At 72.5% G+C, this 113,018-nt stretch carries 101 protein-coding genes (1 of these 101 running past the window's edge); 62 read left to right on the top strand and 39 right to left on the bottom strand.

What is annotated here, in order from left to right; translation table 11 throughout:
* Window positions 1-1,455 carry the 5' end (the start) of a DNRLRE domain-containing protein gene (locus ACFVQG_RS04425; protein ID WP_383377920.1) on the bottom strand. 7,131 nt of this gene lie to the left of the window's left edge, so the window shows 1,455 of its 8,586 coding nt (coding positions 1-1,455); its start codon is at window positions 1,453-1,455; its stop codon lies off the left edge, out of view.
* 329 nt (window positions 1,456-1,784) lie between these two features.
* On the opposite strand from ACFVQG_RS04425, the gene ACFVQG_RS04430 reads away from it, so the two are divergent.
* From ACFVQG_RS04430 to ACFVQG_RS04465, 8 genes are all read left to right on the top strand, one after another.
* Complete coding sequence (locus ACFVQG_RS04430; protein ID WP_383376724.1) at window positions 1,785-2,330, top strand: hypothetical protein; 546 nt, start codon at window positions 1,785-1,787, stop codon at window positions 2,328-2,330.
* A 63-nt stretch (window positions 2,331-2,393) separates the two neighbouring features.
* Entirely contained in the window at window positions 2,394-3,635 is a 1,242-nt protein-coding gene (locus tag ACFVQG_RS04435) for an NAD(P)/FAD-dependent oxidoreductase (protein WP_383376726.1), read from the top strand.
* Window positions 3,636-3,678: 43 nt separating this feature from the next.
* Window positions 3,679-3,996 carry a TusE/DsrC/DsvC family sulfur relay protein gene (locus tag ACFVQG_RS04440; protein WP_383376728.1) on the top strand — a complete coding sequence of 106 codons (318 nt, stop codon included), beginning with the start codon at window positions 3,679-3,681 and terminating at the stop codon, window positions 3,994-3,996.
* 14 nt (window positions 3,997-4,010) lie between these two features.
* A complete protein-coding gene (locus ACFVQG_RS04445; RefSeq protein WP_383376730.1) occupies window positions 4,011-4,484 on the top strand; it encodes a DsrE/DsrF/DrsH-like family protein in 474 nt (157 codons plus the stop codon).
* A gap of 102 nt (window positions 4,485-4,586) precedes the next feature.
* Window positions 4,587-7,223 carry a LuxR C-terminal-related transcriptional regulator gene (locus ACFVQG_RS04450; protein WP_383376732.1) on the top strand — a complete coding sequence of 879 codons (2,637 nt, stop codon included), beginning with the start codon at window positions 4,587-4,589 and terminating at the stop codon, window positions 7,221-7,223.
* 46 nt (window positions 7,224-7,269) lie between these two features.
* Window positions 7,270-8,880, top strand: coding sequence for an MFS transporter (locus tag ACFVQG_RS04455; protein WP_383376734.1), 1,611 nt, complete (start codon window positions 7,270-7,272; stop codon window positions 8,878-8,880).
* Window positions 8,877-9,392, top strand: coding sequence for a hypothetical protein (locus ACFVQG_RS04460; protein WP_383376736.1), 516 nt, complete (start codon window positions 8,877-8,879; stop codon window positions 9,390-9,392). Before ACFVQG_RS04455 ends, ACFVQG_RS04460 begins: the two co-directional genes overlap by 4 nt.
* 122 nt (window positions 9,393-9,514) lie before the next feature.
* Window positions 9,515-9,712 carry a hypothetical protein gene (locus ACFVQG_RS04465; protein WP_383376738.1) on the top strand — a complete coding sequence of 66 codons (198 nt, stop codon included), beginning with the start codon at window positions 9,515-9,517 and terminating at the stop codon, window positions 9,710-9,712.
* 2 nt (window positions 9,713-9,714) lie between these two features.
* Here the strand turns inward: ACFVQG_RS04465 and ACFVQG_RS04470 are convergent, their stop codons facing one another.
* Entirely contained in the window at window positions 9,715-11,127 is a 1,413-nt protein-coding gene (locus tag ACFVQG_RS04470; protein ID WP_383376740.1) for a DUF2252 domain-containing protein, read from the bottom strand.
* Window positions 11,128-11,329: 202 nt separating this feature from the next.
* Between ACFVQG_RS04470 and ACFVQG_RS04475 the strand changes: the two genes are divergently transcribed.
* From ACFVQG_RS04475 to ACFVQG_RS04485, 3 genes are all read left to right on the top strand, one after another.
* Window positions 11,330-12,661: a hypothetical protein gene (locus ACFVQG_RS04475; protein WP_383376742.1), complete on the top strand. Its 1,332-nt coding sequence runs from the start codon at window positions 11,330-11,332 to the stop codon at window positions 12,659-12,661.
* Window positions 12,662-12,743: 82 nt separating this feature from the next.
* Window positions 12,744-13,187: an SHOCT domain-containing protein gene (locus ACFVQG_RS04480; protein WP_383376744.1), complete on the top strand. Its 444-nt coding sequence runs from the start codon at window positions 12,744-12,746 to the stop codon at window positions 13,185-13,187.
* Window positions 13,184-13,594, top strand: a complete 411-nt coding sequence (locus ACFVQG_RS04485; RefSeq protein WP_383376746.1) for a hypothetical protein — start codon at window positions 13,184-13,186, stop codon at window positions 13,592-13,594. Before ACFVQG_RS04480 ends, ACFVQG_RS04485 begins: the two co-directional genes overlap by 4 nt.
* Before the next feature lie 15 nt (window positions 13,595-13,609).
* Here the strand turns inward: ACFVQG_RS04485 and ACFVQG_RS04490 are convergent, their stop codons facing one another.
* Window positions 13,610-14,770: a magnesium and cobalt transport protein CorA gene (locus ACFVQG_RS04490; protein ID WP_383376748.1), complete on the bottom strand. Its 1,161-nt coding sequence runs from the start codon at window positions 14,768-14,770 to the stop codon at window positions 13,610-13,612.
* A gap of 117 nt (window positions 14,771-14,887) precedes the next feature.
* Here ACFVQG_RS04490 and ACFVQG_RS04495 point away from each other — a divergent pair, with 117 nt between their 5' ends.
* Window positions 14,888-15,994, top strand: coding sequence for a winged helix DNA-binding domain-containing protein (locus ACFVQG_RS04495; RefSeq protein WP_383376750.1), 1,107 nt, complete (start codon window positions 14,888-14,890; stop codon window positions 15,992-15,994).
* A 126-nt stretch (window positions 15,995-16,120) separates the two neighbouring features.
* Here the strand turns inward: ACFVQG_RS04495 and ACFVQG_RS04500 are convergent, their stop codons facing one another.
* The 3 genes from ACFVQG_RS04500 to ACFVQG_RS04510 form a co-directional block, all read right to left on the bottom strand.
* Window positions 16,121-16,924, bottom strand: a complete 804-nt coding sequence (locus tag ACFVQG_RS04500) for a S1 family peptidase (protein WP_383376751.1) — start codon at window positions 16,922-16,924, stop codon at window positions 16,121-16,123.
* A 192-nt stretch (window positions 16,925-17,116) separates the two neighbouring features.
* Window positions 17,117-19,948, bottom strand: coding sequence for an ATP-binding protein (locus ACFVQG_RS04505; protein ID WP_383376753.1), 2,832 nt, complete (start codon window positions 19,946-19,948; stop codon window positions 17,117-17,119).
* 148 nt (window positions 19,949-20,096) lie between these two features.
* Entirely contained in the window at window positions 20,097-20,936 is an 840-nt protein-coding gene (locus tag ACFVQG_RS04510) for a response regulator transcription factor (RefSeq protein WP_383376755.1), read from the bottom strand.
* A 146-nt stretch (window positions 20,937-21,082) separates the two neighbouring features.
* On the opposite strand from ACFVQG_RS04510, the gene ACFVQG_RS04515 reads away from it, so the two are divergent.
* From ACFVQG_RS04515 to ACFVQG_RS04555, 9 genes are all read left to right on the top strand, one after another.
* Window positions 21,083-22,753, top strand: coding sequence for an AMP-binding protein (locus ACFVQG_RS04515; protein WP_383376757.1), 1,671 nt, complete (start codon window positions 21,083-21,085; stop codon window positions 22,751-22,753).
* 5 nt (window positions 22,754-22,758) lie between these two features.
* The gene (locus tag ACFVQG_RS04520) at window positions 22,759-24,360 is read left to right on the top strand and encodes an AMP-binding protein (protein ID WP_383377922.1); all 1,602 of its coding nucleotides are present in this window, start codon (window positions 22,759-22,761) and stop codon (window positions 24,358-24,360) included.
* A 90-nt stretch (window positions 24,361-24,450) separates the two neighbouring features.
* Window positions 24,451-25,077, top strand: a complete 627-nt coding sequence (locus ACFVQG_RS04525) for an RNA polymerase sigma factor (protein ID WP_383376759.1) — start codon at window positions 24,451-24,453, stop codon at window positions 25,075-25,077.
* Window positions 25,074-26,195 carry a CU044_5270 family protein gene (locus tag ACFVQG_RS04530; RefSeq protein WP_383376761.1) on the top strand — a complete coding sequence of 374 codons (1,122 nt, stop codon included), beginning with the start codon at window positions 25,074-25,076 and terminating at the stop codon, window positions 26,193-26,195. The genes ACFVQG_RS04525 and ACFVQG_RS04530 overlap by 4 nt, the downstream gene beginning before the upstream one ends.
* Before the next feature lie 118 nt (window positions 26,196-26,313).
* Window positions 26,314-27,339, top strand: a complete 1,026-nt coding sequence (locus tag ACFVQG_RS04535; RefSeq protein WP_383376763.1) for a LacI family DNA-binding transcriptional regulator — start codon at window positions 26,314-26,316, stop codon at window positions 27,337-27,339.
* A 338-nt stretch (window positions 27,340-27,677) separates the two neighbouring features.
* Entirely contained in the window at window positions 27,678-28,802 is a 1,125-nt protein-coding gene (locus ACFVQG_RS04540; RefSeq protein WP_383376765.1) for a cellulose binding domain-containing protein, read from the top strand.
* A gap of 140 nt (window positions 28,803-28,942) precedes the next feature.
* A complete protein-coding gene (locus tag ACFVQG_RS04545; protein WP_383376767.1) occupies window positions 28,943-31,159 on the top strand; it encodes a glycoside hydrolase family 3 N-terminal domain-containing protein in 2,217 nt (738 codons plus the stop codon).
* A 40-nt stretch (window positions 31,160-31,199) separates the two neighbouring features.
* Entirely contained in the window at window positions 31,200-33,428 is a 2,229-nt protein-coding gene (locus tag ACFVQG_RS04550) for a glycoside hydrolase family 6 protein (protein WP_383376769.1), read from the top strand.
* Window positions 33,429-33,560: 132 nt separating this feature from the next.
* Window positions 33,561-34,655: a lytic polysaccharide monooxygenase gene (locus ACFVQG_RS04555; RefSeq protein ID WP_383376771.1), complete on the top strand. Its 1,095-nt coding sequence runs from the start codon at window positions 33,561-33,563 to the stop codon at window positions 34,653-34,655.
* Between the two features lie 48 nt (window positions 34,656-34,703).
* Here the strand turns inward: ACFVQG_RS04555 and ACFVQG_RS04560 are convergent, their stop codons facing one another.
* Window positions 34,704-35,345 (bottom strand): hypothetical protein, encoded by a 642-nt coding sequence (locus ACFVQG_RS04560; RefSeq protein ID WP_383376772.1) that lies wholly within the window; start codon window positions 35,343-35,345, stop codon window positions 34,704-34,706.
* A 164-nt stretch (window positions 35,346-35,509) separates the two neighbouring features.
* On the opposite strand from ACFVQG_RS04560, the gene gcl reads away from it, so the two are divergent.
* Window positions 35,510-37,294: a glyoxylate carboligase gene (gene gcl, locus ACFVQG_RS04565; RefSeq protein ID WP_383376774.1), complete on the top strand. Its 1,785-nt coding sequence runs from the start codon at window positions 35,510-35,512 to the stop codon at window positions 37,292-37,294.
* Window positions 37,295-37,353: 59 nt separating this feature from the next.
* On the opposite strand, the gene ACFVQG_RS04570 is transcribed toward gcl, so the two are convergent.
* The 5 genes from ACFVQG_RS04570 to ACFVQG_RS04590 form a co-directional block, all read right to left on the bottom strand.
* On the bottom strand, window positions 37,354-37,911 hold the full coding sequence (locus tag ACFVQG_RS04570; protein WP_383376775.1) for a TIGR04222 domain-containing membrane protein: 558 nt from the start codon (window positions 37,909-37,911) through the stop codon (window positions 37,354-37,356).
* A 203-nt stretch (window positions 37,912-38,114) separates the two neighbouring features.
* Window positions 38,115-38,363: a hypothetical protein gene (locus ACFVQG_RS04575; protein ID WP_383376777.1), complete on the bottom strand. Its 249-nt coding sequence runs from the start codon at window positions 38,361-38,363 to the stop codon at window positions 38,115-38,117.
* A gap of 311 nt (window positions 38,364-38,674) precedes the next feature.
* Complete coding sequence (locus tag ACFVQG_RS04580) at window positions 38,675-40,162, bottom strand: catalase (RefSeq protein WP_383376779.1); 1,488 nt, start codon at window positions 40,160-40,162, stop codon at window positions 38,675-38,677.
* Window positions 40,163-40,323: 161 nt separating this feature from the next.
* Window positions 40,324-41,238 carry a 2-hydroxy-3-oxopropionate reductase gene (locus tag ACFVQG_RS04585; RefSeq protein ID WP_383376781.1) on the bottom strand — a complete coding sequence of 305 codons (915 nt, stop codon included), beginning with the start codon at window positions 41,236-41,238 and terminating at the stop codon, window positions 40,324-40,326.
* A 28-nt stretch (window positions 41,239-41,266) separates the two neighbouring features.
* Window positions 41,267-42,088: a TIM barrel protein gene (locus tag ACFVQG_RS04590; protein ID WP_383376783.1), complete on the bottom strand. Its 822-nt coding sequence runs from the start codon at window positions 42,086-42,088 to the stop codon at window positions 41,267-41,269.
* 169 nt (window positions 42,089-42,257) lie between these two features.
* Here ACFVQG_RS04590 and ACFVQG_RS04595 point away from each other — a divergent pair, with 169 nt between their 5' ends.
* The 7 genes from ACFVQG_RS04595 to ACFVQG_RS04625 all read left to right on the top strand — a co-directional run bounded on the left by ACFVQG_RS04595 (window position 42,258) and on the right by ACFVQG_RS04625 (window position 47,943).
* Complete coding sequence (locus ACFVQG_RS04595; RefSeq protein WP_383376785.1) at window positions 42,258-42,509, top strand: hypothetical protein; 252 nt, start codon at window positions 42,258-42,260, stop codon at window positions 42,507-42,509.
* A gap of 47 nt (window positions 42,510-42,556) precedes the next feature.
* Entirely contained in the window at window positions 42,557-42,868 is a 312-nt protein-coding gene (locus ACFVQG_RS04600) for a helix-turn-helix domain-containing protein (protein ID WP_383377924.1), read from the top strand.
* A 121-nt stretch (window positions 42,869-42,989) separates the two neighbouring features.
* On the top strand, window positions 42,990-43,499 hold the full coding sequence (gene uraD, locus ACFVQG_RS04605; protein WP_383376787.1) for a 2-oxo-4-hydroxy-4-carboxy-5-ureidoimidazoline decarboxylase: 510 nt from the start codon (window positions 42,990-42,992) through the stop codon (window positions 43,497-43,499).
* 7 nt (window positions 43,500-43,506) lie between these two features.
* Window positions 43,507-43,902, top strand: coding sequence for a hydroxyisourate hydrolase (gene uraH / locus ACFVQG_RS04610; RefSeq protein WP_383376789.1), 396 nt, complete (start codon window positions 43,507-43,509; stop codon window positions 43,900-43,902).
* 4 nt (window positions 43,903-43,906) lie between these two features.
* Window positions 43,907-44,830, top strand: coding sequence for a factor-independent urate hydroxylase (gene pucL / locus ACFVQG_RS04615; RefSeq protein ID WP_383376791.1), 924 nt, complete (start codon window positions 43,907-43,909; stop codon window positions 44,828-44,830).
* Window positions 44,831-44,938: 108 nt separating this feature from the next.
* Window positions 44,939-46,318, top strand: coding sequence for an 8-oxoguanine deaminase (locus ACFVQG_RS04620; protein WP_383376793.1), 1,380 nt, complete (start codon window positions 44,939-44,941; stop codon window positions 46,316-46,318).
* A 218-nt stretch (window positions 46,319-46,536) separates the two neighbouring features.
* Window positions 46,537-47,943, top strand: a complete 1,407-nt coding sequence (locus tag ACFVQG_RS04625) for a nucleobase:cation symporter-2 family protein (RefSeq protein WP_383376795.1) — start codon at window positions 46,537-46,539, stop codon at window positions 47,941-47,943.
* Here ACFVQG_RS04625 and ACFVQG_RS04630 read toward each other — a convergent pair.
* From ACFVQG_RS04630 to ACFVQG_RS04655, 6 genes are all read right to left on the bottom strand, one after another.
* Window positions 47,906-48,562 (bottom strand): exonuclease, encoded by a 657-nt coding sequence (locus tag ACFVQG_RS04630; RefSeq protein WP_383376797.1) that lies wholly within the window; start codon window positions 48,560-48,562, stop codon window positions 47,906-47,908. The genes ACFVQG_RS04625 and ACFVQG_RS04630 overlap by 38 nt on opposite strands.
* 42 nt (window positions 48,563-48,604) lie before the next feature.
* Window positions 48,605-48,826, bottom strand: a complete 222-nt coding sequence (locus ACFVQG_RS04635; protein WP_383376798.1) for a hypothetical protein — start codon at window positions 48,824-48,826, stop codon at window positions 48,605-48,607.
* 167 nt (window positions 48,827-48,993) lie between these two features.
* Window positions 48,994-50,223 (bottom strand): ABC transporter permease, encoded by a 1,230-nt coding sequence (locus ACFVQG_RS04640; RefSeq protein WP_383376800.1) that lies wholly within the window; start codon window positions 50,221-50,223, stop codon window positions 48,994-48,996.
* Window positions 50,220-50,927: an ABC transporter ATP-binding protein gene (locus tag ACFVQG_RS04645; protein ID WP_383376802.1), complete on the bottom strand. Its 708-nt coding sequence runs from the start codon at window positions 50,925-50,927 to the stop codon at window positions 50,220-50,222. The genes ACFVQG_RS04640 and ACFVQG_RS04645 overlap by 4 nt, the downstream gene beginning before the upstream one ends.
* On the bottom strand, window positions 50,924-52,108 hold the full coding sequence (locus tag ACFVQG_RS04650) for an efflux RND transporter periplasmic adaptor subunit (RefSeq protein ID WP_383376804.1): 1,185 nt from the start codon (window positions 52,106-52,108) through the stop codon (window positions 50,924-50,926). Before ACFVQG_RS04650 ends, ACFVQG_RS04645 begins: the two co-directional genes overlap by 4 nt.
* On the bottom strand, window positions 52,101-52,610 hold the full coding sequence (locus ACFVQG_RS04655; protein WP_383376806.1) for a hypothetical protein: 510 nt from the start codon (window positions 52,608-52,610) through the stop codon (window positions 52,101-52,103). The genes ACFVQG_RS04650 and ACFVQG_RS04655 overlap by 8 nt, the downstream gene beginning before the upstream one ends.
* 187 nt (window positions 52,611-52,797) lie before the next feature.
* On the opposite strand from ACFVQG_RS04655, the gene ACFVQG_RS04660 reads away from it, so the two are divergent.
* Both ACFVQG_RS04660 and ACFVQG_RS04665 read left to right on the top strand, forming a co-directional pair.
* Window positions 52,798-53,454 carry a response regulator transcription factor gene (locus ACFVQG_RS04660; RefSeq protein ID WP_383376808.1) on the top strand — a complete coding sequence of 219 codons (657 nt, stop codon included), beginning with the start codon at window positions 52,798-52,800 and terminating at the stop codon, window positions 53,452-53,454.
* On the top strand, window positions 53,451-54,746 hold the full coding sequence (locus ACFVQG_RS04665) for a sensor histidine kinase (protein ID WP_383376810.1): 1,296 nt from the start codon (window positions 53,451-53,453) through the stop codon (window positions 54,744-54,746). The genes ACFVQG_RS04660 and ACFVQG_RS04665 overlap by 4 nt, the downstream gene beginning before the upstream one ends.
* Here the strand turns inward: ACFVQG_RS04665 and ACFVQG_RS04670 are convergent.
* The 4 genes from ACFVQG_RS04670 to ACFVQG_RS04685 all read right to left on the bottom strand — a co-directional run bounded on the left by ACFVQG_RS04670 (window position 54,701) and on the right by ACFVQG_RS04685 (window position 57,701).
* A complete protein-coding gene (locus ACFVQG_RS04670) occupies window positions 54,701-55,123 on the bottom strand; it encodes an acyl-CoA thioesterase (protein ID WP_383376812.1) in 423 nt (140 codons plus the stop codon). The genes ACFVQG_RS04665 and ACFVQG_RS04670 overlap by 46 nt on opposite strands.
* 59 nt (window positions 55,124-55,182) lie before the next feature.
* Window positions 55,183-55,803, bottom strand: a complete 621-nt coding sequence (locus tag ACFVQG_RS04675; RefSeq protein WP_383376814.1) for a hypothetical protein — start codon at window positions 55,801-55,803, stop codon at window positions 55,183-55,185.
* A 68-nt stretch (window positions 55,804-55,871) separates the two neighbouring features.
* Window positions 55,872-56,471, bottom strand: coding sequence for a histidine phosphatase family protein (locus ACFVQG_RS04680; RefSeq protein ID WP_383376815.1), 600 nt, complete (start codon window positions 56,469-56,471; stop codon window positions 55,872-55,874).
* 21 nt (window positions 56,472-56,492) lie between these two features.
* Window positions 56,493-57,701, bottom strand: a complete 1,209-nt coding sequence (locus ACFVQG_RS04685; RefSeq protein WP_383376817.1) for a pyridoxal phosphate-dependent aminotransferase — start codon at window positions 57,699-57,701, stop codon at window positions 56,493-56,495.
* Window positions 57,702-57,788: 87 nt separating this feature from the next.
* On the opposite strand from ACFVQG_RS04685, the gene ACFVQG_RS04690 reads away from it, so the two are divergent.
* The gene (locus ACFVQG_RS04690) at window positions 57,789-58,415 is read left to right on the top strand and encodes a winged helix-turn-helix transcriptional regulator (RefSeq protein ID WP_383376819.1); all 627 of its coding nucleotides are present in this window, start codon (window positions 57,789-57,791) and stop codon (window positions 58,413-58,415) included.
* Window positions 58,416-58,466: 51 nt separating this feature from the next.
* Here the strand turns inward: ACFVQG_RS04690 and ACFVQG_RS04695 are convergent, their stop codons facing one another.
* From ACFVQG_RS04695 to ACFVQG_RS04705, 3 genes are read right to left on the bottom strand one after another with little or no spacing between them, the layout of a single operon-like run.
* Window positions 58,467-59,264: a hypothetical protein gene (locus ACFVQG_RS04695; RefSeq protein ID WP_383376821.1), complete on the bottom strand. Its 798-nt coding sequence runs from the start codon at window positions 59,262-59,264 to the stop codon at window positions 58,467-58,469.
* A complete protein-coding gene (locus ACFVQG_RS04700) occupies window positions 59,264-60,541 on the bottom strand; it encodes a VWA domain-containing protein (protein WP_383376823.1) in 1,278 nt (425 codons plus the stop codon). The genes ACFVQG_RS04695 and ACFVQG_RS04700 overlap by 1 nt, the downstream gene beginning before the upstream one ends.
* Window positions 60,542-60,590: 49 nt before the next feature.
* Window positions 60,591-62,087: an IucA/IucC family protein gene (locus ACFVQG_RS04705; protein ID WP_383376825.1), complete on the bottom strand. Its 1,497-nt coding sequence runs from the start codon at window positions 62,085-62,087 to the stop codon at window positions 60,591-60,593.
* A gap of 122 nt (window positions 62,088-62,209) precedes the next feature.
* On the opposite strand from ACFVQG_RS04705, the gene ACFVQG_RS04710 reads away from it, so the two are divergent.
* Window positions 62,210-63,709 (top strand): IucA/IucC family protein, encoded by a 1,500-nt coding sequence (locus ACFVQG_RS04710; RefSeq protein WP_383376827.1) that lies wholly within the window; start codon window positions 62,210-62,212, stop codon window positions 63,707-63,709.
* 24 nt (window positions 63,710-63,733) lie between these two features.
* Here the strand turns inward: ACFVQG_RS04710 and ACFVQG_RS04715 are convergent, their stop codons facing one another.
* From ACFVQG_RS04715 to ACFVQG_RS04740, 6 genes are all read right to left on the bottom strand, one after another.
* Complete coding sequence (locus ACFVQG_RS04715; RefSeq protein WP_383376829.1) at window positions 63,734-64,489, bottom strand: thioesterase II family protein; 756 nt, start codon at window positions 64,487-64,489, stop codon at window positions 63,734-63,736.
* A 154-nt stretch (window positions 64,490-64,643) separates the two neighbouring features.
* Window positions 64,644-65,825 carry an FAD-dependent monooxygenase gene (locus ACFVQG_RS04720; RefSeq protein WP_383376831.1) on the bottom strand — a complete coding sequence of 394 codons (1,182 nt, stop codon included), beginning with the start codon at window positions 65,823-65,825 and terminating at the stop codon, window positions 64,644-64,646.
* Complete coding sequence (locus tag ACFVQG_RS04725) at window positions 65,822-67,219, bottom strand: MFS transporter (RefSeq protein WP_383376833.1); 1,398 nt, start codon at window positions 67,217-67,219, stop codon at window positions 65,822-65,824. The genes ACFVQG_RS04720 and ACFVQG_RS04725 overlap by 4 nt, the downstream gene beginning before the upstream one ends.
* A 112-nt stretch (window positions 67,220-67,331) precedes the next feature.
* Window positions 67,332-69,827: an FtsX-like permease family protein gene (locus ACFVQG_RS04730; RefSeq protein WP_383376835.1), complete on the bottom strand. Its 2,496-nt coding sequence runs from the start codon at window positions 69,825-69,827 to the stop codon at window positions 67,332-67,334.
* Complete coding sequence (locus tag ACFVQG_RS04735; protein WP_383376837.1) at window positions 69,824-70,642, bottom strand: ABC transporter ATP-binding protein; 819 nt, start codon at window positions 70,640-70,642, stop codon at window positions 69,824-69,826. The genes ACFVQG_RS04730 and ACFVQG_RS04735 overlap by 4 nt, the downstream gene beginning before the upstream one ends.
* A gap of 95 nt (window positions 70,643-70,737) precedes the next feature.
* Complete coding sequence (locus ACFVQG_RS04740) at window positions 70,738-71,988, bottom strand: sensor histidine kinase (protein WP_383376839.1); 1,251 nt, start codon at window positions 71,986-71,988, stop codon at window positions 70,738-70,740.
* A gap of 86 nt (window positions 71,989-72,074) precedes the next feature.
* Between ACFVQG_RS04740 and ACFVQG_RS04745 the strand changes: the two genes are divergently transcribed.
* The 3 genes from ACFVQG_RS04745 to ACFVQG_RS04755 are packed head-to-tail and all read left to right on the top strand — an operon-like array spanning window position 72,075 to window position 74,000.
* Entirely contained in the window at window positions 72,075-72,716 is a 642-nt protein-coding gene (locus ACFVQG_RS04745; RefSeq protein WP_383376841.1) for a TetR/AcrR family transcriptional regulator, read from the top strand.
* 40 nt (window positions 72,717-72,756) lie between these two features.
* The gene (locus ACFVQG_RS04750; protein WP_383376843.1) at window positions 72,757-73,671 is read left to right on the top strand and encodes a HipA family kinase; all 915 of its coding nucleotides are present in this window, start codon (window positions 72,757-72,759) and stop codon (window positions 73,669-73,671) included.
* An 8-nt stretch (window positions 73,672-73,679) separates the two neighbouring features.
* Complete coding sequence (locus ACFVQG_RS04755; RefSeq protein ID WP_383376845.1) at window positions 73,680-74,000, top strand: SelT/SelW/SelH family protein; 321 nt, start codon at window positions 73,680-73,682, stop codon at window positions 73,998-74,000.
* Here the strand turns inward: ACFVQG_RS04755 and aceB are convergent.
* Window positions 73,990-75,612: a malate synthase A gene (aceB, locus tag ACFVQG_RS04760; protein WP_383376847.1), complete on the bottom strand. Its 1,623-nt coding sequence runs from the start codon at window positions 75,610-75,612 to the stop codon at window positions 73,990-73,992. The genes ACFVQG_RS04755 and aceB overlap by 11 nt on opposite strands.
* A gap of 188 nt (window positions 75,613-75,800) precedes the next feature.
* Window positions 75,801-76,424, bottom strand: a complete 624-nt coding sequence (locus ACFVQG_RS04765; protein ID WP_383376849.1) for an NTP transferase domain-containing protein — start codon at window positions 76,422-76,424, stop codon at window positions 75,801-75,803.
* A gap of 199 nt (window positions 76,425-76,623) precedes the next feature.
* Here ACFVQG_RS04765 and ACFVQG_RS04770 point away from each other — a divergent pair, with 199 nt between their 5' ends.
* Window positions 76,624-76,938 carry a DUF5955 family protein gene (locus ACFVQG_RS04770; RefSeq protein ID WP_383376850.1) on the top strand — a complete coding sequence of 105 codons (315 nt, stop codon included), beginning with the start codon at window positions 76,624-76,626 and terminating at the stop codon, window positions 76,936-76,938.
* 405 nt (window positions 76,939-77,343) lie between these two features.
* On the opposite strand, the gene ACFVQG_RS04775 is transcribed toward ACFVQG_RS04770, so the two are convergent.
* A complete protein-coding gene (locus ACFVQG_RS04775) occupies window positions 77,344-78,147 on the bottom strand; it encodes an IclR family transcriptional regulator (protein ID WP_383376852.1) in 804 nt (267 codons plus the stop codon).
* A gap of 271 nt (window positions 78,148-78,418) precedes the next feature.
* On the opposite strand from ACFVQG_RS04775, the gene allB reads away from it, so the two are divergent.
* Window positions 78,419-79,756, top strand: coding sequence for an allantoinase AllB (gene allB / locus ACFVQG_RS04780; RefSeq protein WP_383376854.1), 1,338 nt, complete (start codon window positions 78,419-78,421; stop codon window positions 79,754-79,756).
* A 53-nt stretch (window positions 79,757-79,809) separates the two neighbouring features.
* The gene (alc, locus tag ACFVQG_RS04785) at window positions 79,810-80,943 is read left to right on the top strand and encodes an allantoicase (protein WP_383376856.1); all 1,134 of its coding nucleotides are present in this window, start codon (window positions 79,810-79,812) and stop codon (window positions 80,941-80,943) included.
* Window positions 80,944-80,985: 42 nt separating this feature from the next.
* Here the strand turns inward: alc and ACFVQG_RS04790 are convergent, their stop codons facing one another.
* A complete protein-coding gene (locus ACFVQG_RS04790; RefSeq protein ID WP_383376858.1) occupies window positions 80,986-81,819 on the bottom strand; it encodes an SDR family NAD(P)-dependent oxidoreductase in 834 nt (277 codons plus the stop codon).
* A 154-nt stretch (window positions 81,820-81,973) separates the two neighbouring features.
* Here ACFVQG_RS04790 and ACFVQG_RS04795 point away from each other — a divergent pair, with 154 nt between their 5' ends.
* Both ACFVQG_RS04795 and ACFVQG_RS04800 read left to right on the top strand, forming a co-directional pair.
* Window positions 81,974-82,606: a dihydrofolate reductase family protein gene (locus ACFVQG_RS04795; RefSeq protein WP_383376860.1), complete on the top strand. Its 633-nt coding sequence runs from the start codon at window positions 81,974-81,976 to the stop codon at window positions 82,604-82,606.
* A 142-nt stretch (window positions 82,607-82,748) separates the two neighbouring features.
* Window positions 82,749-83,144, top strand: a complete 396-nt coding sequence (locus ACFVQG_RS04800; RefSeq protein WP_383376862.1) for a ribonuclease domain-containing protein — start codon at window positions 82,749-82,751, stop codon at window positions 83,142-83,144.
* A 25-nt stretch (window positions 83,145-83,169) separates the two neighbouring features.
* Here ACFVQG_RS04800 and ACFVQG_RS04805 read toward each other — a convergent pair whose 3' ends face one another.
* A complete protein-coding gene (locus ACFVQG_RS04805) occupies window positions 83,170-83,370 on the bottom strand; it encodes a hypothetical protein (RefSeq protein WP_383376864.1) in 201 nt (66 codons plus the stop codon).
* A 533-nt stretch (window positions 83,371-83,903) separates the two neighbouring features.
* Here ACFVQG_RS04805 and ACFVQG_RS04810 point away from each other — a divergent pair.
* The 3 genes from ACFVQG_RS04810 (at window position 83,904) to ACFVQG_RS04820 (ending at window position 87,128) form a co-directional block, all read left to right on the top strand.
* Window positions 83,904-85,088 carry a histidine kinase gene (locus ACFVQG_RS04810; protein WP_383376865.1) on the top strand — a complete coding sequence of 395 codons (1,185 nt, stop codon included), beginning with the start codon at window positions 83,904-83,906 and terminating at the stop codon, window positions 85,086-85,088.
* A gap of 89 nt (window positions 85,089-85,177) precedes the next feature.
* Entirely contained in the window at window positions 85,178-85,882 is a 705-nt protein-coding gene (locus ACFVQG_RS04815; RefSeq protein ID WP_383376867.1) for a response regulator, read from the top strand.
* A gap of 55 nt (window positions 85,883-85,937) precedes the next feature.
* Complete coding sequence (locus ACFVQG_RS04820) at window positions 85,938-87,128, top strand: cytochrome P450 (RefSeq protein ID WP_383376868.1); 1,191 nt, start codon at window positions 85,938-85,940, stop codon at window positions 87,126-87,128.
* 138 nt (window positions 87,129-87,266) lie between these two features.
* Here the strand turns inward: ACFVQG_RS04820 and ACFVQG_RS04825 are convergent, their stop codons facing one another.
* Window positions 87,267-88,289 (bottom strand): Gfo/Idh/MocA family oxidoreductase, encoded by a 1,023-nt coding sequence (locus ACFVQG_RS04825; RefSeq protein ID WP_383376870.1) that lies wholly within the window; start codon window positions 88,287-88,289, stop codon window positions 87,267-87,269.
* A 129-nt stretch (window positions 88,290-88,418) separates the two neighbouring features.
* On the opposite strand from ACFVQG_RS04825, the gene ACFVQG_RS04830 reads away from it, so the two are divergent.
* The 12 genes from ACFVQG_RS04830 to ACFVQG_RS04885 all read left to right on the top strand — a co-directional run bounded on the left by ACFVQG_RS04830 (window position 88,419) and on the right by ACFVQG_RS04885 (window position 103,479).
* The gene (locus ACFVQG_RS04830) at window positions 88,419-89,156 is read left to right on the top strand and encodes a GntR family transcriptional regulator (protein WP_383377926.1); all 738 of its coding nucleotides are present in this window, start codon (window positions 88,419-88,421) and stop codon (window positions 89,154-89,156) included.
* A 292-nt stretch (window positions 89,157-89,448) separates the two neighbouring features.
* Complete coding sequence (locus tag ACFVQG_RS04835; protein WP_383376873.1) at window positions 89,449-90,453, top strand: sugar ABC transporter substrate-binding protein; 1,005 nt, start codon at window positions 89,449-89,451, stop codon at window positions 90,451-90,453.
* Window positions 90,450-91,487, top strand: a complete 1,038-nt coding sequence (locus tag ACFVQG_RS04840; RefSeq protein ID WP_383376875.1) for an ABC transporter permease — start codon at window positions 90,450-90,452, stop codon at window positions 91,485-91,487. Before ACFVQG_RS04835 ends, ACFVQG_RS04840 begins: the two co-directional genes overlap by 4 nt.
* Window positions 91,484-92,254 carry an ATP-binding cassette domain-containing protein gene (locus ACFVQG_RS04845; protein WP_383376877.1) on the top strand — a complete coding sequence of 257 codons (771 nt, stop codon included), beginning with the start codon at window positions 91,484-91,486 and terminating at the stop codon, window positions 92,252-92,254. Before ACFVQG_RS04840 ends, ACFVQG_RS04845 begins: the two co-directional genes overlap by 4 nt.
* Before the next feature lie 127 nt (window positions 92,255-92,381).
* Window positions 92,382-93,530, top strand: a complete 1,149-nt coding sequence (locus ACFVQG_RS04850) for an ROK family glucokinase (RefSeq protein WP_383376879.1) — start codon at window positions 92,382-92,384, stop codon at window positions 93,528-93,530.
* Entirely contained in the window at window positions 93,527-94,120 is a 594-nt protein-coding gene (locus tag ACFVQG_RS04855) for a sugar kinase (protein WP_383376881.1), read from the top strand. Before ACFVQG_RS04850 ends, ACFVQG_RS04855 begins: the two co-directional genes overlap by 4 nt.
* 106 nt (window positions 94,121-94,226) lie before the next feature.
* Window positions 94,227-97,076 (top strand): DEAD/DEAH box helicase, encoded by a 2,850-nt coding sequence (locus ACFVQG_RS04860; protein WP_383376885.1) that lies wholly within the window; start codon window positions 94,227-94,229, stop codon window positions 97,074-97,076.
* Entirely contained in the window at window positions 97,073-98,782 is a 1,710-nt protein-coding gene (locus ACFVQG_RS04865; protein WP_383376888.1) for an SWIM zinc finger family protein, read from the top strand. Before ACFVQG_RS04860 ends, ACFVQG_RS04865 begins: the two co-directional genes overlap by 4 nt.
* A 410-nt stretch (window positions 98,783-99,192) precedes the next feature.
* The gene (locus tag ACFVQG_RS04870; RefSeq protein ID WP_383376890.1) at window positions 99,193-100,716 is read left to right on the top strand and encodes a SulP family inorganic anion transporter; all 1,524 of its coding nucleotides are present in this window, start codon (window positions 99,193-99,195) and stop codon (window positions 100,714-100,716) included.
* 152 nt (window positions 100,717-100,868) lie between these two features.
* Window positions 100,869-101,357, top strand: a complete 489-nt coding sequence (locus ACFVQG_RS04875; RefSeq protein WP_383376893.1) for a GNAT family N-acetyltransferase — start codon at window positions 100,869-100,871, stop codon at window positions 101,355-101,357.
* A gap of 258 nt (window positions 101,358-101,615) precedes the next feature.
* Entirely contained in the window at window positions 101,616-103,031 is a 1,416-nt protein-coding gene (locus ACFVQG_RS04880) for a DEAD/DEAH box helicase (RefSeq protein ID WP_383376895.1), read from the top strand.
* Between the two features lie 205 nt (window positions 103,032-103,236).
* Window positions 103,237-103,479 carry a DUF5302 domain-containing protein gene (locus ACFVQG_RS04885; RefSeq protein WP_383376897.1) on the top strand — a complete coding sequence of 81 codons (243 nt, stop codon included), beginning with the start codon at window positions 103,237-103,239 and terminating at the stop codon, window positions 103,477-103,479.
* Between the two features lie 263 nt (window positions 103,480-103,742).
* Here ACFVQG_RS04885 and ACFVQG_RS04890 read toward each other — a convergent pair whose 3' ends face one another.
* Entirely contained in the window at window positions 103,743-105,428 is a 1,686-nt protein-coding gene (locus ACFVQG_RS04890) for a ribonuclease J (protein ID WP_383376899.1), read from the bottom strand.
* 396 nt (window positions 105,429-105,824) lie between these two features.
* Here ACFVQG_RS04890 and ACFVQG_RS04895 point away from each other — a divergent pair, with 396 nt between their 5' ends.
* From ACFVQG_RS04895 to ACFVQG_RS04910, 4 genes are all read left to right on the top strand, one after another.
* Window positions 105,825-106,028 carry a cold-shock protein gene (locus ACFVQG_RS04895; RefSeq protein ID WP_014670069.1) on the top strand — a complete coding sequence of 68 codons (204 nt, stop codon included), beginning with the start codon at window positions 105,825-105,827 and terminating at the stop codon, window positions 106,026-106,028.
* A 729-nt stretch (window positions 106,029-106,757) separates the two neighbouring features.
* Window positions 106,758-108,101 carry an alpha/beta fold hydrolase gene (locus ACFVQG_RS04900; protein WP_383376901.1) on the top strand — a complete coding sequence of 448 codons (1,344 nt, stop codon included), beginning with the start codon at window positions 106,758-106,760 and terminating at the stop codon, window positions 108,099-108,101.
* Between the two features lie 39 nt (window positions 108,102-108,140).
* A complete protein-coding gene (locus ACFVQG_RS04905; RefSeq protein WP_383376903.1) occupies window positions 108,141-108,776 on the top strand; it encodes an MBL fold metallo-hydrolase in 636 nt (211 codons plus the stop codon).
* A 51-nt stretch (window positions 108,777-108,827) separates the two neighbouring features.
* Complete coding sequence (locus ACFVQG_RS04910) at window positions 108,828-109,607, top strand: exodeoxyribonuclease III (protein ID WP_383376905.1); 780 nt, start codon at window positions 108,828-108,830, stop codon at window positions 109,605-109,607.
* Between the two features lie 9 nt (window positions 109,608-109,616).
* Here the strand turns inward: ACFVQG_RS04910 and ACFVQG_RS04915 are convergent, their stop codons facing one another.
* Window positions 109,617-111,317, bottom strand: a complete 1,701-nt coding sequence (locus ACFVQG_RS04915; RefSeq protein ID WP_383377928.1) for an SGNH/GDSL hydrolase family protein — start codon at window positions 111,315-111,317, stop codon at window positions 109,617-109,619.
* Window positions 111,318-111,657: 340 nt separating this feature from the next.
* Between ACFVQG_RS04915 and ACFVQG_RS04920 the strand changes: the two genes are divergently transcribed.
* Window positions 111,658-112,092: a DUF6278 family protein gene (locus ACFVQG_RS04920; protein WP_383376907.1), complete on the top strand. Its 435-nt coding sequence runs from the start codon at window positions 111,658-111,660 to the stop codon at window positions 112,090-112,092.
* 172 nt (window positions 112,093-112,264) lie between these two features.
* Window positions 112,265-113,008: an amino acid ABC transporter ATP-binding protein gene (locus ACFVQG_RS04925; RefSeq protein ID WP_383377930.1), complete on the top strand. Its 744-nt coding sequence runs from the start codon at window positions 112,265-112,267 to the stop codon at window positions 113,006-113,008.
* The last annotated feature ends 10 nt before the right edge of the window (window positions 113,009-113,018 follow it).

Below are 113,018 nucleotides of genomic sequence, written 5' to 3' on the forward strand. Positions count from 1 at the left end.
GGTGTAGGGGGCGTTCGTGGCACGGTCGGCGGCGGGCACGTAGTGCGCCTCGACCTGGTACTCGCCGTCCTCCGGCAGGTTCGGCTGCCAGGTGTAGGTGTCGGCGGTGACGGAGTCCTTGTTGTACAGGTAGTCCTGGTTGGTCGCGTACTGCGTGTACGCCGTGTTCCCCGAGGCGGGCCAGGAGCCCTTCGCGGCCGTGGTGCCCAGGTCACCGTCGTCGACCAGCACCGAGGTGCCGGACAGCTCACCGGTGAGGTCCTTGGCGTTGTTCCAGGTCGCGCTCGACTCCGACCAGGCGCCGGTGGCGCGGTGCGCCTCCAGTTGCACCTCGGTGCTGCCGGTGGTGTGGGTCTGGTCGTAGTACAGCTGGAGGTCGGCCGAGTCCAGCCTGGTCCCGGCCGGGACGCTGCCGATGGGGAACCGGAGCAGGGCGCGGGAGCTGCCCGTGCTGGTGTTGCCGACCGACAGCCGCCAGTTGTCGTCGTAGTTCGACGCCGGGCCGTCCGACGAGATCATCACGTCCTGGGCCGTGGTCGGTGTCGGCGCGATCTGGATCGTCGGATCGATCGTGACCGGATACCGCCGGTCCTTCGCCGCCAGCCACTGGGCGTCCGGGACGACGGTCAGCTTCCAGCCGTCGCCGTCCCGGGTCAGCTTCTGGGTGACCTTCGTGCTGTAGGCGGTGCCGTACGGCGACTCGCGGTCCTTCTTCGCGTCCGTCATGAACGCCGCGGGCATCACCAGCACCGGGTCGGTCGACTCGCCGTGGAACGCGATCGAGCCGTCCTTGCGCGCCTTCGGTGTGAGCCCGTCGGTGTCCAGCGTGAAGGTGAAGGACACCGGCCCGTCCGGGGCCTCGGCGAGGACGATGTTCTCCTTCACGCGCCCGGGCCCGACCTGGTACGTCAGATCGGCGCCGGACACCGCGTCCTCGTAGGTGACGGTGTCACCCTGGGCGACCGGTCGCAGCTCCCCGGCCCGTGGCAGGCCGACGGTCACGGCGTGCCCGTCCGCGGACTCCACCCGAAGGAGTCGTTCCGCGTCCGCACCGAACCAACTGCGCGTCGCATTGCTGGTGTTGCCGAACTCGAATCCCTTGCGGCCGCTTTCCCGGACCGTGGGATCGATGTCCTTCCAGGACTTCCCGGACCGGTAGGCGGTGGGGGCGGCCGAGACCTCCGCCTGCACCCGCCCGTCGGAGAGCTGCCAGAACCGGGCGTTCGCGGTGCGCCGCCCGGTCAGTTCCTTGACGCGCTTCGCCTTGGGCGCGTTCTTGCCCCGGGGCAGCTTCTGCCGGTCGGCTATCCCGGCCTCGTCGTGCGACGGTGGTTCGGCGTCCGTGTCGCCGTCCTCGCCGTCGTCCGCGAACCAGCCCTTGACGGTGTCGACGACTCCCTCGCCGTCGTCGGATGCTGGTGCGGCGTAGGCGAGCTGGGGCAGCGCGGTGCTCATCACCGCGGCTGCCACCAGGCAAGCCGTCACTCTTCCCAATCTGGGTCTCACGCCAAACCTTCCTGATGGAAACTGGCTGAAAATGCCGTCCCCAAGGCGTTTCCCAAGTGCCCGGAAAATGCCGTGGGAATGGCGCCGGGATTTCTAGTCAGGCGGCTGATGCCATGTCAACCGATTAGACAGTTCAGACAGTTGGCGGCAAAACGGCATTGCGTGGCCCGGCGCTGTCTGAATTGTCCGCACAGTGGCGGACGGGTATCGGCGTCGGGTATAAAGCCCCCGGTCATCGCCCGGGGACGGGGCGAATTGCTATTCGGAGGGGGAATTCCATGGCTGTCGCGGAGGAGCGCAGGGATGACGCCGGGGAGGAGCACAGGGGCGACGCGGGGGAGGAGCGGGCCGAGTCCCGCTCCCGACGGCCCGACCGCTCCGGACTGTTCATCGCCGGAGGGATACTCGCCGCCTGCGCGGCACTGGTCGGCTACGGGATCTTGGCCGGAACCGGCGGGGACGACGACAAGCCGGAGCGCCGGGTGCCCACCGCCGCGGTGACCTACGAGGTCACCGGCACCGGCACCGCCGACATCACCTACCAGGCCCGCAGCGAGTCCGGGAAGGCGGTGGTCGTCGAGGCCGCCACCCTGCCGTGGCGCAAGACCGTCGACGTGCCCCTGGGCCGGGAGGCGGTCGTCTCCATCACCCTCGGCGAGAAGGGCGGCGAGGCCCGCTGTGCCGTCGCCGTCCGCGGCAGACACGTCCAGGGCGCCACGGCGGCGGGCGAGTTCGGCCGCGCCACCTGCTCGGGCGCCCTGCCCCGGCGCTCACCCACCCCCGACGCCCGAGCGGGAAGATCCGCACCGAATATATACCCCTAGGGGTACCTGTCCCGGGACCAATGGCCCCATGCCCCGCTTCCCCACCCGCACGACAGTGGAGGCATGGGCAAACACATCGTGATCCTCGGTGGCGGAACCGCGGGCACCATGACGGCCAACCGCCTGTGCCGCACCTACGGCAGGGAAGAGGCCCGGGTCACGGTCGTCGACCAGGACGCCGACCACCTCTACCAGCCCGGCCTGCTCTTCGTCCCCTTCGGGGCGGCCCGCCCGGACCACCTCGTCCGGTCCCGCCCACGGCAGTTGAGCCCGGCCGTCGGCTACCAGCAGGCGCCGGTCGAACGGGTCGACCCGGACGCGCGGACGGTGCACCTCGCGGGGGGCATCCGCCTGGACTACGACGTCCTGGTGATCGCCACCGGCGCCCGCCTGCTCCCGGAGGAGACCGACGGGCTGACCGGCGACGGCTGGGGCGAGAAGGTCTTCACCTTCTACGACCTCCCCGGCGCCGTGGCCCTGCACGCCGCCCTGGAGCGCTTCGAGGGCGGGCACCTCGTCGTGGACGTGGCCGACCTGCCGCTCAAGTGCCCGGTGGCACCACTGGAGTTCGCCTTCCTCGCCGACTGGTACTTCCGGCGCCGGGGCATCCGCGACCGGGTCCGGCTGACCTACGCCACCCCGCTGGACGCGGCCTTCACCAAGCCCGTCGCCGCCAAGGCGCTCGGCGGGCTGCTGGAGCGCAAGGGCATCGAGCTGGTCACCGAGTTCACGCTCGGCGAGGTCGACGGCGCCGGTGGGCGGCTGGTGTCGTACGACGACCGTGAGCTGCCCTTCGACCTGGCGGTGGTGGTGCCGCTGCACGGCGGCGCCGCGTACGTCGGCCGGTCCGAGGGCCTCGGCGACGAACTGGACTTCGTCCCCGTCGACCCGCACACCCTCCAGCACCCGGACCATCCCGAGGTGTTCGCGATCGGCGACGCCGCCGCCCTGCCCGCGTCGAAGGCGGGCTCCGTGGCCCACTTCGAGGCGGAGACGCTGGTCCACAACATCGGCCGCTTCCTCACCGGGAAGTCGCCGGACGCCTCCTTCGACGGCCACGCCAACTGTTTCGTCGAGACCGGCTTCCACAAGGCCCTGCTGATCGACTTCAACTACGACACCGAGCCGCTGCCCGGCCACTTCCCGACCGCGCTGGGCCTCCCGCTCCTGAAGGAGTCCCACGCCAACCACCTCGGCAAGCTCGCCTTCGAAGCGCTCTACTGGCACGCCCTGCTGCCCGGCCGGGAACTGCCCGGCGTCGGCCCGGCGATGCCCGAGCGCGGCAAGAAGCACCTCCACGCCTGAGGACAAGATCCACCTCCACGCCTGAGGACAGGAGACCCCCGAAATGCCCACCGCCACCTACGCCGACACCGCCGTTCCCGTCGACGACGAGGGCTTCTTCACCGACCCCGGCCGGTGGACCGAACCCATGGCCGAGCAACTCGCCTCTGAGGCGGGCATCGAGACACTGACCGACCGGCACTGGACGGTCATCCGCTTCATGCGCGCCCGGTACGCGGCCGACGGCACCGGACCCACCGTCCGGGTGCTCGGCAGGGCCTCCGGCGTGCCCGTCAAGGAGCTGTACCAGCTCTTCCCCAAGGGCCCGGCCAAGACCGCCGCGAAGATCGCCGGGATTCCCAAGCCGCGCGGCTGCATCTGAGGAGGGCGCCCGCCATGACCGACACCGCCACGATCGAGAAGGTCTCGATCATCGTCTCCAAGGGGTCCCTGGAGGGGATCTACCCGGCCCTGATCATGGCCAACGGCGCCCGCGCCGAGGGCGTCGAGGCCAACCTGTTCTTCACGTTCTTCGGTCTGGACGCCATCACCAAGCGGCGCTGGGAGCACATCAGGCTCGCCACCGTCGGCAACCCCGGCCTGCACCTGCCGACGGTGCTGGGCGGCCTGCCGGGCATGCCGGACCTGCTCACCCGGTACCTGGAACGCAAGATGGCCAAGCTGGACATCCCGCCCATCCCCGAGTTCATCGAGATGATCGCCGACACCGGCGCGGGTCTCTACGCCTGCAAGGCCTCGGTCGACCTCTTCGAACTCACCAAGGACGACCTCGTCGACCACGTCCAGGGCATCATCACCGTCGGCGAGTTCTACGAGCACGCGGCCGGAGGCCAGATCGTCTACACCTGACACGGTCGCCCCGCGGAGCGTCCCCGGCGCGCGGATCCGCCGGAAGCCTGTGATGGTGAAGGGGAGAGGATCTCCGATCCTGCGGCCTGGGCGGTGAGCGCGGTGACGGACAACGACGAGCACCCTCCACCCTCGTACGGCGCGTCCGTCGACCCGCTGGGGGACCCGTTCCTGCGGACCCGGTTCGCCGTCCCGGCCAGACCCGCCACCTTCCTGCGGCGGGAACGGCTGATCGAGCACCTGGACCGCTCGCCGACGCCGCTGACGATGATCAACGGTGCCGCCGGAGCGGGCAAGACGCTGCTGGCCGCCGACTGGGCGGCGGGTCTGCGGTCGCCGGTCGCCTGGCTCACCCTCGACGCGGCGATCCAGGGGCCGGGGATGTTCTGGGCCCATCTGCTGCAGGCCCTGCGCACCAGCGGGGCGCCGGGTGCCGAGGGGATCGGCCCGCCCGTCGACGCCAGCCGGGTCGACCGGGCGCTGCTGACCCGGCTCGCCGCGCGGCTCGGCGGCGGCGACCGGACCGTGACGGTGGTGCTCGACGAGTACGACCGCGTGACCGCCCCGGAGATCTCCGAGCAACTGGAGTTCGTGCTGCACCACGCCGGGCCGGGACTGCGCCTGGTCCTCGTCACCCGCACCGAGCCGCTGCTGCCGCTGCACCGGCACCGCGCGGCGGGCACGATGACCGAGATCCGGGGCGCCGAACTCGCCTTCACCCCCGAGGAGACGGTCGCCCTGCTGGAACGGCACGGGCTGCGCCTGACCGTGCAGGCCGCCGCCGCCCTGGTCGAGCGCACCCGGGGCTGGGCGGCCGGGCTGCGGCTGTGCGCGCTGGCCGCGCGGGAGAACCCGGACCCGGAGCGCTACCTGAAGGAGTTCGAGGCCGGGCACAGCACGGTCGCCGACTTCCTGCTCGTCGAGGTCCTCAAGCGGCAGCCGCCCGCCACCCAGGACCTCCTGCTGCGGGTCAGCGTCCTGGACCGCTTCTGCGGCGAACTGGCGAACGCGCTCACCGGGCGCGCCGACGCCGGACCCGTCCTCACCGGACTGCACAGCGAGAACGCCTTCGTCGAGGACCTGGGCCACTCCTGGTACCGCCTGCACCCCCTGTTCCGGGAGATCCTCCGGGCCCATCTGCGCGAACGCCGCCCCGGCCTGGAACCCGAACTGCACCTGCGGGCCGCGCGCTGGCTACGGTGCTGTGGCGCCCTCGGCGACACGCTGGCCCACGGCGCCGCCGCCGGGGACTGGGACTTCACCACCCGGGCCCTCGTCGACGAGCTGGCGATCGGCCAGCTCCTCACCGGCCTGCGCTCCGGCGACCTCGCCGACCTGTTCTCCGGCATGGGCCCCGAACCGACGAGCCCGGCCGCCAACCTCGTACGGGCCGCACGTGACCTGTCCCGGCGCGACCTCGACCACGGCCTCCCCCCTCTGCGGCGCGCCGAGGAACAGCTCGACGCCTCCGGCCCCGCGGCGGCCCGGCTGAGCTGCGCCCTGCTGGAGACGGTGGTGGCCCGGCTGACCGGATCCCCCGACCACGCGGAACAGGCCGTGCGGAGCGCCCGGGAGGCCGAGCGGGAGGTCCCCGCGCAGTTGCTCGACAGGCATCCGGAGCTGCCCGCCCTCCTGATGACCCACCTGGGCTCGACACGGCTGTGGGCCGGACGCTTCGACGAGGCGCGCGCCGCGCTCACCACCGTCGCGGCCGGTACCGCCGGGGCCGCGACGGCGCTGCCCCGGGGCGACTCCCTGCAGCACCTGGCGCTCCTCGACTACCTCGACGGATGGCCCACCCGGGCGGAGCGCAAGGCCACCGCGGCGGCGCACGGGACCGTGCGGAGCGGTTCGCCCGAGCCGTCCGGCGGGGAACTCGGACGGCTGGTCCTGGCCGCCGTGGCCGTCGACCGCAACGAACTGGCCGAGGCCCGGACCCTCCTGCACGACACGCCCCCCACGGTGCCGCAGGACCCGGTGACGGCCGCCGGACGGTCCCTGGCGACGTCCCGGCTGCTGCTGGCCCAGGGCAGGGCGCGCGCCGCGCTCGCCGCCGTCGAGCCGGGCGTGCGCGCCGACGTGGCCTCCCCCTGGGCGCGCTGCCACGCCGCGCTGGTCGCCGGGGCCGCCCATCTGGCCGAGGGCCGCCCCAGGGAGGCGGCCGAGGTGCTGGAGGAGGTGGCCGGGGAGGAGCCCGCCTGCGCGGTGGGCGCGGCGCGGGCCCGCCTCGCCGCGGGCGAGGTGGACGCCGCCCTCCGGCTGCTCGACGACATCGACGCCGAGGGGCGCACCGGCCCGGCGGTGCTCGTCCGGGTCGCCCTGCTGCGGGCGCAGGCCGCGGACGCGGCGGGCGACACCGGCACCGCGCGCAGGCTGCTCGCACAGGCGCTCACGGAGGCCCGTCGCGAGCGGCTGCGCCGCCCCTTCCTGGAAGCGGGCGGCTGGCTCCGGCCGCACCTGGGCACCGCGCCGCTGCGGCACCTGGCCGCGGGCTGGCTCCTGCCGGGGCCCGCCGCCCCGCCCGCCGCGCCCGCGCCGCCGCTGGTGGAGCCGCTCAGCGGACGCGAACTGGACGTGCTCCAGCGGCTCGCCCAGATGATGTCGACCGAGGACGTCGCCGCCGACCTGTACGTGTCGGTGAACACGGTGAAGACCCACCTCAAGAACGCCTACCGCAAACTCGCGGTGAACCGCCGCCACGACGCCGTACGCCGCGCCCGGGAACTGGGGCTGCTGTGAACAGGCGGCGGGCGCGCCGGACCGGTGTACCGGCGGGGTGCGGACCATGAGGCACTGGCGGGCGCTGATCGTGCTCGGGACGGCCCAGTTCCTGATGGTGCTGGACACCTCGGTCATGAACGTCTCCATCAGCCAGCTGGTCGAGGACTTCGACACCGAGGTCACCGCGATCCAGGCGGTCATCACGCTGTACGCCCTGGTGATGGCCGCGTTCATGATCGTCGGCGGTCGGCTGGGGGACCTGCTGGGCCGCCGTCGGCTGTTCGTCCTCGGGCTCGTCGTCTACGGCACCGGATCGGCGCTGACCGCCGTGGCACCGACGCTGTGGGTGCTGGCCCTGGGCTGGTCGGTCATCGAGGGGCTCGGTGCCGCGATGGTGCTGCCCGCCATGGCGGCCCTCGTCGCGGAGTCCTACCGCGGGCGGGACCGCGCCGTCGCCTACGGCGTGATCGGCGGCCTCGCGGGCGCGGGCATCGCGGTCGGCCCGTTGCTCGGCGGCTGGGTGACGACGTATCTCAGCTGGCGGCTGGTCTTCGCCGGTGAGGTCGTGGTCGTCCTCGCCGTCCTCGGCTGCCACCGGGTGATCGCCGAGTCCGCCCGCGCCGGGCCGCGCCCCCGGCTGGACGTCGTCGGCGCCGCCCTCTCGGCGACCGGCCTCGGGCTGGGCGTGCTCGGCGTGCTCCAGAGCAGCAGCTGGGGCTGGGTGCAGCCGCGCAACCCCCCCTTCACCGTGCTCGGCTTCGCCCCCACGCTGTTCGTCATCGGCGCCGGAGCGGCCGTCCTCGCCCTGTTCGTACGGTGGCAGCGGCGGCGGGACGCCCTCGGGGCCGAGCCGCTGGTCCATCTGTCCCTGCTGCGCGGACCGGTGCTGAGGTCCGGCCTGCTGACGCTGCTGAGCCAGAACCTGATCCTGCTGGGCCTGTTCTTCACGATCCCGCTCTACCTCCAGGTGGTGCAGGGCTTCGACGCGTTCGAGACGGGGCTGCGGCTGCTCCCCGTCTCCGCGACCATGCTCGCGGCCTCGATGTGCGCCTCGCCGCTGGCCCGGATCGCGGGGCCGCGCCGGGTGGTGCGGCTCGCGCTGCTGGTCCTGACGGCGGCGATCGTGTGGCTGCTGGCCACCATCGACCCGAGGATCGACGACGCCCAGTTCGCCGGTGCCATGGCCGTGCTGGGCCTGGGCATGGGCCTGCTCGCCTCCCAGCTCGGCAACGTCGTGCAGTCCGGGGTCGCCGAGCGGGAGCGCAGCGAGGCCGGGGGCCTGCAGTTCACCGCCCAGAACCTGGGCTCCGCGCTGGGGACCGCGCTCATCGGCTCGCTGCTCATCGGCGCGTTGGCGCACGCCTTCACCGCGCAGGTGGACAGCGACCCGCGGCTCTCGTCCGAGGCCCGCGAACAGACCGGGGTCGCCCTGCAGTCCGGGGTCTCCTTCGTCCCCACCGACCAGGTGCGCACGGCGGCCGAACGGGCCGGGCTGCCGCCCCCGGAGGTCGAGGCCCTCACCGACTCCTACGCGGCGGCCCAGCTCGACGGCCTGAAGGCGGCGATCCTCGCCACCGGCGGCATCACCCTGGCCAGCCTCCTGGTCACCCGCGGCCTCCCGGCGGACCGGGTACGGCGTTCCCCTCCGACCGGCGACGGGCGGCGAGCGCGATGAGGACCCACCCACGCGCCGACCCGGCGGCGCGGTCGGAACGCCGGGCGCACGCCGACTACAGCGGCGGTGTCTACGGCTCCCTGCTCGCCGCCTCCGTGGTGATCGGCGCGGGCAGCCTGGGCGAGTTCCCCCGCGCGCAACTGGTCGTCCTGCTGATCCTCACCGGCATCGTGTTCTGGGTGGCGCACGTGCACGCCCAGCTGTTCGGCGCCCGGCTCGCACAGCACGTCCTGGACCGCACGACCGTGCTGCACGTGTGCCGCGACGAATGGCCCATCGTCAAGGCGACCGTCCCCCCGGCCGTGGCCGTCGCCGTCAGCCCCCTCCTCGGTCTCGACGTGCCCGAGGCCCTGTGGCTCGCCCTCGCCGTGGCGGTCGCCGGGCAGGTGGGCTGGTCGCTCGCCGCGGCCCGGCGGGCGGGGGCCTCGGCGCGGCAGCTCGCCCTCACCGCCACGGTCAATCTGGTCCTCGGCCTGCTGATCATCTCGTTCAAGCTCGCCGTCACGCACTGACGCCACGGCCGGTGCACGGCGGCGGTTCACCTGCGCAGGGTGAGGTGGCACCGCGTTCCGGGGCGCGACGATGGCCCCAGCCCAGCAGGTGTGCCATTCGGCCGTCGGCGGGAGCACCGCACATGCGCTACGAGATCCGCGTCGAGGGACACATGTCGGAGACGCTGGCCAAGGTCTTCCCGGAACTGGAGCACGTGGGGATGTCCGGGCAGACCATCCTGTACGGACCCGTCGTCGACGACGCCCACCTGTACGGGCTGCTCGCCCGCCTCCAGGCGCTGGGCCTGCGCGTGCTGGAGCTGCGGCAGCTCCCCGAGTGACGTCACAGCCCCGCCCGCACCCGGACCCTGCCCGTGCGGGCCGCCTCGCCCAGGGCCCGGAAGTCCCGGTCGTTGAGGTCGGCGTACGCCTGGGCGAACTCGGTGAGCGCGCGGTCGAAGCGGTCGCCGCCGCCGAGGTACGCCGCGAGGGCGACGGGGTCGCCGGAGCGGGCGTGCGCCCGTGCCAGGCTGGCCCCGCACAGCCGCCCGAACAGCCGCAGCAGGCCGGGATCCATGGTGTCCGGCCGGGCGATGCCCTTCCAGTCCCGCAGCTGGCGCACATAGAAGTCCCGGCCGCGTCCGTCGAGGCCCACGACACGGGTCCAGCCGAGGAAGATGTCGCTGGTGGTCTGGAGCAGCCGCTGGCCGGACACCACCCGGCGCCCCTGGTTGTCCCAGCCCTCCCCGTCGGTGTGCGCGGCCAGCACCGACTCCTGCGCCTCCTTGGCCTGGAGCAGCAGGGGATCGTCGTCGTCCCGGCCGAGCATGAGCAGGATCCAGCAGCGGGTGCCGACGCTGCCCACCCCCACCACCTTGCGGGCGATGTCCACCAGCCGGTAGCGGCGCAGCAGATGGCGGCGCTCCGACGACAGGGTCTGCGCGTACCGCTCCACGACGTCCCGCAGCTCCTGCTCCTGCCGGTTCAGGGACGCGTCGGTCAGCAGGTCCCGCAGCGGTGTGACGAGCGGCGGGTCCGCCGCGATCCGGCGGCCCTCGGGAGTGGCCCGGGTGAGCTTGGCGTAGGCCTGGAGATGGGTGCGGGTGCGGGCCCGGGCGGTGGCCCGGGCGGCGCGGCGTTCGGCGGCCCCGCCCAGCGACGAGGCCAGCAGGTCGCGCAGCCGGTCGGCGTCGTCCTGCGCGTACCAGACGTCCAGGGTGCGCATCCCGGCGAAGTCCCGCATCCGCGTCCGGTACGCCCGTACGCACTCCCGTACGGCACTGTCCTGCTCCGCGGTGGAGAAGCCGTTGGCGCGGCCCGCGATCGCGAAGCTGGCCGCCAGCCGTTTGACGTCCCACTCGAACGGCCCGGCGAGGGTCTCGTCGAAGTCGTTGATGTCGAAGACCAGATGGCGCTCCGGGGAGGCCAGCAGCCGGAAGTTCAGCAGGTGCGCGTCCCCGCACAGCTGGGTCGCGAGACCGGTGCCGGCCAGCCGTCCGAGGTCGGCGGCCATGATCGCGGCGGCGCCCCGGTAGAAGCGGAACGGGGACTCGAGCATGCGGCCGTACCGCAGCGGGACCAGCTCCGGCACCCGGGTGGCCGACTGCCGCTCGATCACCCCGACCGGGTCGGGCCGGTTCCCCGCCGCCTCGATCCGGGCGTGTCCGGAACGGGGCGTACGGTTGCGCGCGCTCCTGCCGTAGGCCGCCCGTTCGGCCGGTGACAGCAGGGCCGTGAGGCCGCTCGGTGCCGCCATGACTCGCCCCCTTCTCTCCGCGTGCGAGGCACGCGTCCACCTCACCGCCGCGCTGACGTGCGCGGCTCACCCGTCCCGGGTGATCCCGGACGCGGGGCACGGCGGGACGCTGGCCCGGTGCGGCCCTCGTACGCCGCCGTGGCTGCGGCCTGGCGTGGCGGCCTGGCGGCCGTTTTACCGACAGCACGCGAGGAGACCCCTGATGGCTCCGCCCGAGCATCCCGAACCCATGGGCCCAGGCCGCGGCGCCAAGGCCCCCGCCGCCCTGACCGCCGAGGAGTACGCCGCCTTCGTACGGCACCGCCGGACCGCCGCCGTACGCCACCGCAGGGCGCGTTGGGCGGGCGCCTCGGTGCTGCTCCTCCTCACGCTGCTGTTCGCCCCGCTGGCCGTGGTCGCGGCCTGGGTGGACGACACGGTCGCCGACACCGACCGGTACGTCGAGACCGTCGCGCCGCTGGCGTCGGAGCCCGCCGTGCAGGACGTCATGGTCGACCAGCTCACCGACCGGGTCGTGGCCAACGTGGACATCGAGGCGGTCACGACGGCGCTGAGCGACGCGCTCGCCGACGCCGGGGCACCGCCCGCCGTCGTGGAGCGTTCACAGGCGCTCGCCGGGCCGCTGCGGGCCGCCGTGACCAGCACCGTGCAGGGCATCGTGCACCGCGTGGTCACCAGCGACGCCTTCCAGCAGGCGTGGGAGGGCGCCAACCGGCGCACGCACGCGGCGGTGGTCGGCATGCTCACGGGCGACGACCGCGGAGCCCTGCGCGCCGAGGGCGACCAGATCACGCTGGACCTCGACCCCGTCGTCGACGAGGTCCGCGAGCGCCTCGTCGACCGGGGCTTCGACAAGGCCGCCGCGATCCCCGCCCCGGACCGGCAGATCACCCTGTTCGAGACGGACAAGCTGTCCGACGCGCAGGACGGCCTGCGCCTGCTGGACGTCCTGGGCGTCTGGCTGCCCGTGCTCACGGTCGCGCTGGCCGCCCTCGCCGTGTGGACGGCCCCCGCGCACCGCGTCATGCTGATGATCACGGCCACGGGCGTCGGCCTGACGCTGGTCGTGCTGCTCGTCGCGCTCGCCGTCGTACGCCGCGTCTACCTCGACTCCGTGCCCGCCTCCACGCTGCCCCCGGACGCCGCGGCGGTCGTCTACGACACCTTCGTGCGGTTCCTGCGCGACAGCACCCGCACCCTGCTCGTCGTCGCCGTGATCACGGTGCTGGCCGGGTATCTGTACGGCCCCGGGCGCGGGGCCCGCGCGGTGCGCAGCGTGGCGGGGCGCGGCGCCGACGCGGCGGGGCGCTCGCTGCGGCGAGCCGGAGCCCACACCGGGGCGACCGGCCGCTGGCTGGCCACCCACCGGTCCTGGACCACCGGCGTCGTCCTCGGGTGCGGCGCGCTCGCCCTGCTCCTGTGGAACCGGCCCACGGTCGGCGTGGTGGCCCTGGTCGCCGGACTGGTGGTGATCGTGCTGGCCGCCCTCGCGGTGGCCGCCGCGACCGCCGAGGACTTCACCCGCCCCGGGTGAGGACGCCGTGGCCGCTCCCGCCCACGCTGAGGGCAGGAGCGGGTCCGGCACACCGGCCCCCCGCCCGAGACGGAGGCAAGCGATGAGCACTGACGTGTACCTCGCCTACGACTATCCGCTGCTGAGCATGTTCTGGACCATGCTGTGGTTCTTCCTGTGGATCATGTGGTTCATCCTGCTCTTCCGGATCATCGGCGACATCTTCCGCGACGACACCCTGAGCGGCTGGGGCAAGACGGGATGGCTGGTCTTCGTGATCGTGCTGCCCTTCCTCGGCGTGTTCGTCTACCTCATCGCCCGCGGCAGGGAGATGGGCCACCGCGAGATCAAGCACGCCCAGGCACAGCAGCGGGCGCTCGACGACTACATCCGCGAGACGGCCGCCGGGGGCAGCCCCCCCACCAGCATCGACGAACTCGCCAGGCTGTCGGACCTGCGCAGCCGCGGTGACATCACGGACGAGGAGTTCAGCCGCGCCAAGGAACTGGTCCTGAGCGGCACCGGAGGAAGCGAGGTACGACGATGACCGCCACACACCCGCCGGGGGCGCACCCCGCCAAGTACGCATGGGCTTCGGGCCTGATGGTCTTCGCCGCCGTCATGCTCACGCTCGCCGGACTCCTGGACATCTTCCGCGGCATCATGGCGATCGCCGAGGACGACGTCTTCGTCACCACCAGCGACTACGTCTTCGAGTTCGACCTCACCGGCTGGGGCTGGATCCACCTCGTCCTCGGAGTGGTCGCCGTGGTCATCAGCCTCGGGCTGTTCCAGGGCGCGCTGTGGGCCCGGGTCGCCGGTGTCGCCATCGCCGGGCTGATCATCATCGCCAACTTCCTCTCCCTGCCGTACTACCCGGTGTGGTCGGTCGTCATGATCGCGATGTCCGGGTTCATCATCTGGGCGCTGTGCGTCGCGAGGAAACCCGAATAGGCCGGGGCGAGCCGCCTACAACCAGCCCCGTCGCTTGAACACCACGTACAGGCTGACGCAGACCAGCCCCATCAGGGCGACGGCGAAGGGGTAGCCCCACACCCAGTGCAGCTCCGGCATGTGGTCGAAGTTCATGCCGTAGATCGTGCCGACGAGGGTCGGGGCGAAGAGGATCGCCGCCCACGCGGAGATCTTCTTCAGCTCCTCGTTCTGCGCGAACCCGGCTTCCGCCAGCGCCCGCATCTCCGCGTTCTGCTGCTGGTTCACCAGGGTGGAGTTGACGGTGAGGATGTCGGTCAGGGCCTGGCGGAAGCCGTCGACGCGTTCGCTGGTGTGGGTGACGTGGTCGGCGACGTCCCGCAGATAGCGCTGGAGTTCCTCGTCGGTGCCGTACTTGGCGAAGCCCGCCATCAGGCCGTGCAGCATGCCGACCAGGGGGCGGGTGGCGCGCTGGAACTCCACCATTTCCCGGGAGAGTTCGTAGATGCGGCGGGACACCTCGGGATCGCCGCGGAAGACCTCCGTCTCGATCTCGTCGACGTCGTTCTGCACGCCCTCGACGACCGGCGCGTAGCCGTCGACCACCGCGTCCAGGATGGCGTACAGGACGGCCTCCGGGCCGAGTCTCAGCAGCTCGGGGCTGTCCTCCATGCGGTGGCGTACGGCGGTCAGGTCGGGGGCCGCGCCATGCCGCACCGTGATCACGAAGTCGGCGCCGACGAAGACGTGCAGCTCACCGAAGTCGACCTCCTCCGGCGCGTCGAGATACCGGGCGGCGCGCAGGACGACGAACAGGGTGTCGCCGTAGCGCTCCAGCTTGGGACGCTGGTGCGCCTCCAGCGCGTCCTCCACGGCGAGCGGGTGCAGATCGAACTCGGCGGCCAGCGACAGCAGTTCCCGGTCGGTGGGGCGGGCGAGACCGATCCACGCCATGCCGGACGGCTGCTCGCGCAGCCCACGGTAGGTCTCGGCGAGCGTCGCGGGGGAGGAGACCCGGACGCCGTCCCGGTACAGGGCCGACTCGACGACGCTGCCGGGTTCGGCGGGCGGCGGCTCCGGCGGGGCCGCGGGCGGCGCCGGGGGGTGCGGCTCCGGCGGACCCGCGGTGGGCCGCGACCGGCGCCAGACCGGCCTCAGTGCGTTCTTCGCGCCGGGACGCGCGCGTCGCTCGGGCATCGCGGCTGCCTTCCGGTCGGGCCGACGTCTGCGTTGATCACCGAGCAGGATATACGGGGGTGAAACCGGCCCCCTCGCGGACAGAAGGTGTCCGCAAGCCGCGCTAGCGTGCGACGTATGACGAAGACGGCCACGACGGCGCCCCTCCTCACCACCCGCGCCCTCAACCGCGCCACCCTCGCGCGCCAACTGCTGCTGCAGCCCGTACGGATGACGGCCGCCGACGCCGTGGGGCACCTGCTCGGGCTCCAGGCGCAGAACGTCAAACCCCCGTACCACCAGCTCGCCGCCCGCCTCGACGGCTTCGCGCCGCAGGAACTGTCCCGGCTGATGGCCGACCGGCGGGCCGTCCGGATCGTTACCATGCGGTCGACCATCCACACCCACACCGCCGACGACGCCCTCACCCTGCGTCCCCTGGTGCAGCCCGCCCGGGACCGGGAGATCAACGTCTTCCGCCAGGGCCTCGTCGGCGTCGACCTGGACCGCCTCGCCCGGCTTGCGCGGGAACTCGTCGAGGCCGAGCCGCGCACCATGCGGCACCTGCGGGACGCCCTGGGCGCCGAGTGGCCGGACGCCGACCCGCACGCGCTCGCCGTCGCCGCCCGCTGCAGGCTGCCGCTCGTCCAGGTCACCCCGCGCGGACTGTGGGGCAGGAGCGGGCAGGTCGCCCTCACGACCGTCGAGCACTGGCTCGGCCGCCCGACCGCACCCGCCCCGGCCCCCGACACCGTCGTCCTGCGCTATCTCGCCGCCTTCGGCCCGGCGTCCGTGAAGGACATGCAGACCTGGTCCGGCCTCACCCGGCTGCGCCCCGCCTTCGAACGGCTCCGCCCGCGACTGCTCACCTTCCGCGACGAACACGGCGTCGAGCTGTTCGACCTGCCCGACGCGCCCCGCCCCGACCCCGCGACCCCGGCCCCGCCACGGCTGCTGCCCGAGTACGACAACCTGCTGCTGTCCCACGCCGACCGGACCCGGGTCGTGCCCGCCGAGCACCGCGGGCGCACCTGGCAGGGGAACACGGCCTACCCGACGCTTCTCGTCGACGGCTTCCTCGCGGGGGTGTGGAAGCTGCGCGACGACGCGCTCGTCATCGAGCCGTTCGGCCACCTCACCGCCGTAGAGCGCGAGGCGGTGGGGGCGGAGGCCGAGCGGATGCTGCGGGTGCTGCACCCGGGGGAGTCGTACGACATCCGGTTCGGGACCGTCGTCACCGGGTGACCGGCATCCGGTCCGGTGTGGCTCCGGCATGGAGAGGGGGCGCTGCGGGCCGCTCGTGGAGGCCCGCAACGCCCCCTGGTATTCACCTGAGGGGTACTCAGGAGTCGTGGGCCGGTGGGCCGCCGGTCATGAGGCGACCTGCGCGGTCACCAGGCTGGAGAAGGTCGTCAGCCGGGTGTAGACACCCGGGTAACCGGCCTCCGCGCAGCCCTGGCCCCAGGAGGTGATCCCCGCCAGGACGCCCCCGATCAGCAGCGGACCGCCGCTGTCGCCCTGGCAGGTGTCCACGCCGCCGGAGGAGTACCCGGCGCACACCATCTCCGCCGCGACGAACCGGGAGCCGTAGGAGCCCGCGCAACTGCTGTCGGAGACCGTCGGCACCGTCGCCGTGCGCAGTTGGTTGGAGGAGCTGCCGCCGGAGCGGGTGGTGCCCCAGCCGAGAATTCGAGCGGTGGTGCCCGGCGCGTACACGGCGGTGTCGGCGGCGGACACGTACCGGGCCGTCGTGTACGGCATCGACGTGGACAGCGTCAGCACGGCCACGTCCTCGCCGCGGGTGGCGGTCGAGTAGTTCGGGTGGATCCAGATCCGGCTGACCCGGCTGACCGTGCCGTTCGTGCCGTTGAGGTAGGTGCGCCCGCCGACCACCCGGACGCTGCTGGTGGTCTCGCCGACCATGCAGTGCGCGGCGGTGACGACCTTCGTCGGGGAGACCAGGGTGCCGCCGCAGAACTGGTTCTGCGAGGCGTCCGTGATCTGCATGACGAAGGGGTAGGCGGTCGTGGTGGTCGTGGTGCCGCCGACGATGGGCTGGGGCGCGGCGACGGCGGCGGGGGCGCCCAGCAGCGCGGTGGCGGCGGCGGTGGCGGTGACGGCGAGCGCCACGGCACCGTGTCTGACGGTCCTTCTGGCGCGGTCGAGCCCGAACATGAGTCTCCTCGTGTGGCCGGTGGGGGGTCGCGCGGGGTGGGCCCGAGCGAGCGGCACGGCCCTTACGCTAGGGCCGCCCCGGCACTCGCCCAATGAGGGAACCCCCTAGGGGCAAGGGAGTTGGAGAGGGAAAACCCTCGGTCCCGGACGGCAAACCTTCGTTGTGGCGTGCGCCCCTCAAGGCAGCCGCCGTCAGCCCGCGTGCCGCCCCGCCGCCAGCCGGACCAGGTCCACGCGGGAGCGTATGCCCAGCTTGCGGTAGACCCGGGTGAGGGTGGCCTCGACCGTCTTGACGCTGATGAACAGCCGGGCGGCGATCTCCCGGTTGGTGGCGCCCTCCATCACCAGCGCGGCGACCTGCCGCTCCATCGCCGCCAGCACCTCGAGCACGGCGGGCGGCGCGGGCGCGGGCACGGCGACGGCCGGTTCCGGGGCACGGGCCGCGCTCGCCGCGTCCAGTTGCCGCAGCCACGGCAGCGCCCGGCACCGCCGGAACAGCCGGGCGGCCTCCTCGTACGAGGACGACCCCGGACCGGGGCGCGCGGCCCGCAGCCGCGCCAGTTCGAACGCGGCCCGCGCCTCCTCCAGGCCGTAGCCCAGCTTGGCGAGCCGGTCCTGAACGGACGTCAACTGCGCGAGCGCGGCGTCGACATCGCCGTGCGCGGCACGCACCAGCGCCTCGGCCCGGTCCAGGACGGCCAGCACGCTCGCCCGGTCCAGGCGCAGCGCCTGCTCGCGCGTGACGTCGATGACGTCCTGCGCCTCCCCGGTCTCACCGATCCGCACCAGCGCCTCCGCGAGGTCGCCGTGCCACCGCCCGCGCGCCGGGTCGGTCACCCCGAGCCCCTCTTCCAGGACCCGTACCCGGCGCAGCGACCGGGCCGCGCCCACCGCGTCCTGTGCGACCAGCTGGGCGTGCCCGAGCGCGGCCAGGGCCCTGGACAGATAGACCGTGTCGCCGTCCTCCTCGGCGTGCTCCACCGCCTCCTGAGCCAGCGTCAGCGCCCGCCCCGCCTCGCCGCCCGCCGCCTCCGCGAGGGAGGTCAGCATGGCGGAGGCGCCCTCGCCGATACCGCAGTCCCGGGCCAGCCGCAGCCCCTCACGGGCCAGGTCCAGCGCCCGGCCGCAGTGCCCGGAGCGCAGCTCGGTGTCGGCGAGGAAACGCAGGAAGTGCACCTCGCTCTCGACCATGCCGCGCCGCCGCACCTCCCGCAGCAGCGCGGTGACGGTGGTCCGCGCCTCGGTGAGCTGGTCACTCATCAGCAGCCAGCGGAACCGGGCCGCCCCGGCGCCGTTGTGATGGCACGCCACCTGCGCATCCTGCGGCTCGCGCAGCGCCCGCTTGATCGTCATGGGGGCGTCCGGGTGGCCCATCAGGGTCTCCGACTGCGCCTGGAACGCCAGCGCCAGCAGCTCGGTGCGCCGGTCACCGGCCCGCGCGGCCAGCTCGGCGGCGTGCGCGGCCTCGTGCCGGGCCTCGGCGAAGTCGCCCTCCACCATCAGCCCCCGCCAGGCCAGCTGGTAGTGGACCGGGGCGAGCAGCCGCGGGTCGTCGCCCGCGTCGGCGAGGGCCTGCGGGAAGACGGCGTCGACCTCGCCGAGCGCCTGCCCGGCCGCCTCGATCACCACCATCCAGGCGCCCACCCGGTCGGCGGAGGCGGTGGCGTGGGCGAGCACCTCGTGGGCGATGTCCCGCGCCAGGTCCACCTCACCGGCGAGCAGCGCGTCCTCGGCGGCCTGCAGCCTGCGCCCGTCGGGGCCCGGCACGCCGTCGGCCGGGGTGTGCCGGGCGGCCAGCAGCCCCAGCGACGCGGCGACCGACGGCGCCCCGCGGTCCCGGGCCAGCGCGGCGGCCTCGGCAAGGCGGGCGGCCACCTCCGGGTCGGCGCCGGTGGTCGCCAGCGCCAGGTGCCGGGCCCGTTCGATCGGGTCGGAGGCGGCGCTGGACAGCGCGGAGTGCGCGGCCCGCCGCTGCTGCGGGGTGGCCTCCGCGTACAGCGCGGCCGAGATCAGCGGATGCGCGAACCGTACGGCGGGACCCTCCGGCTCGGTCGCCAGCAGCCCCAGCTCCGCCGCGCGCGCGGTCTCCGCCTCGGCGTTCACCCGTCCGGCCGCGTGCAGCAGGGCCAGGGTGGGGCGGGCGCCCGCGCTGGCGACGAGGAGGGTGTGCCGGGCCTCCGGCGGCAGCATCTGGAGGCGGCTGAGGACGAGCGCCCGCAGCGAGGTGGGCACCGGCAGCGGCTCGCCGGGGCGGGGCGGGGTGGGGCTCTCGGCGAGGGCGCGGCCCAGTTCGAGGGCGAACAGCGGGTTGCCGCCGCTGGTGCGGTGGATGTCACGGACGGTGGAGCGCGACAGACCGGTGTAGCCGCGCCCGTCGAGCAGCCCGGACACCTGGGTGCGGGTCAGCGGGCCCAGCCGCAGCGCGAGGGTGTCGGGCGGGGAGGCGCGCAGCTGACGGTCGTACTCCTGGCCGTCGGTGCGGACCGCGCAGAGCATCTGCACGGGCGTGTCGCCGAGGCGGCGGGCGGCGAAGCCGAGGAGTTCGGCGCTGGCCGGGTCCAGCCACTGCAGGTCGTCGGCGACGAGCAGGACGGGGCCGCGCGCGGCGAGGGCGCGCAGCGCGGACAGCACGGCCAGGCGCAGGGCGAGGCCGTCGCGCTGGAGGGTGGACTCGCCGCGGCCGGTGAGCGCCGACTCCAGCGCGGTGCGCTGGGCGGCGGGCAGCTGCCCGGACACCTCGCCGAGGACCAGGCCGAGCAGATCGGCCAGCGCGAGGAACGGCAGATGGGATTCGGACTCGGTGGCCGAGCAGCGCAACACGGTCCGGCCGCCGCCGCCGTATTCCGCGGCCAATGCCCGCAGCACATGCGACTTTCCTATTCCGGCCGGGCCGTGCAGCAGCACACTGCCGCCGCGGCCGAGCTGCTCACGCGCGGCCGTGAACAGCTCCTCCTGGCCGATGACGCCGCTGACCAGGTCGGGGCGGCGTCGGCCAGACTCCTGGAAGTCCCGTCGCACGGTCACCGCTCCCTCCGTGTGTCGTGGTCGGCCAAATTCTAGGCAACGTGTCGTTGAAATTCGGAGGGCGGCGGTCGTGAGGCTAATAACAGGCCCGAGTACGGCGGCGGAGAGGGGCGAAATTCTTCGGCCACCGGCCGAATAACGGGATAAGTTACGGCAGCACCCCCGCCCGGCGCGCCGCGACGACCGCCTCACCCCGGGTGCGGGCGCCCAGCCTGCGCATCGCGGAGCGCAGATACCCCTTCACCGTCTCCGGCCGCAGCCCCAGCCGCCGCGCCGTCTCCGCGTTGGTCGCGCCCGCCGCCACCCACGCCAGCACGTCCACCTCGCGCGGCGTGAGCGACACCCCGGCCGGGGCGTCCGCGCCGGTCAGCAGCCCGCACACGGTCAGCAGCTCGGCCCGCAGCACCGGGTCCGCGATCCGCGGCGCCAGCGCGCGCAGCGCCGTGTGCGCCTCGCGCACGCGCTCCCGCTCCCGCGCGGCGCCCCCGCCCGCGCCGGCCGCGATCTCCGGCAGCAGATCGTGCACCTCCTCGCGCACGACCAGCGCCTGCTCCACCTCCCGCGCCGCCTCCACCGCCGCGTGCAGCACCCGGTCGCCCAGCGGCTGGGCGGTGCGCAGGGCGCCGTAGAGGACACCGCGCACCTGGCGCCGTACCACCACCGGCACCGCGAGGACCGAGCGCAGCCCCTCGGCGGCCACCGGGGCGTCGTACTCATGGCTGATCCGCCGGGAGGCGGGATAGTCGGACACCGCGCACGGCCGGACCCGCGCCACCACCCGGCCGCCCAGCCCGCTGCCCGAGCCCACCGCGAGGGCCTGGAGCGCCTGTGTGGAGGTGCCGCTCAGCTCGCTGATGCGCACCTGCGGCCGTCCGGGATCCACCAGGCCGCCGAAGGCGACCGGCAGCCCCGTGGCCCGGCGCAGCCGCAGCAGTCCGCCGCGGACCTCCGCCGTCCCGTCCACCGTCCCGACCGGCTCCGCCGCCACCCGCTCGCCCTTCCCGCGCCCGTCACGCCCACCCGCGCCGCCCGCCGTGCCGCGCTTCCCCCCGTTCGGGGGTAGTGGGACCCGCATCAGGGATTACACGATGTTCCGGAGCCGCCCGGCAATGGTCCGGTACCTAGGAGGACACGATGACGACACCCACGGAGGAGTTCCGCAGGGCACGGGACTTCCTGCTGGAGCACCGCGAGGACTACGCGGGCGCCTACGAAGGCTTCGCCTGGCCGCGCCCCGAGCACTTCAACTGGGCGCTCGACTGGTTCGACGTCATCGCCGACGGCAACGACCGCACCGCCCTGCACATCGTCGAGGAGGACCGCACCGAGGTCCTCCTCTCCTTCGCCGAACTCTCCGACCGCTCCGACCGGGTCGCGAACTGGCTGCGCGCACGCGGCGTCGCCGCCGGGGACCGGGTACTGGTGATGCTCGGCAACCAGGCCGAGCTGTGGGAGATCGCGCTCGCCGCGATGAAGCTGCGCGCGGTCGTCATCCCGGCCACCCCGCTGCTCGGCCCCGCCGACCTGCGCGACCGCGTCGACCGCGGCCGGGTCCGGCACGCCGTCGTGCGCGCCGAGGACACCGGCAAGTTCGCGGAGGTCCCCGGCGACTACACCCGCACCGCCGTCGGCGGCGCCGCCCTGGGCTGGGCGCCGTACGAGGAGGCGTACGCCGCCCCCGCCGGGTTCACCCCCGACGGCCCCACCCGCGCCACCGACCCGCTGATGCTCTACTTCACCTCCGGCACCACCGCCCGCCCCAAACTCGTCGAGCACACCCACACCTCGTACCCCGTCGGCCACCTGGCGACCATGTACTGGATCGGCCTGAAACCCGGCGACGTGCACCTCAACATCTCCTCGCCCGGCTGGGCCAAGCACGCCTGGTCCAACCTGTTCGCCCCCTGGAACGCGGAGGCGACCGTCTTCCTGCACAACTACACCCGCTTCGACGCGGCCCGCCTGATGGCGGAGATGGACCGCGCGGGCGTCACCACCTTCTGCGCCCCGCCGACCGTCTGGCGCATGCTCATCCAGGCCGACCTGACCCAGCTGCGCACCCCGCCGCGCGAGGCCGTCGCCGCCGGGGAGCCGCTGAACCCCGAGGTCATCGAGCAGGTCCGGCGCGCCTGGGACGTCACCATCCGGGACGGCTTCGGCCAGACCGAGACCGCCGTGCAGGTATCCAACAGCCCGGGCCAGCCCCTGAAGACGGGTTCCATGGGCCGCCCGAGCCCGGGTTACCGGGTGGAACTCCTGGACCCGGTCACCGGCACCCCCGGCGCCACCGAGGGTGAGATCGCCCTCGACCTCTCCGCCCGTCCCGTCGGCCTGATGACCGGCTACCACGGCGACCCCGCACGCACCGCTGAGGCGATGGCGGACGGCTACTACCGCACGGGCGACGTCGCCTCCCGGGACGACGACGGCTATCTGACGTACATCGGACGCGGCGACGACGTCTTCAAGGCCTCCGACTACAAGATCAGCCCCTTCGAGCTGGAGAGCGCCCTGCTGGAACACGAGGCGGTGGCCGAGGCCGCGGTCGTCCCGGCCCCGGACGAACTACGGCTCGCCGTCCCCAAGGCCTACGTCGTCCTGGCGGACGGCTGGGAGCCGGGTCCGGACACGGCCAAGGTGATCTTCGAGCACTCACGGGAGACGCTGGCCCCCTACAAGCGCATCCGCCGCCTGGAGTTCGCCCCGCTGCCCAAGACCGTCTCCGGCAAGATCCGCCGCATCGAGCTGCGCGAGGCGACGGCGGCGGGGTCGGACGCCGAGTACCGCGAGGAGGCCTTCAAGTGACCCCGATGGACTCCTACGTGCACGGCACCGGCACCACCCCCCTGCTCGGCGACACCATCGGCGCCAACCTCGACCGGGCCGTGGCCGCCTGGCCCGACCGTGAGGCGCTCGTCGACGTGCCCTCCAAACGGCGCTGGACCTACGCGCGGTTCGCGGCGGACGTCGACGAACTGGCCTACGCGCTGCTGGCCAGCGGGGTGGGCAAGGGCGACCGGGTGGGCATCTGGGCCGTCAACTGCCCCGAGTGGGTGCTCGTCCAGTACGCCACCGCCCGGATCGGCGCGATCATGGTGAACATCAACCCCGCCTACCGCACCCACGAGGTCGAGTACGTCCTCAACCAGGCCGGGATCTCCCTGCTGTTCGCCTCCCTCAGCCACAAGACGAGCGACTACCGGGCGATGGTCGAGCAAGTGCGCGGCCGGTGCCCGCGGTTGCGCGAGACGGTGTACATCGGCGACCCGAGCTGGGACACGCTGCTCGCCCGCGCGACACCCGCCCCGTTCCCGGAGCTGTCCTGCGACGACCCCATCAACATCCAGTACACGTCGGGCACGACGGGCTTCCCCAAGGGGGCCACCCTCTCCCACCACAACATCCTCAACAACGGCTACTTCGTGGGCGAGATGATCGCCTACACGGAGCAGGACCGCGTCTGCGTACCCGTCCCCTTCTACCACTGCTTCGGCATGGTGATGGGCAACCTGGCGGCCACGACCCACGCCGCCTGCATGGTGATCCCCGCCCCGTCCTTCGACCCGGCGGCGACCCTGCGCGCGGTCGAGCGGGAACACTGCACCTCCCTGTACGGCGTCCCGACCATGTTCATCGCGGAGCTGAACCACCCCGACTTCGCCTCGTACGACCTCTCCTCCCTGCGCACCGGCATCATGGCGGGCTCCCCCTGCCCGGTGGAGGTGATGAAGAGGGTGGTCTCGGAGATGCACATGGCCGAGGTCTCCATCTGCTACGGCATGACGGAGACCTCACCCGTCTCCACCCAGACCCGACGCGAGGACGACCTGGAACACCGCACCGGCACCGTCGGCCGCGTCCTGCCGCACCTCGAGGTGAAGGTCGTCGACCCGGTCACCGGGGTCACCCAACCGCGGGGCACGGCGGGCGAGTTGTGCACCCGCGGCTACAGCGTGATGCTCGGCTACTGGAACGAGCCCGAGAGGACCGCCGAAGCCGTCGACTCCGGCCGCTGGATGCACACCGGCGACCTCGCGGTGATGCGCGAGGACGGCTATCTGGAGATCGTCGGCCGCATCAAGGACATGATCATCCGGGGTGGCGAGAACATCTACCCCCGCGAGATCGAGGAGTTCCTCCACGCCCACCCGAAGATCGCGGACGTCCAGGTCGTCGGCATACCCCACGAGCGCTACGGCGAGGAGGTCCTCGCCTGCGTCATCCCACGCGACGCGACGGAACCGCCGACGCTGGAGGAGTTGCGCGCCTTCTGTGAGGGGAGGTTGGCGCACTACAAGATCCCGAGCGGGCTGCGTGTGCTGGAGGCCTTCCCGATGACGGTGTCGGGGAAGGTGCGGAAGGTGGAGTTGCGGGAGGCGTACGGGGCGGAGGGACAGAGCCGGGGAATTTAGTGTTGAGGGGCCGTGTGGACGGCGTCACGAGCGCACCACCGCGTGACACAGGTAACGGGAACTCCTCCGGTGCCGCGGAGAGAAGTGTGCGTGAGGGACTCAGACAACGACGTACGTCGCCGTGTGCGCGAGGGGGACCGAGAGGCGTTCGCCCTGCTGTACGAGCAGTTCGCCCGGGCCGTCTACAACCACGGCCTGCGACTGACGGGCGACTGGTCGACAGCCGAAGAGGTCATGTCCGAAACGTTCCTGTCCGCGTGGCGGACCCGTGAGCGGGTGCACGAGGACGGCGGCTCCCTGCTGCCCTGGCTCCTTGGCATCGCCACCCACAAGGCGGAGAACGCCCGCCGGGGGGTCGTCAGACGGCAGTTGTTCCTGGCGCGCCAGCCGCAGCCACGGGTGGAGGAGGACTTCGCGCCCCGGACCATCGGGCGCATCGACGACGCCCGGTACCTGCGTGCCGTGCAGACCGCGCTGGGACGGCTGCGGCGCGAGGAGCGGGAGGTACTGGCCCTGTGCGTGTGGTCCGGCCTTGACTACCAGCAGACGGCCGAGGCGCTGGGCATCGCCGTGGGAACCGTACGGTCCCGCCTGTCACGTGCGCGCAAGAAGCTCGCCCGCCTCGCGGAAGAGGACCGGGAACCACCCACCGCCCACGGAGAGGTGACCAGTGCGGCCGCGATCGCGGCCCTGCCCGTACGGGAGGGGCTCACATGAACGACCACCCGACCGGCGCTCCCCCGGAGCGGCACGGCGACCGCGAGGAGATCGCCCGTCTGCTCCCGGCCCCGGCCGACTGGGACCTCCCGCGCGAGCAGCACCTTCGTCACAAGGACCGTCTGATGCACCAGATCGACCACGACCGGACCGACCGGGACCAGGTCGCCCGCCCCGCTTCGACCCGCCCCCGTTCGATCCGTCCCCGCTCGCCCCGTACCCGTTCGGCCCGGCAGTTGCTGCGCCCCGCGATCCTGGCACCGGCGACCGCCCTGGCCCTGGCCTGCGCGGTGACGGCCGGGATCGCGCTGACCGGTGGTGACCCGGCGCCCGCCGGAACCGCGTCGCACGGTACGGCCACTGACATGCGGCCCGCCGCCGCGCTCCTGGACCGGATCTCCGACGCCACGGAGACGCGGGCCGACCTCACGGTGCGCGACGACCAGTTCGTCTACACCAGGGAGAAGACCCGCGGGGCCGACCTGACCAGCGGGAAGGCCGTCCTCGGCCCGCTGGTGGACCGCGAGGTGTGGGCCGCGCAGGACCCGGCGCCCCTGCGGAAGCTCGGCCTGATCCGGGAGGACGGCCAGACGTTCCCCATCAACGCCGAATTCGGTGACACCGAGGGCACCCCGGCCGGTATCAACCGGCCCACCTACCACTGGCTCAGCTCACTGCCCACCGACCCCGACAAGCTGCTGACCTACCTCTACGCCAAGACCCCGCAGGCCGACGGACGGGAACGCGACCAGGCCGTGTTCGAGCAGATCGGATCCCTGCTCGGCGAGGTGATGCCGCCCCGCACCGCCGCCGCCCTCTACCGCGCCGCGGCGAAGATCCCGGGCGTCACCCCGGCCCCCGAGGCCCGCGACGCGATCGGCCGCCGGGGCCTCGGCATCGCCCGCGACGACACGCGGTACGGCATCCGGACCGAGTGGGTCTTCGACAAGAACGCCTACACCTACCTGGGCTGCCGCAGCTACCTCGTCAAGGACACCCCCTACGGGAAGACCGGGACACTTCTGTCCAGCGCGGCAGAACTGGAGCACGCCGTCGTCGACGAGGCGGGCCGACGGCCCACCGAGGCGCAGGAGACGCGGGCCGAGCGCCAGGGCTGACCGCCGGAGGTGGTGCCGGGGCCCAGGCCGCGGCACCACCCCGAGGGCGAATCCGGCGTCCCCCGATCACGCGCCACCCCGGGCCCGTAAGATCGGGTGCCCTGGGGGTGGGGTGAATATGGTCAAGCGGCGCCCCGGCACCACGCCGACGCTGGAGGAAGTGGCCGCCCTTGCCGGGGTGGGGCGGGGAACCGTCTCCCGCGTCATCAACAACGCGACGGGTGTGAAGGAATCGACCCGGCGTGCCGTGCAGCGGGCCATCGCGGAGTTGGGGTACGTGCCCAATCTGGCAGCGCGTTCGCTGGCCGGGCGGCGGGCGGACGCGGTGGCGTTGGCGATCACCGAGAAGGACTGGCGCAAGTTCGGGGAGCCGTTCTTCTCGGAGGTGGTGCGCGCGGTCGGGGACGCGCTCGCCGACACCTCCGTGCAACTCCTGCTCACCCTGGTCCGTTCCGACGCCGAGCGCACCAGGTTCGTCGAGTACGCCCGCGGCGGCCGGGTCGACGGGGTGCTGCTGATGTCGGTGCACGCCGAGGACCCGCTGCCCGACATGCTCGCCGACGCCGGGCTGCCCACCGTGCTGCTGGGCCGCCGCTCCGGCGACGAGCAGGTCACCTACGTCGACGCGGACAACGCGGGCGGCGCCCGGGACGCCGTCGCCCATCTGCTGCGCGGCGGACGCCGGGCGATCGGCACCGTCACCGGGCCACTGGACATGTACGTCGCCCAGTCCCGGCTGCGTGGTTACCGGGAGGCGCTGACCCGGGCGGGCATCGAGCCACGGGCCAGTTGGGAGGTCGAGGGCGACTTCACCCCGGAGAGCGGGCGCCGGGCCACCGCCGAACTCCTCGCCCGCCATCCCGACCTGGACGCCGTCTTCGCCGCGTCGGACACCATGGCCGCCGGGGCGCTGGCCGCCCTGGGCGCGGTGGGGCGCCGGGTGCCGGAGGACGTGGCGGTGATCGGCTTCGACGACTTCCGGCTCGCCCAGGACACGGCACCGCGGCTGACGACGGTGCGGCAGCCGCTGGAGGAGATCGGCCGCACCATGGTGCGGCTGCTGCTCGAGGAGATGGAGCAGCCCGAGGTCGCCTGGCGGCATGTGATCCTGCGGACGCGGTTGGTCGTGCGGGACTCCGGCTGACGGGACTTCCGCCGACGAGGCTGACGGGCTCCGGTTGACCGCACTGCGACCGACCGGACTCCCGGCGACCGGACTCCGGCCCTGGGCCGCCCTCCCACCGCCACCCACCCCTTCGAATGTTTCGGGAGCGCTCCCAACCCGTTCGACTCGTTGTGGATCATCACCCCTGACCTGCGCCTTCGAAATCCCTTCGACAGTCTCCGTGCGCGACATCTTGTCAGGGACATGTGGCCCTCCTACAGTCACCGGCGTACCAAGTAATGGGAGCGCTCCCATCAGTGGGGAGTTGGGAGCGCTCCCGCCCCACATGTCCCCCGCACCCCCGGAGAGGCCCCCGCATGCGACCGTTACCACGCGGCACCCGCACCCCGCACGCTCTGCTCGGCACGCTGCTCACCGCTCTCGCCACCGTGGTGGCACTCCTCACCGCCGCACCGGCCGCCCAGGCCGACACCCTGATTTGCGAGCAGTACGGCTCCACCGTGATCCAGGGACGCTACGTCGTCCAGAACAACCGCTGGGGCACCAGCGCCACCCAGTGCGTCAACGCCACGGACACCGGCTTCACGGTCACCCAGGCCGACGGCTCGGTGCCCACGAACGGCGCCCCGAAGTCGTACCCGTCCGTCTTCAACGGCTGCCACTACACCAACTGCTCCCCGGGCACCAACCTCCCGGCGCAGATCAGCACCATCTCCAGCGCGCCCAGCAGCATCTCGTACGGCTATGTCGGCAACGCCGTCTACAACGCCTCGTACGACATCTGGCTGGACCCGACGCCCCGCACCGACGGGGTGAACCGGACCGAGATCATGATCTGGTTCAACCGGGTCGGCTCCATCCAGCCCATCGGCTCACCGGTCGGCAACGCGACCGTGGGCGGGCGCAGCTGGGAGATCTGGACCGGCAGCAACGGCTCCAACGACGTGATCTCCTTCGTCGCGCCGTCCGCGATCAGCAGCTGGAACTTCGACGTCATGGACTTCGTCCGGCAGGCCGTCTCCCGTGGCATGGCGCAGAACAACTGGTACCTGACGAGCATTCAGGCCGGGTTCGAGCCCTGGCAGAACGGCGCCGGGCTCGCGGTGAACTCGTTCTCGTCGAGCGTGAACACCGGCGGCGGTGACCCGGGCGGTCCCGGCGACCCGACGACGAGCTGCGACGTCAGCTACGCCACCAACGTCTGGCAGGGCGGCTTCACCGCCGACGTCACCGTGAAGAACACCGGCTCGGCGCCCGTCGAGGGCTGGCAGCTCGGCTTCACGCTGCCGTCCGGCCAGCGGATCGCCAACGCCTGGAACGCGACCGTCACCCCGTCGACCGGGGCCGTCACCGCGACACCGGTGGCGCACAACACGCGGATCGCCCCCGGAGCCAGCGTGACCTTCGGCTTCCAGGGCTCCCACACGGGCACGTTCGCCCAGCCGGACGTCTTCCGGCTGAACGGCACCGCCTGCTCCTGATCCCGCCACCCGAGCCGACAACCGAACCCGGGCCCGCTCCGTCCCCACGCCGATCGGGGCGGGCCCGAAGGGGCTCGGCCTCGCATGACCCGCCGCCGCTCGCCCTCCTCCGGCCCGTACCCGGAAAGGCCCCCCGCCCCATGCGTCTGAGCCCGAGCCCGAGTTCCTTACCGTCCCGCCGCCCCGCGCTGCTCGCCGCGCTGTGCGCCGCCGTCCTTGCCGTGACCGGGCTGACCGGCGCGGCCCCGACCCCCGAACCCGCCGCCGCCTCCGCCGCCGCGCTGCCCTACCAGGACCCGTCCCTGCCGGTGCCGCAGCGGGTCGCCGATCTGCTGGGCCGGATGACGCTGGACGACAAGCTCGGCCAGATGACGCAGGTCGAGAAGGAGGCGCTGGTCCCGCAGTCGGACCTGGCCACGCACCGGATCGGCTCGGTGCTCTCCGGCGGCGACTCCACCGTCAGCCCCAACAACGCCCAGACCTGGGCCGACACCTACGACTCCCTGCAGCGCACCGCCCTCACCACCCCGCTCGGCATCCCGATGATCTACGGCATCGACGCGGTGCACGGCCACAACGCGGTGCGCGGGGCCACGATCTTCCCGCACAACATCGGCCTGGGCGCCACCCGCGACCCCGACCTGGTGCGCCGTATCGGACGCGCGGTCGCCGAGGAGGTGGCGGGCACCGGCATCGACTGGTCGTTCGCGCCGTGCCTGTGCGTGGTGCGCAACGACCGGTGGGGGCGGACGTACGAGTCCTTCGGGGAGAAGCCCGAACTGCCCACCGCCATGACCTCGTTCATCACCGGCATGCAGGGCCAGACCCTGGGCGCCGACCCCGCCTCCGTGCTTGCCACCGCCAAGCACTACCTCGGCGACGGCGGCACCACCGGGGGAGTGGACCAGGGCAACACCGAGCTGTCCGAGGCCGAGTTGCGGGCGGTCCACCTGCCGCCGTTCCAGGAGGCGGTACGGCGGGGCGTCGGCTCGGTGATGCTGTCGTACAGCAGTTGGAACGGGGTGCGCTCGCACGGCCACAAGTACCTGGTCACCGATGTCCTCAAGGGCGAGCTGGGCTTCACCGGGTTCGTCGTCTCCGACTGGGCCGCCGTCGACCAGCTCGACGGACAGAGCGGCTTCACCGGCGCGGAGATCACCACCGCCGTCAACGCCGGTGTCGACATGGTGATGGTCCCGCATGACTACACGAGGTTCCTCAGCCTGCTGCGCGGTGAGGTCAACGCCGGGCGGATCACCATGGCCCGGATCGACGACGCCAACCGGCGCATCCTCACCAAGAAGTTCGAACTCGGCCTGTTCGAGCGGCCGTTGACCGACCGGTCGTACACCTCCACCGTCGGGTCCGCCGCGCACCGTGCCCTCGGCCGGGAAGCCGTGCGGGAATCCCAGGTGCTGCTGAAGAACGACGGTGACCTGCTGCCGCTGTCGAAGTCGGCGAAGGTGTTCGTCGCCGGGAAGTCCGCCGACGACATCGGCAACCAGAGCGGCGGCTGGACGCTGGGCTGGCAGGGCCGCAGCGGGGACGTCACCGAGGGCACCACCGTCCTCGAGGGCATCCGGGGCGCCGTCACCGACCCGTCCCGGGTCACCTACGACCGGTACGGCAACGGCATCGACGGGAGCTACACGGCCGCCGTCGCCGTGGTCGGGGAGACGCCGTACGCGGAGATGCGGGGTGACCGGCCCGGCGCCATGGGCCTGGACCAGGAGGACCTCCAGACCCTCGCCCGGCTGAAGGCCAGCGGCGTGCCCGTCGCCGTGGTGCTGGTCTCCGGGCGCCCGCTCGACATCGCCGCCCAACTGCCGGACTGGCGCGCGCTGCTGGCCGCCTGGCTGCCCGGCACCGAGGGCGGCGGCGTCGCCGACGTGCTGTTCGGGGACCACGCCCCGACCGGCAAGCTCCCGGTGAGCTGGATGCGCAGCGCCTCGCAGCAGCCGGTCAACGACGGCGACGGCAAGAGCCCGCTGTTCCCCTACGGACACGGGCTGACGTACGACGGCACCACCGACCCCGACCCCGACCCCGATCCTGACCCGGTGAGCGGCTGCACCGCCGACTTCCGGCTCGTCAACTCCTGGCCGGGCGGCCACCAGGCCGAGATCACCGTCAAGAACACCGGGACCGCCCCGACGTCCGGCTGGACCGTCGACTGGGACCTCGGCGGCGCGACCGTCACCAGCCTCTGGAACGGCACCCTGACCGTCGCGGGCGGCCGGGCCACCGTACGCAACACCTCCTCCAACGGCGCGCTGGCCCCGGGCGCGACCACCTCGTTCGGATACACCGCGAACGGCAGCGCGGGCAGTCCCGCCCCGCGCTGCACCACTGGCTGACCCACCCCACCCGCACGACCCGTACCCCAAGGAGGGCTACATGACAGACCGGAGCAGACGCACGGGCCACGGCCCCGGCCACGGCCCGCGTCGCCCGCGCCGGAGGCGGCCGGCCGCGCTGGCCGCCGTGCTCAGCACCCTGCTGCTGGCGGCGGCGGCCCAGTTGTCCGGGCCGTCGCAGGCGGCGGCGGCCGAGGCCCATGTCGACAACCCGTTCGCCGGAGCCACCTTCTACGTCAACCCCGACTACGCCGAGCACGTCGACAGCTCCATAGCCCGCACCAGCGACGCCACGCTCAAGGCGAAGATGGAGCAGGTCAAGAACCGGCCCACGGCCGTCTGGCTGGACCGGATCGCCGCGATCCACGGCGGTGACGCCAACGCGGGCCGCAAGAGCCTCGCCGACCACCTCGACCTCGCCCTCGCCCAGAAGAAGCCGGGTCAGCCGATCACCGCCACCTTCGTGGTGTACGACCTGCCGGGCCGTGACTGCGCCGCCCTCGCCTCCAACGGCGAACTGCCGCTCACGGCGGCCGGGCTGGCCCGCTACAAGAGCGAGTACATCGACGTCATCGCCAATGTCTTCAAGAACCCGAAGTACCAGGACATCCGGATCACCACCGTCATCGAGCCGGACGGACTGCCGAACCTGGTCACCAACACCTCCGACCCCGAGTGCGCCCAGGCCAAGAGCAGCGGCATCTACGCCGACGCCGTGCGCTACGCCCTGGACCAGCTGCACGCCATCCCGAACGTCTACACGTACCTCGACTTCGCCCACTCCGGCTGGCTCGGCTGGGACAACAACCTGAGCGGGACCGTGCAGCTCTACACCGAGGTCGCCCGGGGCACCCGGGCCGGGCTGAGCAGCGTCGACGGGCTCGTCACCAACGTCTCCAACTACACGCCGCTCGCCGAGCCGTTCCTGCCCGACCCGGAGAAGATGGTCGGCGGCAACCAGATCAGGTCGGGCAAGTACTACGAGTGGAACCGGAACTTCGACGAGACGGACTTCACCAAGAACCTGCACACCGCGCTCGTCGGTGCGGGCTGGCCCGCCTCCACCGGCATGATCGTGGACACCTCCCGCAACGGCTGGGGCGGCGCTGGCCGGCCCACCGCCGAGTCCACCAGCACCACCCTCGACACCTACGTCAGCGAGTCCAAGGTGGACCGCAGGGTGCACCGGGGCCTGTGGTGCAACGTCAGCGGTGCCGGACTCGGCCAGCCCCCGCAGGCCGCGCCCTCCGGGTTCCCCGACTCCCGGCTCGACGCGTTCCTGTGGGTGAAGCCGCCGGGTGAGTCGGACGGGTCGAGCACCGAGATCCCGAACGACGAGGGCAAGCACCTCGACCCCATGTGCGACCCGACCTTCACGCCGCCCAACGCGGGCGGCAGCAAGACCGGCGCCATGGAGGGTGCCCCGCTCGCCGGGCACTGGTTCCACGAGCAGTTCACGATGCTGGTGCGCAACGCCCTCCCGGCCGTCGGCGACGACGGCGGCAACGGCGATGACACCACCGCGCCGACCGCGCCGACCGGGCTGCGCGGCACGGCCAAGACCGCGTCCAGCGTCTCGCTGGCCTGGACGGCGTCGACCGACGACAGGGGCGTCACCGGCTACGACGTGTACCGCGACGGCACCCGGGTCACCTCGTCGCCGGTCACCACGACCGCGTTCACCGACACCGGTCTGACCGCGGCCACCGCCTACGCCTACACCGTCCGGGCCCGGGACGCGGCCGGGAACGTGTCCGCGCCGTCCACCGCGCTGTCCGTCACCACGGAGACGGGCGGCGGAGGCCCGGACCCGACGGGCGGCGTCAAGGTCACGTACAAGAACAACGACGCGGCGGTGGCGGACAACTCGATCCGTCCCAGCCTGCGGATCCACAACACCGGCACCGGCTCGCTGGACCTGAGCGGGGTGACGGCCCGCTACTACTTCACCCGGGACGGCGGCTCGGCCACCGTCAGCGCCTGGTGCGACTACGCCTCCGTCGGCTGCTCCAAGGTGCGGCTGCGGGTGGTGCCGCTGACCACGCCCGTGCCCGGCGCGGACGCCTACCTGGAGGTCTCCTTCACCGACGGGACGCTGGCCGCCGGACGGGACACCGGTGACGTCCAGCTGCGGATGAGCAAGGCCGACTGGTCCGCCTTCGACGAGTCCGACGACCACAGCCGCGCCACCGCCACCTCCTACACGGACGCCCCGAAGATCCCCGCCTACCTCGGCACCTCTCTCGCCTGGGGCACCCCGCCGAGCTGACCCCGACCACCCACTCCCCGACTCCCCCGCCCGTCCGGCGCGACCACTCCCCGGACGGGCGGGGGCTCCAACGCCCGGTGAGGGCGCCCGGCACGACCCCGCACACATCCCCACACATGCACAGGAGGCACCATGGCAAGCCCCAAACGCATCGTCTCCTTGATGGCGGTGCTCGCGACCCTGCTCAGCGGAATCGGCCTGGCCCTGCTCGCGCAGGGCAGCGCCAAGGCGCACGGCGTGGCGATGATGCCCGGATCGCGGACCTACCTCTGCTACCTCGACGGCAAGAGCAGCACCGGCGCCCTGAACCCGACCAACCCCGCCTGCAAGGCCGCGCTCGCCGAGAGCGGCGCCACGGCGCTGTACAACTGGTTCGCGGTGCTCGACTCCAACGCGGCGGGCCGGGGCGCCGGTTACGTACCCGACGGCAAGCTGTGCAGCGCCGGGGACCGGTCCCCGTACAACTTCACCGGCTACAACGCCGCCCGCTCCGACTGGCCCCGGACGCACCTCACCTCGGGGGCGACGATGCGGGTCAAGTACAGCAACTGGGCGGCGCACCCCGGTTCCTTCCGGGTCTACCTCTCCAAGCCGGGCTACTCGCCGACCTCCCCGCTGGGCTGGAACGACCTGGAGCTGATCCAGACGGTCACCAACCCGCCGCAGTCCGGTTCGGTGGGCAGTGAGTCCGGTCACTACTTCTGGGACCTGAACCTGCCCTCCGGCCGTTCCGGCAACGCGGTGATGTTCATCCAGTGGGTGCGCTCGGACAGCAACGAGAACTTCTTCTCCTGCTCCGACGTCGTCTTCGACGGCGGCAACGGCGAGGTGACCGGCATCGGGGGCGGCGGCACGCCGACCCCGGACCCGACGCCGACGCCGGACCCGACGCCGACCCCCACCCCGACCGACCCGCACACCGGCTGCATGGCCGTCTACGAGGTGACGAGCAGTTGGGGCGGCGGCTTCCAGGGTTCCGTCAAGGTGATGAACCACGGCACCACGGCGCAGAACGGCTGGGCCGTGCAGTGGAAGCCGGGTGACGGCACCCGGATCAGCAGTGTCTGGAACGGTGTGCTGAGTACCGGCAGCGACGGCACGGTGAAGGTCAGCAACGCCGACTACAACCGGACCATCGCGGCCGACGGCAGTGTCACGTTCGGCTTCACCGCCAACTCGACCGGCAACGACTTCCCGGTCGGCTCGATCGGCTGCGTCAACCCGTAGCCCGGTCCGCACCACCGGCGCCGGTTCCCTCCGTGGGGACCGGCGCCGTCATGTGCCCGGGGTGCCGAAGGCGTCGGCGGCGGGGTTGACCGGGCGTACGCCCCCCGCCGGGTCGAGCACGAACAGCGGGACGCCGAGCCGGTCCGCGCGGACGCGGGCGTCGGCGGCGTACCCGCCGCGGGCGAAGTGGACGCACCCCAGGGACCGGGTCATCGCCGTCAGCCACAGGCACTCCACGTCCCGCAGCGAGGCGGTACGCCCCGACGGGTCGACGTGGGCCAGCAGTCCGGGGGCGGTCAGCGCGACGCCGGAGGTCGGCCGGTGCTCGGCGCGGTGCAGGTCACGGTGGCCGAGGCGGTGCAGATGGCGGGCGGCGGCCAGGACGGCGTCGCGGGCGTCCCGCTCCCGGACCGGGCGGCCGGATCCGCCGCGCCCGGCGACGGGGATGCGCAGGGTCGTCCCGCAGGGGCAGCCCAGCTCCGGCCGCGGCCACTGCCCGGTACGGCCACAGACCGCGCAGCGCACGGCCAGCCACTCCTCGTCCCAGGAGCGGTGGGTGACGGGCGCGGGGGTGCCCCGCCGGTCGAGCGGGGCCGTGACGGGGGCGCCGCACGCGCAGGGATAGGACGGCGCGGAGTAGGTGTGCGCACGCCGACAGGCCGGACAGCGCACCGACACGCTCTCGGACATGGACCCATGGTGCGCCAACGGTGTGCCGCTTGTCCGTCTCTTGACGGTGTCCGTGCACGCGGCTACTTTACTTCCAGATAGTAGAAGTGTTATTCCGCTATACGGAAGTGCTCACCGCGGGGCGCGACGGGAGTGCGAACCGACAGCCGAAGCAGGAGTACTCAATGGCTCGTATGACCGCTGCCCGCGCGGCAGTAGAGATCCTCAAGCGCGAGGGCGTCAGCGACGCGTTCGGGGTGCCGGGTGCGGCGATCAACCCGTTCTACGCGGCCCTGAAGGCCTCCGGCGGGATCCACCACACCCTCGCCCGCCATGTCGAGGGCGCCTCCCACATGGCCGAGGGCTACACCCGCACCCACCCCGGCAACATCGGCGTGTGCGTCGGCACCTCCGGCCCCGCGGGCACCGACATGATCACCGGTCTGTACTCGGCCATCGGGGACTCCGTCCCGATCCTGTGCGTCACGGGTCAGGCCCCGACCGCGGTGATCCACAAGGAGGACTTCCAGGCCGTCGACATCGCCTCCATCGCGGCTCCCGTGACCAAGATGGCCGTCACCGTCCTGGAGGCCGCCCAGGTGCCCGGCGTCTTCCAGCAGGCGTTCCACCTGATGCGCTCCGGGCGTCCAGGGCCGGTCCTGATCGACCTGCCGATAGACGTCCAGCTCACCGAGATCGAGTTCGACCCGGAGACGTACGAACCGCTGCCGGTCTACAAGCCCGCCGCGACCCGCGCCCAGATCGACAAGGCGCTCGGGATGCTGAACGCCGCCGAACGCCCCCTGATCGTCGCGGGCGGCGGCATCATCAACGCCGACGCCGCCGCACTCCTCGTCGAGTTCGCCGAACTGACCGGCACCCCGGTCGTGCCGACCCTGATGGGCTGGGGCGTCCTCCCCGACGACCACGAACTGAACGCGGGCATGGTCGGCCTCCAGACCTCCCACCGCTACGGCAACGCCACCTTCCTGGAGTCCGACTTCGTCCTCGGCATCGGCAACCGCTGGGCCAACCGCCACACCGGCAAGCTCGACGTCTACACCGCCGGGCGGAAGTTCGTCCACGTCGACATCGAGCCCACCCAGATCGGCAGGATCTTCGCCCCCGACTACGGCATCGCCTCCGACGCCAAGGCCGCCCTGCGCCTCCTCGTCGAGGCCGCGCGGGAACTGAAGGCGTCCGGCGCGCTGCCCGACCGCTCCGCCTGGGCCGCCGCGGCGCAGGAGAAGCGGGCCCGGCTCCAGCGCCGTACCCACTTCGACGACGTCCCGATCAAACCGCAGCGCGTCTACGAGGAGATGAACAAGGCCTTCGGCCCGGCCACCCGGTACGTCTCCACGATCGGCCTCTCGCAGATCGCGGGCGCCCAGATGCTGCACGTCTTCAAGCCGCGGCACTGGATCAACTGCGGCCAGGCGGGCCCCCTCGGCTGGACCATCCCGGCCGCCCTCGGCGTGGCCAAGGCCGACCCGGACTCCCTGGTCGTCGCCCTCTCCGGGGACTACGACTTCCAGTTCCTGATCGAGGAACTCGCCGTCGGCGCCCAGCACCGCATCCCCTACGTCCACGTCCTGGTGAACAACTCCTACCTGGGCCTGATCCGTCAGGCACAGCGGGCGTTCGACATCGACTTCCAGGTCAACCTGGAGTTCGAGAACATCAACTCGCCCGAGCTGGGCGTCTACGGCGTCGACCACGTCAAGGTCGCCGAAGGCCTGGGCTGCAAGGCGATCCGGGTCACCGACCCCGGCGAACTGGGCGCGGCCTTCGAGCAGGCGAAGAAGCTCGCCGCGGAGTACCAGGTGCCGGTGGTCGTGGAGGCGATCCTGGAGCGCGTCACCAACATCTCCATGTCGGTCACCAACGACATCGGCGACGTCGTGGAGTTCGAGGAGGTGGCGACGGAGCCCGGGCACGCGCCGACGTCCGTCCGGACGCTGAAGGCCTGACGTACGAGGCCCATGGGGCGGCCCTTCGACTGGGGCCGCCCCTTTCGCGCGCCGTGCGGTCAGTCCCCGCCGCTGTCACCGAAGTCGGCGAAGCCACTGCGCGAGGAGTGCTTCAGCAGGCCCTTGTCCGCCACCTCGGCCCGGGGCACGAGCCCCGCCCGCAGCGCGAAGCGCGGGGCGAGGACGTGCAGGGCCGCCTCGCCGTGCAGGGCGACGGCGAGCAGCTTGTCGTGGTCGCCGAGACCCCGCCTGCTCGTGGGCATGGCATGCCGCTTGCGCAGGGCGCGCACCTCGCGCCGGGTGGCGCGGGTGGGCCCGAGCAGCGGGTAGCGCAGCAGCCCCGCCTCGGCGAGCGGGATGCGCATCCGGGCCACCGCCAGGCGTACCTCGGGATCCCGTGCCAGCTTGCGCAGCCGCGTGGGCTCGCGCAGGGCGCTGTGCACGGCGATCTCCAGCGGGGTCCCCTCGGCCCCCGTGTCCAGCGGCCGGGGGCTCAGTGTCCCCGGCCGGTCCGGCATCGCCGCGCCGCGCAGATGCAGCGCCAGCACGGCGACGGTGACGGCGGCGCGCGGGCCGCCCCGCAGGAGTGCGATCTCCTGCGGGGCCAGTCGTCCCACGCTGTCCGCCGTTCCCCCGTTCCTCTCGTACATCACGATCACCCCCGTAACGGGGCCCGCCGCCCCCGTGCCGGCGGGCCCCGTGTGACGGCAGAATGCCCGCCGGGCGGGGTGGTTGAAGCCTCTTTGGCGGGGTTCAGAGGTTGATTTGAGGGTTCCGTAGCCGGTGTACGCCCGCTGCCGTAGACGCGCTCATGTCAGATTTATGCGCCGTGCGGCTCCTCGTGGTGCTCCGACAGTCCCGGCCAGTCGTCGGGGCCGCCGCCCTGCCACTCGATGAGGTCCGTCTCCTCGACATCGGTGACGTAGAGGTCGGCCAGCCGCAGGATCTCGCTCACGTCGTCGATGTGCGTGGCGATGCCCAGCGTCTCGTCGCCCTCCGTGACCCGCCGGGAGCCGTCCAAGGCCGGGGAGTGGACCACGATGTGCGGATGCGGTGTCGGGTGTGCCATGCCTTCAGCGTCCTGCGGACGGCACGGGTTCGCACCCCGGGCAGGCCGAAGGGCGCCGGACGCGGGACCGGTGGGATCGTCCGCGTCCGGCGCCCTGCGGCCGGTGAGGGTTTCGGGTTCCTGCCGGGACCGCGGCGGAGGCGATGGATCCGAAGCGCCCTTCCCTCAGGTCGAGAAGGGGCGCCCGGGTCCTTCACCACCGCACTGGCTCGCACTCCGCCGCGGTCCTCACCCTGTCCGCGCCCCGCCCGTCGCCGGGCGATCACCCCTCATCCGGACCGACCGGAGGCGGGACGCGGTCAGGGAGCCGTTCAGTCCTCGCGCAGGGCGCGGACCGCCTCCTCCACGCGTCGGCCGTACTCCGGGTCGGCGGCGTGGAAGTGGGCGAGGTTCCGGTCGATCACGTCGTCCCGGGAGACCTGGGAGAGACCGCCCGCGATGGTGGCGACCAGACGGGACCGCTCTGCCGCGGACATCAGCCGGTACAGCTCGCCCGCCTGGAAGAAGTCGTCGTCCTTGGTGTGCGCGGGCGCCGCGTGGGTGCCGGTGTGGCCGGTGACGGCCAGCGGGGCCGACAGGGGGCGGCCGGTCTCCACGGGGCCGTCGTAGGAGTTCGGCTCGTAGTTCTTGGCGTGGCGGCCCTGGGCGTTGGCCGCCATCAGGCCGTCGCGGCCGTAGGTGTGGGCGGTCGTCGCACGCGGGGCGTTGACGGCCAGCTGGGTGTGGTTGACGCCCAGGCGGTAGCGGTGGGCGTCGGCGTAGGCGAACAGGCGGCCTTGCAGCATCTTGTCCGGGGACGGGCCGATGCCGGGCACGAAGTTGTTCGGCGAGAACGCGGCCTGCTCGACCTCGGCGAAGACGTTGTCCGGGTTGCGGTCGAGGACCAGCCGTCCCACGCGGTGCGGCGGGTAGTCGGTGTGCGGCCACGCCTTGGTCAGGTCGAACGGGTGGAAACGGTAGTCGGCCGCCTCCGCCGCGGGCATGAGCTGCACATACAGCGTCCAGGACGGGTGCACACCCCGCTCGATCGCCTGGAGCAGGTCCGTCTGGTGGGAGTTGGGGTCCTTGCCCGCCTGCTCCTGGGCCTGCTCGGTGGACAGGCAGCGGATGCCCTGGTTGGTCTTGAAGTGGTACTTGACGAAGAAGGCCTCGCCCGCGCTGTTCGTCCACTGGTACGTGTGCGAGCCGTAGCCGTTCATGTGCCGGTACGACGCCGGGATGCCGCGGTCGCCCATCAGCCAGGTCACCTGGTGGGTGGCCTCGGGGGAGTGGGACCAGAAGTCCCAGACGTTGTCCGGCTCCTGCCTGCCGGATAGGGGTCCCCCCACGCCTCTTGGCAGTGGGGGAGGGTCGCGCTTCTGGGAGTGGATGAAGTCGGGGAACTTGATGGGGTCCTTGATGAAGAAGACCGGGGTGTTGTTGCCGACGAGGTCGTAATTGCCCTCCCTGGTGTAGAACTTCACGGCGAAGCCGCGCGGGTCGCGGACCGCGTCCGCGCCGCCGAGCGAGTCGGCGACGGTGGAGAAGCGCACGAACACCTCGGTGCGCCTGCCGATCGTGCTCAGGAAGTCGGCGTGGGTGTAGCCGGTGACGTCGTCGGTCACCTCGAAGTGGCCGTACGCGCCGGAGCCGCGGGCGTGCACGACGCGCTCCGGGACGCGCTCCCGGTTGAAGCGCGCCAGCTTCTCCAGCAGGTGCTGGTCCTGGAGGAGGAGGGGGCCGCCGACGCCTGCGGTGGCGGAGTTCTGGTTGTCGGCGACCGGTGCGCCGGACTCGGTGGTGAGCACGCGCTGCGACATCGTGGACCTTCCGTGCGACTGTCAGCGGAAACCTGTTTCCGCTTCGTGGAGCCTAGGAGGGGGCGGGGAGGGCGTCAACAGTTTGTTGAAGTGGGGTTCCGGGCGGCGCCGCCGCCTGGGCGCGACAGGACAGGTGTCGGCGAACGGCGCCGCCCGGAGGTCTAGAGCTGGGCGCCGGAAAGGCGCTCCACGGCCCGCAGCAGGGCGGAGTGGTCCAGCCCGCCGTCGCCCTGCGCACGCAGGGAGGCGACCAGTTGGGCGACCACGGCGCCGACGGGCAGGGCCGCGCCGACGTTGCGGGCGGCGTCGGTGACGATGCCCATGTCCTTGTGGTGCAGGTCGATGCGGAAGCCCGGCTTGAAGTCGCGGGCCAGGAAGTTGTCCTTCTTGCGGGTGAGGACCGTCGAGCCCGCGAGGCCGCCGTTCAGCACGTCCAGGGCGGCCTTCAGGTCCACGCCCGACTTCTCCAGGAAGACCACGGCCTCGGCGCACGCCTGGAGGTTGACGGCGACGATCAGCTGGTTGGCGGCCTTCACGGTCTGCCCGGAGCCGTGCGGACCGCACAGCACGATGGTCCTGCCCAGCGCCTCGAAGATCGGCTTGGCCTGGTCGAAGTCGGCCTGCTCGCCACCGACCATGATCGACAGCACGGCCTCGATCGCACCGGCCTCACCGCCGGACACGGGGGCGTCGAGCACCCGGATGCCCTGGTCGCGGGCGGCCTTCGCGAGATCGACGGAGGTCTGGGGGGTGATCGAGGACATGTCGATCAGCAGGGCGCCGGAGCGGGCGTTCTCCAGGATGCCGTCGGGGCCGTAGGCGATGGCCTCGACCTGCGGTGACGCGGGCACCATCGTGATGATCACGTCGGCGTCCCGCACCGCCTCGGCGAGGGAGGCGGCGGCGGTGCCACCGGCGGCGGCCAGCCGGTCGAGCTTCTCCCGCTCCAGGGTGAAGCCGGTGACGTCGTAGCCCGCCTTGACCAGGTTCTCGGACATGGGGGAGCCCATGATGCCGAGGCCTATCCAGGCGATCGCCGGGCGGCCCGGGCGGGAGGATCCTGCGAGGTTGCTCATGGTTCGGGGTGCCTCTCGGTGCAGGGGGTCAGCGGGACAGCCAGTCGAACGCCTGGGCGCTGGGGCGGTCGCCCGGCTTGTACTCCAGGCCGACCCAGCCGTCGTAACCGGCCTTCTTCAGCTGGTCGAGGAGGTCCGCCAGCGGCAGCGAGCCGGTGCCGGGGGCGCCGCGGCCCGGGTTGTCGGCGATCTGGACGTGGCCGGTCTTGGCCGCGTACTCCTCGATCACCGACGGGAGGTCCTCGCCGTTCATCGACAAGTGGTAGAGGTCCATCAGGAACTTCGCGTTGCCGAGCCCCGTCGCCTCGTTGACCTTGTCGACGATCCCCACCGCCGCGGGTGCGCTCACCAGCGGATACCGCGGCGACTCGGGCGCGTTCAGCGCCTCGACCAGCAGGACGGCGCCGATCCGGTCGGCGGCCCGCGCCGCCAGCACCAGGTTCTCCAGCGCCAGCGCGTCCTGTTCGGCCGGGTCCACGCCCTCGACGCGGTTGCCGTACAGGGCGTTGAGGGCCTTGCAGCCCAGCGACCGGGCGAAGTCGGCGGCGACATCGACGTTGGCGCGGAACCTCGCCGACTCCTCGCCCGGCACCGACAGGGCGCCCCGGTCCGGACCCGGCAACTGACCGGCGTAGAAGTTCAGCCCCGTGAGCTGGACGCCCGCGTCCTCGATCGCCCGCCTCAGGGCGTCGAGGTCGCCCTCCTCGGGGGTCGGGCTGTCGACCCAGGGCCACCACAGCTCGACCGCGCCGAAACCGGCAGCGGCGGCTGCCGCCGGGCGCTCCAGGAGCGGGAGTTCCGTGAAGAGGATCGACAGGTTGACGTTGAAGCGCTGCTCTGCGAATCCCATCGCGCGGCGCTCCCTTCCGTGGTCGGCTTCCGGCCGGACTCCGTACCATGTGCCGTACTGGCTTCCGTACTGCGGAAGTAACTTTCTGCTTATTGGAAGATTGCCGTCGGGCGTCCGGGCTTGTCAAGAGGGCTCGGCGGAACGCGTCACCGCGGGTTAGTTTGAGCGCGTGCGACTGAGAGTGGAATTCACGACCGAGCCCTTCGACCTCGACGAGCCCCCCGCGCACGCGCTGGTCGCCCGTGAGGTCGTCGAGGCGGCCGAGTTGGACGCGGTGGATGTCGGGCCGTTCGGCAACACCGCGCAGGGGCGGGCGGATGCCGTGCTCACCGCCGTGGACGCCTTGCTGCGCAAGGCGCTCGAGGCGGGTGCCACGCGTGTCTCGCTTCAGGTCAACGTGGTCGAGGAGGGCGACCGGTGACCGGTGACGAGCCCTTCATCACGGCCGTGAAGCCGCTGGTGGACGCCATGGGCGGGGAGATGCTCCCGCCCGACGAGGCGGGGCCCGACGACGTGGTGCTCTCCTGGGAGGGGGTCGATGTCGTCGCCGTGCGGCTGCCGCAGCTGGCGGACTCGCTGGATCACATCCTGGCCGCCATGGAGCGCAAGAAGGGCAAGCCGCTCGCCGATCTGGACCGCAAGGCGAAGCAGGAGGTCGTACGGGTCCTGGAGGCGCGCGGCGCCTTCTCCGTGCGGCATGGCGTGGAGACCGTGGCGAGCGCGCTCGGGGTGAGCCGCTTCACCGTCTACAACTACCTCAACCGTGAGAAAGGGGTCTGAGCGCGGGGTGGCGGGGGCGGCCGGGTTTCGTAACCCGGAATTTTCAACAAAGTGTTGACGTCGTCTGGCGGAGCGCGTTAGCTATCCGCAGCCCGTTCAGCACAAGGCCACGGAGGCTCCCGTGACGTCCACTTCCACGCCGCCGGGTCTGGCCCGACTCAACGCCGGTGACAAGGACACGGTCCTCGCCGCGCTCCACGAGGCGTGCGCCTCCACGGCGTGGGCCGAGCGGCTGCTCGGCGCCCGGCCGTACGCCACCCCCGACGACCTCTACGCCGCCAGCGACGCCGCCACGGCCGAGCTGACCCCCGCCGACCTCGACGAGGCCATGGCCGGTCATCCGCCCATCGGCCGCCCCAGGCCGGGCGACCCCACCTCGGCCCGGGAACAGCGCGGCATGGCCGGAGCGCCGGAGGAACTCAAGGCGGAGATGCTCGAACTGAACCTGGCCTACCAGGACAAGTTCGGCCATGTCTTCCTCATCTGCGCCACCGGCCGGACCGGCGAGCAGATGCGCGACGCGGTCAGGGAGCGGATCGGCAACTCACCGGAGCGGGAGCGCGAGAACGTCCGCACCGAGCTGGGCAAGATCAACCGTATCCGGCTCGCCCGACTCGTCGAAGAGGACTGAGAGCACCATGAGCACCCGCACCTCCGCCTCCGTGTCCACCCACATCCTGGACACCAGCCTCGGCCGCCCCGCCGCGGGCGTCGCCGTCCAGCTCGCCGCCCGCAGCGGGCGTGGCGCGGACTGGCGGGCGCTCGGCGGCTCCGCGACCGACGCGGACGGCCGGTGCAAGGACCTCCCGGCGCTGCCGGAGGGCACCACCCACGTACGGCTCGACTTCGCGGTGGAGCCGTACTTCCAGAAGAAGCAAGCCGATGCGCAGCAGGACGCCCCCGCGAATCGGGACAGCGGCCCCGCGGTGTTCTTCCCGGAGGTGGCGATCACGTTCGCCGTCGTGCCCGGCGAGCACTACCACGTACCGCTGCTGCTCAACCCGTTCGGCTACTCCGTTTACCGAGGGAGCTAGCTACATGCCCACGATTCTCGGCCAGAACCAGTACGGCAAGGCGGAGAACCGCGTCGTAAGGATCACGCGGGACGGCGCCACCCACCACATCAAGGACCTGAACGTCTCGGTCGCCCTCTCCGGCGACATGGACGAGGTCCACTACTCCGGCTCCAACGCCAACGTCCTGCCGACCGACACCACCAAGAACACGGTGTACGCGTTCGCCAAGGAGCACGGCATCGACTCCGCCGAGCAGTTCGGCATCCACCTCGCCCGGCACTTCGTCACCAGCCAGCGGCCCATCCACCGCGCCCGCATCCGCATCGAGGAACACGCCTGGGAGCGGATCGAGACCTCCGACGCCAACTCGAAGTCCATCGGCGCCGACGAGGTCAAGCACTCGTTCGTACGGAAGGGGCAGGAGACACGGGTCACGCAGATCACCTACGACGGTGAGTCCTGGGAGGTCATCTCCGGCCTCAAGGACCTCGTCGTGATGAACTCGACCAACTCCGAGTTCCGGGGCTACGTCAAGGACGAGTACACGACGCTGCAGGAGGCGTACGACCGCATCCTCGCCACCCAGGTCTCCGGCCGCTGGCGGTTCAACTGGACCGACGACGAGCAGAGGATGCCGAACTGGGAGAAGTCCTACGAGCAGACCAGGAAGCACATGCTCCAGGCCTTCGCCGAGACCTACTCGCTCTCCCTCCAGCAGACGCTGTACCAGATGGGTTCGCGGATCATCAACCACCGCGGCGAGATCGACGAGGTCCGCTTCTCCCTCCCCAACAAGCACCACTTCCTCGTCGACCTCGAGCCGTTCGGGCTGAAGAACGACAACGAGGTCTACTTCGCCGCCGACCGCCCCTACGGCCTGATCGAGGCGACGATCCTGCGGGACGGCTGCGAGCAGAAGATCCCGGTCGACCTCACGAACCTGTAGAAACCGCGTATATCGGCACCCGTGGCCGACGGGGTACCTCGTCGGCCACGGCACTCAAACCTCCCAGGGTCCTGCCGTGCCCTCTCCACCCAGCGCAAAGGACGCACCATGGCAGCAGACCGGCGCACCGTCATCGAGAACTGCGCGATCGCGACCGTCGACGCGAGCGACACCGAGTACCCGGACGGGCACCTGGTCATCGCGGGCAACCGCGTCGAGTCGCTCGGCGCGGGCCGGGCCCCCGAGGGCCTGGAGAACGTCGTCCGCCGCATCGACGCCAGCGGCCACCTCGTGACCCCCGGCCTGGTCAACACCCACCACCACTACTACCAGTGGATCACCCGGGGCCTGGCCACCGACCACAACCTCTTCCACTGGCTCGTCGCCCTCTATCCGACCTGGGCGCGCATCGACGAGCCGATGGTGTACGCGGCGGCGCAGGGCTCCCTCGCGATGATGGCCCGCGGCGGCGTCACCACCGCCATGGACCACCACTACGTCTACCCGCGCGGCTCCGGCGACCTGTCCGGCGCCGTCATCCGCGCCGCCCGCGAGACGGGTGTCCGCTTCACCCTCGCCCGTGGCTCCATGGACCGCAGCGAGAAGGACGGCGGCCTGCCCCCGGACTTCGCCGTCGAGACCCTCGAGGGCGCGCTCGCCGCCACCGAGGAGACCGTCAAGCGGTACCACGACGCCTCCTTCGACGCGATGACCCAGGTGGCGGTGGCCCCCTGCTCCCCGTTCTCCGTCTCCACCGAACTCCTGCGCGAGGGGGCCGAGCTGGCCCGGCGCCTCGGCGTGCGGCTGCACACCCACGGCTCGGAGACCGTCGAGGAGGAGACGTTCTGCCACGAACTGTTCGGCATGGGACCGACCGACTACTTCGAGTCCACCGGCTGGCTCGGCGAGGACGTGTGGATGGCCCACTGCGTCCACATGAACGACTCCGACATCGCCGCCTTCGCCCGTACGAAGACCGGTGTCGCCCACTGCCCGTCGTCCAACGCCCGGCTCGCGGCGGGCATCGCCCGCGTCCCCGACATGCTGGCGGCCGGTGTCCCGGTCGGCCTCGGCGTCGACGGCACCGCCTCCAACGAGTCCGGAGAACTCCACACCGAACTGCGCAACGCCCTCCTCATCAACCGCCTCGGCGCCCACAAGGAGGCCGCGCTGAACGCCCGGCAGGCGCTGCGCCTCGGAACGTACGGCGGCGCGCAAGTCCTCGGCCGGGCCGCCGAGACCGGCTCCCTGGAGCCCGGCAAGCTGGCCGACCTGGTGCTGTGGCGGCTGGACACCCTCGCCCACGCCTCCATCGCCGACCCCGTCACCGCGCTGGTCTTCGGCGCGGCGGCCCCGGTCACCGCGTCCTTCGTGAACGGCGAGCAGATCGTCGAGGACGGACGGCTGCTCACCGTCGACGAGGACGAGATCGCCCGCTCGACGCGGGCCCAGGCACAGCGGCTGGCGCGGATCGCCGCGCGGGGCTGAGCCGCATCTGATGACTCCGGCCGGGAGGGACGGCTCCCGGCCGGTAGCCGTGGACCCGAGCGGGGCCCACGGCGCCGACCCCGGGGCGCGCGTGGAACGCGCGCGCCCCGGCGTACGGTCCCCCCGTCCCCCGGTCCCGCACGACCGCTGCAGTACACGCACCACCTCCCTGACACCCACGTCAGAGCCGACGTGTAACCGACCGGAGGAGAGCCGCCGTGTCCGCCCCACCAGTTCACCCCACCCATCCGGTGGACGAGAAACTCCCCGCCCTCAAGATGGCGACCAGCGGCCTGCAACACGTGGCCGCCATGTACGCGGGCGTCGTCGCCCCGCCCCTGATTGTCGGCGCGGCCATAGGCCTGACCGGCACCGAACTCACCTTCCTCACCGGCGCCTGCCTGTTCACCGCGGGCCTGGCCACCTTCCTCCAGACGCTCGGCATCTGGAACATCGGCGCCCGGCTGCCCTTCGTCAACGGCGTCACCTTCGCCGGGGTCGCCCCCATGCTCGCCATCGTCGACTCCACCGGCGACAAGGACGACGCGCTGCCGGTCATCTTCGGCGCGGTCATCGTCGCGGGCCTCCTGGGCTTCTTCGCGGCGCCCTTCTTCAGCAAGGCGATCCGCTTCTTCCCGCCGGTCGTCACCGGTACCGTCATCACCCTCATCGGCATCTCCCTGCTCCCGGTCGCCTTCGGCTGGGCCCAGGGCGCGAGCCCCACGGCCGACGACTACGGCTCGGCCACCAACCTGGGCCTCGCGGGCGCCACCCTCCTCGTCGTCCTGCTCCTGCGCCGCTTCACCCGCGGCTTCGTCAAGCAGATCGCCGTACTCCTCGGCCTGGTCGCGGGCACGGTACTCGCCATCCCGCTCGGCGTCACCGACTTCTCCCCGGTCGCGGAGGCGGACGTCGTGGGCTTCCCGACGCCGTTCCACTTCGGCGCCCCGCAGTTCCAGATAGCGGCGATCATCTCCCTGTGCGTGCTGATGGTGGTGTCCATGACCGAGTCCACCGCGGACATGCTGGCGCTGGGCGAGATCGTCGACCGCCCGGCCGACGAGAAGACCATCGCCGCGGGCCTGCGCGCGGACACCCTCGGCTCGGCCGTCAGCCCGCTGTTCAACGGCTTCATGTGCAGCGCCTTCGCCCAGAACATCGGCCTGGTCGCGATGACGAGGATCCGCAGCCGCTTCGTCGTCGCCATGGGCGGCGGCTTCCTCGTCCTGCTGGGCCTGTGTCCCGTGGCCGCCTCGCTCATCGCCGTCGTACCCCGTCCGGTGCTCGGCGGCGCGGGCGTCGTGCTGTTCGGCTCGGTGGCGGCCAGCGGCATCCAGACCCTGGTCAGGGCTGGCCTCGACAAGGACAACAACGTACTGATCGTGGCCGTGTCGCTCGCCGTCGGCATCATCCCGATCACCGCGCCGGAGTTCTACCACGCCTTCCCGGAGACGGCGAAGATCGTCCTCGACTCCGGCATCTCCACGGGCTGCGTCACCGCCGTCCTGCTCAACCTGGTCTTCAACCACCTGGGCCGCGACCGGGACGCGGCGGACGTCACCCATCCCATGGAGGCGGGGGAGGAGATCACCGGGGCGGGTCGGAAGGCCCCGGCCACGCCATGAGGCTGGCGAACAGCTCCGCCTGTTCGGTCGCGTCGTCCAGGGCGATGGGGGTACCCCCTGCTCGAGCACAGTCGAGAGCTTGGGGGAGGGTGTGCCGACGCTCGGACAGCAGTTCGCGCGGCATCGTCCTCTTGCCCACCGCCCGCAACGGCAGCCCCGCCTTGGTCGCGTACAGCGTCTTCATGTCCAGGCACCCGGAATGGCCGAAAGGGCTCGCACCGGTGTAACGGATCAGGTACCAGTACAGAAAGGTCCAGTCGTACGACGCCGGGTAGCCGCACATCACCGGCTGTGCCGTGCCGCTCACCTCCCGCACCCAGCGGGTGAACTGGGTGAGCGCGGCGGCCGGATCGCTGCCCTCCGCCCCGAGGCGCCGCCGGTCGAGTCCGCTCACCGCCAGCGCCTCGGGCACGAACTCCTCGCTGATGGGGTGCAGTTCACGGTAGAAGGTCCGCCGGGTGGGATCGGCCGCGGTGAACCCGTCGGCGTCCTGTGTCCCGGCCACCGCGGCGCCGAGGCTCAGCATGGAGTACGGGCCCGGGATGGGGCCGTCGGCCTCGATGTCGACGAGACACAGAGGCTGGGCTTGATGCGTGTTGCGGCCATGGGGCCGCGGCATCGCAGGCCGACGCGGCCTCCCGCAGCCGCATTGCCGGTGGGTTCAGTGCCTCCCGCCCCGGCTGCGGGCGTTGGCCAGGGCGACCCCGCAGGACAGGCGTTCCGCCGGGGTGGCCGGGCGCAGTGGGCCGTGCGCGTCCCACTCACGACCGCCGCCCGGCGGCTTCAACTGCCAGTACGGGCCGACTCTGTCGACGACCCGGCCGACCCTGGTGGTCGCCTCGTCGAACACGAGGTCGTCGATTGTGGGCGTGTAGTCGTTCATGCGAGCCCCCGTTGGATCGCCTCACCGCTCACCGAGCAGTCTCGACCGGCGCTGTGACATCCATGGTGCCTGCTTCTTGCCGTGCTGTGACGTCGAACTCAGCCAGACTTGAGGGCAGTTGAGAGGTGGATGCGGAGTGCGGAGCCCCACCGGGCCCCGCACTCCCCTCAGGGGGCCGCCAGCGCCTCCGTGGGCGACAGCCGGGCCGCCCGGATCGCCGGGTAGAGCCCCGCCAGACCACCGATGACCAGCGTGGCCGCCACCCCACCCGCCAGCGCCCACGCCGGTACGGCCGTCGGCCAGCCCTGGTACAGGGCGTACCCGGAGGTCACCGCCAGGCCCAGGACCGCGCCGCCCGCCCCGCCCAGCGCCGACAGCAGCAGGGACTCGGCGAGGAACTGGCCGCGGATCTGGCCACGGGTCGCGCCGAGGGAACGGCGCAGCCCGATCTCGGCCCGGCGCTCCAGCACCGAGATCACCATGGTGTTGGCCACCCCCACGCCGCCGACCAGCAGCGCCACCGCGCCCAGGCCCAGCAGCAGCCCCGTGAACGCCTCGTCGGTGGCGCGCTGGGCGGCCAGCGCGTCGGACGGGCGCGAGACCTCCACCTCGCTGGGTGCCTCCGGGTTGGCGGTGGCGGCGAGGACGTCGCGGACCGACTCCACGCTCGCCTCCGCCGAACGGGTGTAGACCGTCGTGGCATGGCCGTCGAAGCCCAGCTCCCGCTCCGCGACCGGCCAGCCGATCAGCGCCGCGGAGTCCAGCTCCGGGGCCAGGGGCGCGATCTCCAGGATGCCGACCACCGTGAACCAGCGGTCCCCCACCAGCACCTGGGTGTCCTGGCCCGCGTGGCCGACGCCCAGCCGGTCGGCCGCCGCCGCGCCCAGCACCACGGCCGGGTAGCGGGCGGTCGCCGCGTTCAGCCAGGTGCCGTCGGCCAGTTCGGCGCCGATCGTGGCGCGCAGGGAGGTGCGGGCGGCATAGGTGGCCAGGCTGTTCGTCTCGACCTCGGGGGTGCGGTCGCTGCGGTACACCTTGGCGTCCGGCAACCGGCCGGTCGCCGACACCGACTCCACCCCGTCGATCCCGGCCACCATCCGCTCGGCGTCGGTGGGGAGCTGGGCCTGGCCGCCGGTCAGGGTGGAGCCCGGGCCGACGGTGAGCAGGTTGGTGCCCAGCGCCGCCAGCGCCCGGTCCAGATCGGCGCGCGAGGACGACGAGATGCCGACCACCGCGACCATCGCGGCGATGCCGATCGCGATGCCCAGCGCCGACAGGAACGCCCGCAGCGGACGCGTCCGCAGCCCGACGGCCCCGACCCGGACCACATCGGCCGGGCGCAGCCGCGCGGGCCGCAGCACCTCCCGCTCCGGGGCGGGCGACACGGTCACCGTCATCGCACCGCTCCCGTCGTCGTGCGGTCGGCCCCCGAGGGTCCGACCACTGTGTCCTCGACGAGGCGTCCGTCCCGCATCCGCACCTGCCGCGGCAGCGACGCGGCGATCTCCTGGTCATGCGTGATGATCACGACCGTCGTGCCGGTGGCGTTCAGTTCCCGCAGCAGGGTCATCACGCCCGCGCCGGACGCCGAGTCCAGCGCCCCGGTCGGCTCGTCCGCCAGGAGCAGCGGGGGCTCACCGGCCACCGCGCGCGCGACCGCGACCCGCTGCCGCTCGCCGCCCGACAGCGCGTGCGGCGGGTGGTGCAGCCGGTGGCCGAGGCCCACCCGGCGCAGCGCGACCGCGGCCCGCTGGCGCCGTTCGGCCGGGCGCAGCCCGGAGTACAGCAGCCCGTCGGCCACGTTCGTCAGCGCCGACGCCCCCGACGCCAGATGGAACTGCTGGAACACGAACCCGATCCGCCGCGCCCGCAGCGCCGACAGCCGCGCGTCCGACAGCGCCCCGGCGTCGTGGCCGTCGATCCGCACCCGGCCCGACGTGGGCCGGTCGAGCGTGCCGAGCATGTGCAGCATCGTCGACTTGCCGGACCCGGACGGCCCGACCACGGCGACGAGTTCGCCGTGCGCCACGGTCAGGGAGACCCCGGCGAGCGCGGTGACCCCGCCCGGGTAGACCTTGGTGACGTCGGTGAGGTCGATCATTCGGGCATCCCCACCGTCGTACCGTCCGTGATGCCGTCACCGCTGATCTCCACCCGGCCGCCCGCGAACAGGCCCGTCTGCACGGGGACGTACGCCGTGGTGCCGTCGCCCTCGACGACCTCCACCCCGAAGCCGCCCTCCGGCAGCGCCACCAGCGCGGCCACCGGAACCGTCAGGACGTCCTCGCGTTCCCCGACCGTGAACGACACGTCCACCGACGCCAGGACGTAGGACGCGGCGGCCTTCTGCGCCTCGGCGCCCTCCAGGGCCACCAGCACCTTCACGGTGGTGGTGGGCTCCGCGTCGGCGGCGCCGTCGCCCGCCTCTATCTCGGTCGTGACGTCGGAGATCGTGCCGTCGACGCGGGTGCCGTCGGGGAGTTCCACGGTCACCTCCGCGCCCGGCTCGGCCAGCCGCCGGTCGGCGGTGTCGAGTTCGACGGTCACCGCCTGCGCGGTGGCGGTGTACGACAGCACCTTCTGGCCGGGGGCGGTGGTGGCGCCCTGCTCGGTGTGCAGGGCGTCCACCCGGACGGCGGCGGGCGCGAACACCACCCGCTCCGGCCGCACCGTGCCGGTCTCCTCCAGACCGAGGTCCTCCTGCCACTGCCGTACGGCCTCGGCGGTCGCCTCGGTGTAGGTCTCGTCGACGGTGAAGCCGTCGTGGCCGAGGGCCTCGAGGTTCCGCTCCACCTGCCGCACGTCCCGGCCCTCGGCGCCGGGCCGCAGTTCCCGGTACGCCGGGACCGTGCCGTACAGCAGCACCACGGGCTTGTCGTCCACCCGGTACAGGGCCTCCCCCCGGGTGATCCGCTCGCCGGTGTCCGGCAGCCGGGTGACCGTGCCCGGGGCGCGGCCGGTCGCGGTCGTCGACGTGCCGTACCCCAGCTCGCCGTCCACGGTCTGGCTGTCCTGCAGCGTCTCGCGGGTCACCTTGGCCGTGGCGGGCGGCAGTTGGCCGTCCGACGGCCCGCCGGACCCGCCGCGGTCCCCGAGACCGACCCCGGCCGCCGCGGCGCCGCCCACGGCGGCGAGCACCCCGAGCGCGGTCAGCACCCGGCGGGTACGGCGACGGCGCGGGCCGGGCGCGGGCGCGGGCTCGCGCTCCGGCTCCCCGGTGCGCACGGCCGCGGCTCCGGTCTCCTCGTGTTCCTCCTTCGGCACGGTCGCCGCCTCAGCCATCGGTCGACCTACGACCGCCCTGCGGCGCGTACTTCTCGCACGCCTTCTGCGCCTTCTCGAAGTCCGGGTCACCCGCGATGCTCTGGTCGATCTGGATGCCCCGGCCCGGCTCCGGGTCGGGGAAGTTCTCCACCCCGTTGTCGCGCATGCACTGCGCCATCCTGCGCATCTTCTCCTCGATCTCCGGGTCCGGGCTGCCGCCCTGCTGCCCCGGGCTGAACTCGCGGCACGCCTCCATGGCCGCGTCGACCTCCTCCTTCGGCATCCGGCCCTGGACGCGGATGCCTCCGCCCTCACCGGGGTCCGCCACGTCGACGCCCTGCTCCCGCAGGCACTCGACGAACTTGGCGGTCATGTCGTCCTGCGCCTGCGCGTCGGCCGCGACCTCGGCCGCGGCGTCCGTGTCGCCGTCGTCCGAGCCGCAGCCGCCGACGGCCAGCGTCAGCGCCAGCAGCAGTGCCGACGGCAGCGCCGCGCGGGCGCCGCCGGTCCGTATCCGCATCACCGTGCTCCTCGTGTCGGGATCTGTGGCCAGAAGCGAAGCGGGCGGCGCGTTTCCCCGCCGTTTCCACAGCGGACGCCCTGCTGCCGCACAGCTCGCGCTTACGCCCCGGAAACGGCCCGTACGGCACCCTGCGGTGAGCCCATCCGCCGGGCCCGACCGGCGACGCACGGAGAGGTGGCCCGGGATGCGGGTCCTGGTGGTCGAGGACGAACCGCTGCTCGCCGACACGATCGCCGAGTGGCTACGGGGGCAGGCGCACGCCGTCGACCTGGCGTACGACGGCGGCGCCGCCCTTGAGCGCGTCGGTGTGGTCGACTACGACGTGGTGGTCCTGGACCGGGACCTGCCGGTCGTGCACGGCGACGACGTCTGCCGGGAACTCGTCGCGGCACGGTGCGCCACGCGCGTGCTGATGCTGACGGCCGCCGCCGAGGTCACCGACCGCGTCCGGGGCCTCGCGCTCGGCGCCGACGACTACCTCGTCAAGCCGTTCGCCTTCCCCGAACTGGCCGCCCGCGTCCTGGCGCTGGGCCGCAGGTCCCGGCCCGCCGTGCCGCCGGTGCTGAGCCGGGCGGGCATCACCCTCGACCCGGCCCGCGGCGAGGTCTTCCGGGGCAGCCGCTACGTCCCGTTGTCCAGGAAGGAGTTCGCGGTGCTCACGGAGCTGCTGCGGGCCGAAGGCGCGGCCGTCTCGGCGGAACGACTGCTGGAGAAGGCGTGGGACGAGCACGCCGACCCGTTCACCGGCGCGGTACGGCTCGCGGTCCTCAAACTCCGCCGCAAGCTGGGCGATCCGCCCGTGGTGGAGACGGTCACCGGCGTCGGGTACCGGATCCCGTGAAGCGGACCCGGTTCCGGCCCCGCCACACCAGCCTGCGGGCCCGTCTCACCCTCACCTACGGCGGTCTGTTCCTGGTCGGCGGCGTGCTGCTGCTCGGCGTCACCTACGCGCTGCTCGGGCAGCAGCTGGGCGGGCAGGGCACGAAGGTGGTGTCCCGGATGTCGCCGGACCCGAGCGCCTCCGGTACTCCCGTCGACGAGACCCGGACCCTGGTCGGCTCCGGTCCGGGCCTGAGCGCTCCGCCGCCCGGCGCGGACCTGGAGCGGTGGATGGAGGAACAGCGCGACCGCTGGCGCGACGAGGCGACCACCTCCCTCCTCACCCAGGGCGGCATCGCGCTCGGCGTCGTCGGCTGTGCGGCGGCCGTCCTCGGCTGGGTGCTGGCCGGGCGGGTCCTCGCGCCGCTGCACCGGGTCACCGACACCGCGCGCCGGATCGCGGGCGCCCCCGCCGCCGACCGGGGGCTGCACGAGCGGATCGCGCTGCGCGGCCCCGACGACGAGGTGAAGGTCCTCGCCGACACCTTCGACACGATGGTGGAACGCCTCGACCGCTCCTTCGACGGACAGCGCCGCTTCGTCGCCAACGCCTCGCACGAGCTGCGGACGCCGCTGACGCTGAACCGCGCCCTGGTCGAGATGGCCATGCACCGCCCGGCCGCCTCACCGGACGTGCACCGGCTCGGCACGGACCTGCTGGAGATCAACGCCCGCCACGAGCGGCTGATCAGCGGACTGCTGCTGCTGGCGCGCTCGGAGCACGAGGTCGCCGAGCGGCTGCCGGTGGACCTGGCCGACGTGGTCACCCATGTGGTCGCGCAGTGCGCCCCGGAGGCGGCCCGCGCCGGGATCACCCTCGACGAGGAGTCCGCGGAGGCGCCCACCCTCGGCGACGCGCTGCTGCTGGAGCGGCTGGCCCACAACCTCGTCGAGAACGGCGTACGGCACAACACCGGCGACGGCGGCCGGGTCCGGGTGGTGACCAGGGCGCCGGACGCCGACCGGGTCGAGCTGGTCGTCAGCAACACCGGGCCGCCGGTGCCGCCGTACGAGGTGCCCTCGCTGTTCGAGCCCTTCCGCCGTCTCGGCGCCGAGCGGGTGGTCACCGGGAAGGGCGCGGGCCTCGGGCTGTCCATCGTGCGGGCCATCGCCCGCGCCCACGGCGGTGAGGTGAGCGCGGTGCCCCGGGAGGGCGGCGGGCTGACGGTGACGGTGCGGCTGCCCCGCGAGCCGGACACCGGGGACGCTCAGAGCCCGAACAGGGCCGGGTCGGTCGCCAGCTCCTTGAAGTAGGCCTGCGGATGGGCCACCAGCTTGCGTTCCCTCAGGTCCAGCAGCCCGCCGACGGCGGTCAGCTCGGCGGCCACCGTGCCGTCCGCCCTGACGATCCGCTGCTCGATCCGGAACGTCTTGCCGTCGCCCCACTCGAAGGCGCAGGTCACCTCGACCTCGTCACCGGCGAGCAGCTCACGCCTGTAGCGGATGGTCGTCTCCAGGGCGACGGGGCCGATGCCCTTGCCTATCAGGCCGCTCTGGGTGATCCCGGCCGCCTGCAGCAGCGACCAGCGGGCGTGCTCGGCGTAGTTGATGTACACGGCCTGGTTGAGGTGCCCCTGTATGTCGGTCTCGTAGCCACGGACGGTGACCGGTACGGAAAACGGCTCGCTCACGACTTCCCCTCAGTGCGTTCTCGCCATCGACGCTCTCTGCACCGATCTTGGCACGCCGGTCACGCCCGGCGCGGCGAAGCCAGCAGATAGCGAGCGCGCGTACGAGGCTCGGTGTGCTCGCCGGTCTGCCAGCCCGCCCGCTCCAGCGTCGCCGCGCACGCGCGCAGCGCCTCGGTGTCCGGCTGGTACACGGCGACGGCCTCGGGCTGCGGGGTCGCGCGCACCCGGTAGCCGTCCCCGTCGCCGTCGGGACCCGCCGGGCGGTGTCCGGCCGCCTCCAGCGCGAGCGCGGCGGCCTGCGCCAGATGCGTCCGCTCCCAGCCGCAGGGCCGGTCCGTCGCCCCGTCCGGGTTGGTCATCCGGCGCAGCTCGACCAGCCCCTGCCAGGCACTGTGCACCTCGCGGGTGCGTCCGGGCGCGGACGGCTCCTGTGCACCGCCGACCCGCGCGGTGAAGACCCCGGTGGGCTCGGCGGGCTTCTGCCCGGGGGCCGGTTCCTCGCGCATGCGGTGCCCGGCCGGGGTCAGGAAGTGGTCGTGCGGCGGCCGGGGGTGCCGGAAGGCGAGCCCCCGCTGCACCAGCGCCGCGAGCTGTGCCTGCGTACCGCCGCGCAGGCGGCCGGTGACCGGGTCGGCGGCGTCGATCACACGCCGTTGCGCGGCGGTCGGCGGTCGTGTCACGGCGTGCTCCCTCCGGTCGGGGGCGCCCTCCCGCCCGGACGGCGGCGGTCACCCCACTGCCAGGAAGGCTACGACCCGGGTCTGACATTCCACCCGGCGATCACCGGCCGCCCGTGCTCGGTGCTCAACCGGCTCACCGTCCCGGTCGCCAGCTGGAACAGCGCCCCGTCGGCGGGCGGCAGCCCCAGCCACCGTGCCGCCAGCACCCGCAGGAAGTGCCCGTGCGCCACCAGCACCACGCACCCCTCGTTGTTCGCGAGCCCCGCGTGCACCTTGGACAGCATCCGGTCGGCCCGCTCACCGACCTCCTTCGGGCTCTCCCCGGGGTGCTCGGGCGGACCGGCCTCCACCCCGTCGGTGAACAGGAACCACCCCGGCCGCTCGCGGAGGATCTCGACGGTCGTGATCCCCTCGTACGCCCCGTAGTCCCACTCGTGCAGGTCCGCGTCGACCCGAAGGTCCGTCAGCCCGATCAGCTCCGCCGTCTCCCGGGCCCGCTGCGAGGGGCTCACGAAGGCGACGCCGATCCGGTGCGACCTGATCAACGGCGCCAGCAGCCGCGCCTCCGCCCGGCCGTGCTCGGTGAGGGGGACGTCCGTCAGTCCGGTGTGCCGCCCGGAGCGCGACCATTCGGTCTCACCGTGCCGGACGAGAAAGAGATCAGCCATGGGGTTCAGGCTAAGCCGCGTTCACTGGCGATAGCCGCTCAGGAACCTGCCGATCCTCCCGATCGCCGCCTCCAGGTCGTCGGCGTGCGGCAGGGTGAGGATGCGGAAGTGGTCGGGGGTGGGCCAGTTGAAGCCGGTGCCCTGGACGACCTGGATCTTCTCCCGCAGGAGGAGGTCGAGGACGAACTTCTCGTCGTCGTGGATCTTGTGGACCTTGGGGTCGAGGCGCGGGAAGGCGTACAGGGCGCCCCGGGGCTTCACGCAGGTGACGCCGGGGATCTCGTTGAGCTTCTGCCAGGCCACGTCGCGCTGTTCGTGCAGTCGGCCGCCCGGCGCCGTCAGGTCGCGGATGGACTGGCGGCCACCGAGCGCGGCCTGGATGGCGTACTGGGCGGGCGCGTTGGCGCACAGGCGCATGGAGGCCAGCATGGTCAGGCCCTCCAGGTAGTCCCTGGCGTGCTGCTTGGGGCCGGTGACGACCAGCCAGCCGGAGCGGAAGCCCGCCACGCGGTAGGTCTTGGACAGGCCGCAGAAGGTGAGGACGACCAGGTCGGGGGCGAGGGCCGCGGCGGAGTGGTGGACCGCGTCGTCGTAGAGGATCTGGTCGTAGATCTCGTCGGCGAGGACCATCAGGCCGTGCCTGCGGGCGAGGTCGAGGATGCCCTCGACGATCTCCCTGGGGTAGACCGCGCCGGTGGGGTTGTTGGGGTTGATGATCACCACGGCCCTGGTGCGGTCGGTGATCTTCGACTCCATGTCGGCCAGGTCGGGGTACCACTCCGCCTGCTCGTCGCAGAGGTAGTGCACCGCCCTGCCGCCCGCGAGGGTGGTCACCGCCGTCCAGAGGGGGAAGTCGGGGGCGGGGATGAGGATTTCGTCGCCGTCCTCAAGCAGCGCCTGTACGGCCATCGACACCAGCTCGGAGACGCCGTTGCCGAGGAACACGTCGTCGACGTCCACCTCCAGGCCGAGCGTCTGGTAGCGCTGGGCGACCGCGCGGCGGGCGGAGAGGACGCCGCGCGAGTCGGTGTAGCCGTGCGCCCGGGGCAGCATCCGGATCATGTCCTGGAGGATCTCCTCCGGCGCCTCGAAGCCGAACAGGGCGGGGTTGCCGGTGTTCAGGCGCAGCACGCTGTGGCCCGCCTCCTCCAGCGCGTTGGCGTGCTCTATCACCGGGCCGCGGATCTCGTAACAGACCTCGCTCAGCTTGCTCGACTGCCGGAACTCCATGCGCGCTCGCCCCTCCGGTTCGTTGTGATGCTTGGTTTTACCAAGTACGAGCTTGGAAAGTCCAACGACATGTCTAGACTGCGTCGCATGTCACCTCGTCGAAGCTACGACCAGTACTGCTCCGCCGCCCGCGCGCTCGACGCCGTGGGCGACCGCTGGACCCTGCTGATCGTCCGTGAACTCCTCGCCGGGCCGCGCCGCTACACGGACCTGCACGCGGACCTGCCGGGCGTCAGCACCGACGTACTGGCCTCCCGGCTGAAGGACATGGAACGGGACGGGCTGACCACCCGCCGTCGGCTGCCGCCGCCGGGTGCCGCCTACGTCTACGAACTCACCCCGCGCGGACGCGCGTTGCTGCCCGTGCTGCAGGCCCTGGGGGAGTGGGGGCAGGCCGAGCTGGGGGAGCGGCGGCCCACCGACGCCGTGCGCGCCCACTGGTTCGCGCTGCCGCTGCTGCGTGGCCTGGAGGGGGAGGGGCTGGTCGAAGTGCGGCTGGAGGAGGGCGTCTTCCACCTGTACGTGGGCGCCGAGGACGGGCCGCTGTACGGCGACGGACCCGCCCCCGGGGAGGCGGACGCCCTGCTGGCACTGGACACGGGGACGTGTACGGCCGTGGCACGCGGGGAGTTGTCGGTCACCGACGCCGTGCGGGACGGCCGGATCGCGGTGACCGGCGACGGGACGCTGGCGAAGGCGCTGCGGGAGGCCTGACGCACGGAGCGAAAGGGGGCCCGCACCCGGCGGGCCCCCCTTGCTCTCACGTCACGCGCCCGGTGGCACCCGCGACGGCCGCCCCGAGCCCCGCGTCAGGCTGTACCCCGCGACACCCGCGAGCGCCGCCAGCACACCGCCCACCGCGGTCCACACCCAGCGGTCGGACCACCAGCCGGAAGCCCAGCCGTCGTCCGGATCGATGGCCGACAGGACGGCGGAGGACTCCTCCCGCCCGTCCTGCTCGGAGCTGACCGCCACGCCCGGCACCAGTGGCTCCGCCAGCGAGCCGTCCACCGCCGCCGAGCCGCCGATGTCCTTGGAGTCCACCTCGACCTCGGCGGCGACCGGCAGTCCGAGGTCGGCGGTCCGCAGGCCCACCACCGTGAGGCGGACGTAGTACGTGCCCGGCAGCGGGTCGTTCGCCCACGGCTCCGACCAGGCCCGCACGGTGCGCAGGGTGCAGGCCAGCTCCACGGAGGCGGCGTCCTGGGCGGCGGTGCGGGTCTGGGCGCCGTACTGGCAGGCCTGGCGGCGCCGCAGACCGTCGTACACGTCGAGCTGCCAGGTCTCGGCGGCGTGCGCCTCGGGCAGCTTCACCGTGGCGCGCACGGTGGGCCGTTGCCCGGTGTCCGCGGGGAAGGACCAGTACAGGTAGTCGCCCGCGGAGCCGTTCGCCGTGGCCGTGACGCCCTGGTCGATCTCCGTCGCCGTACGGAAGGAGGTGCCCGCCTCGGTGGGGGCGCCGTCGTCGGCGGACGGGCTCGGGGAGGCGGAGTCGGCGGCGGCCGGTCCGGCGGCCAGGCCGAGGGCCAGCAGGGCCGCGCCGACGGTGCTTGTGATGCGCATCAGTTGGTCCTCCATACCGCGACCCGCCAGCGGGACACCCAGCCCCACAGCAGACCGGCGACGAAACCGGTCAGGATCAGCGCGCCCAGCAGCCACCAGCCGCGCCCGAGGCCGAAGGAGGCCACGTCGTCCGCTGCGCTCGGCCCGTCCACCACGTCGACGGTCAGCTCGACCGGCAGACCCGGCGCCGTCTTCTCGCCGGAGGCCGCCGTGTAGGAGTGGGTGACCTGGAGGCACACCGTCTCGGCGGCGGGCTTGTCCGCGTCGTCGTCGCTCTCGCGCTTGGGGTAGCGCAGACCCGTGGAGACCATGTCCGTACGGCCGTTGCCCGCGGTTTCGCCGCGCACGATCTCCCGTCCGGACACCGTGACGGCCCGCAGCAGCACCCCGTACGACGGGTTCACGGCCCGGTCGGCGGCCACGCTCACCGCGGCGCGCAGCTCCTGGCCCGGCAGCACGTCCACCCGGTACCAGCGCTGCTGGCCGGACTCCGCGCGGTCGGTGTAGAGACCGGACGTCAGCGTCGGCGCCTGCGCGCACGCGTCGGTGCCCTCGGCGGGCCGCGGCACCACGACGGGATCGGCGGCGCGGTCCACCAACTGGTTGACACGGTCGGTCAGTTCGTCGGTGTGCTCGACGGAGGTGTAGGTGCCGCCGGTCGCCTCGGCGATACAGCTGAGCTGCTGGCGCATCTTGGTGTTGGGCACCAGGCCGAGGGTGTCGATGGTCAGGCCGATGCCCTTGGCGGCGATCTCCCGGGCGACCTCGCACGGGTCGAGCGGGGCGCAGGTGTCCTCGCCGTCGCTGATCAGCACGATGCGCTTGGAGCCGGTGCCGCCGTCGAGGTCGTCGGCGGCCTTCAGCAGCGCCGGGCCGATCGGGGTCCAGCCGGTCGGCACCAGCGTGGCGACGGCCGTCTTCGCCTCGGTGCGGTCCAGCGGGCCGACCGGGTAGAGCTGCGCGGTGTCCTCGCAGCCCTTCTTCCGGTCGTCGCCCGGGTAGTCGGCGCCCAGCGTGCGGATGCCGAGTCGCACCTCTTCGGGCGTGGCGTCCAGCACCTCGTTGAACGCCTGCTTCGCCGCCGCCATCCGCGACTGCCCGTCGATGTCCCGTGCCCGCATCGAACCGCTCACGTCCAGGACGAGGTTGACCTGGGGCGCGGCGGCCGTGGTCTCGTCGGTCTCGTCGGCGAGCGCCGTGGACGGCAGCGCGAGCCCGGCCGTCAGCGCGGCGAACAGGACCCAGGCCCCGGCCGCCAGCCGTTTTCTTGTGATCATCGCCGGATCCTATTGATCACGGATGCCATCAGTCACAGCGGGGTGCGGGTCAGCCGAGCGGGTTGGGCAGGGTCGTCCACTGGTCTCCCGGCGTGCCGGGGGAGAGCCGCATCAGCGTCAACGCCTTGGTGGGGAGCGCATCTTGACGCAGGGCGGGGAGATCGGGGGTGGACGGGAGGTCGCGTACGGCGGTCTCCAGCGCGTCGCGCAGCACCGGCCCCGTTCCTGCCGTCCCGGCCAGCGCGCCCGCCACCAGCGAGCCGAACAGCTTGCGGCGCAGCGCGGTGACGTCGTCGGTGCGGATCCGGGCGGGCAGGTCGGGCAGGGGGACGCCGTGGCGGGCCAGCCGGGCGGGGCTGACGCGGATGTCGGCGAGGTCGCGGTAGACCAGCCGCACCGGGGCGCCGGACCCGGAGAGCACCACCAGCAGGTTCTGGCCGTGCGCCTCCAGCGCCACCCCCAGCTCCAGCAGCCGCAGCCCGGCCGTCAGCGTGAGCCGGGCGAAGTCCGCCAGCCAGGCCGGGGACGACGGCAGCCCGGTGGTCGGCAGGGCGGCCACCGGCACCATGTGCTCACCCGGCCCCGCGAACACCCGCGGCGACTCGCGCAGTACGGCCGCGAGGTCCTGGGAGCCGTCCGTGACCGCGCCCAGGGTGCGGGTGACGTGCAGCAGACCGTCGGTGCGCTCGGCCACCCGCTCGCCGAAGTCGGACAGCACGCCGGACCCGGTGACCGAGGGCACGGAGATGTCCCGCACCGAGGAGGTCAGCCGGGTGCTCAGCGCGGTCTTCACGTGCGGACCGCCGGGCACGGCGAGGGTGCGCAGCGACATCAGCGGATGCGCGGCGAGCACCCCGGCCAGCCCCTCGTCGCCGGACGGCTTGAGCACATGCGCCGCCTGCCAGGGATGCACCGGGATCAACAGCCGGTCCCCGTCCCGCAGATCGTCCGGCCACGCGCCCGCGACCAGGCACGCCTCCGCCCGCACCGGCAGCAGCCCCAGCTCCACCAGCGGCCCGTGCTCGGGCGCGTAGGCGAGCTGCTCGGCCACCGAGAAGGCGGGCCGGGCACGGCAGTTCGGATGGAACGGATGGCCGTCGACGACCCGCCGCTCCCACTCCCAGTCGGTGCTCGGCCAGGGTGGGGAGGACTCCTCCTGGTTGGCCCTTGACAGGGCCAACGAAGCGACACTGTGTCCGAGTTCCCGCGCGAAGGCCGCCCCGTGCGGCACGCCGAGAGCGATCAGCAGCCGCTCCGGATCGTCGTGGGGTACGCCGTCCAGGTGGACGACGGTGACGTAGGCGCCGGTCGCGTACGGGTCCGGGGCGGGCCCGTCCAGCGTGCGCCCGTCGGAGAGCCGCAGCGTGCCGCGGTCCCGCCGCCGCACCCAGGGCAGCGGCTCATGGGTCAGCGCCCGCCACAGACGGGACAGCACGGCCGCGCGGGCGCCGGGCAGCTCGGCCGTGAAGCGCGGCACGAGACCGGGACGCACGACGGCCAGCTCCTCGGCGACCTCGGCCTCGACGGTGGTGCGGGGACGGTCCACGGGCGGGCTCCTCGGCTGGGAGTGTCACGAATACGGTGGTCACGGCGGCGGACGACGCCAGTGAATACTGATCATCTCCCGCCCGAACGGACCACAGGGAACGAGAGGAACGCGTGGACCTCATGCCCCCGACGCCCGACGACGACGCAGCGCCGCCCGACGCCGCCGCGGCCCGCGCCGACGCCTACGCTGCCGCGCCCCTGCTCAACTGCCTGCTGCGCGAGGTGGCCCACCCGCTGCCGGAGAGCGGGGCGCGCCGGGTGTTCCGGCTGCCCGACGGACGGCTGCTGCGGGTCCGCGGCACCCGGCGGCCCGCCGGGCCCGAGCTGCACACGGCGGGCCGCTGGCACCGCCTCGGCCATAACGATCTGGTCAAACTCGTCGCCGAGGAACTCGCCCACCACACGGGACTGTCCAACGCCGAACTGCCCGCCGAGATGACCGACAGCCGCGACGCGGTCGCCGCGCTGCTCGCGGCCCGCGCGAGGGCGACGGCACCCGAGGACCCGTACCTGCGCTCCGAGCAGGCCCTGGTCACCGGCCACCCGCACCACCCCGCCCCCAAGACGCGCGGCGGCGGCCCGCCCGGCACCTGGCTGCCGTACGCGCCGGAGGCGCACGCCCGTTTCCCGCTGGTCCTGCTCGGTGTGCGCGAGGACCTGGTGGTGGAGGAGGGCGACACCTCGGCGCTCGACGCCCTGGCGCCCGCCCCGCCGGGCTACCGGCTGCTGCCCGCCCACCCCTGGCAGTTGGAGCTGACCGCCCACCAACTGGCGCCCGCCTTCGCCGACGGCCGTCTGGTGCGGCTCGGCACCACCGGGTTCGACACCTGGCCGACGGCGGCGATCCGCACGGTGTACGCCCCCTCGCGCGACCTGTTCCTGAAGTTCAGCCTGGACGTGCGCATCACCAACGACGTACGGCGGCTGTGGCGGCACGACCTGGAGAAGCTGCGCCGCACGGACGCGGCGGTCGCGGGGGCGCTGGCGGCGGGCCCGGCGGCCTGGCTCGCCGACCGCGGCTACCGCACCGCCCGGTTCGCCTTCGAGGAACTCGCGGTCCTGGTCCGCGACGGGCTGCGGGAGCACCTCCTGCCGGGGGCGATGCCGCTGCTGGCCGCCGGGCTGGTGGAGGGCTTCGAGGGCAACCCGCTGGACGGCGCCCGGGACCCGGCGTCGTGGTGGGAGGCGTATCTCGCCCAGGTGGTGCCGCCCGCCCTCACCGCGTTCGCCGGACACGGCGTCGTACTGGAGGCGCACCTGCAGAACACGCTGGTCGCCGTGGACGCCGACGGGATGCCGGTGCAGGCCCTGTACCGGGACGCGGAGGGCGTGAAGCTGCTGCCCGAGACGGACCGCGCGGCGGGCTGGGAGCGGCTGGTGTACTGCCTGCTCGTCAACCACCTCGTCGAGGTCGCCGGGGCCCTGACGGAGCGGCACCCCGCCCTCGACCCCTGGCCCGCCGTACGCCGTGAGCTGACCCGGCACGGGGTGCCCGAGGCCACCGCCCTCCTCACCCAGCCCACCGTGCCCGCCAAGACCAACCTGCTGCTGCGCTGGACGGGCGCGGACGGCGCCGCGGCGCGGTACCGGCCGCTGGCCAACCCGCTGGCGGGCGGCTGAGCGGCGGCGCACCGCCCGGCCGGGTCAGCCGACATGGGTCGGCAGCAGCTCGCGGACCAGTCCGGCCGCCTCCCTGGTGTGGTGGCTGAGGAAGAAGTGGCCGCCTTCGAACACCCGCATCCGGAAGTCACCGGAGGTGTGGTGCCGCCACGCCTCCACATCCGCCGCGGTCGCGTCGGTGTCCTGGCCGCCCGCGAGCGCCAGCACGGGACACGACAGCGTCCGGCCCGGTGTGCCCTGGTACGACGCCAGCGCCCGGTAGTCGCCGCGCAGCGCGGGCAGGACCAGCTCCCGCAGCTCCGGGTCGTCGAGGAGCGCGGCGTCCGTGCCGCCGAGCGCGCGCACCTTGGCGATCAGGGCCGCGTCGTCCCGCAGCCAGCTCCGGTCCCGCGGGGGCAGGGACGGGGCGCGTCGGCCCGACAGGACGAGCAGCCGTGGCTCACCGCCCGGCTCGCGCGCCAGCCGCACGGCCACCTCGTAGGCCAGGGACGCCCCCATGCTGTGCCCCAGCAGCGCCCGGGGCCGCTCACGCCCGGGGCCCAGGACCCCGGCGATCAGATCGGCCAGCCGGTGCAGGTCCCCGACCGGCGCCTCACGGTGCCGGTCCTGCCGCCCGGGGTACTGCACGGCCAGCACGTCGACCGTGGGGGACAGTTCCGCGGAGAGTCCGCGCCAGGAGGAGGCGGCGCCGCCCGCGTGCGGGAAGCAGACCACCTCGCAGACCGCGCCCTCGCTCGCGTGGAAACGCCGTAACCAGAGGTCCTGTCCTTTGTGTGCCACGGCCAGACCACCAGGGGGTGTGAAGTCGAGTAACAAGCGCTCGCCTCACTGTCGGAGTGTGACGGGACTTCACGCAATGACCAGGAGGTACGTGGGGGAGCCAATGGCCGAAAGGGTGCGCTGTCGGTCCTGATCCGATGCCGCGCACGTGGGATCAGTGCGGCGGCGTGCGTTCGGGCAGGGTGAGCGCCGAATGGGCCGGGCGGGGCCCGGCGGAGGGGACGGCGGTGAGGTCGCGCAGCCTGGCGTTGCGCTGCTCCAGGGCCTGGGCGGTGGTCGGGAAGAGCGTGGCGCCGCCCTCCCCGACCAACTCCTGGTTCAGGGTCACGAACTCGCGGGTGTGGTGCTCGTAGGCGGCGAACCCCGCGGTGTGGTCCCGGTCCGCCAGGGACGCGGCCAGCATGTACGCGCCGACGAGCGCGAGGCTGGTGCCCTGGCCCGTGAGGAACGAGGGCGCGTACGCGGCGTCGCCGACCAGCGCGACCCTGCCGCCGGACCAGCGGGGCATGCGGATCTGGCTGACGCCGTCGAAGAACAGGTCGTCCGCGCCGCGCAGGGCGGCCAGCATGCCCGGGACCTCCCACCCCGCGTCGGCGAAGACTTCGGCGAGCAGGCCCCGTTGGGCCGCCGGGTCACGGAACGCGTCGAACGGCGGCGCCGGGTGGGCGAAGGTCAGGAAGGCGTGCACCTCGTCGCCGTCCTCGACCGCGTACAGGGCCGCCGCCCGGCCCGGCGCGTTCCACATCACCGTCTCGTGGGACAGCCCGAGGCGGTTGGGCATGGTGAACACGCCGAAGCAGTATCCGAGGTAGCGGTGGAACCGCTCCTCGGGGCCGAACAGCAACTCGCGGGTGCGCGAGTGCACCCCGTCCGCGCCCACCACCACGTCGAACGTACGCCTGCCGCCCCCGCGGAAGGTGACGTCGACACCGTGGCCGGACTGGCGCAGGGTGTCGATCGAGTCGCTGAACAGGAACTCCACGTCGTCACGGACCGCCGCGTACAGCGCCCGGGTCAGATCCCCACGCCGCACTTCCAGGTCCTGACCCGCGACACCGCCCGTGACGGTGTGCGGGTGGAGCGACGCCACCCGGCCGCCGTCCTCGTCGAGGAAGGTCAGTCGGCGCAACTCGATGTGCGCCTTCCGCAGTTGCGGCAGGACGCCCATCCTGCGGACGACTTCCAGCGCCGTGCCGCGTACGTCGACGGGGTACCCGCCGTCGCGCGGGGTTCCCGCCTTCTCGACGACCGTGACGGCGTACCCGTACCGGTGCAGCCAGTAGGCGAGGGCGGGACCGGCGACGCTGGCCCCGGATATCAGTACCGTGCGCTTCATTCCTTGACTCCTTTGCCCATGGTGCGAGTGACGAGCAGGGACAGCACCGTGACGGCGCCCGCGATGACGAACCCGGTGACGAAGGCCGACTCGGCGGGGACGTCCGATCCGGCCGGGGTCGCCGCGGTGAGCAGCGCACCGGCGAACTGCGCGCCGACGGCGTAGCCGACCACGCGCGTCACCAGGACCAGGCTGGTGGCGATGCCGGTGTCCCCTTGGTCGACGGAGGTGGCGGTACTGGTCACCAGCGCCGTCACACACAGGCCGCTGGCGAGGGCGATCAGCGTCTTGCCGATGACGAGGTGCCAGACCTCGCTGTGCACGGCCGACAGGGCGATCAGGGCGACGGCCATCAGCACGATCCCGGCGGTGACCACGGCACGCGAGCCGAGGCGGCGGGCCCCGATCCCGCCGATCGGCCCGGCCAGCGACGCGGCCACGGCGCCGGGCAGCAGGAAGAAGCCGATCTCGGTGGCCGAGGCCCCGAAGCCGTACGTGCCGGTGGGCACCGCGAGCAACTGCGGGACGAGGTAGACCGCCACCGACGTGCCGACGCAGATCACGAACGTCAGCACGCACGCCTTCCAGATGGCGGGCCGCGCGAGCATGCGCGGATCGATCATCGGCGCTGCGACGCGTCGTTCCACGGCTGTCCATCCGCTCACGAAGGCGGCCAGGATCACGATCAGGGCGCCGAGCACGAGCGGCCGCGATCCGGCGTCGGGCGCCAGGGCGAGCGTGAGCATGAGCGTGACCAACGCCCCGCTCAGCAGTAACAGACCGGGCCAGTCGATCCCGGCGCCGTCCGACCGGCCCGGCGGATCGGTCGGCATCAGCCTGTTCACCAGCACGGTGGCGCCGACGACCGCGAACGTCGGCAGCGCGAACATCCAGTGCCGGGACAGCGTCTCCGCCACCGGCCCGGCCGACAGCGTGCCCGCCATTCCGCCGCCCACGAACAACCCGCTGACCACCCCGATGGCCACCTTCGCGTCGCCCTCGGGGAGGTGTGTGCGCACCAGGATGAACGACAGGGGCAGGGCACCGACCATCGCGCCCTGCAACACCTGGCCGAGCAGCAGCACCGGCAGGTTCGGTGCCAGCGCCGACACCAGGCCGCCCGCCGAGACCACCCCCATCAGCCGGACCAGGACGCGTTTCCCGCCGTAGCGGTCGCCGAGCCTGCCCGCGACCGGGGTGATGACGGCGCCGGTGATGAGCAGGGCGATGCTCAGCAGCGCCCCCTCGGCCGGGCTCATGTGCAGCTCCCGTTGCAGGAGCGGAAGCGTCGGCGTCACCACCGACTCCAGGGCACCGGTGGCGACCGCCAGCATGCCGAGGGCGACGACGGCCGCCCTCCCGATGCGGACCGGGGGAGCCAGGGTCATGGTCATGGGAGTCCTTTCCAGCGTTGCCGGGCGGGTGTGGGCGCGAAGGCCGGGGGTCGGAGAGGCCGTACGGGGCGGGAGGCGACGCGATGCCGGGCACCCGCCCCGTACACATGCGCTACGACCAGCGGCGCAGCACTCCCCGAGCGGGCAGCGTGACCGCGAGGAGCGTCAGCCCTCCGGCGGCGGCCACGAAGGACCCGTACACGAGCGGGGGCACGTACGGTGCCTCGCCGGTCATGCCGTTCATCATCGGGATCAGCGTGGCCGCGGCGATCGCCGAGCCGAGGAGCACGCCCGCGCCCGACACCAGCAGGCTCTCCCACTGGAGCATCCGCAGGACCTGGCGCCGGGTGGAGCCGACGAGACGCAGCGTGCCCAGTTCGCGGCGGCGGTCGAGGACCGTCATCACCAGGGTGTTGACGGCGGCGACGGCGGCGAAGCCACCGAGGACCGCGGCCATGGTGTTGTTCATCCAGGCACCGGTCCTGGCGTCGAGACTCTGCTCGGTGGCGTACCCGGAGGCGTCGGTGACCTCGCCCAGGGCGGCGAGTGACTCCCGCGGGCCGCCGCGTACGAGCAGCGTGCTGTCGAAGCCGGAGGTGGTGTGCCCGGCCAGCGAGGCCCGGTCCATCGTCACCGCGGCCAGGCCCAGGCCGCGCCCGTAGACGGCGACGACCTCGGGGCGGGCCTCGGTGCCGTCGGGGAGGTAGAGCGGCATCCGGTCGCCGACGCCGACGTCCGCCGTCCTCGCCAGCGTCTTGTCGATGGCGACGCGGCCGGTGCCGATCCGGTCGAGGCTGCCTTCCGTCACGTCCAGGTCCTGCACCCGCGCCAGCTCCGCACCGGACGCGGCGACGCCCTGGACCGCCGCGCTCCGCAGCGCCTTGAACTCGCCGGAACCGGTCGGCACCAGCACCCGCGTCTTCTGCACGCCGACGGCCGCGACCACGCCGGGCGCGCGGGCGGCCCGCGCCGCCGCGTCGACCGGGAGCCCGGCCGGGTCGGTGACCACGTGGTCCGCGGTGATGCCCGCGCGCAGTTGCTGGTCGGCGATGTGACGCTCGCTGGTGTTCATGAAGACGAGCGTCGACGCGAAGGCCACGGCCAGCACGATCGGCGTGATCGCGGAGGCCAGACGGCGGGCGTTGGCACGGGAGTTGGCGGCGGCCAGCTCGGCGGCCGGGCCCGCGCCGCGCAGCGGCAGCCCGAACAGGCCCGCGCACAGCCGCGCCACCAGCGGGCCGAGCAGCCCGACGGCGAGCATGAAGCACATGACGACGCCGAGGGCCGCACCGGCGGCGTCGTCCCCGGTGGAGCTAGCGGCGACACCGGTGAGAGCCGCGCCGCCGACCAGGGCGGCCACGCCGAGGACCGTACGGACGCTCCCGGGCCGGAGCCGCTCGACCGACGCCTCGGTGAGCGCCTGCCCCGGCTTGATCCTCGCGGGCCTGCGCCCGGCGATCCAGCCCGCGCCGAGCGCGGTCAGCAGCCCGGCGCCGACGGCGATCAGCAGGGGGATGCCGGAGACGTGCACCGATACGGCCTCGGGGACCGCGCCGCGGTCCTGCAACTGCCCGAACCACCAGTGCGCGAGCCCGATCCCGGGCAGCGTGCCGAGGATCCCGGCGAGCGGGGCGACCAGCAGCGCTTCGGAGGCGACGGCGCGGCGGATCTGCCGCGGGGTGGCGCCGACGGCGCGCAGCAGCGCGAACTCGCGGGCCCGCTGCGAGACGGACAGGGCCACCGTCCCGGCCGCGGTGAAGACCGCGACGATGGTGGCGACGCCGCCGAACGGGCCGCCGATGCCGAAGAGGATGTCCTTGGCGTAGGCGAGGCCCGGGTCCTCGACGGCACCGCGGTCCTCCCCGGTGTGCACCTGGGCGCCGGAGCCCGCCAGGGCCTTGCTGACGGAGTCGGCGAGGGCGCCGGGGTCCGTGCCGTCCCCGGTCAGCACGGCGAGGGCGTCCGCCTTGCCGGGGTGGCCCGCGAGCGCGGGCGCCTCGGAGTCGGCGAACCAGACGGTGGCGCCGGTGTGCCGGGCGGTGTCGGCGGCGGTCGGCTCGGCGATGCCCGCGACGCGGAAGTCCCGCCGCCCGGAGGCGGTTTCGAGTGCGACGGTGTCGCCGACACCGGCCTTCGCGGTACGGGCCGTACCGGCGTCGAGCACCACCTCGCCCGCGCCCGGCGCGGCGCCCGCGGACAGCGCGGTACCGGTGAAGGCGTGCGAGCCCCAGCCGTGCGCGGTGAGCGGGCCGTCCCCGGCCCGTACCGGGAACGTGAAGTCCGGCACCACGGCCGTGACGCCCGGCGCCCGGGCGGCCCGCGCCGCCAGCGCGACGTCCACGCGTGCCGTGTCCGGCAGCGGCACCGCCTCCTCCTCACGGTCCTCGCCGCTGCCCGTCACGACGTACTCGTACTGGTCCGCCGCGACGACGACCGGCGCCTTCGCGTACCGCTCCGCCGGTACCGAGGCGCGCAGGCCGGTCTCCATGAGGATGCCGCAGGCCGAGACGATCAGCGCGGACATCAGCAGCGCGACGAAGGTCCCCGCGAACGAGGCGGGCTTGAAGCGGACCGCGGCGCGCGCCAGTCCGTTGGGCCTCAGCCTCATGCCGCCGCCCCCGCCAGCACGCCCGTACGACCGGACAGTGCCGTCATCCGCGCCGCGATCTGCTCCGCCGTACCGTGTTCCAGGCCGCCGACGAACGTACCGTCGGCGAGGAACAGCACCCGGTCGGCCCAGGCGGCGGCCGTCGGGTCGTGGGTGACCATGACGACGGTGGCACCGAGGGTGTCCACCGCCTGCCGGAGCAGTCCGAGGACCTCGGCGGCGGTGCCGGTGTCGAGGGCGCCGGTCGGCTCGTCGGCGAAGATCACGTCCGGCGACGTGACCAGGGCGCGGGCGACGGCCACGCGCTGCTGCTGGCCGCCGGACAGCTCGGCGGGCCGACGCCGCGCCTTGTCCGCGAGGCCGACCCGCGCGAGCACCGCGGCGGCCCGGTGGTGGTCCTGGCGCTGCCCGGCGAGGCGCAGGGGCAGCAGGACGTTCTGCTCCACGGTCAGCGACGGCAGCAGGTTGAACGCCTGGAAGACGAAGCCGAGGCGGCTGCGGCGCAGTTCGGTGAGCTGGTTCTCGTCCAGACCGGTGATCTCGGTGCCGCCGAGGCGTACGGACCCGGAGGTGGGCCGGTCGAGCCCGGCGGCGCACTGCAGGAAGGTGGACTTGCCGGACCCGGACGGTCCCATCACGGCGGTGAACGTGCCGCGCGGGAGGGCGAGGTCGATGCCCGCGAGGGCGTGCACGGCGCCGCCGCCGCGGCCGTAGCGCCGCCGGACATCGCGCAGCTCGACGGCGGGACCGGGGGTGGCGGCCGGGGCCTCCGGTCGCGCGTCCACCGTGTGCCGCTTGCCACTGCGTAGCCTCATGTTCTTGCCTTTCGTGATCCTGGTGTGCCGACGCCGTGGACTGTGCGGCAGCGGTCGCGTGCGGCGCGTCATACCGGGGAGCCGATGTGCGCCCCCTACGGCGGTAGGGGGTGGAGGAGGGGCCGCCCTGGTCCGTCCCTCTCGTCGATCGGAAGCCGGGCGGCCACCCGGAAGCCGCCGTCCGGCAGCGGCCCGGTGTCCAGGTCGCCGCCGACCAGCCGCACCCGCTCGCGCATACCGACGAGGCCGTGCCCGGTGTCGCCCACCTCCAGTGGCGCGGCGGGCGGCTCGGGCGGCGGCGCGTTGACGACGAGGACGGTGAGCTGGTCCCCGTCCGCCGAGACCGCCACCTGTGTCGCGGCGCCCGGCGCGTGCCGGACGACGTTGGCGAGGGCTTCCTGGACGATGCGGTACGCGGACAGGCCCACCGCCTCCGGCACCTCGGCGTCGCAGGGGGCGAACTCCACCGGCACGCCCGCCCGCACCGTCGCCTCCACCAGCTGCCCGATCCGGGACAGGCCCGGCTGGGGCGCCAGCTCGCCGCGCGCCTCCTCGTTGCGCAGGACGCCGAGCAGGCGCCGCATCTCGCCGAGCGACTCACGCGCGGTCGCGCCGATGGACGTGAACTCCTCCTGGACGTCCGGCGGCAGCCGGTCGAGCCGGTACGCCGCGCTGTCCGCCTGCACGGTGACGACGGACATGTGGTGCGCGACGACGTCGTGCAGTTCGCGGGCGATGCGGGCGCGTTCCTCCAGCAGGGTCCGCCGGTCGCGCTCGGCCTCGCTGATCGTCTCCTGCTCGGCCAGCCTGCGCTGCGCCTCGTACCGTTCGCGCAGCGCACCGCCGAGCACCAGGGCGACGCCGCCGAGGATGGTGAGCAACAGGCCCTTGCTGCCGGGCCCGTGGGGCGCGACGAAGACCAGGCCGACGTTCGCGCCCGCCGTCGCCAGCCACACCGCCAGCAGGGTCCGGCGTGGCTCGCGCAGGCCGAGGGCGAGGCAGAGGCCGACGTACCCGACGACCTCCATGGGCGGGAACGGCCACAGGAGCCGCTCCGCGAAGTCGACGGTCAGCAGGGCGAGCGCCCCGGCCACGTCCGCGGCGAAGACCACGTACCAGGCCCGCAGCGGGTGCACGACGGCGAGCAGCAGTGGCGCCGCCTGGGTGACGGCCAGCGCGCTGGCGATCCCGGCGTCGAGGCCGTAGTCGGCGGTGAGCACCTGGATGGTGGTGGGCAGCAGGGCGACGGACAGCACCAACGCCAAGCCCCATGGCAGCAGCCGCACCCACCGACGCGAAGCCCCCGCGAGCAGCGCGCGCGGGGGCTCGTTCTCCAGCGATGTCATGGGGCCTCCGTGGCTGCTGGTCCGGCACGCACCGGCTCCCCGGTACTGCACTACACCGTGCAGTGTAGCTCGGTTAGGATGTGACCATGGCGGCCACGAAGACACTGCGCGAGGGATCCACGCGGAAACGGGCCGCCATCCTCTCCGCGGCCCGGGAACTGTTCCTCGCCGACGGCTTCGACCGCTCCAGCGTCGACGCGATCGCCGCCCGGGCCGAGGTGTCCAAGCGGACGGTCTACGACTACTTCGGGGACAAGCGGACGCTGCTGAAGGCGGTCGTGGACGATGTCGGGCAGTCACTGATCACCACGATCCGGCGCACCCTCGACGACACCCTGACCGACCGCATGTCGGCCGCCGACCTCGAGGACGCCCTGGTGGCGTTCGCGATGCGCATCGCGACCGACATGCTCGGCTCGGCGGAGTACGCCACGCTCCAGCGGCTGGTCCGGGCCGAGTCGGGCAATCTGGAGCGCCAGGGTTACAGCGACCTGGCCGACGCCCCCGACGAGGCGCTTGCCGAGCGGTTCGCCGCCTTCGCCGCGGCCGGGCTGCTCGACGTCCCGGACCCCCGGCTCGCGGCGGACCAGTTCATCGCGCTGACCTTCGGCGTCGCCCTGGACCGCCTCGGTTCCGCGAACGCCGTGGAGGACGTCCGCGTCCGTCCCCTCGTCGTGGAGGGTGTACGGACGTTCCTCCGGGCGTACCGGACCGTCGGGGAGAGCTGACCATGGAATGCAAGGCAAGCAACCTATGGGGCCTGGAGAGATGCTGAGAGAGGTCACCGCGACCCGCTACGTCGAACCCCTGCGCTCGGGCGGCTCCGTCCCCGGCGTGGTCGAGGCCGACGACTTCGGCATGTACGTCGTCAAGTTCACCGGCTCCGCGCAGGGACACAAGGCGCTGGTCGCCGAGGTGATCGTCGGGGAGCTGGCGCGGGCCCTGGGGCTGCGGTTCCCGGAGCTGGTGCTGGTGCACTTCGACCCGGAGATCGCCGGGGACGAGCCGCACCAGGAGGTGCGCGACCTGCACGGTGCCAGCGCCGGGATCAACCTCGGCATGGACTGGCTGCCGGGCGCGCGGGACCTCACGCCCGAGGTCGCCAAGGAGTTCCCGGTCGATCCGGTGGAGGCGGGGCGGATCGTCTGGCTGGACGCCCTGACCGTGAACGTCGACCGCACGGTCCACAGCTCGAACCTGATGATCTGGCCCACCGCCGGTGTCGTCCCGCCGCGCCTGTGGCTGATCGACCACGGCGCCGCGCTGGTCTTCCACCACCGCTGGGACCTGTCCGCCCCGGAGAAGGCGTACGACTTCCGCCACCACGCCCTCGGCCACTACACCCCCGACGTGCGCGCCGCCGACGCCGAACTGGCGCCGAAGGTGACCGAGGAACTGCTGCGCGAGGTGGTGGCCGAGGTGCCGGACGCCTGGCTGGCCGAGGAGACGGACTTCGCGACCCCGGACGCCGTCCGTGAGGCGTATGTGGCCTACCTCCACGCGCGCGTGCGAGCCTCCGCGGCCTGGCTGCCCACCGACTTCCCCACCCGGGAGGAACTCGCCGCCGAGGAGGCGCTGCGCACGGCCCGCACCCAGCGAGGACGGCCGGACTGGCTCAAGCGGGTCCCCGACCTGCACGGCAAACCGGCGGCGGAACAGGATTGGTCGGTGCACCTGAAATGACGACTGAGATGACCACTGAGATGACCACCGCGATGACCACCGGGATGACGGCCCACCGCGTCGAGATCGAGTACTGCACCCAGTGCCGCTGGCTGCCGCGCGCCGCCTGGCTGGCACAGGAACTGCTCACGACCTTCGAGACGGAGCTGACCGAGCTGGCCCTCAAGCCGGGCAGGGGCGGCGTCTTCGTCGTCCGCGTCAATGACGAGGTCGTCTGGGACCGCCGCGACCAGGGCTTCCCCGAACCGACGGCCGTGAAGCAGGCCGTACGCGACCGAGTGGCCCCAGGAAAGCCCCTGGGCCACTCGGACCGCACCCCTAGCCCTTGAGCTGCTCGTACGCCGGGAGGGTCAGGAACTCGGCGTAGTCCTCGTCGAGGGCGACCTTCAGCAGCAGGTCGTGTGCCTGCTGCCAGTTCCCGGCGGCGAAGGCCTCGTCGCCGAGTTCGCTCCTGATGTTGCGGAGTTCCTCGGCGGCGACCTGCCGGGCCAGCTCCGGCGTGGCCTTCTCGCCGTTCTCGAACTCGACGCCCGCGTTGATCCACTGCCAGATCTGCGAGCGGGAGATCTCGGCGGTCGCGGCGTCCTCCATGAGGTTGAAGATGGCGACGGCGCCGAGCCCGCGCAGCCAGGCCTCGATGTAGCGGATGCCGACCTGGACGGCGTTCACGAGACCGTCGTACGTCGGCTTGGCGTCCAGGGAGTCGACGGCGATCAGGTCGGCGGCGTCGACGTGGACGTCCTCGCGGAGGCGGTCCTTCTGGTGGGGCCGGTCGCCGAGGACGGCGTCGAAGGACTCCATCGCGATCGGCACCAGGTCGGGGTGGGCGACCCAGGAGCCGTCGAAGCCGTCGTGCGCCTCGCGGTCCTTGTCGGCGCGGACCTTCTCGAAGGCGACCTTGTTGACCTCCGCGTCGCGGCGGGACGGGATGAACGCCGCCATGCCGCCGATCGCGTGCGCGCCGCGCTTGTGGCAGGTGCGGACGAGGAGTTCGGTGTACGCGCGCATGAACGGGGCCGTCATGGTCACCGCGTTGCGGTCCGGCAGCACGAACTCCGGCCCGCCGTCCCGGAAGTTCTTCACGATGGAGAAGAGGTAGTCCCAGCGGCCCGCGTTCAGTCCCGAGGCGTGGTCGCGCAGCTCGTAGAGGATCTCCTCCATCTCGTACGCCGCCGTGATCGTCTCGATCAGGACGGTGGCGCGGACGGTGCCCCGCGGGATGCCGAGGTGGTCCTGAGCGAAGACGAACACGTCGTTCCAGAGGCGGGCCTCCAGGTGCGACTCCGTCTTCGGGAGGTAGAAGTACGGGCCCCTGCCCAGGTCGAGGAGGCGCTGGGCGTTGTGGAAGAAGTACAGGCCGAAGTCGACCAGGGCACCGGGGACGGGGGTGCCGTCCAACTGGAGGTGCCGCTCGTCCAGGTGCCAGCCGCGCGGGCGCATGACGACCGTGGCGAGTTCGGCGTCCGGGCGCAGGGCGTACGACTTGCCGGTGCGCTCGTCGGTGAAGTCGATACGGCGGCTGTAGGCGTCGATCAGGTTGAGCTGGCCGGTGACGACGTTCTCCCAGGTGGGCGCGGAGGCGTCCTCGAAGTCGGCGAGCCACACCCTGGCGCCCGAGTTGAGGGCGTTGATGGTCATCTTGCGGTCGGTGGGGCCGGTGATCTCCACCCGGCGGTCGTTCAGGGCCGCGGGCGCCGGGGCGACCTTCCAGGAGTCGTCGGCGCGGATCGCGGCGGTCTCGGGGAGGAAGTCGAGCGTGGAGGTGCGGGCGATCTCGGCGCGGCGCACGGCGCGGCGGGCGAGGAGTTCGTCACGCCGGGGCGTGAACCGGCGGTGCAGCTCCGCCACGAAGGCGAGCGCCGCGTCGGTGAGGACCTCCTCCTGCCGGGGCAGGGGCTCGGCGTCGACGATGGCCAGCGGAGACGGCGCTGGTGCGGACATCAGCTGTCACTTCCTTCAGCGAGCGTGGCACCGGGTGCCAAGCGGCACGAAATGGGACGTCGTGCACCCGGTGCGCGTCCGGGAGCCTCTGAGTAGTGGATAGTAGTTTCCTCATCGTGGAACTTCAATGGTTTGTTGATGTCGAGATTCTCCGGGTCGAGGGAAGGTGGCGCTGAGTGCCACCCCGTTCACTCAAGGTGGCCCAGGTCCGCTTCCGTGTCGATGTCGTAGGGCCGGGCCACATCACCGCACTCGACGAGCGTGACAGCGCTTTCACGGTCCCTCAGGTAGGCGCGCGCCCCGCGGTCGCCGGTCGCGGTCCCGGCGATCCCCGCCCAGTGGGCCGCGCCGAGCAGCACGGGATGGCCGCGCATGCCGTCGTACGCGGCGGACGCCAGCGACGACTCGTCCCGGTACGCCGCGAGCACCCGCGCCACCGCCTCCGGCCCGATGCCGGGCTGGTCGACCAGCAGCACCAGCGCCGCCCGCGCCTCCGTCCCGGCGAGCGAGTCCAGCCCCGCGAGCAGCGAGCCGCCCATGCCCTCCTCCCACCGCGGGTTCTCCACCAGCGCGCATCCGGGCAGTTCCGCCTGCTCCCGTACGGCGTCGGCGTGCGCGCCGAGCACCACGTGGACGCGCGTGCAGCCCGCCGCGCGCAGCACGCCCGCCGCGTGCTCGACCAGCGGGCGTCCGCGGTGCGTCAGCAGTGCCTTGGGGCGTCCGCCCAGCCGCCGCCCCCCACCGGCGGCGAGCAGCAGCCCGGCGACGGCGTCCTCGCGCTTGTCGTGGTTCTCGCCATTTCGTTCGCTCATGTGTCCTGCATACCTGACGGCATGTCGACTTCTGGGGGTCTCAGGGCTGAATTTCGGTCCGCGCGGTGGCGCATCCACCCCAGAAGGCGTTTACTGGCCCGCGTTCCAGGCGCCTGGTACGGGTCAGCGGGTGCCCGAAGACGAAAGTGGTCCGGGGGACGACATGACCGCGCACGAAGGTGTGCGAGGGGGAGGGGCTGTGTTGCGGAGCTTGGGGCAGAGGCGAGTGACCGGCAGCGGCGAGGATCCGAGGGTGGCCGAACTGCGGACCGCCGTCTCCCGGTTACGCCGCGAACTCGCCGCGCACCCGGCCGAGTTCCCGGACCGCGCCATCGCCGAGGACGAACTCGCCGCCCTCGCCGCGATGACCTCCGGCGGCGCGCCCGAGGTGCCCCGCCTGCGCCGCTCCCTGCTCCTGATCGCGGGCGCGATCGGTTCGATGAGCGCGCTGGCGAAGGGGTTGGCGGAGGTCAGGGACGCGGTGGAGCTGTTTGGTGAGGCGCCTCGGGGATGAGGGTGGTGCCCCGGCGCCCTGGGTTCCGCGGGCGTGGGTGAGGCAGCGCCTCCGTGGTGCGGGCTGGGTGGCCTGGGGTGGTCGTGCCGGGTGAGCCTGGCTGGGTGGGTGGCCTGGGGTGGTCGTGCCGGGTGAGTCTGGCTGGGTGGGTGGCCTGGGGTGGTCGTGCCGGGTGAGCCTGGCTGAATGGCTGGCCCGGGTTGGTCACGCTGACCGAGCCTGGCTGATTGGCTGGCCTGGCGACGCTGGGCGTGCCCGGCCGGTTCCGGCCACTCATCGGCTCCGGCTGTACGACCGGCTCCGGCCTCGGCGGACCTCAGTCCCCACCTGACCTCAGTTCCCGCCTGACCTCAGCCGCCCGAGCCGCTTCCCGGCCCGGCCCCCCAATCGGCCGAGCCGCGTCGCTCAGGCCCCCGGCCCGCCCGGAGTCGTCAGGGCGTCGGACAGCTCCACGGCGACCTGCTGGAGCACGGGCACGATCCGTTCCGTCGCCGCCTCCGTGACGCGGCCCGCCGGGCCGGAGATGGAGATGGCCGCGGCGGTGGGGGAGTCCGGGACCGGGACCGCGAGGCAACGGACGCCGATCTCCTGCTCGTTGTCGTCGACCGCGAAGCCGAGGCGCCGGACGTCCTCCAGCGCCGCGAGGAAGCCCTCCGGCGTGGTGATCGTCTTCTCGGTGGCGGCGGGCATGCCGGTGCGGGCGAGGAGGGCGCGGACCTCGTCCGGGGGGAAGTTCGCGAGGAGGGCCTTGCCGACGCCGGTGGAGTGCGGCAGGACACGTCGGCCGACCTCGGTGAACATCCGCATCGAGTGCTTGGACGGCACCTGGGCGACGTAGACGATCTCGTCACCGTCGAGCAGCGCCATGTTCGCCGTCTCGCCGGTCTCCTCGACCAGCCGGGCGAGGAAGGGGCGCGCCCAGGTGCCGAGGAGCCGGGACGCGGACTCGCCCAGGCGGATCAGGCGGGGGCCGAGCGCATAGCGCCGGTTGGGCTGCTGGCGTACGTACCCGCAGACGACCAGCGTGCGCATCAGCCGGTGGATGGTGGGCAGCGGCAGCCCGCTGCTCACGGACAGCTCGCTCAGGCCGACCTCGCCGCCCGCGTCGGCCATCCGCTCCAGCAGGTCGAAGGCGCGCTCGAGGGACTGGACGCCACCGCTGGCGGCGGACTTGGCGGAGTCGGTGGTGCTGGCGCTGGACGTCGGCACGGCGCGTTCCTTTCGGGACTGACAGGAAGATCTGAAGCCTACCCGGCAGTCGGTTCGCTTCCCTGCTTGTACGGACCTACGTTCTACTGTACGGAATATTAATTCCGTCTTGTGGAAAAGTCCAGAGTGGGCCGTGTCGGGTGCACCGTGGAGAGTGTGGCCCTTGACGGCGGCGGGGCGGGAGGTGAGACTCCTTCAACAGAACGTTGAATTCCATTGCGTGGAAGTAAATCCCGTTTCCCGGAAGTTACCGGCGAGGAGAGGGGTCCGGGTGCCCGACGCTGAACTGGTGCTGCGCTCGACGCGCGTCATCACACCCGACGGAACACGCGCCGCGTCGGTCGCGGTGACCGGCGGCACCATCACGGCCGTACTGCCCCACGACGCGGAGGTACCGTCCGGCGCCCGGCTGGAGGACCTCGGCGACGACGTCCTGCTGCCCGGCCTGGTCGACACCCATGTGCACGTCAACGACCCGGGCCGCACCGAGTGGGAGGGCTTCTGGACCGCCACCCGCGCCGCGGCGGCCGGTGGCATCACCACCCTGGTCGACATGCCCCTCAACTCCCTGCCGCCGACGACCACCGTCGACAACCTCCGCCTCAAGGAGGAGGTCGCCGCCGCCAAGGCGCACATCGACGTCGGCTTCTGGGGCGGCGCCCTCCCCGGCAACGTCAAGGACCTGCGCCCGCTCCACGAGGCCGGGGTCTTCGGCTTCAAGGCGTTCCTGTCGCCCTCAGGCGTGGACGAGTTCCCGCACCTCGACCAGGACCAGCTCGCCCGCTCGCTGGCCGAGATCGCCGACTTCGGCGGCCTGCTGATCGTGCACGCCGAGGACCCCGACCACCTCGCCGCCGCCCCGCAGCAGGGCGGCCCCCGGTACGCCGACTTCCTCGCCAGCCGCCCCCGCGACGCCGAGGACACCGCCATCGCCGCCCTCCTCGCCCAGGCGAGACGCCTCCACGCGCGCGTGCACGTCCTGCACCTCTCGTCGTCGGACGCGCTCCCGCTGATCCGCGCCGCGCGGGCCGAAGGGGTGGCCGTCACCGTCGAGACCTGCCCCCACTACCTCACCCTGACCGCCGAGGAAGTCCCGGACGGGGCGAGCGAGTTCAAGTGCTGCCCGCCCATCCGGGAGTCCGCCAACCAGGACCTGCTCTGGCAGGCGCTGGCGGACGGCACCATCGACTGCGTGGTCACCGACCACTCCCCGTCGACGGCCGACCTCAAGACACCCGACTTCGCGACCGCGTGGGGCGGCATCTCCGGCCTCCAGCTGAGCCTGCCCGCCGTATGGACTCAGGCCCGCGAGCGCGGCCACGGCCTCGACGACGTGGTCCGCTGGATGTCCACCCGGACCGCCGAACTGGTCGGCCTGCGACGGAAGGGCGCCATCGAGGCGGGCCGCGACGCCGACTTCGCCGTCCTCGCGCCCGACGAGACCTTCACCGTGGACCCGGCGGCCCTCCAGCACCGTAACCGCGTCACGGCCTACGCGGGACGCACGCTCAGCGGCGTCGTGAAGTCCACCTGGCTGCGCGGCGAACGCATCGTCGCCAACGGCGAGTTCACCGAGCCGAAGGGACGACTCCTCAGCCGCACCCCCTGACCCCCACGTCCGCATCCGCGACGGCCAACCGACGAAAGGCAGAACTGATCACCGTGACGGCGACACCCGGCTTCACCGGCGACGCGAACCCCTACTCGGGCGGCGACCCGTACGCGGACTACCGCACCGCCGACTTCCCCTTCACCCAGTACGCCAACCTCGCCGACCGGCAGCTCGGCGCCGCCGTCATCGCCGCCAACGACGAGTTCTTCGCCCAGCGGGAGAACCTGCTGGTGCCCGAGCGGGCCGAGTTCGACCCCGAGCACTTCGGGCACAAGGGCAAGGTCATGGACGGCTGGGAGACCCGGCGCCGCCGCGGCGTCTCCGCCGAGCACCCCTGGCCCACCGCCGACGACCACGACTGGGCGCTGGTCCGGCTCGGCGCGCCCGGCGTGATCCGCGGCATCGTCGTCGACACCGCCCACTTCCGCGGCAACTACCCGCAGGCGGTGTCGGTCGATGCCACCTCGGCGCCGGGCGCCGCGTCACCGCGGGAACTGCTCGGCGACGACGTCAAGTGGACGACGCTCGTCCCGCGCACCCCCGTCGGCGGCCACGCGGCCAACGGCTTCACCGTCTCGCTGGAACAGCGCTTCACCCACCTCCGCGTCAGGCAGCACCCCGACGGCGGTATCGCGCGCCTGCGCGTCTACGGCGAAGTGGTCCCGGACCCGGCGTGGCTGGCCGTCCTCGGCACCTTCGACGTCGTCGCCCTGGAGAACGGCGGCCAGGTCGAGGACGCCTCCAACCTCTTCTACTCGCCCGCCACCAACACCCTCCAGCCCGGCCGCTCCCGCAAGATGGACGACGGCTGGGAGACCCGCCGCCGCCGCGACCAGGGCAACGACTGGATCCGCTACCGGCTGGTGTCCCGCGCCGAGATCCGCGCGATCGAGATCGACACGGCGTATCTCAAGGGCAACAGCGCGGGCTGGGCGTCGGTGTCGGTACGGGACGGCGGGGAGGGGGCGAGCGGCGGGGACGACGCCTGGCGGGAGGCCCTGCCCCGCACCCGCCTCCAGCCCGACACCAACCACCGCTTCGTACTGCCCACGCCCGTGACCGGGACGCACGCGCGCGTGGACATCTTCCCGGACGGCGGCATCTCCCGCCTGCGCCTGTTCGGCTCCCTGACGGAGGACGGGGCGCGGCGGCTGGTGGCGCGGCATCAGGAACTGAGCGGCTGAGGCGGTGAGGCGGGGCACGCTCGGAGCCCCGCCTCACCGCGGTTACGCCGCGTGCCCCCCGTCCACCGCGTACTCCGCGCCGGTGACATACGTCGCGCTAGCGAGATACGCGACGGTCGACGCGACCTCCTCGGCCGTGCCGAAGCGGCCCAGCGCGGTCAGCGCCGACTGCCCGGCGGCGTACGGCCCGTCGGCCGGGTTCATGTCGGTGTCGATGGGGCCGGGGTGCACGATGTTGGCGGTGATCCCGCGCGGGCCGAGTTCGCGGGCCAGGGCCTTGGTCAGCCCGACGAGGGCCGACTTGCTCATGGCGTACAGGGTCCCGCCCGGCCCCGGCACCCGCTGGGTCATACAGGTGCCGACGGTGATGATCCGGCCGCCGTCGGCCATCCGCGTGGCGGCGGCCCGCGAGGCCAGGAAGACGCCGCGCACGTTCACCGCGAGGACCCGGTCCACCTCCGCGAGGGACAGCTCCGGCAGCGGCCCGAGCACCCCGATGCCCACGTTGTTCACCAGCACGTCCAGCCCGCCGAGCGCCCGCGCGGCCTGCGCCACGGCGTCCGCCGCCTCCTCTGGATCGGCGGAGTCCGCCCGCAGGGCCACCGCCCGCCGCCCCAGCGCCTCCACGGCCCGTACGACGTCCTCCGCGGCCTCCTTGCCGTTCACATAGGTGACGGCGACATCCGCCCCTTCGCGCGCCAGCCGCACGGCCGTCGCCGCGCCGATGCCCCGGCTGCCACCGGTGACCAGCGCCTTCTTGTTCCGAAGTGGTCCCTGCCCGTTCTGAAAGGGTCCCTGCTCGTTCTGAATGGGTCCCTGCTCGTTCTCGTTGTGAAAGGGTGCCTGTTCGTTCTGAAGTGGTGCTTGAGAATTCATGCGTCCATTCCAGCGACACCCGTACGGCGACGCTGGCGGTGAACGGACAAGTACTTCGTGCCCGGCACCCGCGCACCGCACCGATGAGTTGCGGGGCCCCGCGGGGTCTGCCCTGATGACAGACAGTCCCGTATGGGAAAGGCAGGCACCCGCCATGGGCAAGCTCGTCCTCACCAGCTTCGTCACCCTCGACGGCGTCTACCAGGCCCCCGGCGGCCCCTCGGAGGACGCCCGCGACGGCTTCAACCAGGGCGGCTGGAGCGTGCCGTACGGCGACGAGGACTTCGGCCGGTTCATCACCGAGGTCTTCGACCGCGTCGGCGCCTTCCTCCTCGGCCGCCGTACCTACGACATCTTCGCCTCCTACTGGCCAAAGGTGACCGATCCCGCGGATCCGGTCGCGGGCAGGCTGAACAGCCTGCCGAAGTACGTCGCCTCGGCCACCCTCACTGACCCCGAGTGGGCGGGCACCACCGTGATCGACGGGGACCTCGCCAAGGAGGTCACCGCCCTGAAGGAGCGCACGGACGGCGAACTCCAAGTGCACGGCAGCGGCGCCCTGGCCCAGTCACTGCTGGCCCAGGACCTCGTCGACACCGTCCACCTGCTGACCTTCCCGGTCGTGCTCGGCGCCGGGCGCCGCCTGTTCGTGGAGGGATCCGTGCCGACCGCCTTCCGGCACACCGGTGGGCGGATCACCGCCGCGGGCGTCTCCATCCAGTCGTACGACCTGGCAGGCCGCCCGGAGTACGGCTCGTACGAACTCCCGGAGCCCGTCCAGCCGTAACGCCGCCGCCGCCCGGGACCACCCCGTAGACAGTGGGGATCCCGGGCGGCAGGTTAACTCTCCGAAAACGCAACGGACGTGACGGCAAAATCTACTCGGTTGTCATTGACATGACACCTTCTACGCGCGTCATCATGGGGGCATGAGATTCCCCCCACGGATCACCCGGACCGGCGCCGCGGCGGCGCTGCTCTCCGCGCTCCTCGTCGGCGGCACCGTGACCGCCACCTCTGCGACCGCGACCCCCACCGCGGTCGGCAGCATCTGTTACGGCGACCTGCCCTCCCAGGCGCACGACACCCTCGACCTGATCGAGGCAGGCGGCCCCTTCCCGTTCCCCCAGGACGGGACCACCTTCTACAACCGCGAGGGCATCCTGCCCAGCCAGTCGACGGGCTACTACCACGAGTACACGGTCATCACCCCCGGCAGCTCCACCCGCGGCGCCCGCCGGGTCGTCACCGGCGAGGAGTACCAGGAGGACTACTACACCGCCGACCACTACGCCTCGTTCGACCTCGTCGACTACGACTGCTGAGCCCGGGGCGGGGGCCGCCCGGCCCTCAGCGGGACTTCAGGCTCTCCGCGGCGGCGAACAGCGCGCCCGCCAGCACCACCAGGGCGACGCTGGCGAAGATCTCGTAGCCGTCGAAGACGCCGACCCGCTGCACGAGCCCGGCGTCCCAGTCGGTGAACTCGTGCACCAGGCCCAGCGCGCCCTGCACCAGGGCGAGAAATCCGAGTAGTTCCAGCAACTGCCTCATGATGAAGACCCTCGCCCCACGGACCCCCCACACGCATCGGCCGTGGGGCGAGACATCGTCGACGGAAGTCGGTGGTGTGCAGGGGTTCCGGTCGATCGTATGCATGCTGTATGCCGACTTCTGTTGATGGTGTACGTCGTGCCGACCGGCTTCTGTCGACCGTGTACGCCGTGCCGACCGGCTTCTGTCGACCGTGCACGTCGTGCCGACCGGCTTCTGTCGACCGTGTACGCCGTGCCGACCGGCTTCTGTCGACCGTGCACGCCGTGCCGACCGGCTTCTGTCGACCGTGTACGTCGCGCCTACCGGCTTCTGTCGACCGTATACACGGTGCCTACCGGCTTCTGTTGACCGCATACACGCTGCCGACCGACTTCGGTCGACGATGTACCGACTTTCGTCGACCGTCGCCCGCGAGAAGACCTTCACGCGGCCACCGCTGCGTAGATTTGTCGACCGTGAGGCAAGACAGGGCGGCAGCGCAATGGGCACCGACGTTCACGGGACGCCGGTGGCTGTTCCCGTCCGCCCTGATGCACGAACTCGACCCCGGCCCGGACGGCGGCGGGGGCAGACGGCGGCCACGGCGCACCGCGCGGGACTGGGTCGTCGACTTCTGCTGCTTCTTCGGGGCCGTCGTCATCGGCATCGCGGCCGCCGACACGGTCTCCGACGACCCCGGCACCCCGTACGCCCTCGCCGTCCTCGACCAGTGCCTGGGTGCCCTGGCCTGTGCCGCCGTCTGGCTGCGGCGGCGCTGGCCCGTCGGGCTCGCCGTGGCGCTGACCGTCATCGCCCCGGTGTCCTTGACCGCGAGCGGTGCGTCCCTGGTCGCCCTGTTCACGATCGCCGTGCACCGGCCCTTCCGGTACGTGGCCTGGATCGGCGGCGCCAATCTCGCGCTGACCCCGCTCATCTACTGGGTGCGCCCGGACCCGACGATGACCTATCTGACGGCCGTGGTGCTCACCACCCTGCTCCTCGCCTCGGTCGGCGGCTGGGGCATGTTCGTACGGTCCCAGCGCCAGCTTCTGCTCAGCCTGCGCGACCGGGCCCGGCGGGCCGAGACGGAGGCGCGGCTGCGGGCCGAACAGGCGCAGCGGCTGGCCCGGGAGGCCATCGCGCGCGAGATGCACGACGTCCTCGCGCACCGGCTGACGCTGCTCAGCGTGCACGCGGGCGCGCTGGAGTTCCGGCCGGACGCGCCCCGCGAGGAGGTGGGACGGGCGGCCGGGGTCATCCGCGAGAGCGCGCACGAGGCGCTCCAGGATCTACGGGAGATCATCGGCGTACTGCGTGCCGCGGAGTCCGACGAGGCGGGCCGTCCGCAGCCGACGCTGGCCGCGCTGGACGCGCTGGTCGCCGAGTCCCGCGAGGCGGGGATGAAGGTCACCCTCGACAACGCGGTCACCGACCCCGCCACCGTCCCCGCCTCGGTCGGCCGCACCGCCTACCGCATCGCCCAGGAGGGCCTCACCAACGCCCGCAAGCACGCCCCCGGCACCGAGGTCGCCGTCTCCGTCAGCGGCGCACTCGGCGACGGGCTCACCATCGGCGTACGCAACCCCGCCCCCGAGGGCGACGTGCCACCTGTTCCCGGCTCGGGGCAGGGCCTGATCGGGCTGACCGAGCGGGCGACGCTGGCCGGGGGACGGCTGGAGCACGGGCCGGAGCCGGACGGCGGGTTCCTGGTGCGGGCGTGGCTGCCGTGGGGTTGATGAGGGCGCCGGATGGTCCGTCCGAGGGCGCGGGATGGTCCGTCCGAAGGCGGGCAACACGCGCGCGTGGAGCGTGATTACGTAACCCCATGACTGCGACGACTGCGATCAGACTGCTCCTGGTCGACGACGATCCCCTGGTGCGGGCCGGGCTGTCCCTGATGCTGGGCGGCGCCGAGGACATCGAGATCGTCGGGGAGGCCGCCGACGGCGGCGAGGCCGAGGTGCTGGCCGACCGCACCCGGCCCGACGTCGTGCTGATGGACATCCGGATGCCCGCCGTGGACGGCCTCACCGCCACCGAGCGGCTGCGGGCCCGCGCGGACGCCCCGCAGGTCGTGGTCCTGACCACCTTCCACGCCGACGAACAGGTGCTGCGTGCCCTGCGCGCGGGCGCCGCCGGATTCGTCCTCAAGGACACCCCGCCCGCCGAGATCCTCGACGCCGTGCGCCGGGTCGCGGCCGGTGACCCGGTGCTGTCGCCCATCGTCACCCGCCAGTTGATGGCCCACGCGGCCGGTACCGCCGCCGACACCCGGCGCTCCCGCGCGCGCGAGCGCATCGCCGCCCTCAACGACCGTGAGCGCGAGGTCGCCGTCGCGGTCGGCCGCGGCCTGCCGAACGCCGAGATCGCCGCCACCCTCTATATGAGCGTCGCCACGGTCAAGACCCACGTCTCCCGCATCCTCGCCAAGCTCGGCCTCAACAACCGGGTGCAGATCGCGCTGTTGGCGTACGACGCCGGGCTGCTGGAGGAGCCGGAGGACGGGAACGGGGGTGTGGGCGGGCACTAGGCGGGCTGGCCGCGCGTTGGGGGAGTAGGCGGCGCGGGCAGGAAGGGGGAGCGGCATGGCGGAGGCCATCGACGTCATCGATCTGGGGAAGCTGGGCGAGGCGTTCCGGACGGACCCCCACCCGGTGTACGCCGGGTTGCGCGAGCGGGGCCCGGTGCACCGGGTGCGGCTGCCACCGCCGGAGGGACACGAGACCTGGCTCGTCGTGGGGTACGAGGAGGCGCGTGCCGCACTCGCCGACCCGCGGCTCGCCAAGGACCCCGCGAGGCTCGGGATCACCTTCCTCGACGAGCAGTTGATCGGGAAGTACCTGCTGATCGCCGACCCGCCCCAGCACACCCGGCTGCGCGGACTCGTCTCGCGCGCCTTCACCATGCGCCGGGTGGAGGAACTGCGCCCACGCGTCCAGCAGATCACCGACGAACTGCTCGACACGATGCTGCCGCACGGCCGCGCCGACCTCGTGGAGTCGCTGGCCTACCCCCTGCCGCTCACCGTGATCTGCGAACTGCTCGGCGTCCCCGAGATCGACCGCACCGAGTTCCGCAAGATCTCCTCGGAGGCCGTCGCGCCGACCAGCGCGGAAAGCGAGTACGAGGCCTTCGTGCGGCTCGCCGAGTACCTCGTCGCGCTGATCGAGGACAAGCGCCGCACCGGTCCCGGCGGCGACCTGCTGAGCGACCTGATCCGCACCACCGCCGAGGACGGCGACCGCCTCTCCCTGGAGGAGCTGCGCGGCATGGCCTTCCTGCTGCTCATCGCCGGTCATGAGACGACGGTCGGGCTGATCACCAACTGCGTGCACGCCCTGCTCACCCACCCCGCCCAACTCGGCGCGCTGCGCGCCGACCTGACCCTCGTCGACGGGGCGGTGGAGGAGGCGCTGCGCTACGAGGGCCCGGTGGAGAACGCGACGTTCCGGTTCGCCGCCGAGCCCCTGGAGATAGCGGGCACCCCCATAGCGCGCGGCGAGACGGTCATGATCGGCCTCACCGCGGCCGACCGCGACGGCACCCGCTTCCCCGCCCCCGACCGCTTCGACATCCACCGCGAGACCCGCGGCCACCTCGCCTTCGGCCACGGCATCCACTACTGCCTCGGCGCCCCCCTGGCCCGCCTGGAGGCCCGCACGGCGATACGTTCCCTGCTGGAGCGCGCCCCCGGCCTCACCCTCGACGGCCCGACGGGCGACTGGCTGCCGGGCACGCTGATGCGCGGGATGCGGACGCTCCGGGTGCGTTGGTAGCGGGCGCCCCGGACCGCCGCCCCACGACCGCCGCGGACCGCCGCTCCACGACCGCCGCGGACCGCCGCTCCACGACCGCCCCAGGCCACCGCCCCGCCCCAGGCCACCGCCCCGCCCCCGCCCCAGGACCGCTGCCGCTCAGCCCATCACCGGCTCGATCCGCCCCGGGATCTCCGACAGCCGGACCGCGCGGTGCTCGCGCCGGGACAGTTCGCAGGCCTCGGCGATGCGCAGGGCCTGCAAGGCCTCGCGGCCGTCGCAGGGGTTGGCGCGCTCACCCCGGACCACCTCGACGAAGGCGAGCAGTTCGGCCTCGTAGGCGGGTCCGAAGCGTTCCAGGAAGCCGGTCCACGGCTTGGACGCTGCGGGGGGTCCGGTCGGCTCGGTGGAGGCGATCGGGGTGCGGTCGTCGAGCCCGACGACGATCTGGTCCAGCTCCCCGGCCAGCTCCATGCGCACGTCGTAGCCCGCGCCGTTCAGCCGCGTCGCCGTGGCCGTGGCGAGGATGCCGCCGTCGAGGGTGAGCACCGCCGCGGCGGTGTCGACGTCACCGGCCTCGCGGAACATCGCGGGCCCGGCGTCGGCCCCGGCGGCGTACACGTCGACGACCTCGTTCCCGGTCACCCAGCGCAGTACGTCGAAGTCGTGGATCAGCGTGTCCCGGTACAGCCCACCGGACTGCGGCAGATACGCGGCCGGGGGCGGCGCCTGGTCCGAGGTGATCGCCCGGATGGTGTGCAGCCGCCCGAGCCGCCCGGCGCGGACGGCGTCGCGCGCGCCGGTGTAACCCACGTCGAAGCGGCGCTGGAAGCCCATCTGAAGCACCGTGCCCGCCGTCTCGACCTCCGCGATCGCGGACAGGGTGCCCGGCAGGTCGAGGGCGATGGGCTTCTCGCAGAACACCGGCAGCCCGGAACGTGCCGCCCGGCCGATCAGTTCGGCGTGCGCCGAGGTCGCCGTGGTGATCACCACGGCGTCCACGCCCCACTTGAAGATCTCGTCCACGCCCGGCGCCGCCGTCTCACCGAGCCGGTTCGCCAGCTCCTGGGCGCGTAACGGGTCGGCGTCCGTGAGGATCAAGGACCCCACGTCGCGGTGCCGGCTGAGCGTGTTCGCATGGAACGTGCCGATGCGGCCCGTACCGATGACCCCGATGCGCATGGAATCAAGGTGGGGTGCCACCCACCCCCCTGTCAATCTGTATGTCCGGACAATCGGACTACACAACTTCCCGTCAACAGTTCACGGAGCTACGCTCGGGCCGTGCCGAAACCAGAAGTGGACCCGACCGTGTCGCTCGCCCTCAGTGTGGACCGGAGTTCTCCGGTGCCGCTGTACTTCCAGCTGTCGCAGCAGCTGGAGGCCGCGATCGAGCACGGCACGCTCACACCCGGCAGCCTGCTGGGCAACGAGATCGAACTCGCCGCCCGGCTCGGTCTGTCCCGGCCCACCGTCCGCCAGGCCATCCAGTCCCTGGTCGACAAGGGCCTGCTGGTGCGCCGCCGCGGCGTCGGCACCCAGGTCGTGCACAGCCAGGTCAAGCGCCCGCTGGAGCTGAGCAGCCTCTACGACGACCTGGAGGCGGCCGGTCAGCGCCCCGCGACCAAGGTGCTGGTCAACACGGTCGTGGCGGCCTCCGCAGAGGTGGCGGCGGCCCTCGGCGTCCCCGAGGGCGGCGACGTACACCGCGTCGAGCGGCTGCGGCTGGCGCACGGCGAGCCGATGGCGTACCTGTGCAACTTCCTGCCCCCCGGGCTGCTCGATCTGGACACCGCCCAGCTGGAGGCCACCGGCCTGTACCGGCTCATGCGGTCCGCCGGGATCACCTTGCACAGCGCCCGCCAGTCCATCGGCGCCCGCGCCGCCAGCGCCGCCGAGGCCGAGCGGCTCGCCGAGCCCGAGGGCGCCCCCCTGCTCACCATGCAGCGCACGACCTTCGACGACACCGGCCGCGCGGTCGAGTACGGCACGCACACGTACCGCCCGACCCGTTACTCCTTCGAGTTCCAGTTGCTCGTACGGCCGTAGCCACCGCTGTAGCCGCCTCACCCGGCTTGCCGCATTGTCCGGACAAGAAGCCGGACAAAAAAGCCGACGAGAAGCCGGACGAGAAGCCGGACAAAAAGCCGACGAGAAGCCGGACGAGAAGCTAGACGAGAAGCCGACGAGAACCCCGACAAGCGCCCCGTCCGCAGCCCCGCCGTCAGCGCCCGCGCCCACATGTTCGATACTGGGGCGTTTGGGGCTGGTGATATCACCGGCCCCCACGCACGACAGAACACGGCAAGACGGCAAGAGACGGCAAGAAGGGCACGGCCTCGTGGCACGCTTTCGGACCTGGACAGGCATCGCGGTGGTGGGGGCGCTGTGCGCGTCGCTCGCGGCATGCAGCGACACCGGCGGCAAGCGCGCCGAGGACGCCCGCAAGGCCGCCGCCGCCGAGGGCGGGGCGACGGTGAACACCCCCCGGTGGACGTTCGCGATGATCACCCACTCGGGTGATGGCGACACCTTCTGGGACATCGTCCAGAGCGGCGCCAAGGAGGCCGCCACCAAGGACAACATCAACTTCCTGTACTCCCACGACGACGAGGCCCAGCAGCAGGCGCAGCTGGTGGACGCCGCCGTGGACAAGAAGGTGGACGGCATCATCGTCACCCTCGCCAAGCCGGACGCGATGAAGGCCGCCGTCGCCCGCGCGGTCAAGGCGGGCATCCCGGTGATCACGGTGAACTCCGGCTCCGCGCAGTCCAAGGAGTTCGGCGCGCTCACCCACATCGGCCAGGACGAGACGATCGCCGGGCAGGCCGTCGGCGAGGAGCTGAACGGGCGCGGCAAGAAGCGGGCCCTGTGCGTCCTGCACGAGCAGGGCAACGTCGGCCACGAGCAGCGCTGCGACGGGGTCGAGGAGACCTTCGAGGGCACCGTGGAGCGCCTGCACGTCAACGGCACGAGCATGCCGGACGTGCAGTCCGCCATCGAGGCCAAGCTCCAGGCGGACAAGTCCGTCGACGCCGTGGTCACGCTGGGCGCCCCGTACGCCGACACCGCCGTGAAGGCCAAGCGGGGCGCGGGCAGCAACGCCGAGATCGACACCTTCGACCTCAACGCCAAGGTGGCCGCCGGGCTGAAGGACGGCACCCTCGGCTTCGCCGTCGACCAGCAGCCGTACCTCCAGGGCTACGAGGCGGTCGACCTGCTGTGGCTGTACCGCTACAACGCCGACGCCCTCGGCGGCGGCAAGCCGGTGCTCACCGGCCCGCAGATCATCACCGAGGAGCAGGCCGCCGAGCTGGAGGAGTACACGAAGCGGGGCACGCGATGAGCGCGCCCACCGCATCCGCAGAAAGGTTTCCGCAGAAGGCGTCCCCGTTGCGCGGACTGCTCGGCCGCCCCGAACTGGGCTCCGTCGTCGGCGCGCTCGCGGTCTTCCTGGTCTTCGCCGTGGCCGCCGACAGCTTCCTGCGCGCCGCCAGTCTCAGCACCGTCCTGTACGCCTCATCGGCCATCGGCATCATGGCGGTCCCGGTCGCGCTGCTGATGATCGGCGGCGAGTTCGACCTGTCCGCGGGCGTCATGGTCACGTCCGCCGCGCTGGTCTCGTCGATGTTCAGCTACCAGATGACGGCGAACGTCTGGGTCGGCGTCGGAGTGTCCCTGCTGGCCACTCTGGCCATCGGCGCCTTCAACGGCTTCATGCTCACCCGCACCAGGCTGCCCAGCTTCATCATCACGCTCGGCACCTTCCTGATGCTGACCGGCATGAACCTCGGCTTCACCAAGCTGATCGACGGCACCGTCTCCACCAAGACCATCGCCGACATGGAGGGCTTCCCCTCCGCCCAGGACCTCTTCGCCTCCACGCTCACCGTCGGCGGCGTCGCCTTCAAGGTCACCATCCTGTGGTGGCTCGGCCTGGTCGTCCTCGCCTCCTGGATCCTGCTGCGCACCCGCGCGGGCAACTGGATCTTCGCCGTCGGCGGCAACCAGGACGCGGCCCGGGCGGTCGGCGTCCCCGTCGCGAAGACCAAGATCGGCCTCTACATGGGCGTCGCCTTCGGCGCCTGGATCTCCGGCCAGCACCTGCTCTTCTCGTACGACGTCGTCCAGTCCGGCGAGGGCGTCGGCAACGAGCTGATCTACATCATCGCCGCCGTGATCGGCGGCTGTCTGATCACCGGCGGCTACGGCAGCGCCATCGGCTCGGCCGTCGGCGCCCTGCTGTTCGGCATGACCAGCAAGGGCATCGTCTTCGCCGAGTGGAACCCGGACTGGTTCAAGTTCTTCCTCGGAGCGATGCTGCTCCTCGCGACCCTGCTCAACGCCTGGGTCCGCAAGCGCGCGGAGGCCACCAAGTGACGCTCGTCCAGCTGACCGACGTCAGCAAGCACTACGGCAACGTCCGAGCCCTCGACGGCGTCTCCCTGGAGGTCCACCCCGGGCAGATCACCTGCGTCCTGGGCGACAACGGCGCGGGCAAGTCCACCCTCATCAAGATCATCGCGGGGCTGCACGGACACGACGTCGGTGTCCTGAGCATCGAGGGCGAGGAGACCCGGCTCGCCTCCCCGCGTGAGGCCCTGGACCGCGGTATCGCCACGGTCTACCAGGACCTGGCCGTCGTCCCCCTGATGCCGGTCTGGCGCAACTTCTTCCTCGGCTCCGAGCCCCGCAAGGGCGTCGGCCCCTTCAAGCGCATGGACGTCGACCTCATGCGCCGCACCACCCACGCCGAACTCCTGCGCATGGGCATCGACCTGCGCGACGTGGACCAGCCCATCGGCACCCTCTCCGGCGGTGAACGCCAGTGCGTCGCCATCGCCCGCGCCGTCTACCACGGCGCGAAGGTCCTCATCCTCGACGAACCCACCGCCGCCCTCGGCGTCAAGCAGTCCGGCGTGGTCCTGAAGTATGTGGCGGCGGCACGGGACCAGGGCCTGGGCGTTGTCTTGATCACCCACAACCCGCACCACGCGTACCTGGTGGGCGACCGCTTCGTCCTGCTGCGACGCGGCACGATGGTGGGCACGTACGGGCGGGACGAGATCACGCTGGAGGAGCTGACGACCCAGATGGCAGGCGGATCCGACCTGGACGATCTGCGCCATGCACTACAGCGCACCTAGGGGTGCGGGGCCGTGTGGACAGCGGCTCCGCCGCGGGGCGCGGGAACCACAGTGCCGCCGCACCCGGCAACGCACGACAACCCACCTGTTCGGCACCCCGCACCCCCGTGAGGCAGAATCGGCGACGATGAGCACCTACGGCACCTTCACCGCCCCCATCGGCTCCCGCAGAGCCCCGGCGCTGCGCACCATCGGCACCCGGGAGCGCCGCTCCCACCTGACCGCACCCCGGGTGCCCACGGTCGGCATCGACATCGGGGGCACCAAGGTGATGGCGGGCGTCGTCGACGCGGACGGCAACATCCTGGAGAAGCTCCGCACGGAGACCCCGGACAAGTCCAAGAGCCCGAAGGTCGTCGAGGACACCATCGTCGAACTGGTCCTGGACCTCTCCGACCGGCACGACGTGCACGCCGTCGGCATCGGCGCGGCGGGCTGGATCGACGCCGACCGCAACCGCGTCCTGTTCGCACCCCACCTGTCCTGGCGCAACGAACCGCTGCGCGACCGCATCGCGGGACGCCTCGCCGTCCCCGTCCTGGTCGACAACGACGCCAACACCGCCGCCTGGGCGGAGTGGCGCTTCGGTGCCGGACGCGGCGAGGACCACCTGGTGATGATCACCCTCGGCACCGGCATCGGCGGCGCGATCCTGGAGGACGGCCAGGTCAAGCGCGGCAAGTACGGCGTCGCGGGGGAGTTCGGCCATATGCAGGTCGTGCCCGGCGGCCACCGCTGCCCGTGCGGCAACCGCGGCTGCTGGGAGCAGTACAGCTCCGGCAACGCGCTGGTGCGCGAGGCCCGTGAGCTGGCCGCCGCCGACTCCCCGGTGGCGTACGGCATCATCGAGCACGTCAAGGGCAACATCGCCGACATCAGCGGCCCGACGATCACCGAGCTGGCCCGCGAGGGCGACGCGATGTGCATCGAACTGCTCCAGGACATCGGCCAGTGGCTCGGCGTCGGCATCGCCAACCTCGCCGCGGCCCTCGACCCGTCCTGCTTCGTGATCGGCGGCGGCGTCAGCGCGGCCGACGACCTGCTGATCGGACCCGCGCGGGACGCGTTCAAGCGGCACCTCACCGGCCGCGGCTACCGCCCCGAGGCCCGGATCGTCCGCGCCCAACTCGGCCCCGAGGCCGGGATGGTCGGCGCCGCCGACCTCGCCCGCCTGGTCGCCCGCCGCTTCCGGCGCGCCAAGCGACGCCGGGTGGAGCGCTACGAGCGCTACGAACGGTTCGCCGCCCAGGCCCGCTCCATGCGGGAGTCGCTGTGACCGCCTCGCTGCCCCAGCAGGCCGCCGTCCCCCCGCAGGAGGAGCCTCGGCCCGAGGACCGCCGCCGGGTGCTCCGACGCCGGGCGTTCACCCTGGTCATCATCGTGCTGCTGATCGGCATCCCCGCCGGATACCTGGTGATCTCCGCCGCGCAGAGCCGCGCCAGCGGCAAGGACAAGGAACAGAAGTACTCCGCACGCGGGTTGACCCACGACTGGCCCGCGAAGGTGCAGCGCCGCGTCTACGACGTGCCGATCCCGCACCCGTCGAACCAGGTCGCCTACTACGAGACGAACAACTGGCGGACCAGCCGTCTCTACGTCCAGTTCCAGACCACGCACGACGGTCTGGACACGTTCCTGAAGGACATCGGCGTCAGCCGGGACCAGCTGAAGCGGGACAACATCACCATCGGCGACCGGGACCGGAACCTCGTCGGCTGGAAGTTCTCCGGCCCCGGCGCCCGGCTCGGCGGCTACTGGGGCCTGTCCAACAAGGAGAAGAACCCCAAGCCGTCGCAGGACATCGTCGTGAACACCCAGAACTCCCGGTACCCGATGGTGTACGTGGTCGCCCGCACGGTCCCCTGACCACGCTCCACGCCCGTCGGAAGCCGCGCCGGGACCGATTGTCAGACCCCGCCCGTAGAGTCGAAGACAACTGATCCGACACGACGGGCGGGAGGTGACACAACGTATGACCGGCATGCCATCGGCCGACCGGACGGCCGCGCCCGGCGCCCTGCTGCGCCACGCGGCCGTCTTCCTGCCCGACCCGCTGCCCCGCCGCGGCCGCGTCGCCTTCTGGGACCCGACCGACAGCGACCCGGCCGACGGTTGCCTGACCGACGACACCGCTGAGCTGACGGTCGTACGACGTCATGGTGCCGGAGCGCGCCGTCGGCAGACCCCCGCGCTGTCGCTGCCGCTCGCCACCGCGCTTCCCCTCCTCGCGCGCGCCCGGCACGACCCGGCCGCCCACCCCGCCACCGCCTGCTGGGGCGCCGCCGCCCTGCACGCGCTGCGGCTGGCCGCCCGTGGCCGCCTGCTGCCCGGCCTGAGCCCCTCCGGCCACGACGCCTGGCGGGCGGGCCCGCTCGACCCCGACGACATCGCGCATCTGCGGGCGATCGCCGCCGCCCTGCCGCCCGAGGGGCATGCCGTCCCGCTGCCCGGTCCCGGCCCGCTGCGGCTGCCGGAGCCGGAGGCGCTGCTGCGCGCCTTCCTGGACGCCGTCGCGGACACCCTGCCCCGCACGCCCGCCGCACCGCACGCCTGCGGCAGGCCCTTCGCCGACGCCCTGCCGCAGCGGCTGCCCGACGCCCACGGCTGGGCCGCCGAGGTCGCCGCCGGGATGGACGCGGGCGTGCGGATCTCGCTGCGCCTGGACCTGTCGGCGTACGACCTGTTCGACGCGGGCGACGGCGGCGACGGCACCGGTGCGCGCCGGGCGGGCGCGGCCGTCGTGCAGGTGCACAGCCTCTCCGACCCCACCCTGGTCGCCGACGCGGCGGCGCTGTGGGCGGGCGAGGCGGACGCCCTCGGCCCACGCGCACGCGTGGACGCGGCCCTCGCCGTCCGCCGCGCGGCGCGCGTCTGGCCGCCGCTGGACCGGCTCGCCGAGCAGGACGTGCCCGATGTGCTGGCCCTGTCCGAGGACGAGCTGAGCGATCTGCTGGGCGTCGCCGCGACCCGGCTCGCGGCGGCCGGGGTCGCCGTGCACTGGCCCCGCGACCTGGCGCAGGACCTGACCGCGTCGGCGGTGGTCCGGCCCGCGCCGGGCTCGGCGACCGACGGCACCGGCTTCTTCGAGAGCGAGGACCTGCTCCGGTTCCGCTGGCAACTGGCGCTCGGCGGCGACCCGCTCAGCGAGGCCGAGATGGACACCCTGGCCGAGGCCCACCGTCCGGTCGTCCGGCTGCGGGACCAGTGGGTGCTGGTCGACCCGGCCCTCGTCCGCAAGGCCCGCAAACGCGAACTGGGCCTCCTCGACCCGGTCGACGCGCTGTCCGTCGCGCTCACCGGCAGCGCGGAGGTCGACGGCGAGACCGTCGAGGCGGTCCCGACCGGCGCGCTGGCCGCCCTGCGCGACCGGCTGACGGCGGGCGTGCGCCCGGCAACCCCGCCACCCGGGCTGTGGGCCACCCTGCGCGACTACCAACTGCGCGGCCTGGCCTGGCTCGACCTGATGACCTCCCTCGGCCTTGGCGGCTGCCTCGCCGACGACATGGGCCTGGGCAAGACCATCACCGTCATCGCCCTGCACCTCAAGCGGGCCCGCATCGAACCGACGCTGGTGGTCTGCCCCGCCTCCCTGCTCGGCAACTGGCAGCGGGAGATCACCCGGTTCGCCCCCGGCGTCCCCGTCCGCCGCTACCACGGCCCCGACCGCAGCCTGGACGACCTGCCCGGCGGCTTCGTCCTCACCACCTACGGCACCATGCGCTCGGCCGCCCCCGCCCTGGCCGAACAGTCCTGGGGCATGGTCGTCGCCGACGAGGCACAGCACGTCAAGAACCCGTACTCGGCGACCGCGAAGGCCCTGCGCACCATCCCCACCCCCGCCCGCGTGGCCCTGACCGGCACCCCGGTGGAGAACAACCTCTCCGAGCTGTGGGCCCTGCTGGACTGGACGACCCCCGGACTGCTCGGCCCGCTGAAGTCCTTCCGCGCCCGGCACGCCCGCGCGGTGGAGACCGGCGAGGACGAGGAGGCGGTGACCCGGCTCGCCCGGCTGGTGCGGCCCTTCCTGCTGCGCCGCAGGAAGTCCGACCCCGGCATCGTCCCCGAGCTGCCGCCGAAGACCGAGACCGACCACCCGGTGCCGCTCACCCGCGAACAGGCCGCGCTGTACGAGGCGGTGGTGCGCGAGTCCCTGCTGGCCATCGAGACCACCGAGGGCATGGCCCGCCGCGGCCTGGTCCTCAAGCTGCTCACCTCCCTCAAGCAGATCTGCGACCACCCGGCGCTCTACCTCAAGGAGGACCACCCGCCCGGCACCGGCGACGCCCTCGCCGCCCGCTCCGGCAAACTCGCCCTGCTCGACGAACTCCTCGACACCCTCCTCGCCGAGGACGGCTCCGCGCTCGTGTTCACGCAGTACGTCGGCATGGCCCGCCTGATCGACTCCCACCTCTCCGCCCGCGCCGTCCCGGTCGACCTCCTGCACGGCGGCACCCCGGTGCCCGAGCGCGAGCGCATGGTGGACCGGTTCCAGAGCGGCGCGACCCCGGTCCTCGTGCTGTCCCTGAAGGCGGCGGGCACCGGCCTCAACCTCACCCGCGCGGGCCATGTCATCCATGTCGACCGCTGGTGGAACCCGGCCGTCGAGGAACAGGCCACCGACCGCGCCTACCGCATCGGCCAGACCCAGCCCGTCCAGGTCCACCGCCTCATCACCGAGGGCACCGTCGAGGACCGCATCGCCGAGATGCTCGAGGCCAAGCGCGCCCTCGCCGACGCCATCCTCGGCTCCGGCGAGTCGGCCCTCACCGAACTGTCCGACCGTGACCTGTCCGACCTGGTGTCCCTGCGGAGGACATCATGAGCGAGTCGACGACGCCGGGAACGGGCCCGGGTGACACGCCGGAGGAGCGCCCCGCCGACGCGGCCCGCCGCGCCCTGCGGGCCGCACGCGAGGCTTCCGAGGAGTCGGCACCGGGGCTGACGCGGGACGAGCCGTCCCCGGAATCCCGGCGTGAGAGCCCCGAACCCCGCCCCGGTGACGCCGCCCGCGCGGCGCTGCGCCGCACACCCAGGACGTCACCCCCGGAGACCGCGGACGCGCAGCCCCCACCCCCCGGACGCCCCGCCGACGCCGCCCGCGAGGCCCTCCGCGCCGCCCGCCGGGACCGGGCCGACGCCGCCGACACGCACCAGGCCGTACCGCGAAAACCGCCAGCCACGGCAACCCCGGCCCCCCAGCCACCACCACCCACCCCCCAGCCACCACTCCCTACGCCCCACACCATGGCCGCCCCCACCCGCGACAGCGACCTGCGCCGCACCTTCCCGGCGTTCCCGCCGCTCCCCTCCCGCGCGTCCGAGGACGAGGCCCCCCTCGCCGAGACCTGGTGGGGGCACGCCTGGGTCGCCGCGCTGGAGGAGGGCGCGCTGGACGCCAAGCGGCTCGCGCGGGGCCGTGGTTACGCCCGGCAAGGCAGGGTCGACGCCATCACTGTCACACCGGGCCTCGTGCTGGCGTATGTACGGGGCAGCCGTCCCCGCCCCTACCGCGTGCAGGTCCGCGTACGCACGCTCGGCGACGCGCGGTGGGAGGGGTTCCTGGACGCGGCGGCGGAGCGGCCGGGGCACATCGCCGCGCTGCTGGACAAGGAGATGCCGCAGGCCCTCGCGGAGGGAGACGTCCCCCTGCTCCCCGGCCCCGGCGATCTCGACCCCCGGTGCGGCTGCCCCGACCGCGGTCACCCCTGCAAGCACGCCGCAGCCCTCTGCTACCAGACCGCGCGCCTGCTCGACGCCGACCCCTTCGTGCTGCTCCTGCTGCGCGGCCGGGGCGAGCGCGAGGTGCTGGACGCGCTGTCCCGCCGCAGCGCCGCCCGCGCGGCCCGCGCCGCGCAGGAGCGGGAGCCCGAGCCACTGCCCGGCATCCGCGCCACGGAGGCCCTGACAGAACGCCAACTCTCGCCGCTGCCAACGCCCTTGCCCATCCCGCCGCACCCCGAGCAGCCCCCGGTCTACCCGGCGGCCCCCGGCGGCCCCGACCCCTTCGCGCTGGACCAGTTGGCAACCGACGCCTCCGCCCGCGCCCACGCCCTGCTCACCACCGGCCGCGATCCGGTGGCGGAGCTGACACTGTGGCAGGACGCCGTACGGCTCGCCGCGGCCCGCCCGGGTGCCGGGCTCACCGTCACCACCCGCGCGCTGTACTCGTCACTGGCCACCGCGTCCGGCCGTACCCCCGCCGAACTGGCCCGCGCGGTCGCGGCGTGGCGGCAGGGCGGGCTCGACGGCCTCACCGCCCTCGAAGAACCCTGGGACCCACCGGCCGGACGGTTCGACCGCGCCCGGCCCCTGCTGCTCGCCGCGGACCTGCCCGCCTTCCGCCCCTGGCGCAACCGCCTCACCCACCCCGACGGCCAGGTGCAGCTCCGCCTGGGACGCGACGGCCTGTGGTACGCCTACGAGTCCGAGCCGGGTCACGACGACTGGTGGCCCCGTGGCACCCCCGACGCGGATCCGGTCGGCGCCCTCACGGGTCTGGGCACCCTGACCGCGGGACCCGGCGCGTGAGAGCGAGTCCGGCGAGGGTCTCGGCGCCGCTGAGGGTGACCTGCCGGTACCCCGGCGAAGACGAGCGCCTTGCGCACGGCGTCGGAGACGACGAACCCGGCGACCACCGTCACGGAGCTGAGGCCCGCTGAGACGGGGGCGAGGTGGCTGCCGTCGACCCGGACGGTCTCGCCGGTGGCGTACGGCTTGAAGTCCAGCACCTCACCCGCGGCCATGGCGCCCATACACCCCCACCAGGCACAAGAAGCGCTTGTCAAGGGCGCCTTGGCCGATTACGGATGGCGCGATCTTTGGTCTTGTCTTGACCATCTCTATACGGCAATTTTGCCTGAGGTGCGCCGGGAAGTCTGGTCGGCAACGCGGCCCGTCCTGGGCCGACGTCGGCATGCCATCGAACGGAGTGGGGGCAGATGTTCCAGCGCGTCGTCAAAGAGCTGCTTTCCGGCCTGACCGTGGCGATAGTGGCGCTACCCCTGGCCATCGCCTTCGGCATCACCGCGACCGGCACGCCCGAGGGCGCGCTCGTCGGGCTGTACGGAGCGATCTTCGCCGGGTTCTTCGCGGCCCTGTTCGGCGGCACGCCCGCCCAGGTGACCGGCCCCACGGGCCCCATCACGGTCGTCGCGACCGGGGTCATCGCCGCGCACGGGCTGGACGCCGCGTTCGTCGCGTTCGTCATGGCCGGTGGGTTCCAGGTGCTGTTCGGCCTGTGCAGGCTCGGATCGCTGATCCGCTACATACCCCACCCGGTGGTGTCCGGCTTCATGGGCGGCATCGCGCTGATCATCATCCTGGGCGAGCTGGACCAGGTGCGGCGCGCCTTCCTGGTGGTGGCGGGCACGATCGTGCTCATGCTGGTGGCCGCACGCCTGGTCAAGGCCGTACCGGCGAGCCTGATCGCGCTGCTGGTCGTCACCCCGTTCCTGCGGGTCGCGGACTCGGCGCTCACCGACGTACGCCTGGGACCGCTCACGCTCAGCTCGGGCATCGACTACATCGGCCGCATCCCGGAGTCGCTGCCCTCGATCGCCGTGCCGGACCTCGGCGGCTCGACGGTTCTCACCCTCGTCCTGCCCGCGCTCAGCATCGCCCTGCTGGGTTCCATCGACTCGCTGCTGACCTCGGTCGTCATGGACAACATCACCGGGCGGCGGCACCGCAGCAACAAGGAGCTGATCGGCCAGGGCATCGGCAACGCCGTCAGCGGCCTCTTCGGCGGGCTGGCCAGTGCGGGCGCCACCGTCAGGTCGGTGGTCAACGTCAGGAGCGGCGGCCGTACCGCCTGGTCGGCCGCCGCCCACAGCGTCATCCTGCTCGCCCTTGTGGCCGGGCTGGGGGCCGTCGTGCAGTACATCCCGCTCGCCGTGCTGTCCGGCATCCTGATGCTGACCGCGTTCGGCATGTTCGACTGGGAGAGCCTGCGCAAAGTGCATGTCGCCCCCTGGGGCGACGTCGTGGTGATGTTCGCGACGATGATCATCACCGTGGTCGTCGACCTGACGGTGGCGGTCGCCGTCGGGATGGCGCTGGCGCTCGTCTTCCACGCCATGAAGACGCGCCGACGCCGGGCCTCGGTGATCCGGACCGGCGAGGACGCGTTCCGGATCGAGGGACCGATGTCCTTCCTCTCCGTCGACCGGGTCTTCACGTCCCTGCGTGAGGGCCGTCCGGCCCCGTCGAAGCGCTCCGGCCTCTCCGGGCGCCCCCACCTGTCGAGCCTGTCGCTGAGCCTGAAGGACGTCGACTACGTCGACATGTCCGGCGCCAAGGCACTGCTGACCTTCATCGACCACTCGCACAGGTCCGGCGTCGCCATGGACATCAAGGACGTACCGGCGCATGTCGAGGTTCGCCTGGTCGCGCTGGCCAACGACGACCAGCGAGCCAGGTTCACAGCGGCCGTCAGGAACCGGTCGGACGAGACCGTCCACTGAGGCGCTGCGGGCCGCCTGCTTCCCCCGGCGGTGGGAGATCCCGTGAGAGCGGCACGCCACGAGAGGCGCCGCGGATGCGGCCCGGCGGGGCGTCCCGCCCGAGCAGCCGACCCGCCGCACGACGGCACGCCCCGGTGCGAAATACTCTGCCGATGAGTTCACGCACTTCCCCGATCAGCCAGCCGATCACGATCCGGAGGGCCGTCGCGCGGGACGCCAAACGGCTCACACGGCTCGTGCGTGGCTCAGGCGCCTACGCGGGTAAGTACGCGGCCGCAGTCGAGGGTTACCGAGTCGGGCCCGATTACATCGAGGCCCACCGCGCCTTCGTAGCCGTGGGCGCCGACGAGCAAGGTGGCCGGGTCCTCGGGTTCTACTCGCTCGTCCTCGCTCCACCGGAGCTGGACCTGCTGTTCGTCGCCGACGAAGCGCAAGGACGGGGTATCGGACGGCGGCTCATCGCGCACATGCAGTCCGAGGCCCGTGCCGCCGGGCTCGACCGTGTCAGGGTCGTGTCGCATCTTCCCGCCGAGGACTTCTACCACCGCGCGGGTGCGGTGCGGATCGGGACCGCGCCCGCGAACCCACCCGCCGTGCCGTGGGACCGTCCCGAGTTGGAGTTCCGCATTTCTTCGGGGTGACGCGGTGTGCGAGTCGGCGAGGCCCTGGGGCCGTTCAAGATCCAGGGTTCCAAGGGCAACGGTGGTTCCGGGCCGAGCCGCTGCCAGCACGCGTACACAGGGCAGGACCAACAGCGGCGCGAGGATACACCGTGTGTTAGCCTGACGCGTTTGCGCGGTCGTCGCGGTGGGCGATTCTGCCTGTTCCGTTCGGCTTGTGCGTGGGCTGTCCCAACCTGCCGGGCCTTCCTCGGTACGTTCCCCTGCGGAAGGCTGTTCATGAAGCATCCCCATCACTCCGGCACCGCTCACGGCAGTCCCGCCCAGCCCGGGGCAATGACCTCGGCGCTGCTCCCGGCCGTCACCTTCGCCGGTCTGGAACTGCCGACGGAGGTGCTGCGGACACTGAGCGAACTCGGGGTGCGCGAACCCTTTCCGATCCAGGCCGCCACACTGCCCGACGCCCTGGAGGGGCGCGACATCCTGGGGCGCGGGCGCACCGGATCAGGCAAGACGCTCGCTTTCGGTCTGCCGCTGCTCGCACGGACGGCCGGGCGGCGCGCGGAACCCAAGCAGCCCCTTGCTCTGATCCTGGTGCCCACCCGGGAACTGGCCCAACAGGTCACCCAGGCGCTGACGCCGTACGCCGAGGCACTGCGGCTGCGGATCGCGACGGTCGTCGGCGGCACGTCGATCGGCCGACAGATCGCCGCGCTGCGCCAGGGAGCCGAGGTGGTCGTCGCCACCCCCGGACGTCTGCACGACCTGATCGAGCGCAACGCCTGCCGCCTGGGACGGGTGAGAATCACCGTGCTGGACGAGGCCGACCAGATGTGCGACTTGGGATTCCTGCCCCAGGTTGCCGACGTCCTCGACCAGGTGCGCCCCGACGGTCAGCGGATGCTTTTCTCGGCCACTCTCGATCGCGACGTCGATCAACTGGTCCGCCGCTACCTCCACGACCCCGTCGTCCACTCGGTCGACCCGGCCGCGGGCACGGTCACGACGATGGAGCACCACGTTCTGGTCGTCCACGGCCCTGACCGCTACGCCGTCATCACGGAGATCGCCGCCCGCGACGGCCGCGTACTGCTGTTCCTCGACACCAAGCACGCCGTCGACCAGCTCACCCGGCATCTGCGGGCCAGCGGGGTGCGCGCCGGGGCGCTGCACAGCGGCAAGTCCCAGCCACAGCGCACACGGACCCTGGCGCAGTTCAAGAACAGCGAGATCACCGTTCTGGTGGCGACCAATGTCGCGGCCCGTGGCCTGCACGTCGACGACCTCGATCTCGTGGTCAACGTCGACCCGCCCACCGATGCCAAGGACTACGTGCACCGGGCGGGCCGCACCGCCCGCGCCGGTGAGTCCGGCAGCGTGGTCACGCTCGTGCTGGCGGGCCAGCGCCGTGAGACGAGCCGCATGATGGCCGAGGCCGACATCAGGGCGACCGTCACCAAGGTGCGCTCCGGCGAGGCGGAGCTGAGCCGGATCACCGGCGCCAGGACTCCCTCCGGGATCCCGCTCGACGGCGAGCCCGCCGTCCCCCGGCCCAAGAACACCAACGCTCCCTTCCGCGGCCTCGGCACCGGCAAGGGCACCTCCCGCGGTGTCGGTGGCAAGTCCCGAAAGGCGGGCGAGGCCCGCAAGCTCGCCGAGGCCCGCAGGGCCGCCCTCGTGCGTCGCAACGGCTGAGAGCCGCTGCCCGGGCAGCCTGGCCACGGACCGGGAACCCTCGGCCCGGCCCGAAGCCGTCCCGTGTGCCTCACCTACGAAGTCAACGCCTTCGGCCGTGAGAGGGATGCCCGCCGGAACGGAGGAGGATGATGTTGTGGGCGCCTCCCACCGCACCCGCCATGACAAGCTGTGCTTGCCCAACCCCCGAACCCAGGAGGTCACCATGACCGCAGAGCCCGTATCTACGGAAGGTTCGGAGCCTGCCGCCCCCGAGACGTCCGCTCTGGAGCCGGACAGCGACGGCAACTACGACCTCAAGCGCAAGTTCCGCGAAGCCCTGGCGCGCAAGCGCGGTGCGCAGGCGGATGGCGCTGATGTGGCCGCCAAGTCCGATGCCTCGAAGGTGCGTTCGGCGCACGGCCCGGCGGCGAGCCAGCGGTCGTTCAGGCGCAAGAGCGGCGGCTGAGCCGACGAGTCCCGCGATCCGACCGCTTCACCGGCACTCGCGCCATCCACTCGCGCGTCCCGTGCGGCGGCCCGCGACGTGCGCATGCCCATGCGCGCGTCGTGGGCGGGGCCTAGCCGGGCAGACGCGGTCGGCTCGGGTCGGTGCCGCCGCCGAACCGGGACTGAGCCCGGCGGCTTCGCCACTGTCCGGTCCGGGCTGGCCCGACCTCGATGCTCGCGGGGCCGCCACCGGAACCGCGGACGGTGCCGCCGGACCACGGCTCAGGCGTCGATGATGACGGGGATGATGAGCGGCTTGCGGCGGTAGGTGCGGAACGCCCAGTTCGCCACGGCGCGGGCGAGGAGCTGTTCGAGCTGGCGCGCGTCCCCGACGCCTTCCTCGGCCGCGGCGGCCAGGGTCTTCTCGATGACGGGGATGACCGGCTCGAAGGTGGTGTCGTCGTGGACGAATCCGCGGGCCAGGAAGTCGGGGGCCTCGGCGAGGGCGCCGGTGTCCGCGTCGACGATCGCCACCACCGTGACCACGCCTTCGGCGGCGAGGGTGAGGCGGTCCTTGAGGGACGCCTCGGTGGCGCCGCCGACTTCCATGCCGTCCACGTAGACGTTGCCCGCGGGGACCTTGCCCGTGATGGACGCGCGGCCGTCGACGAGGTCGACGACGACGCCGTCCTCGGCGATGACGACCCGTTCGGGGTCGACACCGGTACGGATGGCGAGGTCGCCGTTGGCCCGCAGATGGCGCCATTCCCCGTGCACCGGCATGACGTTGCGGGGCTTGACGATGTTGTAGCAGTAGACGAGTTCGCCAGCGCTGGCGTGCCCGGAGACGTGCACCTTGGCGTTGCCCTTGTGGACCACGTGGGCGCCCCACCGGGTGAGTCCGTTGATCACCCGGTAGATGGCGTTCTCGTTGCCGGGGATCAGGGAACTGGCCAGCAGGACGGTGTCGCCCTTGCCGATGCGGATCATGTGGTCGCGGTTGGCCATCCGTGACAGCGCGGCCATCGGTTCGCCCTGGGAGCCGGTGCACACCAGCGTGACCTTGTGGTCCGGGAGCTTCTCCAGCTCCTTCGTGCTCACGACCAGACCGGAGGGCACCTTCAGATAGCCCAGATCACGGGCGATGCCCATGTTGCGGACCATGGAGCGGCCGACGAAGGCGACCTTGCGGCCGTGCTGGTGGGCGGCGTCCAGGACCTGCTGGATGCGGTGCACGTGGCTGGCGAAGCTGGAGACGATGACCCGGCGCGGCGCGGTGCGCATCACCTGCTCGATCGCCGGGTTCAGCTCTCGCTCGGAGGTGGTGAAGCCGGGTACTTCGGCGTTGGTGGAGTCGGTGAGGAACAGGTCCACGCCCTCCTCGCCGAGGCGGGCGAAGGCGCGCAGATCGGTGATGCGGTCGTCGAGAGGGAACTGGTCCATCTTGAAGTCGCCGGTATGCAGCACCATCCCGGCCTGGGTGCGGATCGCGACCGCGAGGCTGTCGGGGATGGAGTGGTTGACCGCCACGAACTCGCAGTCGAAGGGCCCGAAGCCGCGCCGGTCGCCCTCCCGTACCCGCACCGTGCGCGGCCGGATGCCGTGTTCTTTGAGCTTGGCCTCCAAAAACGCCAGCGTCAGCTTCGAGCCGACAAGGGGAATGTCGGACCGCTCGCGCAGCAGGTACGGCACGCCGCCGATGTGGTCCTCGTGGCCATGGGTGAGTACCACGGCCACGACGTCGTCCAGCCGGTCCCGGATCGAGGTGAAGTCCGGCAGGATCACGTCGACGCCGGGCTGGGTCTCCTCGGGGAACAGCACGCCGCAGTCGACGATGAGCAGCTTGCCCGCGTGCTCGAAGACGGTCATGTTGCGGCCGATCTCACCCAGGCCGCCCAGGGCGATGACCCGCAGCCCTCCTTCGGGAAGGGGTGGGGCGGCTTTCAGTTCGGGGTGCGGATGACTCATACCCTGACGGTACCCGGACAGCGGGACAGGATGATCCATTGCCTGTGCGATCTCTTCTCCCGACGCAGCGGGGGCACCCGCAAGCGTGCGCCGTGTCGTGCTTGGGCATGCCTCGCCGCGGCCTTGGGCAGCAGAAGGGCACGAAACCGCTTGATCACCATCGGCCGAGCCTCACGGGTGATCCGTTTGTTCGTTCCAGGCCGGATGCTGGCGCGTTTTCGCTAGCGGCTTCCGTCATGCCGTTATAGGCTTGTGATCAGCAGTCGTGGTTCCGAAGTTCTGTTCGCCCGTGATCGCCTCACGGGCGTTCTTGCTGTTCAGGCGCCTCTCCGGACCAGGGCGATCACCTCCCGGTCGCGCAGGGTGCGTGCCCGGTTTCCCTCGAAGGAGACAGTCATGGCCAAGGGCACAGTGAAGTGGTTCAACAGCGAGAAGGGCTTCGGCTTCATCGAGCAGGAGGGCGGCGGCCCCGACGTCTTCGCCCACTACTCCAACATCGCGAGCCAGGGCTACCGCGAGCTGCAGGAGGGCCAGAAGGTCGAGTTCGACGTCACGCAGGGCCAGAAGGGCCCGCAGGCTGAGAACATCCGCCCCGCCTGATCGCGCCACGGCAAGGGCCCGGCATCCCGGCTTCGGGATGCCGGGCCCTTGCCGTCTGCCACAGTGGTCAGCGGGCCAGAGCCGGATGGCGTCCCTGGAACGGGAAGTGGTGTAGCTGGGCGGGGCCCCGGAGCGCGCGGGTGTCTGCCTGGGGCGTCCATCGTGCCGGTGGGCCGGTGGGCCGGTGGGCCGGGATTGATGGGCCGGGATCGATGGGACGGACGGTTGCGCGATGCCCTCCCGTACGGGGGTCTGACTCCTGAGATCTTTGACCGAAGTGTCCCGTCACAGGTACATCCCGGTTCAGACCGCCCGAGCGGGCCGGTGCGCACGGGTCCGCCCGACCGGGCTGAGGTCGTCTGGTCGTGGACACGCGCAGCGAGATTCATGTTGCCGCCGTGGTCTCCCCGCTCGGGAAGACACCGGGCACAGAGTCCTTTCCGGCCACCCCATCGAGTACTCCTCCGGCCGTCGGAGCACACGCCGACTCAACTACGGCGACGACCGGAAGGCCACCGCCGCCCTGCACCGCATCGTCGTGGCCCGGCTGGGCCACGATCCGCGCACCCATGCGTAGGCCGAACGCCGCACCCGGGAGGGCAAGACCCGGCGTGAGATCACCCGTTGCCTCGAGCGATACGCCGCCCGCGAGATCTTCAACCTGGTCAGACCGCTTCCCCGTACCCCCGCGTTACAAGGGCGTCTGCGAGACGTGAGAGGGTCGGAGCCGTGAGTGAGACACCCCCGAACACCCTGCAATACCGCTTCGACGGGCCAGAAGACGCCCCGGTGCTGATCCTGGGTCCCTCACTGGGCACGACGTGGCACATGTGGGACCGGCAGGTGCCGGAGCTGGCCGAGCAGTGGCGGGTCTTCCGGTTCGATCTGCCGGGACACGGCGGCGCACCGGCGTACCCGGCGGGCGCGGTCGGCGACCTCACCGCCCGGTTGCTCGCCACCCTGGACGCGCTCGGTGTGCAGCGCTTCGCCTACGCGGGCTGTGCGCTCGGCGGCGCGGTCGGCATCGAGCTGGCGCTGCGGTACCCGGAGCGACTCGCCTCGCTCGTGCTGATCGCCGCCTCGCCGCGGTTCGGATCGGCCGACGAGTTCCGGCAGCGCGGTGTGATCGTGCGGACCAACGGCCTCGACCCCATCGCCCGCTCCTCCCCGGACCGCTGGTTCACGGCCGGGTTCGCCGCCGCGCAGCCCGCGATCACCGAGTGGGCGGTGCAGATGGTGCGCACCACCGACCCCGGCTGCTACATCGCCGCCTGCGAGGCGCTGGCCGCCTTCGACGTACGGGCCGAACTGGCCGGGATCGGCGTCCCGACGCTGGTGCTGGTCGGGTCGGAGGACCAGGTCACCGGTCCCGCCGAGGCGCGCACGCTGGTCGCGGGGATCCCGGACGCCCGTCTCGCCGTCGTACCGGGCGCCTCCCACCTGGTCCCCGTCGAACAGCCCGCCGCCGTCACGGATCTGCTGGTCCACCACTTCTCGACGGCCTGGCAGCCCGCGTACGACTCGACCACCGGCCAGATGGCCATCCCGGCGGCCCCCGGCCAGCCGGTGCTCGTGCCGCCCCAGCAGAACCAGCACCACCCGCAGACGCCGCAGGCCGTGCAGCCCCCGCAGACCGGCCCCATCGCCGAGATAGCCCCGGCCGCCGAGGTCCCGCCGCAGCCCACCGGGCGGCCCGACCCCTACGACGCCGGGATCAAGGTGCGCCGCGAGGTGCTCGGCGACGGGCACATGGACCGGGTGCTGGCGCAGGCCGACGAGTTCTCCGCGGACTTCCAGGAGTTCACCACCCGGTACACCTGGGGCGAGATCTGGGACCGGCCCGGCCTGGACCGGCGCACCCGCAGCTGCATCACCCTCACCGCCCTGGTCGCGGGCGGTCATCTGGAGGAACTCGCCGCCCACACGCGTGCCGCCCTGCGCAACGGCCTCACCCCGGCCGAGATCAAGGAGGTGCTGCTCCAGGCGGCCGTCTACTGCGGCGTACCGGCGGCGAACAGCGCCTTCAAGGTCGCGCAGCAGGTCGTCCGGGAGGAGACCACGCCCCAGGAGTGAGGCGCGCGACCGCACAGGTTCCCGGGGCAGGATGGAGCCATGAAGCTCATCAAGATGTCGCACGCCTGCGTCCGGCTGGAGAAGGACGGCCGGACGCTCGTCCTCGACCCGGGGATGTTCACCGAACAGGACGCCGCGACCGGCGCCGACGCCGTCCTCGTCACCCATGAGCACCCCGACCACTTCGACGAGTCCCGGCTGCGGGCCGCCCTGGAGGCCAACCCGGCCGCCGAGATCTGGACGCTGAAGTCCGTGGCCGAGCAGATCTCGGCGGCGTTCCCCGGCCGGGTGCACACCGTCGGCCACGGCGACACGTTCACCGCGGCGGGCTTCGAGGTGCAGGTGCACGGCGAACTGCACGCGGTCATCCACCCGGACATCCCGCGCGTCACCAACGTCGGCTATCTCGTCGACGGGGGCAAGGTCTTCCACCCCGGCGACGCGCTGACCGTCCCCGACCAGCCGGTGGAGACGCTGATGCTGCCGGTGATGGCCCCCTGGAACAAGATCTCCGAGGTCATCGACTACGTCCGCGAGGTCAAGCCGCGGCGCGCCTACGACATCCACGACGCCCTGCTCACCGACCTCGCCCGCCCGGTCTACGACCGCCAGATCGGCGCCCTCGGCGGCGCCGACCACCGACGGCTGGCCCCGGGCGACTCCACGGACGTCTGAGCGCACCCGGCGGAGGCGGCGTTGTCAGACCCGCCGGGTAGGTTGTGAGGCATGCGCATCGCGACCTGGAACGTGAACTCGATCACCGCCCGCCTGCCGAGGCTCCTGGCCTGGCTGGAGAGCAGCGGCACCGACGTGCTCTGCCTCCAGGAGGCCAAGGTCGCCGAGGACCAGTTCCCGTCCGAGCAGCTGCGCGAGCTGGGCTACGAGTCGGCGGTCCACGCCACCGGCCGGTGGAACGGCGTCGCGGTGCTCTCCCGCGTCGGCCTCGCCGACGTCGTCAAGGGCCTGCCCGGCGACCCCGGCTTCGACGGCGTGACCGAGCCGCGCGCCATCTCCGCCACCTGCGGCCCGATCCGCGTCTGGTCGGTGTACGTGCCCAACGGCCGCGAGGTGGAGCACCCGCACTACGCCTACAAGCTCCAGTGGTTCGAGGCCCTGAAGGCCGCCGTCGCGGGCGACGCGGGCGGCAGCCGCCCCTTCGCGGTCATGGGGGACTACAACGTCGCGCCGACCGACGACGACGTCTACGACCGCGCCGCCTTCGAGGGCAGCACCCATGTCACCCCCGCCGAGCGCGCCGCCCTCACCTCCCTGCGCGAGACCGGCCTCACCGACGTCGTCCCGCGCCCCCTGAAGTACGAGCACCCGTTCACGTACTGGGACTACCGCCAGCTCTGCTTCCCCAAGAACCGCGGCATGCGCATCGACCTGGTCTACGGCAACAAGCCGTTCAGCGAGGCCGTCAAGGACGCCTACGTCGACCGGGAGGAGCGCAAGGGCAAGGGCGCCTCGGACCACGCGCCGGTGGTGGTGGACCTGGAGGTGTAGCCGCGTCGCTCACAGGAGCGTCAGGTCCACCGACTCGGCCAGCTCCGCGAGCCCCGCGTCGCCCGGATGCAGATGGTCCCCGCTGTCGTACTCCGGGCGCATCCGGGTCGGCTGCGCCGGGTCCCGCAGCACCGCGTCGAAGTCGAGCACCCCGTCGAAGACCGAGGCGTCCCGGATCCACTCGTTGACCTCGGCCCGCTCGGCCTCCACCGCGGCCGTGCACCCGGCCACGCCGCCGCACGGCAGCAGGGTCGCCGCGGGCACCCGCAGTCCCCGCGCCCGCGCCCGCTGCGCGATCTCCTTCAGCCCCGCGGCGACCTCGTCGGCCGAGGCGCCCGACAGCAGGTCGTTGATGCCCTGGAACACCACCGCCGTACGCACCGACGTCTGCGCCAGCACATCCCGGTCGAGCCGGTGCAGCGCGCTCACCCCGCCCGTGTCCGAGGACACGCCGTCGCCGGGATAGCGGTCCGCGAGCACCCGGTTCGACGAGATGCCCTGGTTGAGGACGCCGTAGTGCGGGACCGTGCTCTGCGCGAGCAGCCGGGTGGCCAGCACGTCGGGCCAGCGCCGGTTGGCGCCCACGGTGGACCGGTCACCGTCGGTGATCGAGTCTCCCAGCATCACCACCGACCCCGGCCCGCCGCCCACGTCCACCCCGGTGAGCAGCGGCCAGTGCGTGATCGTCGAGGTGTACGCCGTCGCCGGGCCGTCCGCCGTGTGGTTGCCGGGCTCACTGACGTACGACCGCTGCACCGCGAGCCGGTGCGCGGGTGCCGCCGTCACCGTGCCGGGCAGATGGAAGCTGACCAGCAGATTGGCGTCCGCGGGCACCTGGAAGGCGAGCGGGTCGCTGTACACCTGCGCGCCCGCCGGGACCGAGGCCGTAGGGGAGCGCCCGAAGGTCACCGGCACCGGCACCCCGCGCGCCGTCGCGCCGCTGTCCTGCACCGCCACCGTCGCGCTGCCGATCCGCACCGGCGCCGCCGCGAAGGTGTTGTCGAACCGCAGCCGCACCCGCGGTCCGCCCACCGAGGTGTGCACCACCAGACGCAGCGTCCGGTCGGTCCACGGCCCCACCTCCTGGTGCCCGGAGGTCGCCGTCGCCCAGGTGCCCGTCCAGCCCGCCGCGGCGGCGCGCACCGCCACCGAGAACACATGCAGCTCGGGCGCGTACGGCAGCCGCACCGAGACGACATGACGGCCCGGCTCGACCGGCACCGTCACCACGTACAGCCGGGCCTTCTCGGTGAGCTGCCCGCCGGGCGTGTTGACGTGCGGCAGCGCGACCGCCTTGGTGGCGAGCGGCCCGGCGCGCCAGTCGGGGGCGGTCAGCCGGTACGAGGAGAGGGTGCCGTCCGCGTACGAGACCGTGCCGGAGCCGCTGACGTCGGTGCCGCCGGTGCCCGCGACCAGGAAGGCGAGCGCGTCTCCGGCGCCGCTCACCCAGACGCTCTGTCCGGCCGCACGCACGTTGTCCGGGCTGCCCGCGCCCTTGTTCGGCCAGGTCAGACGGGCGCCCTGGACGGTGAGCGCGCCGCCGGGGGTCCAGCCCGCGGCGGTGAGGTCCTGGGCGGAGAGGGAGGCGCCGCGGCCGTCGAAGTCGGCCTGCCCGGGGCTGCTGTCGTCGCTGACGGCGGTGTTGTCGTAGAGGTACTCAAGCGGCAACGCGCGCAGTGCGTCGGCGGCCCGTGCGGCGCCGACCGGCATCAGGGCCGTGAGCAGCGCGAGGACGATCACGAGAGCGAGCGTGAGGCCCGTGCGACCCCGGGGGCCTTCGGGGGTTCCGAGACGCTGGTGCGGCAACCGATACTCCCGGGTCCTGTGAGTGCGGTGGGAACTGATGAAGGGGAAGGGTGAGGGGGAAGGGGTGGGGGGAAGTGATGGCGGGGGGACGAGTGACCCGCTGGCCGGGGACGAGTCATCGCGAAGCTAGGGAGGTGATCGGCGCAGGTCAACGAGCCATGCGTGAACACCCCGGGAAACCCCCCGCACGCTGCGGTCCGCGCGCCTGTGGTGCGTACGCGGGTGCGAATGACAGGCTGTCCGTATGAACATCCCTTTCCTGGGCGGTCGGCGGAAGAAGCGGGCCGCCGCCCTCCTGACGGCGGGCGGTGACGTGCCCGATCCCGAGGGGATCGCCGATCTGCTGTCCGAGTGCGAGCTGCTGCGGTCGCAGGCGTCCCGGGCGGGTGTCCGGCTCGATGACTCGGTGGCCTCGCTGGAGGCGCTCGACCAGTTGCTGCCGCGCTGGCGCGACGACGAGGAGACCCTGCCCTGGCTCGGCAACGACGCGGGTCTCTATCTGGGGACGGTGATCGTGCGCACGGTGCCCGGTGCCGTCTGGGAGATCTGGTCGACGGACGGGCCGGTCGTCCGGCTGGCCTCCGGGCGTGAGTTCGATGTGGTGACGGTCGGACACGAGTGGGCGGCCCATGGGGTGCCCGAGCTGTCGCAGCTGTACGCGGAGATCGCGGAGGCGTGACCCCACAAGGAAGGTTATATCGGTAAATACCGAAAAATGGTGCTAAATACGGCTTATGCCCGGAAAGTGCGTGTCGCGTCTCCACCCCCGTCCGGTCTGGTTAGTTTGCGGCGACCGCGACACACACGCGAGAAGCACGCGAGACACACAGCTGAGAGTGAGTGGGCTGAGCATGGTCGTCGATCCGTTGATCGAACTGCGTGACGTCAACAAGTACTTCGGTGACCTGCATGTCCTCCAGGACATCGACCTCACCGTGGGCAAGGGAGAGGTGGTCGTGGTCATCGGCCCCTCGGGGTCGGGGAAGTCCACGCTGTGCCGGGCGATCAACCGTCTGGAGCCCATCCACTCCGGCACGATCCTGCTGGACGGACAGCCGCTGCCGGACGAGGGCAAGGCCCTCGCGGCGCTCCGTGCCGACGTCGGCATGGTCTTCCAGTCCTTCAACCTCTTCGCCCACAAGACGGTCCTCCAGAACATCTCGCTCGGCCAGGTCAAGGTCCGCAAACGCAAGAAGGAGGACGCCGACAAACGCTCCCGCCAGCTCCTCGACCGGATCGGCCTCGCCGACCAGGCCGACAAGTACCCCGCGCAGCTCTCCGGCGGCCAGCAGCAGCGCGTGGCCATCGCCCGCGCACTCGCCATGGACCCCAAGGTCATGCTCTTCGACGAGCCGACATCGGCGCTCGACCCGGAGATGATCAACGAGGTCCTCGAGGTCATGCGGCAACTCGCCCGGGAGGGCATGACCATGGTCGTCGTCACCCATGAGATGGGCTTCGCCCGTTCCGCCGCCAACCGCGTGGTGTTCATGTCGGACGGCCGGGTCGTCGAGGACCGCAGCCCCGACGACTTCTTCACCAGCCCGAGCAGCGACCGGGCCCGGGACTTCCTGTCCAAGATCCTCCAGCATTGAGACGGCGTTC

The sequence above is a fragment of the Streptomyces sp. NPDC057877 genome (assembly GCF_042796855.1).
Taxonomy (GTDB): domain Bacteria; phylum Actinomycetota; class Actinomycetes; order Streptomycetales; family Streptomycetaceae; genus Streptomyces.

What these genes read in the sequence shown, in the direction of transcription:
- ACFVQG_RS04430 (WP_383376724.1), top strand. Translation starts at nt 1,785, where the DNA reads ATGGCTGTCGCGGAGGAGCGCAGGGATGACGCCGGGGAGGAGCACAGG.
- ACFVQG_RS04435 (WP_383376726.1), top strand. Translation starts at nt 2,394, where the DNA reads ATGGGCAAACACATCGTGATCCTCGGTGGCGGAACCGCGGGCACCATG.
- ACFVQG_RS04440 (WP_383376728.1), top strand. Translation starts at nt 3,679, where the DNA reads ATGCCCACCGCCACCTACGCCGACACCGCCGTTCCCGTCGACGACGAG.
- ACFVQG_RS04445 (WP_383376730.1), top strand. Translation starts at nt 4,011, where the DNA reads ATGACCGACACCGCCACGATCGAGAAGGTCTCGATCATCGTCTCCAAG.
- ACFVQG_RS04455 (WP_383376734.1), top strand. Translation starts at nt 7,270, where the DNA reads ATGAGGCACTGGCGGGCGCTGATCGTGCTCGGGACGGCCCAGTTCCTG.
- ACFVQG_RS04460 (WP_383376736.1), top strand. Translation starts at nt 8,877, where the DNA reads ATGAGGACCCACCCACGCGCCGACCCGGCGGCGCGGTCGGAACGCCGG.
- ACFVQG_RS04465 (WP_383376738.1), top strand. Translation starts at nt 9,515, where the DNA reads ATGCGCTACGAGATCCGCGTCGAGGGACACATGTCGGAGACGCTGGCC.
- ACFVQG_RS04470 (WP_383376740.1), bottom strand. Translation starts at nt 11,127, where the DNA reads ATGGCGGCACCGAGCGGCCTCACGGCCCTGCTGTCACCGGCCGAACGG.
- ACFVQG_RS04475 (WP_383376742.1), top strand. Translation starts at nt 11,330, where the DNA reads ATGGCTCCGCCCGAGCATCCCGAACCCATGGGCCCAGGCCGCGGCGCC.
- ACFVQG_RS04480 (WP_383376744.1), top strand. Translation starts at nt 12,744, where the DNA reads ATGAGCACTGACGTGTACCTCGCCTACGACTATCCGCTGCTGAGCATG.
- ACFVQG_RS04485 (WP_383376746.1), top strand. Translation starts at nt 13,184, where the DNA reads ATGACCGCCACACACCCGCCGGGGGCGCACCCCGCCAAGTACGCATGG.
- ACFVQG_RS04490 (WP_383376748.1), bottom strand. Translation starts at nt 14,770, where the DNA reads ATGCCCGAGCGACGCGCGCGTCCCGGCGCGAAGAACGCACTGAGGCCG.
- ACFVQG_RS04495 (WP_383376750.1), top strand. Translation starts at nt 14,888, where the DNA reads ATGACGAAGACGGCCACGACGGCGCCCCTCCTCACCACCCGCGCCCTC.
- ACFVQG_RS04500 (WP_383376751.1), bottom strand. Translation starts at nt 16,924, where the DNA reads ATGTTCGGGCTCGACCGCGCCAGAAGGACCGTCAGACACGGTGCCGTG.
- ACFVQG_RS04515 (WP_383376757.1), top strand. Translation starts at nt 21,083, where the DNA reads ATGACGACACCCACGGAGGAGTTCCGCAGGGCACGGGACTTCCTGCTG.
- ACFVQG_RS04520 (WP_383377922.1), top strand. Translation starts at nt 22,759, where the DNA reads ATGGACTCCTACGTGCACGGCACCGGCACCACCCCCCTGCTCGGCGAC.
- ACFVQG_RS04530 (WP_383376761.1), top strand. Translation starts at nt 25,074, where the DNA reads ATGAACGACCACCCGACCGGCGCTCCCCCGGAGCGGCACGGCGACCGC.
- ACFVQG_RS04535 (WP_383376763.1), top strand. Translation starts at nt 26,314, where the DNA reads ATGGTCAAGCGGCGCCCCGGCACCACGCCGACGCTGGAGGAAGTGGCC.
- ACFVQG_RS04540 (WP_383376765.1), top strand. Translation starts at nt 27,678, where the DNA reads ATGCGACCGTTACCACGCGGCACCCGCACCCCGCACGCTCTGCTCGGC.
- ACFVQG_RS04545 (WP_383376767.1), top strand. Translation starts at nt 28,943, where the DNA reads ATGCGTCTGAGCCCGAGCCCGAGTTCCTTACCGTCCCGCCGCCCCGCG.
- ACFVQG_RS04550 (WP_383376769.1), top strand. Translation starts at nt 31,200, where the DNA reads ATGACAGACCGGAGCAGACGCACGGGCCACGGCCCCGGCCACGGCCCG.
- ACFVQG_RS04555 (WP_383376771.1), top strand. Translation starts at nt 33,561, where the DNA reads ATGGCAAGCCCCAAACGCATCGTCTCCTTGATGGCGGTGCTCGCGACC.
- ACFVQG_RS04560 (WP_383376772.1), bottom strand. Translation starts at nt 35,345, where the DNA reads ATGTCCGAGAGCGTGTCGGTGCGCTGTCCGGCCTGTCGGCGTGCGCAC.
- gcl (WP_383376774.1), top strand. Translation starts at nt 35,510, where the DNA reads ATGGCTCGTATGACCGCTGCCCGCGCGGCAGTAGAGATCCTCAAGCGC.
- ACFVQG_RS04575 (WP_383376777.1), bottom strand. Translation starts at nt 38,363, where the DNA reads ATGGCACACCCGACACCGCATCCGCACATCGTGGTCCACTCCCCGGCC.
- ACFVQG_RS04580 (WP_383376779.1), bottom strand. Translation starts at nt 40,162, where the DNA reads ATGTCGCAGCGCGTGCTCACCACCGAGTCCGGCGCACCGGTCGCCGAC.
- ACFVQG_RS04585 (WP_383376781.1), bottom strand. Translation starts at nt 41,238, where the DNA reads ATGAGCAACCTCGCAGGATCCTCCCGCCCGGGCCGCCCGGCGATCGCC.
- ACFVQG_RS04590 (WP_383376783.1), bottom strand. Translation starts at nt 42,088, where the DNA reads ATGGGATTCGCAGAGCAGCGCTTCAACGTCAACCTGTCGATCCTCTTC.
- ACFVQG_RS04600 (WP_383377924.1), top strand. Translation starts at nt 42,557, where the DNA reads ATGGGCGGGGAGATGCTCCCGCCCGACGAGGCGGGGCCCGACGACGTG.
- uraH (WP_383376789.1), top strand. Translation starts at nt 43,507, where the DNA reads ATGAGCACCCGCACCTCCGCCTCCGTGTCCACCCACATCCTGGACACC.
- pucL (WP_383376791.1), top strand. Translation starts at nt 43,907, where the DNA reads ATGCCCACGATTCTCGGCCAGAACCAGTACGGCAAGGCGGAGAACCGC.
- ACFVQG_RS04620 (WP_383376793.1), top strand. Translation starts at nt 44,939, where the DNA reads ATGGCAGCAGACCGGCGCACCGTCATCGAGAACTGCGCGATCGCGACC.
- ACFVQG_RS04630 (WP_383376797.1), bottom strand. Translation starts at nt 48,562, where the DNA reads ATGCCGCGGCCCCATGGCCGCAACACGCATCAAGCCCAGCCTCTGTGT.
- ACFVQG_RS04635 (WP_383376798.1), bottom strand. Translation starts at nt 48,826, where the DNA reads ATGAACGACTACACGCCCACAATCGACGACCTCGTGTTCGACGAGGCG.
- ACFVQG_RS04640 (WP_383376800.1), bottom strand. Translation starts at nt 50,223, where the DNA reads ATGACGGTGACCGTGTCGCCCGCCCCGGAGCGGGAGGTGCTGCGGCCC.
- ACFVQG_RS04645 (WP_383376802.1), bottom strand. Translation starts at nt 50,927, where the DNA reads ATGATCGACCTCACCGACGTCACCAAGGTCTACCCGGGCGGGGTCACC.
- ACFVQG_RS04650 (WP_383376804.1), bottom strand. Translation starts at nt 52,108, where the DNA reads ATGGCTGAGGCGGCGACCGTGCCGAAGGAGGAACACGAGGAGACCGGA.
- ACFVQG_RS04655 (WP_383376806.1), bottom strand. Translation starts at nt 52,610, where the DNA reads ATGCGGATACGGACCGGCGGCGCCCGCGCGGCGCTGCCGTCGGCACTG.
- ACFVQG_RS04660 (WP_383376808.1), top strand. Translation starts at nt 52,798, where the DNA reads ATGCGGGTCCTGGTGGTCGAGGACGAACCGCTGCTCGCCGACACGATC.
- ACFVQG_RS04680 (WP_383376815.1), bottom strand. Translation starts at nt 56,471, where the DNA reads ATGGCTGATCTCTTTCTCGTCCGGCACGGTGAGACCGAATGGTCGCGC.
- ACFVQG_RS04685 (WP_383376817.1), bottom strand. Translation starts at nt 57,701, where the DNA reads ATGGAGTTCCGGCAGTCGAGCAAGCTGAGCGAGGTCTGTTACGAGATC.
- ACFVQG_RS04690 (WP_383376819.1), top strand. Translation starts at nt 57,789, where the DNA reads ATGTCACCTCGTCGAAGCTACGACCAGTACTGCTCCGCCGCCCGCGCG.
- ACFVQG_RS04695 (WP_383376821.1), bottom strand. Translation starts at nt 59,264, where the DNA reads ATGCGCATCACAAGCACCGTCGGCGCGGCCCTGCTGGCCCTCGGCCTG.
- ACFVQG_RS04700 (WP_383376823.1), bottom strand. Translation starts at nt 60,541, where the DNA reads ATGATCACAAGAAAACGGCTGGCGGCCGGGGCCTGGGTCCTGTTCGCC.
- ACFVQG_RS04710 (WP_383376827.1), top strand. Translation starts at nt 62,210, where the DNA reads ATGCCCCCGACGCCCGACGACGACGCAGCGCCGCCCGACGCCGCCGCG.
- ACFVQG_RS04720 (WP_383376831.1), bottom strand. Translation starts at nt 65,825, where the DNA reads ATGAAGCGCACGGTACTGATATCCGGGGCCAGCGTCGCCGGTCCCGCC.
- ACFVQG_RS04725 (WP_383376833.1), bottom strand. Translation starts at nt 67,219, where the DNA reads ATGACCATGACCCTGGCTCCCCCGGTCCGCATCGGGAGGGCGGCCGTC.
- ACFVQG_RS04730 (WP_383376835.1), bottom strand. Translation starts at nt 69,827, where the DNA reads ATGAGGCTGAGGCCCAACGGACTGGCGCGCGCCGCGGTCCGCTTCAAG.
- ACFVQG_RS04735 (WP_383376837.1), bottom strand. Translation starts at nt 70,642, where the DNA reads ATGAGGCTACGCAGTGGCAAGCGGCACACGGTGGACGCGCGACCGGAG.
- ACFVQG_RS04740 (WP_383376839.1), bottom strand. Translation starts at nt 71,988, where the DNA reads ATGACATCGCTGGAGAACGAGCCCCCGCGCGCGCTGCTCGCGGGGGCT.
- ACFVQG_RS04745 (WP_383376841.1), top strand. Translation starts at nt 72,075, where the DNA reads ATGGCGGCCACGAAGACACTGCGCGAGGGATCCACGCGGAAACGGGCC.
- ACFVQG_RS04750 (WP_383376843.1), top strand. Translation starts at nt 72,757, where the DNA reads ATGCTGAGAGAGGTCACCGCGACCCGCTACGTCGAACCCCTGCGCTCG.
- ACFVQG_RS04755 (WP_383376845.1), top strand. Translation starts at nt 73,680, where the DNA reads ATGACCACTGAGATGACCACCGCGATGACCACCGGGATGACGGCCCAC.
- aceB (WP_383376847.1), bottom strand. Translation starts at nt 75,612, where the DNA reads ATGTCCGCACCAGCGCCGTCTCCGCTGGCCATCGTCGACGCCGAGCCC.
- ACFVQG_RS04765 (WP_383376849.1), bottom strand. Translation starts at nt 76,424, where the DNA reads ATGAGCGAACGAAATGGCGAGAACCACGACAAGCGCGAGGACGCCGTC.
- ACFVQG_RS04790 (WP_383376858.1), bottom strand. Translation starts at nt 81,819, where the DNA reads ATGAATTCTCAAGCACCACTTCAGAACGAACAGGCACCCTTTCACAAC.
- ACFVQG_RS04795 (WP_383376860.1), top strand. Translation starts at nt 81,974, where the DNA reads ATGGGCAAGCTCGTCCTCACCAGCTTCGTCACCCTCGACGGCGTCTAC.
- ACFVQG_RS04800 (WP_383376862.1), top strand. Translation starts at nt 82,749, where the DNA reads ATGAGATTCCCCCCACGGATCACCCGGACCGGCGCCGCGGCGGCGCTG.
- ACFVQG_RS04805 (WP_383376864.1), bottom strand. Translation starts at nt 83,370, where the DNA reads ATGAGGCAGTTGCTGGAACTACTCGGATTTCTCGCCCTGGTGCAGGGC.
- ACFVQG_RS04810 (WP_383376865.1), top strand. Translation starts at nt 83,904, where the DNA reads ATGCACGAACTCGACCCCGGCCCGGACGGCGGCGGGGGCAGACGGCGG.
- ACFVQG_RS04815 (WP_383376867.1), top strand. Translation starts at nt 85,178, where the DNA reads ATGACTGCGACGACTGCGATCAGACTGCTCCTGGTCGACGACGATCCC.
- ACFVQG_RS04820 (WP_383376868.1), top strand. Translation starts at nt 85,938, where the DNA reads ATGGCGGAGGCCATCGACGTCATCGATCTGGGGAAGCTGGGCGAGGCG.
- ACFVQG_RS04825 (WP_383376870.1), bottom strand. Translation starts at nt 88,289, where the DNA reads ATGCGCATCGGGGTCATCGGTACGGGCCGCATCGGCACGTTCCATGCG.
- ACFVQG_RS04840 (WP_383376875.1), top strand. Translation starts at nt 90,450, where the DNA reads ATGAGCGCGCCCACCGCATCCGCAGAAAGGTTTCCGCAGAAGGCGTCC.
- ACFVQG_RS04850 (WP_383376879.1), top strand. Translation starts at nt 92,382, where the DNA reads ATGAGCACCTACGGCACCTTCACCGCCCCCATCGGCTCCCGCAGAGCC.
- ACFVQG_RS04860 (WP_383376885.1), top strand. Translation starts at nt 94,227, where the DNA reads ATGACCGGCATGCCATCGGCCGACCGGACGGCCGCGCCCGGCGCCCTG.
- ACFVQG_RS04865 (WP_383376888.1), top strand. Translation starts at nt 97,073, where the DNA reads ATGAGCGAGTCGACGACGCCGGGAACGGGCCCGGGTGACACGCCGGAG.
- ACFVQG_RS04870 (WP_383376890.1), top strand. Translation starts at nt 99,193, where the DNA reads ATGTTCCAGCGCGTCGTCAAAGAGCTGCTTTCCGGCCTGACCGTGGCG.
- ACFVQG_RS04875 (WP_383376893.1), top strand. Translation starts at nt 100,869, where the DNA reads ATGAGTTCACGCACTTCCCCGATCAGCCAGCCGATCACGATCCGGAGG.
- ACFVQG_RS04880 (WP_383376895.1), top strand. Translation starts at nt 101,616, where the DNA reads ATGAAGCATCCCCATCACTCCGGCACCGCTCACGGCAGTCCCGCCCAG.
- ACFVQG_RS04885 (WP_383376897.1), top strand. Translation starts at nt 103,237, where the DNA reads ATGACCGCAGAGCCCGTATCTACGGAAGGTTCGGAGCCTGCCGCCCCC.
- ACFVQG_RS04890 (WP_383376899.1), bottom strand. Translation starts at nt 105,428, where the DNA reads ATGAGTCATCCGCACCCCGAACTGAAAGCCGCCCCACCCCTTCCCGAA.
- ACFVQG_RS04895 (WP_014670069.1), top strand. Translation starts at nt 105,825, where the DNA reads ATGGCCAAGGGCACAGTGAAGTGGTTCAACAGCGAGAAGGGCTTCGGC.
- ACFVQG_RS04905 (WP_383376903.1), top strand. Translation starts at nt 108,141, where the DNA reads ATGAAGCTCATCAAGATGTCGCACGCCTGCGTCCGGCTGGAGAAGGAC.
- ACFVQG_RS04910 (WP_383376905.1), top strand. Translation starts at nt 108,828, where the DNA reads ATGCGCATCGCGACCTGGAACGTGAACTCGATCACCGCCCGCCTGCCG.
- ACFVQG_RS04915 (WP_383377928.1), bottom strand. Translation starts at nt 111,317, where the DNA reads ATGCCGGTCGGCGCCGCACGGGCCGCCGACGCACTGCGCGCGTTGCCG.
- ACFVQG_RS04920 (WP_383376907.1), top strand. Translation starts at nt 111,658, where the DNA reads ATGAACATCCCTTTCCTGGGCGGTCGGCGGAAGAAGCGGGCCGCCGCC.
- ACFVQG_RS04925 (WP_383377930.1), top strand. Translation starts at nt 112,265, where the DNA reads ATGGTCGTCGATCCGTTGATCGAACTGCGTGACGTCAACAAGTACTTC.